This window comes from Acinetobacter sp. ANC_7655 (assembly GCF_056784015.1).
Map to the genome: position 1 here is coordinate 1 of NZ_JBWYJB010000005.1, position 115,343 is coordinate 115,343.

Sequence of the window (115,343 nt, forward strand, 5' to 3'; positions counted from 1 at the left end):
CGAGGCAAAGAGTGGGCTTTTGTTTTGCCATTCTTCAAAGAGGATTTCCACCACTTCGACCACGGATTTATTCATAAATACGCGGCTGTTGCGGCGTTTGTGCCACAGGTTTGTTGCATCATTAAGCGTGAGTTTGTAGAGGGTCAGTGCCCCATCGCTTTGTCCTTGTGAGGCTTCGGTGATGATGCCAGTGGTTCTAAACAGGATTCCTTGATCAGTGACTTGATCGACGGCCACTTGTGTGCCGATGAATTGTTTGAGTGGAATTAAGGCATTGGTCGAGAGACAGATGAGTTCTGCTTGCACGCCTTCGTTAAGGGCATGGCTGCCATCGATGCGTTGTAGGAAGACTTGGCTATTCAGCTGTGAATGACTGAATTGGATGTGGAGGGCTCTGTTTTGGGCAGTTAGACCGAGCTGTTCAATCGTACGCTGAATATTATTGATGAAATTCTTCATGTCAAAATGAGTTAATCATTATTATTTAGATATTCTTAACCCAAATTGTACACGAAAAAATCAATTTTAAACGATATGAATTGTTTCAACCGTTAATTCACGACGGGCTAACCTTTTTTTACCAAATAATGAAATTCTTTGTTCCCATTGTCATCTAAACGTTCTTCTTGCAACAGCAATTCATGACCAAGATGCATACAGAATTTAGGAATATCCCAAGAAGTTGAATTATCTGTTGCAAATACTTCCACCACATCACCAGACTTAGATTTACGAATGGCTTGATGTAACATCATCACCGGTTCTGGACAACGTAAACCACGTGTATTCAACTGGATTTGAGGTTGAACTTGAGAATCAGACATTCAATATCGCCCTTAAAAGATTGGGCGATTATTTTATCATAATTCAATCTTTTCACTCCCAAATTCAGAAAAAGACTCCAAATACAGTGGTCTATGATCAAATAGATCATTAGGAATCAAAATTTTACCAATAGACAAGCGTATTTTCTTCGGTATGATTAAAACTTATTTTTTCAATTGAAGAGTCTTTAGGAAAGATCATGCAAGAGGAATCAGGTACATCGTGGGGTATGCGTGGCTTACGCAAATGGTTAGGCACAGCCCCAGAAACCCGAGATGAACTGTTAAAAATTGTACAAGATTCACGTCGACTACTCGAACCAGATACAGTAGCGATGCTCGAGGGAATCTTTGACCTTCCAGCGACTAAAATTCGTGAAGTCATGACGCCACGAACTTCAATGGTCAGCTTACAAGAAGATGATGAGTTATTGGATATTCTTGATGTTCTCATCGAGTCAGCACACTCACGTTTCCCTGTATTTTCAACAGATCAACCTGATAACGTCATTGGTATCCTTTTGGCAAAGGACCTCTTACCTTTCTTAAAAGATCGTGATTCGAAAGTAAATGTACATTCGCTGATGCGCCAACCGATCTTTGTGCCTGAAAGCGCGCGTTCTGATCAAGTGCTCCGAATGCTAAAAAACACTCAAACACATATTGCGATTGTGATTGATGAGTACGGTTCTACTTCGGGTTTAGTGACACTTGAGGATATTCTTGAAGAAATTGTGGGTGAAATTGAAGATGAACATGACAATGTCGATGAAGAAGCCAATTTCATTGTTCCAGATCAAACCAGCAACAGCAGTAACACGTGGTTAGTTCAAGCACTTACACCAATTGAACATTTTAACAATGTTTTAAATGCTGAATTTTCTGATGATGAAGTGGAAACTGTGGGTGGACTATTACTGCAAGAAATTGGTTTAGTCAGCGATCTTCAAGGCCAAGTGATTGAATTGGGAGATTGGGAATTTACCATTGTGGAAGCAGATGTCCGTACTATTCATCTGATTCGAGCTGTGCGTAAATGAGAGCCTATTTTCAAAAATTATTGAGTCCTTCAGAAAAACAAAAATCATTACCTTTCATTTATCCACTCCTTATTGCTTTAACAGCAGGTGCGACTTTTAGTCTCGCACTTGCACCTTTTTATTGGTGGTGGCTGGCAATATTATCGCCAGCATTGCTATATGCCACACTCAGTAAGCGAAATCCTAAACAAGCATTCCTCATCGGTTGGACTTACGGTTTTGGTTTATGGTTTGTTGGTGCATTCTGGTTATACACTTCTATCCATGTGTATGGTGATACATCTGCGTTTTTAAGTGTCATCATGATTGCGATTATGGCCTTGGTGATGGGGCTATTTACAGCAATACAAACTTGGATATATCGTCGATTCTTTCCAGAAACACCACTTACTTTTGCCCCTTTATGGGTATTCTTTGAATGGGCAAAAACTTGGGTATTTACTGGTTTCCCTTGGTTATTTGCAGGTTATGCTTTTACCGAGCGTTTCTTAGATAGCTATGCACCTTTATTTGGTGTATTTGCAGTTTCTTTCGTGGTCATTCTCATTGCATCTGCACTTGTTGAACTCCTACGAAAACGCTACTTTTGGGCTATTCCAGTTTCAATTGTATTGCTAGGTGCATGGGGCGCATCCTATTTAACTTTTGTAGAAGAAAAAAAATCAGCACCGCTGAGCGTTTCTTTAATCCAAGGTAATATTCCTCAAGATTTAAAGTGGTTAACTGAGTATCAAGTAAAGACACTTGAAATCTATGCACAATTAACGCGATCAGAATGGGGACGTGACTTGGTGGTTTGGCCTGAATCATCTATCCCAATGTTTCAATCAGATATTGAACCATTTTTAGATGCAATGGATCAGCAAGCCAAAAGTACCAACACAGCTTGGGTAACAGGCATTCCATATTGGGATTTAAATGAATCTAAGGCATTGGGTTATCCGCGTTATTACAACTCCATGATGGCATCTGGTGATGAAGCTACAGGCTTATATAAAAAACAGCGTCTCGTTCCTTTTGGTGAATATATTCCGCTGTCTGGCCTGTTAAGTTGGGTGTTACCTGCGCTTCAAAATGATCCTTCAATGAGCGGTTTTTCACGTGGTCCGCAGGATCAAGCTCCTTTTTCAATTCACAACCACAAATTAGCTGCTGCGATTTGTTATGAGGTTGCCTATCCGAACCTAACCCGACGCAATGCACTAAATAGTGATTTCCTCGTCACCGTTTCAAATGATGCGTGGTTTACGGGTACGGCTGGTCCGTGGCAACATTTACAAATGGTACAAATGCGAGCAAAAGAAAATGGACGCTGGTTTATTCGTGCAACCAATACAGGTGTAACTGCTTTTATCAACCACAAAGGGGAAATCGTCAGCCAAGCCCCAATTGATCAAAAAGCGGTTCTTCGTGGTGATCTACCTGCAATGGAAGGGCAAACTTGGTATACGAGATTCAGTGATTGGCCAATATTGGGATTGTCATTGATTTTATTGGTGATGGGTTGGTTCTTTAGACCACGTGTTGTCGATGTCAGTTTTAAATCTCGTCGATAACACTTGGTTCAAATCAAATATACGTTCTATATCAAAAAAACCGAGCAAATATGCTCGGTTTTTTTAAATTTGTGTTGTGAGGTAAGACAGCATTGCCATCAAACTCAACATCGGAATAGATCGATAAATTTTAATGAGCAGCGCTTCAAATGTTGAAGATACATCAGACAGCGTCAAAACAGATGCTTTAAGTGCACTATAAAAACTTAAAATCGTAATCGCACTAAATACACTAATCGCCATAAATCCGATCATGATTTGACTGCTTGCATCTGCATTTGACCAAAGATCAATAAATAGATGACTAATAGGCAATAAGCTCAAAATAAGCAGTGCAGACTTGAGCACAGTCCAATGAAATAAATTGATTTCATCTGACAATATTAATGCTTTCATCATTCCCCCTTATTATCAAGCTAAGCTGTTGGCTCCATTATGCAGGGAAAAATTAAAATAAAAAGCCTAATTTTCTTCATATTTTCTGTTTCTTGTAACCATTAAATATGGGAATAATTCTTATTATAAATCTCAAAAAACCTTTATTTTTAAACATTATAATTATCAATGATTTGGTTTAATATTTCTAAATAATAAAGATTATCACTTCACTCAATATTTATTAATTCGATTAAGTGAAGTGATTAATACCATGAATGGTTTTTAATAATGATTTTCATTTATGGTGTGTAAAAGATATCAGCATCATTTCCTTCACCACCCTGCTTTCCATCTGCGCCGAATGAATAAAGATCATATGCACGACCTTCCGAACCGGGAATCACATATTGTAAATCATTATCCCAACTATCTTTAGGATAACCACCCTTCACATAACCACCAGGTAACCAATTTTTTGCTGAAGCTGGTTGATTGACCAAAGCATCCAAGCCACCATCTTGCATGGATGGATATTGGTTGTTGTCTAACTTGTATTGATCTAATGCACCTGCAACACCTTTCAGCGTAATGATTGTGGTATCAACCTTCGCTTTCTCACCACGACCCATGACATTAGGCACAATCAGTGCTGCAAGCACACCTAAAATCACAATCACCACCATCACTTCAATCAGGGTAAAACCAGATTGTCTACGCATTTTCATATTGTTTCGCATGTTTTCACTCGCTATTTCATTCATTATTAGAATTTATTGAATCTGTTTAAATCATATTGTTCATGTTGACGATTGGCAACATGACAGCAATCACGATCACCAATACAATCGCAGCCATTAACACCAACATTAGTGGTTCCAACAACGCCAATAATGTCGAGATTAATGTGGTAACTTCTCGATCTTGCATCGTCGAAGCTCTTTCTAACATTCGATCCAACTCGCCTGAGGCTTCACCACTTTTGATCATTTGCACCATCATCGGTGGAAAATAACCACAGCGCTCAAGTTGCGTCGCCAGATTTCCACCCTCTGTGACTTTTTCAGCCGCGACATTGACTGCATCTCGAATAACCCAATTGCTACTCACTGCTGCACCAATTTTCAACGCGTCGACCAAAGGAACACCTGATTGCGTTAAGATAGATAAGGTACTTGAAAAGCGGGCCGCATTAATACCTCGTGATAGTTTTCCAAATAATGGCAACTTCAACGTGAGGCGATCAAAAGCATAATGCCCTGCGGCAGTCCTTAAAAAGCGTACCAATAGAAAGAATCCCAACGCCGACGCGACCAATACAAATGGCCAAGCTTGACGTATAAAATCACTGGCTTTCATTAAAGCAACCGTAATCCAAGGTAGCGCATCTTTACTTTGGTCAAAGGTTTTAACGATGTCTGGCACTACATAGGTCATGAGTCCCATCACGATACCGAAAGACATCAACATCAAAATAATAGGATAAATCATTGCACCTTGAATCTTCTTTTGCATCGCAAAGCGATTTTCAGTGTAATCAGCCAATTGATCGAGAATAAGATCTAAGTGTCCTGATCGCTCACCAGCAGCAATCGTTGCAATATAAAGTTCAGGGAATCTGCCAGATTGTTGCATCCCTTGAGCCAAGGAATGACCTTCTAAAACCTTTGATCTTACAGATAACATCAAATTTTGCACGTGAGCTTTTTCGCTTTGTTTGGCAACTGCTCTTAATGCTTCCTCAAGTGGGATCCCCGCTGCAACTAATACGGATAATTGGCGAGTCATCAAAGCTAAGTCATAAGCTGTAAATTTTTTTTGAAAAAAACCACCAGTTCGATGCTTGTCTTTTTGTTCTACAGCATCAACTTGTACTGGAATCCATTGTTTATCCCGAAGCTGTTGTCGAATCTGTCGGGCTGAATCACCTTCTAGCACACCCTTTTGCTGCTTTCCTGAAGCATCGATGGCAGTATATTGATATGCGGGCATGATAATGCTCTAATTTTCCTAATTATGATGTCTTAAGAGTTGCCTTAGACCGTTCTCTTCATTCATATTGATCACTTGCAACAACTTGAACACTCTATCATAAGCATTGGTTATCCACGATAAGTTTTCACCATATTGATTGACGACTATATATGACAAATATTTCAGAATTAAGCCAAATTGTTTATCGAGTGCGCATCGCGGTGCCAGTTTATCTATATGATTGTTTTGATTATGAAGTTTCTGCAGAACAATACCAAACTATACACATAGGTTGCCGTGTTCTTGTTTCGTTTGGTCGTCAAAACTTAGTCGGAATCGTACTCGAAAAGATCGCACCGGAAACGCCATTAGATCCGAAAATCAAACTGAAACCCATCACTGAAATCTTGGATCTGCAACCCATACTCAATGATACGATCATTCAGCTCGCGCAGTGGTCTGCTCAATATTATCAATTCCCCATTGGGGAAGTCATGCATACCACTTTGCCGACATTTTTAAGGCAGGGTAAACCCTATAATTTATTAGCTCACTCTTGGAAAGTTTTAAATTTAGACGCTGAAAAGAAAGTGGCTCGATCTTTAAAACAACAAGAGGCTTATAAAATTTTAAAGCTACACCCTCAAGGGACTGCCGAGACGATACTGAATTTGAGTGGTGTGGAAACAGCAACATTAAAAGCGCTTGAAAAGAAAGAAATCGTCGAATGTAAATTGATTCAGCAGGACTTTAGTCCTGAACCTGTACAGCTGGCTCAAATGCCATTGACTGCAAATGATGATCAAAAAAAAGCAATTCAATCCATTTTAAAAGCACAAAATCGCTATCAAGCATTTTTACTCGATGGTTTAACTGGTAGCGGCAAAACTGAAGTTTATTTGCAAGTCATGCAAGAGGTTTTACAAAAAGGTCAGCAAGTATTGGTACTGGTACCAGAAATTGGCTTAACCCCTCAAACTATCAGCCGGTTTCAATCTCGCTTTCACTGCAATATTGTCTTGTTGCATTCCGGACTGAATGACACAAAGCGCCTCCAAGCTTGGCAATATGCTCAAACAGGGAAGGCCTCCATTATTCTTGGTACACGCTCTGCGATTTACACCCCCATGCCAAATTTAGGGCTCATTATCTTAGATGAGGAGCATGACCTGTCATTCAAACAACAAGAAGGTTTTCGCTACCATGCACGTGATGTTGCTCTCTATCGCGCTTATTTAGAGCAATGCCCCATTGTCCTTGGCTCAGCAACACCAAGTATTGACTCATATCATTTGGTGGAGCAAAAAAAATTAACGATTCTGAAACTCGATGAACGTGCCGCAGGTGCAAGCTTACCTAAAATTCATTTAATTGATCTAAAGATTGCTCAAAAACAGCATGGTATAAGCGAACAACTCATTAAAGAAATTCAAAAAAGACTCAATCAAGAAGAACAGGTACTGATCTTTTTAAACAGACGTGGTTATGCACCTGTCCTGATCTGCGAAAGCTGTGGATGGCAAGCCAATTGTCCCCATTGTGATGCACATTTTACGCTTCATAAAAAACCATATGAGCACCTGCATTGCCATCACTGTGGGACAATTAATCGACTGCCTGAGCAATGCCCCTCTTGTCAGCAACACACCTTGAAGCCTATTGGAATGGGCACGGCAAAAGTTGAAGAGAATTTACAACTTTTATTTCCAGACTTTCCTGTGGTCAGAGTAGATCGTGATTCCACGAGCCGTGTCGGGAGTTGGCAAAAAATTTACGAGCAAATTCATCAAAGTAAACCGATGATTTTACTTGGTACGCAAATGTTAGCCAAAGGTCATCACTTTCCGTATGTAACCTTAGTTGCAATCTTAGATATTGATAGTGGCCTACTCAGTGTTGATTTCAGAGCAACGGAACGAACAGCCCAATTGATTGTTCAAGTTGCAGGTCGTGCAGGACGAGGTGAAAAAAAAGGTGAGGTTTATCTACAAACTTTACGACCTGATCACCCTCTACTCAACACGCTCATTAATAAAGACTATCGTGCTTTTGCTCGTGAAACACTTCATGATCGTCAATCTGCTTTACTCCCTCCAATGCGCTATGCAGCATTAATACGTTGTGAATCGCGTAGTCAGGAAGAAAATCTCAATTTTTTAACCAATATGACACAATCGCTCCAACAACATACTGGTGAGCTGATTGAGATTTGGGGTCCAATTCCTGCGCCAATGGAGCGAAAGGCTGGGCGTTATCAGGCACATGTGGTTTTATTGTCATCAGATCGTGCAAAAATGCATTTCTATATACGAGAATGGTGGCCATTTGTGCTTCAACAAAAACCTTCAACGATGAAGCTCAGTATTGATATAGATCCTCAAGAGCTAAGCTAATCATGAATAGAGTTAAATTATCAAAGTCGAAGACCTGAATTAAATTTACACAGCTAAAGCAGACACGATTACAATTTCATCAGTCCAACATTCCACTTTAGGGAAGGCCAATGCCATTGTTGTTACAAATCACAATTTTTCTAGCTGCCGCATTAATTTTTGTTCCGCTCGGAAAAAAAATTGGTATTGCGACAGTCTTAAGTTATTTGTTTACAGGAATATTACTTGGTCCAAGTGCATTGAATTTGACCAATGATGCCGAAACATTAATGAAATTAGCTGAGTACGGCGTGATTTTTTTGATGTTCTTAATCGGCCTAGAATTACGCCCTCAGCGCTTGTGGAATATGCGTCACTCTATATTTGTGATTGGAAGTGCTCAAGTCTTGATCACAGGTATAATTCTTGTCGCAACCATTTGGCTGTTCTTCCAACAGCATCTTGCTGCTAGTGTCGTAATTGGTCTTGCCCTTGCTTTATCATCTACAGCATTTGTCATGCAATTACTTGCAGAAAAGCAGCAGCTGAATACCGCGCATGGTCAGCAATCTTTCTCTATTTTACTGTTTCAAGATATTGCCGCTATTCCTTTACTCGCCCTGATTCCCCTACTCGCGGGAAATCAGTCTACACATCATGGTATTGCTTATTTTGCCGCTGTTGTTGCAACGTTTACTGGCTTATTTTTATTTAGTCGCTATGTGATGCGACCATTTTTTAGATTCATTGTACAGAGTGGTGCCACTGAACTCATTACGGCTGCTGGACTCTTCATTGTTTTGGCTGTCGTTCTGTTTATGGATATGCTCGGATTAAGCACCACGCTCGGTGCTTTTCTGACAGGTGTATTACTCGCGGATTCTGAGTTTCGCCATGAACTGGAATCGAGCATTCAACCCTTCAAAGGTTTACTACTCGGTTTATTCTTTATGAGCGTAGGCATGATGACACCGATTGATCTCCTCGTAGATCAGCCGCTATTCATTTTTGGTGGGGCATTCGTGCTGATCATCATAAAAATATTAAGCATGGTTGCAATCGCACGATATTTTAAATTTCAATGCAAAACCAGTGTATTGATTGCCATTTGTCTTGCTCAAGGAGGAGAATTTGCTTATGTGATCTTAGCTGTTGCGAATACCGAAGGTTTAATTACTCAAGCAGTGTTATCCCCTACGATTCTGATCATTGCAATTTCGATGGCACTCACCCCTGTCATTTTCTGGCTTGCACAACGATGGCTCATTCCATATCTTGATCGAAAGACTGATAGCGCTGAAGATGTCCCATTACCAGACACTCATTCAACATTAATCATTGCAGGTTTTGGACGCGTCGGACAAATAGTGGCGCGCGTTGCTTATCTCAATCATGTCAGCTTTACAGCCATTGATAATAATTTAGAAAAAATTGATTTTGTGAGAAAGTACGGTGGTAAAATTTATTATGGAGACGCCTCCTCCCCTGATTTATTGAGATCTGCAGGCATCGAGCATGCTAAGGCATTTGTACTTGCTGTAGACGATGTGGAAATGTCGATGAATATTGCTCGCCATTTACGTTTGAATTATCCAACGCTCAAACTCATCGTCCGTGCCCGTGATCGACATCATATGCATTTACTTAAAGACTTAGGCATTGAGCATATTTGGCGTGAAACTTTTCTATCTTCACTCGGTATGGCATTTCGCACCTTAACCGCGTTAGGTTTAAGTCAAGAACATGCTCAACATAGTATTGAAATATTTAGAGACTATGATGGGCGTCTATTAGCTGAGCAACAACGCATCTATACGGATGATCAAAAAGTCTTTGAAAGCTATCGAAATTTCTTAGCGGAACTCGAACAAATTTTTGAAAATGATGCGCAACAACATCAACCACTTTTAGAAAGTTTAGATGAAACCATTGATTCTGAAGTAAGTTCTGTAGAACGACGCGCTAAGCACTCGCAAAACCAAATTAATGTTTGTCGAGATGAAGAATTTTAACTTGTGATTTACAATATCGTCACCATCTAGACAGGGATTTGGAGAATTTTATGTCTGATTTACGTCAACGTTTTTTTATTGATAACAGCCCTGTTCGTGGTGAAGTCGTACATCTTGAAGATACGCTTAAAACAATTTTAGCGCAACGCGCCTATGCACCTGCGATTCAAATTTTATTGGGCGAAATGCTCAGTGCAACTGCATTGTTGGCCAGCACACTTAAAATTAAGGGACGTATTAGCCTCCAAATTCAAGCTTCTGGCACCTTAAAATGGGCTATGGCTGAATGTAATCACCTCGGTGAAGTACGCGGATTAGCTGAATATGAAGCTGATCCACGTTTTGAAGAAGCATCAGACAGCAGCATCGTTCTGAAAACTTTGGTCAGTCCAGTTTTATTTATTAATATTGAACCTGAATTTGGCGAACGCTATCAGGGTATCGTGCCTTTAGATCAGCCGAATTTAGCTAAATGCCTCATGCAGTATTATGATTTATCTGCCCAAATCCCAACCAAGATCGTTTTAGCTAGTACTGCTCAACGCGCTGGTGGTCTTTTGATTCAATTGTTACCGCGTAACAATGATGAAGAGCAGCAAAAGGTTGATGAAGATATCTGGCCTCGTCTAACCATGCTCACTGAAACTTTAAAAACAGATGAACTTACTGAGCTGGATGCGCAAGAAATTTTGTATCGCTTATATAATGAAGAAGAAGTCAGACTACCTGAATCTGAACAACTTCAATTTGGCTGTACATGTTCTAAAGAGCGTTGCTCTACAGCATTAATTCAGGTGGGTGCTGAATCTGTGCGTGAAATTTTAGAACAACAGAACCCTATTACAATGGACTGTCAATTCTGTAACACTCAATACAGATTTACTGCTGAAGAAGCACTCGGTCTATTCGGCGAGCACCTCAGTTAATCCTTAACAGTTCTCTTCGAAAATCAGCAAGTTTTACTTGCTGATTTTTTTGGTTGTAAGAAATTGAAACAATTATTCACCATCTGAACATATTGTAGTCTTCGAAAGTCTGCTCATAATGATTAAAAGTTAATCAACGGTTATTTTTGCTTAATGGCAAATAATTATTATGAGGAACTCGGACTAGATCGCGATGCGAGTCCTGAGGAAATAAAAAAATCATATCGAAAACTGGCTCGGAAATACCATCCCGATATCAGTCAAGCACCTGATGCCGAAAAAAAAATGCAGGCGATTAATACTGCGTATGACACATTAAGTGATCCTTTAAAAAAACAAGAGTACGATCAACAACTCGATCAGTTGAATAGTCAGTCTCCTTTCTCGGATACTAAAAACCATACAAATCATGAATTTTCTGGCTTTGAAGATTTGTTTGGGCGTTTTGGTACAGGTTTTGGTGGAGGTTATGCACAGCGCTCACACCAATATAAATCCCAGCCAATTCGTGGTGAAGATCAACATGCCAGTATAGAAGTGCCCTTACAAGTCGCTTTTGAAGGTGTCACTCAATCCATCCAATTGCGTATACCCACTTTTAATGCATATGGACAACCTGAAGTTCAGCGAAAAACCCTTGAAATTAGAATCCCGAAAGGGATGAAAAACGGTCAACAAATTCGGCTCAAAGGTCAAGGACAAGCTGGTTTATCGGGCGGTGAAAATGGAGATCTTTATATACAGATCCATTATCAAACCACTGACAGCATATATGTCGATCAGGCAGACATTTACTATCACATTAACATTAGTCCTTGGGAAGCTGCTTTAGGCCAAGACATCGAGCTAAAAACCCCCTCTGGAAAGATTAAAGTCAGCATTCCTCAACATACAATTTATGGCAAACAACTCCGTATTAAAGAAAAAGGGATTCCCTCTTCACCCCCGGGACACCTTTATCTAATCCTGAATATTGTTTATCCAAGAGCAGAATCCCCGCAGCAAAAACAGGCATATGAGCAATTTGCTCAAGCATTTACACATTTCAACCCTCGTGATGAAGGAGGTGAATCATGACAACGATTCAGTACCGAGAAGTGTACAAAAATGGATATTTAGAGGCTGAAATCATTGATGACCAATGTATTTTTGATTTAAAGCATTTTGCCCAAGCATGCGGACAAAGTCCTGAATGGGTTTTGCAATTACTTGAATATGAGATTCTACCTGCTCGTTCTGAGCAAAAAATCCATCAATTTTTTGGTGAAGAACTTACTCGAGCACGGAGAGCTTATCGCTTGCAACGGGATTTTGAAGCAAGTCTCCCTGCCGTCGCCATGATGATGGATCTGATAGATGAAGTACAACAATTGCGCAAGCAAGTGAAATACTTCAAATAAAGCAAGCCCACATAAATGCATGTACTGTTACATGCATTTATTTTTTATTGATTAGAATGAAAGGATTAAACCATCAATGAAAGTTAAAGAATGCAATAAAAAGCTGAAAAACCTTTTCCCTGAGTTCCGTGAACTTATTCAGCCTTTAAGAGAAGAAAACCCTCACTTCGCTAAAATTTTCGAGGAACATGAAACGCTAGATCATGAAATTACGCATTTGGAACTAAATCCAGTTAATGTAATTAATGATGATATTGAGTTTCTAAAGCGAAAAAAACTTAAATTAAAAGATGAAATGTATCGTTTGCTCAAACAAGCGCAGACGAACCTTACCCAGTAATTTCAATTTAATATTATAAAATAACGGTGAATCTGGCACTTATCATTCTGACTTAAAGCATAAGTGCCTTATATGACGTTGACTATTTTAATCGAGTCCAACGTCCCATTTCTCGGAGCGTACCTTTCAATGTTTTTTGAATCGGTTCATACTCCAAAAATGCAAACAAACCGAGTTGTTGCTGCTGGTTTTGTTGAGCCAACAATTCCATCACACTTTTTTCACCGCGCCCGACCATTTGTCTACGATAAAAATACCAAATTAACAAAAGTGTTGTCACACACATGGCTGTGAGCATATACCAAAAGCCATGCGGTGAGTTTAATCCTGGAATAAATTCAAAATTCATTCCGTAAATACCTGTAAGAAGAGTCAGTGGTGCAAATACAGCGGTGATAATTGCTAAAATTCTCATATTTTCATTGGTTTGATTGGCCACTGCTGAAAAGTGCAAATCGATGGCGGCTTGTACTGCATGGTTTAACCGAACACTGTGCTTTTGTATTCTTTCAATATGGCTAATTAAATCATCCATTCGGACGAGCATTAAATTTTGCTTCTCTGCCTTACGTTTAGCTTTAATATGATGATAATTTTCGACAATTTCATCTCTTAATTCTTGTAGGCATTCAACCTGTTCTTCACACAAATTTTCAACTTGTTGAAAAGCCGTGATCTCTTGCAGCAGCTGATTCCATCGATTAAATTTTTGATTTCCTTGTAATAGTTCTTTTTGCCAAAATTCCACACGTTTGGTTAGTGGTACACGTAAACCTAAATAGCCATCCACCATCATATTCAGTAATCTAAGCGCAATATCTACAGGGCTCTGTGCTAATTTTCGTGGAATATTCTGTTGCTCTATAGGTCGTGTTTGAATCGCCTGCACTCTTTCAAGATATGTTTCAAATACACGATTACCTCGTTCATGCACTGTGATTAAAACATTTGATGTCATGACAAAACTTACCGGCGTTGTAACAATGTCCGCAGTTTGTTGCTCAGCTGAATGACCATTCTGAATTTGTATGTGGTCATCTGGGGTGATTAATTTTTTAAAGATCAACAAATCATAATCATCTAATGCATCAAATACGCAAGGATGCTCAAGGTTTTGAATATCTTTAAGATGAAATTCGTTCAACAGAATTCCAGTGTTCTCAAAAATATATCGTTGCCACGTCTCTGTATTTTGAATCAATTCGTGGCGTTCAAAACTCAACCATATAAATTCTGCATCAACATCAGTCGATAATGCTTCACTCAGATAAATATACCCGTCATCTTGATGATAATAATAATTAAACTTTTGCATTTTAGTTATTTTTAAATGAGAACATTTTGATCATGCCATAAAAAAAGCCTTGTGTAACACTCGTTTAAACGAAGCACCACACAAGGCTTAGAATTAGCTTAAATGATTAAGCTTGTTCAATGTCTTTCATTGTAAGTTTGATACGACCACGGTTATCAACATCCGCAACTTGTACCTTAACTTCTTGACCTTCAGTAAGAACGTCTGTCACATTCGCAATACGCTCGTTCGAGATTTGTGAAATGTGAAGCAAGCCATCAGTACCAGGAAGGATATTGACGAACGCACCGAATTCAACGATACGAATGACTTTACCTGTGTAAATTGTACCTGGTTCAATTTCTGCTGTAAGCGCTTGGATTTTCGCTACTGCAGCCATTGCCGCTGCTTTAGTTTCACCAAATACACGTACTGTACCGTTATCTTCGATATCGATCGCTGCTTTGGTTTCTTCAGTGATTTGACGAATAGTTGCGCCGCCTTTACCAATCACGTCACGGATCTTATCAGGATTGATGCTGATCACTTGGAATGTTGGTGCGTGCATTGAGATTTCAGGACGAGCACGTGAAATCACTTGATTCATCTCATTCAAGATATGCATACGACCTGCATACGCTTGATTCAATGCAACTTCCATGATCTCTTCAGTAATACCTTCGATCTTGATGTCCATTTGAAGTGCAGTAATACCGTTTGCAGAACCTGCTACTTTAAAGTCCATGTCGCCAAGGTGATCCTCGTCGCCTAGAATGTCTGAAAGAACTGCGAAACGTTCACCTTCTTTCACTAGACCCATTGCAATACCTGCAACTGGCGCTTTAAGTGGAACACCTGCATCCATAAGTGATAAAGAAGCACCACACACAGACGCCATTGAAGACGAACCATTCGATTCAGTGATGTCAGATACGATACGAATCACGTACGGGAAGCGATCAGCTGGTGGAAGAACTGCTTGAACACCACGACGTGCCAAACGACCATGACCAATTTCACGACGTTTAGGACCAGATTCACGACCAGTTTCACCTACAGAGTATGCAGGGAAGTTGTAGTGAAGCATGAAGTTATCAGTTTTTGTACCCGCTAAGGTATCTACCATCAAGGCATCACGTGTATTACCTAAAGTCGTCGTTACTAACGCTTGAGTTTCACCACGTGTGAACAATGCAGAACCATGAGCGCGATCTAATACGCCCACTTGTACGTCGATTGCACGAACAGTTTTAGTATCACGACCATCAATACGTGGTTTACCAGACAAGATATTGTCACGAACTGTACGATATTTAAGGTCTTCAAATAATTCGTTAACTTCGTCAGCAATACCTGTTTCATCATTTTCAGGAACGAATTGCGCAATTGCTTCAGCATGAAGTGCATCAAGTGCTGCATAACGGTCTTGCTTAACCGCAATCGTGTATGCTTCAGAGATTTTCGCTTCAAAAGCTGCTTTCAATTGACTACGAAGGTCTTCGTTTTTCGCTGGAGCAACCCAGTCAGATTCCTTCGCGCCAGCAGCTGCAGCAAATTCTTTGATCGCTTGAATTGCAATTTGCATTTCGTCGTGACCGAACAATACAGCACCAAGCATTTGGTCTTCTGAAAGTTCTTTCGCTTCAGATTCAACCATAAGAACAGCAGCTTCTGTACCTGCAACCACAAGGTCAAGGTCAGATTGAGCAAGTTGTTCATGACTTGGGTTAAGAACGTATTCACCGTTAATTAAACCAACGCGTGCAGCACCAATTGGACCACGGAATGGTGTACCTGCAATTGCGAGTGCAGCAGAGGTACCTAACATTGCAGCAATATCAGCTTCCATAGTTTTGTCAGATGATACAACTGTTGCAGTCACTTGGATTTCGTTGTAATAACCTTCTGGGAACAACGGACGAATTGGGCGGTCGATCAAACGTGAAATTAAAGTTTCAGCTTCAGATGCACGGCCTTCACGCTTACCATAACCACCTGGGATACGACCTGCAGCATATTGTTTTTCTTGGTAGTTAACAGTCAGTGGGAAAAAGTCTTGACCTGCTTTCGCAGTCGGTTGAGCAACAACAGCAACCAATACAGTCACACCACCCATGGTAATCACTACTGTATTTGCTTGACGCGCCACACGGCCTGTTTCAAGCACAACTTGGTGCTGACCGAATTGGAATTCTTTACGAATAATATTAAACATCGACATGTTCTATTTTTTCCTGATTTTATTCTAGTGGAGACCCCTAAGGTTTGGCATTCACAACACAGGTTTTAAATGACAAAGCTTAGAAGCCGACCTCACTAGAAACACTATTTTTAAACACAAAGAAGGAGCGAAACTATTCGCCCCTTCCCCATGATCTAGTCGAAACTAGATCGCCTTTAGTTTTCAGCAATACAGCATTCAACATGCAATAATCCGAAAATAAAGTTTAAATCGAATTAACGACGTAAACCTAAAGCAGCAATCAAATCGCTGTAACGAGTAGCATCTTTACCTTTAAGGTAGTCAAGAAGCTTACGACGTTGGTTAACCATACGGATAAGACCGCGACGGCTATGGTGGTCGTGTTTGTGCTCTTTGAAGTGACCTTGTAAGTCATTGATTTGAGCAGATAAAAGAGCTACTTGAACTTCTGGTGAACCAGTGTCGTTTTCAGCGCGAGCAAATTTAGCAATGATCTCTGCGCGATCTGCGTTTGTTAAAGCCATTCGATTTCTCCGAGATGCTTATTTAAAAGTATTTGATACAAATCAATGACGCTCTTCAAAGCGGAATTGACTGCCGTGCATCACTACAGCAGCGTGCTATTTTAAAGGAACCCCCCTCAAAAAGCAAAATTATCCGCTCAATAACTTCTGGCAGAAACAATCATCAATTCATGTCGTTAAAGATACTGACTTTTGTTTTTTGGCAGGGCAAACTTGCCTGTTATAAAAACAATGAAACATGGAATGAACGTGAAATTACTCTCTACAAATACGTGCATAGCACCAAAAGACTTAACTACGATCACTCGTCATAAAGACGAAGTTGCGCCAGAACTTGGGGGAATGACGCAACAGCAAATTGATAAAATTTGGCACAGTGTTGAAGCACTTTATCGTACTGGCAATCATCCAATGATCAGTATGTGTTTACGTCGCAAGGGTCAGATATTAATTAATCGCAGTATTGGTTACACAGAACTTGGTCCAAACTATCAAACAGACCCTTCTAAAGTTGCGACACCAGAAACACCGGTCTGTATGTTTTCTGCCTCTAAAATCGTTAATGCCATGTTAGTGCATTTGTTAGATCAACAAGGGAAAATTAACTTACTTGATCCAGTGAGTCGCTATATTCCAGAGTTTGGTGTTAACGGTAAACGACGCGCCACCATATTTCATTTGTTATCACACCGTGGCGGTATTCCTAAAATTGAAACTGAGGTCACTCCAGAGCTTTTATTTGATCGTCAAGGGATCCTGGAGCATCTTTATGCAGCAAAACCGATTGCACCCGTAGGCTCGCAACTCTCTTATCATGCTGTAACTGCTGGATATATTTTAGGAGAATTGGTTGAACGTGTAACAGGACAAGATATTCGTGATTACTTGCACGAACATATTGAAAAACCAATGAATTTACCTTTCTTCAACTATGGTTTAAAACCAGAACTACGTCATTTAGTTGCAAAAAATTATCCAACTGGGATTCACCCTGTTTTGGGGACTGACCTATATCTCAATCGTGTATTAGGCGGAGGACTGCAACTGGCAGTGGATGTCACCAATGATCCCCGTTTTATGGATACCGTCTGCCCTGCAGGAAATATTTATACCAGTGCTGAACAAGCCAATCGTTTTTTTGAAATGTTACTTAATGGTGGTCGTTATCAAGATCAGCAAATTATCAATTCAGAAACGGTCTTCAGAGCAACACTCCCTACATCCAATACAACAATAGACCGTAACCTTTTAGCACCTATGCGTTATGCACTTGGTCCGATGTTAGGCAGTAATCCAATCGGTGTATTTGGCCCAAATACTGGACAAGCTTTTGGTCATCTAGGTTTCTCGAATATTTTATGTTGGGCAGATCCTCAACGGGATATCAGTGTATCGTTCTTAAATACAGGGAAATCTGTGTTAGGCACACATTTAGCCGCTTTAGCAAAAGTGCTATATCAAATATCCAACCAATGCCCAAGTATTCCTAAGGAAAAAAGACGCGCGTTATTTGGAACTGATCAATCTGAAACTGAACGTGTTTAATATCAATGTAAAAAAGGCATCATTTAGATGCCTTTTTTTAAAGTTTTCATCTATTAGCTATTAATTAACCAGTGCAGATTGTCACAAAAAAGAAAGTACGACAGTTACGTTTTGGTGCTGGCGTTGGTGTTGGCGTAGGAGTTGGCGTCACTACAGGTGGGTCAATAACAGGGGGTTGTGGTGCTGGAGTAGATGGAGCACCATTTAACGCAGCAATTAAATTCAAACGAGGTGTTCGAATTGAGTTACGATGATCCGTAACCAAAGTTCCCGTAGACGTCATACGTGCAACAATTTGATCCAGAGATTCATTCGGGAAAGCATTATTCGCACGTAACACAGCAACAGCACCAGCAATGTGAGGTGCAGCCATTGAAGTACCATCCATTGTATATCCACCAGCGGTGATACGTGAACCAGGCGCCAATAAAGTTAAATTACGACTAGAGTTACTGAAACACGTTACTTTGTCGCTATAAGTTGCACTGTCAGAGCAATTGCTAAATGCAATCGAACCTACGTTAGCATCATAAACTGCCCCTACACTGACTGCACCCGCAGTACATGCTGGATAGGATATACCACTCAGATGGCCATCATTGCCAGATGCAACTACTGGTAATACCCCATAGCCTCTCAACTTCGAAAAAGAATCTGTAAGTACGGAACTAGTACAAGTTGAGGAATAACTACGTCCATTACCAATGCTTAAGTTTACTGATTTAATGTTTTTGCTTTGGGCATGGTTCGCTACCCAGTTCAAGGCACCAATTATGTCATAATCGGATGCGCCACCACCAGTTCTAGCTGTACTGCCGGTGAACACATCAAGCATCACAATTTTTGCATCTGGTGCAACTTTAGAAGCAATTGCTGCAACGTTAGTTCCATGTCCATTAACATCTAATTCTAATGTATCGTCTTCTTGAGCAATTTCAATAGAATCCGAAACTTTGCAAGTGGATGATGGTACACCTGGCGCTGTACAATTACCAAAGTCTGAATGGTGGTAATTAATACCTGTATCTAAGATAGCAATTGTTGTCCCCGCACCAGTATAGCCTTGCGCAGCTGCAGGCACTTGACCAATTAATGGTAGACTTTGAGATGCTGTCGTATAAGAAATATTATTTGGATAAATTGCTTTTACATTCGGGTCATTCAATAAGCTTACGAGCGTGTCACGCTTTTGAACGCGATGAAAACTATATGGTAAGGCATTATAATCGCGTAGTAATTGAATACCACCTAAACGCTTAAAGTTCGATTGAATCGATTGCTTCTTTTGAGCAAGATGTTCACGAAGTTGAGCGCGATTATTTTCTAAATGATTAATGTCAATATGATATTCAACGATTAGATCATTTGAACTGTTGTTCAATAATGCCGACAGATTAATACCACCTTTCGACACTTTTTGTTTTGCCTGATTGTTCAATTTAGCGTTAGCTGCTACAGGACTCATTTGAGCCATTGCAGTACCGACCATCAAAACACTCAAACATGCGCTTAATGATAAAGTTTTAAACATAATTGTTCTCCGTTGTTATGTTTTTAGTGCGCAGGGTAAAAATTACACTTGATTGGCTGGATCAGTTTCTGGATCAATAGGCTTAATCGAAAAATCGCTCTTCGGATCTACTAAATCTGGAGAATCAGTAACAGGCATCTTCTCAGACTCATTTAAATCTTCGACTTTATCTTCGTTAGGCGATATTGGCGTTTGCTGTCCACGCTCAGAAGCAGATAAAAAATCAATCTGAGCGACTGAGGAACTAGTTTGATCTGCAGGCTTAAAACATTTATACAACCCAAACAGAACAAGACTCACCAAAATGATTAAAATTATGAATTTTTTCATGGTTTTTTTATAAAGTGATAATTTTTACTCACTTTAATAGAATCATTAAGTCAAAACAAGTATAAAGATGCCTAAAAATTAAAATTGAGATAAACGGTTAAAAAAGGCCCTATGACAAGTCATAGGGCCTTTTTTGCGCTGTAGATTCTTATATTTTAGTTATGATTCTGTTATTTATATTTTTATTGTAAGTGCTGCACACACATTTATTATTAATACGGTCCTTGTTCTTAAGGTTTCATTTCCTTATATGACTATTTTGCCAGATTCATTATGCAACACAAGTCGCAGTTTTCTGATCTTTATGTAAGAAATTACGTACATTATGTAATCAATTTAATCTTATATGTATATAAAAAAGCCCTGTAGTCTCTCCCAAAACTACAAGGCTTAGCGGCTGTAAGTTTCCTCTTTTATCACTTACATCATTGTAAGTTCGCAGTCTCTCGACTATAAATTATTGTAATTATGCGATATTGCTCAACTTTCCGTGTTGAACCTTTTATGCAAGCAATCATCGCAAAAAATTGTACGAAGCTCTATGCGCCAATTTCTCGAATCCTTGTAAGATATTTCCTACAAAGGTTTTCTATTTTCAACCAATCGTTAAATATTAGATATAAATAAAGTGTTTAATTTATTCAATAAACCTGTTTTTCTTATTGTTTTAATGTTTATTGCCTCAAATAAAGCATCAGTATCCACCAATAAACTGACTGCTTTTTTTGCCCTCGTAATCGCGGTATACAATAATTCTTGGCTCAATAGACGTGATGCAAACTCATCTAATACAACTGCAGTGTGTTTAAATTCAGAACCTTGCGACTTATGAATGCTCAGCGCATAACAGGTTTGCATTGACTTTGGTAAACGTGATGCTGGAAACCATTGGTCAAGACTTGGAAAATATACTTCAAATTGATCAGCAAACTGGCGATGTCTGAGACATATCCCAATATCACCATTAGAAAGCCCGAGTTGATAATCGTTATATGTCATCATGACAGGGCGACCAATATACCAAAGGTCGTGTCGTGATATCCGCATGTGCTGAAATAGCTCCCTTTCAATTTCATCATTCAAACGATTCAATCCCAAATGTCCATGTCTCACTGCAGCTAAGATCCTATAATCATCAAATTTTTGGATAATTTCAGCCACATCCTGCTGCTGATATCCATTTCTGACATAAAGGTTGAGTGCTTTAAAGTAATCCGTAAACCCCGAGCTTAATTTAAGGTAATAGGCTTTTAAATCTTGATCTGAATATTCTTTATTCAAATACTCTAGTTGAACAAGATCCTCTTGAAGCTCAGCTAAATTAATCTGTTGGATTTCAGACGCTCTACAAATCTCCTTCTCAAATTTAGCCAATACATCAACTTTCGAGCTTTGTGGTGAGCATTCATGTGATTGGATGAACCTTGCCAAATCACCGATTTTTGCACCTGCTTTGAATCTTCTACTGGTCACTAAATTGACGTGATGGTCTTTAAGCGCTTTTACTTGTTGTAAATCTGCCAATACCATCCCCACATCAACCGAGGCCAACTGCTGTGCATCCCCTAACAAGATCAAACGACATTGGTCTGGAATTGCTTCAAAAAGCATCGTCGCGAGATTGAGATCGAGCATTGAGGCTTCATCAATCACCACCACATCATAGGGTAATGGCTTTTTCAGACTGTATTTAGGTTGAGCGCTATGCCCTAAACCCAGAAGACGGTGAATCGTTAACGTATTTTGCTGCTTTAAGTGGGCAATATCCAAACCCATATTGAGCATTGCATCGTCATTTAATGAGTTTTGCAATGCTTCTTTCATTCGCTGTGCAGCTTTCCCTGTCGGTGCAGCCATTGCGATTCTTAACTGATGATTCGACTCATTTAATACGGCAATAATACGCGCTAGAGTATACGTTTTCCCTGTACCCGGACCACCTGTAATCATACTCAGCGCTTGCCTTGATACTATTTCTAAGGCTTGCTTTTGAAATGGATCGATTAATAATTTTTCATATTTTGTGCAATCTACAGGCACTATCGTTTGCTGCTTTAAACGATAAACTTGTTGAGCTAAACGCTGCTCTAATTGCCAATAGCGATATAAATACAAATAGTTCTGATCATAAACAAAAGGCGCGACCTGTTGTTCTGCAAGCTCTGCGCTCACGAGCAACTTACTCAGATCTTGGATAACCTCCCCTTTCAAATCAATACAACTATCGCCGACAGTAGATGCCATCAGAACTTGTTCAATGGTGTTAATGGATTGTTCATTTAAATCATCTGATGAAAGATACTGATTTAGGATATATTCAGCCCAAGTTGTTACCCATTGAGGAACATCAACTTTTTCATTCTGGTTAATTTCCACACAGTTATCCTCATAGTTATCTACACATTTATCATCAATATTATCCACAAGATAAATTAATGATTAATAATAAATTCATTTAAATATTCATGCTATTTTGCTGTTTTTATCCTCAGCAAAATAGCCCAATATTGCATCTAATCTTAGAATAAATTCTGAACTAGGACGCCAATAATTAAATCCATATTGGTCAGTGCCATTCATCCCACGTAAATATAAATAACTGGCACCACCAAGATCTCGATCGATGTTGTAGTCATCAATATGAATACTTAAATAGCGATGTAATGCCACCAAATATAGGGCTGCTTGTAGCCAATAACTTGCATGCGTCATGCTCAGCTGAATAGCTTGAGCTGAATAGTCTTCCACATGATTTCCGAGATAATTACTCTTATAGTCGGCAATGTGATAGCGCTTCCCATCATAATAAACCAAGTCAATTGAACCATTGAGGTAACGTGCTGAATTTGCAGCATTGAATTCGGGCATATTAAGCCCAAACTCTAAAAATAATTGCTGAATACGCTGAATACCAAATATTCGGTCTGCTAAAGCCAAATAGAATGGAAATTCAGCCAAATGTGCTTCAGGTACTAATTGTTTGAGTCGAAATTCAGGTTGAATAGGTGTCTCTAAAACCTCTGCTAACCATTCAGCCATCATTTCTAACAGATGTTGCTCGGCATCATGATGTTGAGGAAAATCTGATTGAAATTTAGCGAATAATTGCTCCCATAAACTCGAATAGGCATTTTTAAAACGGCGGCGAATTTCTAATGTCCAATCTCGGCGATCTTGAAAATCGATATGTTCAAAAATTTCATGTAGGAAATTTCCAGCTAATGTTCCCATCGGAAAATGAGCACGAATCCAACTCAAAGGTTGTTGATGATCCAAATCCTCAAATTGATATGGAGTCACGAGCGTCACAGCATTGACCTCATCACTCGCATGATGTTCAATCATATCTTGAGCCGCCATACGATCTTTAATTTGTTGATGACTCAAATGTTGTGCGAGATAACTAAAACTGGTTTTGGCTCTAGGATAAAAATGAACTTGAGGATATTTCTGCGCAATCATTTGAACAGTATGATGTTCTTTTTTTGCGATTACTTTCTCAGGGCATTGCTCTAAACATGGCTCATCTAAACTGAAAGCATGCTGAAATTGGTTCGCACCATGACCACGCCAAAACGCCAAACCATAAATAGATTGCCCTTTTTGATCACTCATCATTGAATAAACGCGGTGTTGTGCTCGAGTTAAGGCCACATACCATAATCGTCGATGCTCTGCCAAAGCACGTTGGTCATGTTGCTCAACCTCTAATGGTTCCAATAATTCTTCACGCTTTAACGCCACGACACGTTGTGCGACGGACTTTCCAGTTCCATGATCCTGCACTTCACGAATTGAAAAGTTAAGTTCGCTTCGATCTGACAGTTTACGATCTGCGCCAAGCAAGAATACAATCTTAAACTCCAATCCTTTAGATTGGTGAATAGTTAAAAGGTGAACGCCCGCTTGATTACTCAACTGTCTTTCAATTTCCCACTCTCTTTCCATCGGATTTGAAAGCTGCCGCATATACCAATGATAAAGGGTATGCATACCTCTTAACTCATCACTGTTTTGGCTCAACAACTCTGAAATGTGCCGTAGATTGACCACTTCGCGTTCATTGTCATAGCTGAATTGCTCAACCAAGTTTGTCCAAACTTTGAATTCTGTGAGGAAACTTTGCCATGCTGTTAAAAAGCCTTGGCCCATCCACATTTCACGAATTTCTTCAAATTTCGTGATAAATAAACTTAAGCCATCTGCTTGAATTTGAAGTTGCAAAAAACGATGTAAATTAAAACCCATCAATCGTGTAAGTAAAGCTCTCTTTAATTTAGCTTCATCAAATGGATTCATGATGGCTGTCAAAATTGCACCAACATCTCGAGCAATTCCACTTTTGAAGACACTTTTTCGTGAAGGTCGATTTACAGGAATGCCTAACATCAATAAGTGATGATGAACTTTATCTAAATCAGGATTGTTACGAGACAAAACAGCGATATCATCTGCCTGAAGCTCAATACGTTGCCCCTGCTTTTCGAAATATAGCTGACTTTGGGCAGCCTGATTGAGCAAATCCAGTATCTTCCAAGCAACCTGCTCTAACTCGTGTTCCTTATCATTTACTTGAACCCAACGAAGCGGAGCATAATTTTCTAAACCGGATTGGATCAATCCTGGATGCGGTCGAGTACCTGCTGTAACAGGCGTATATTCAACTTGTTCACCAAAATCCATTTGTTGTTGAAACAATGCATCGACGACTTCGACCAATGGTTTCACTGAGCGATGATTATGCACAAGTTGGTAAAAACGCCCTGCTTTAGTTTCAACATCTTGATATGCTTTTAGGAACGTGAGCATGTCTCCACCGCGGAAACCGTAGATCGCTTGCTTACGGTCTCCCACCATAATCATACAACCCTGCTTCACACGACTTGGATGTCTCCAAATCTGCGCCAACATATCATCTTGATCTTGGTTGGTATCCTGAAACTCATCCACTAAAATAAGTGGGTAACGCGCGTGAACGTACTTTGCAAACTCCTGACCTTGCGCTCCCTGCAGTGCTTCGGCCAAAGTTCGAATTTGCTGTGAAAATGTGGTTTCGGATTTTTGCTGTAGCAATTCTGGCAGACGTTGTTTTACTTGCTGCGCTAAATAATATTGTAAATAACTCTCCAAATGCTCGAGTTGTTGGTTGAGCTTATCAAAGTGTTTAAAAAACTCAGCAAGTTCAACAATAATAGGATGTTGCTCAAATGCCGCCAAAACATCGACGGGACATTTATTGAGAACTTTTTTTCTCAATTCATTCAACTGACTAAGATGAGTGCTGAGATGCGACGCAAAAATGACTTCAATGCCTTGGGATTTAACTTGATCAAGGAATTCAGGCAACAACTGCGTGAGTGTAATTTTTAATTTATCTTGATCGCGCCACTTCTTTGCGACTACAGCATAATACTGCCCTTCAGGATCATAAAAGTCTATTAATGAATCTAGCGTTTCAAGCTCGATCTGTATGAAGCGCTCTGCATGAGTTCTGAAAGCGTCTACATCTATGGTCGGCGCTGGCACTGCTTTGAAATAAGCAGAGGAAAAATTCAAACTCGTTTCAATTAAATCGATATAAGCATCTTGTGACTTAATTTTTTTCTTAAGCAGCAAATAATCTACAGTTGATTGAGGCTGCTGTTGAATCCATGCCCGTAATTCATCATGAATTAACTGAACCGTATATTGTTTTGCATCATTGGTGATTTGCATTCGTTCAATTTTACCGCTCTCAAATGCAAATTCACGAAGAAGCTTTTGGCTAAAGCTATCTAAGGTCCCAACAAAGAGTTCTTCAAGCTGATCTATCACCAATTTTAAACGTGCACATGCATGTGCAATCAAGCCAGAAAATTGATTTAAAATCACTTGATATAAAATATCTGATTCTAATTTTGCACGCGCCTGAACTTGATCTTGAGTTAGCTCACGACATGACTCTAAAAGTCCAAGTACCTCGATTAAACGTGCACGAATTCGACTTTTCAATTCAGCCGCTGCTTTGCGTGTAAATGTCGTCGCAATAATCTGCTTTGGTAAATATTCTTCTAATAAAATTCTGACCATGAGGCTGGAGAGCGTATACGTTTTTCCAGTCCCCGCAGAAGCCTCAATCCAATGCAATCCAGTGAAATGCATATCCACAATTGGCTGATATGAGACTATAGGCTTTTGACTCATATTTCAGCCTCCGATTGATACATATATATCGGCTGATATAAGACATAAGCAAACTGATCACACGCTTGTTTTAATAGGTGCTCAGCATCTAAATCTTGTAAAATATACTGCCAATCTCGGTGCAAATGACTTTCTTCGCTGCCATTTAAACTATAACTCAGAAAGGCATCGCTTTTATTCCACTCATTTAATAGCTTATCGAAGTTGTTTAACTGCTGATGACCCTCTTCATCAGTGACCCATTCTAATGCTTTTCCATCTACCGCAAGTTTCATCAGCAATGCTGCAGGTAAAACGAGAGGCTCTATCTGAGCTTGTTTATATGCATGAATCCATTGGGAAAGCATATCCTTAGCTTGTTTCGTCGTCAGGCCAGTACACATGATGGTTTTATCGCTAAAGATTTGGATGCGCTGCATTTCAGTTGCAAGGTGATCTGGTAAGTCTCGATAACTTAACCAAAGTAAGTATTCTAACCACACATGTGCTCGTCGTTGTGCGCGTGCACTGGATGTTGAAACACTCACCCAACTCGTCTCATCCCCTTGAGGAACGGTCACTTGAAGATGTATATCATCTATTGCTATGACGCGCTGAGTGATTTTGGTCGGCTCATCAATATAGTACTTTTGCCTTTTTAATAACTGCTGATGTTCTAACAGACTCATTTTCAAACTGACTTCTTGTAATTTACCGACAGGAAGCTGGTCACTGAGTAATTCAGTCTGAAGCTTCGAAACATTAGGCTGCTGTTGTAAAAAGTCACGAATAGAGTATCGTGCTAATCCATCTAATAACAGCGGCTCATTCACCTCAGGTAAATCCTGATCCTTTAAATTAGATACGCCTACGGTTTTTAAATAAAGACGCGCAGGAAAACAAATATCTTTGATCCATTGTTCAGCGTCCAAGACCATGATGTCCTGATTCAATTCAAGCGAGGTATTAATCCAAGCCGCTCTATGACCACGTTGATCCTGACGATTGAGGTTAGAAGCCACGGCATACCATTCATCGTCATAGCGCTGATGCTGTTGCTGAAAACCATCAGGATCAAAGGGTTGCAAAGGATGCACCGTATAGAGTGTGCTCAAATTTTGATGAACTTGAATGCCATCTATATCAATGAGAGGATTCGAGGAAGATTGATCTGATGTTTTTATGATCCACGCGAGATGTTGGAGCAATTCCTGAACACTACTTGATGGATCTCGCACTTCACCATCGGCTACATCAAAACCATTATAGAATAGCCAGAGATTATCTTTGGCCAATAACAAAGCGTCTAAAAAAGCACCTTGATCATCATCTAAACGTGATCGATCACCAATCATTGGCTTGAGTAAATCCATTAAATCAAAAGGTAAATGGCTCTCCCGATTTGGAAACTTCCCGCCATCTAAATTCATCATGACAATTAACTTATACGGTATTGGCCGAATCAAACCAATTTGACTAAATGTAATTTGTCCAGTTGGCAATGCATAATCAAGTTGCGATTCAAGGGTGCTTTGGATTTCAGTCAGAATATAGCTCAAAGGCAAACGTATGTTTTTAAGAATGGCTTGATCATGTTCTTCATAGAAATTTGCTAGCGTTAGCATTCTTATTTGCTTTTGAATAATCTCTTTAATCATCTCTAACGAGCTTACACCAGCGCTTTCAAACTCATTAACTTCTAAAATTAAACGATTGAGCCAAAATTCAACATGCTCTGACGTCTCTTGATCATTTTCGATTTCAATCGTCGTGAGCCAATCTCGACGCTCTACAAAGTGCTTATATATTTCAATGAGCGTGGCAATTAAGTGAAAATCACCCGAGTCCACTACATGAGAACTTAAGGTCTCCTGAAACATCGCATGAACTGGAACAGCCACACCCAGCGCCAAACGATCTAAGGCATACTTAAAACTGAACCGATAGTCTTGATCATACTCCGCCAATGTTTTTTGCAAATGTTGCTCATCCAAACCTCGTCGAAATCCCGCTTGTCTCAACAACGATAAGATGCGCTCAGCCCCGTTAATGTCTAAGCAATATCTCACCTGGGTCGCTGCTAAGTTCAACCAATCAGCAAAATCATCAATGGTAAATCGACTTTGTATCAGTTCAATTCGCCCTAACACTGAACGCCATGCCAATACTGTATCTAACTGCGTGATACCAGCTAGCTTTACTGGCAGATAAACACCTGTTGCAGTATTTTTTTGCGGAAACACACTCCGTATCAAAGGCTCAATTTGCTTCAGATCAGGCGCAAGAACTAAAATATCACTCGGACGGCGTGGTGCTTCTGCTGTTGACTGAGCAAGCCATCGGGTCAATTGATCTTTTAAGACTTCAAGCTGTCGTACAGCGGAATGACAAACATGAATGTGGATTGAATCGTCTGCTGGATCTAATACATAACTTTGAGCTTGAGGTTCAACCAAATGTAAAATATCTGATTGCAATTGGCTCAGTAAATGCTGCGGTGCTTCATCCACAAAAGCATCTATCCATTGCCCCTCATCACCCGAGGAAAGGTTAGACAACAGAGAAAAGTGATCACGTGCCTGCTTTCCCATTCGTGTTAATAAGGGATGTCTGGACTCACGTGCCAGCCCATTAAAGCTCAGACTAAAATTCTCAAAAAACTGCTCAACTTCATTATCAGCTGGTTTTCTTTGATGCTTTTGCTGAAACTTTTCGATATATCGCTCTTTGAGCTTTAAGTCATATTGTTTTTTCCAATTCGGATCGACACTATCCGCCCAATATTCTTGTGAGGGATTGTAATGCAAAATCAACACATCAATGTACTGACCCAAACGGCGCAAAAACTGTAATTGACTTGGTGGTAAATCCAAGAGTGTAAAAACGATCAGTTGCTGTGGTAGTTTTTTGAGGGCTATTTTCTGTTGCTGTTCATCACGAAGTACACCCCAAAAATCATGATCAATACTTTGCATTTCAACAAAGTCTTCATGAAAAATATTGAGCCATAACCAACGTTGCCAAGCCTCTAATTGTTGTGCCTGCGAAAATTTAAAACTGGAATCTTGATCATTTAAATATTGTAATTGTTGTTCAATATTGAGTGCTTCATTACGCCCCCATACCTGAATCCAATTTTCAGGACAACGACAATCATATTCACATGCTCGGCGACAATCTGCTCGATAAATCATGTAATTGCTGAACAATTTTGACACTTGATCAGACACCCAATACAACATGCTCATTTTTTTTCGATATTGTTCATTTGACTGTTCAATACGTGCTGCGCTGTCATAGATACGTGTGATTAATGGGAATAAAGGATGTTCAACCTCAAGCTGATTATGCGCACGCTGTATAAAAGGTTTGAGTGCTTGGAAAATACGCCACTTCATAATCAGACGTGGAATATTCGCTTTACGTACTTTATCTTTGTCACTCAAAATTTGCTGGTAGGCATACCATTGAAAGCCACGAATACGTTGATGGAAAAATGTATTTGCACTGATGCCTTGGTGCTCAGATAACCGTTGGGTTAACCACTCTTGCATTGCCGCAGAAGGCACCACAAAATGTTGTTGCTGTAGGACTGCAAATGGGTTGTTCGTGGGACGCTTTTGAGTCGTGATGATGCCTTGTACCAGAACTTCAATGCGCTGACTTTGAATTACATGAATTCCCATAAGGTCCCTTTCACCATTCAACGAACACGTTATGAAGTTGTGTGAACAAAATCATAAACATAAATTACTATACATCTTAATCTGACTATGTCACTTTTACTTTATGACTTTAATAAAACTTTCATCTCGCGCTATGTTCATCATGTGATGGATCGAGAACCATAGACTTTGATTAGGTGATAAATAAATGAAAATTGATAAAATTCCAGAAACAATCGACCCAAATTTAAATTTAGAACAAATTCGAGATGAATGTCTTGAACTCGTCAAAAAACGCTCTTATGTTTCAGCAGGTGTTGCTGTCATTCCTGTGCCCTTTTTAGATGTTGTGATTGACGTAGGTATGTTGTCAATTTTAATTCCAGAAATTAATGCTCGCTTTGGCTTAGCTCCTGAACAAATCAGCGTTTTTGATCCTCAAACCAAAAAAATCCATTGGAACGAACTACGCAAACGCGGTTTCGAGTTTTCTGGTCTAGTCGTGGCTCGTACTGCCGCTAAAGCTTCGCTGAACAATATGGCAGCCAAAGTGTTGACCAAGCAAGTGACTAAGTTTATTCCATTGGGCGGTTCAATTATTGCAGCTAGCTTGGGTTATATTGTCATGAAAAAAGTGGCTGAGGCTCATGTTGAAGAAAGCTATAAACTTGCCAAAAGCATTCAACAAAAACAACAAGCAAATGTTGTGAAATACGCTTAACCCATAAAACCTTATACGTATAAATAAAGCCCTGTAAGGGCTTTATTTATACCTCTCACCAGCTCTAAACATCTACTTTTAATTGTTTCAAAATTGCCTTCAAAATTTCAAGGCGTGCAGTATATTTATCATTGGTAGCAATGATATACCACGGCGCATCTTCGGTATGTGTTCGGTGGAGCATGTCTGCTGCAGCCAATAAATAATCATCCCAACGTTTGCGATTACGCCAATCTTCAGCCGTAATTTTAAAACGCTTATGCGGTGTTTCCTCTCGTGCTTTGAAACGATTGGCTTGCTCTTCTTGACTGATGGCCAACCAAAACTTAATAACGACTGTTTGCGTATCTACTAGATCTTTTTCAAAGCGATTAATCTCATCATATGCACGTTTCCACTCCACATCCGTTGCAAAACCTTCAACTCTTTCCACCAATACACGACCATACCAAGAGCGATCGAAAATCGAGATTTTTTCATCTTCAAGCAGTTTATTCCAAAAACGCCAGAGATAAGGCCGCGCCAATTCATACTTTTCGGGCGCAGAAATGTTATAAATTCCATATTCTCTTGGATCGAGCTTTTTCACAATACGCTTGATCGCACCACCTTTACCTGCGGCATCCATCCCCTCAAAAACGATCACCGTTTTTTGTCCTTCTGCGCGTAATGCTTCAGCGACCTTCTTGGTCAGTTTCTTGAGTTCAGCCTTATACTGATCTTTTTCAAGTACTGCTTCATTGGGGGACGTTAAAATTTCTGGGATATCCGCTTGATGCCATTTTTGGCGCATTTTTTGAGGATGATTTGGCAAATCTTTCAGTCGCGCTAATACAACTTCTGCGAATTTCTGATCACGACATACTTCATCTTCACAATCGATAATGACCCAGTCTTGGGTAAATTTTTGACGCAATCGTTGTACATTTTCATATTGTTTTTTATTGCGCCAATCCAGCCCATGCAATTTATGCCAACGCTGCTCCGAAGGTTCAATTTTATCTAAACGCTTCTGTAATGATTTCCACGATAAATCAAACCAAACTTTCACGACATCAACATGATTATTTTTTAAATCCTGCTCAAAGCTTTGCATTTGCTGCAAATAATTTTCGAACATGGTTTCATCAAATGGTTTTGAAACATGTAAGGATGTGGCTAAAAGATCACTATACCAATTTCCAAACATGACGATCATTTGTCCTTCAGCAGGAATATAACGTGCATAAGGTTGCCAATATGGGATATTCGGCTGAATAAGGTGAGGAGGGTCAGCTTTGACTTTCAAATATCGTGGATCAACCCATTCTCTTAATTGCTTAACCGATTCTCCTTTACCTGCTAACTCAATGCCACTTACCAACACCACTAAGCTTTTGGCATTTTTCTTACCACGTGTATCTTTGAGAGCATATTGCGCTTCAATTAAGTCTAAATTGATCTGATCTGCATCAAATATTTTGTTCTTATCTTCGGGTTGATCAGTATTTTTATCAAATTGTTGTTTTGGTTCAGACATAGCCCACTCAAAATTATTGTATTTTCGACAGTATACGCAAGGAACAGTATCAACTTAAATCTTCAGGTACAATTTATTGCAATTGTCTTCATCCATGACTGACCTGAAAGGTTTTATTTTAGATTTCAACAGTCATAGTCGAGCGCAATCCAACCTATTATGCTTTTTTCAGTCCTTTTAATTGAGCTAGAACATGTCCAAACTTGCTGCATTAGATCAACTTTTAGAACAATACAAACAACTCAATTATCATCAGGATCCGGCACTTAAACAAAGGTTAAATGATGCTCAAAATTGGCTAAAACAGCGCATACTTCACACACATGCTGAGTTATTCGCTGAAGACAAAAATAAGCTGATGGCTCAATATTTTATTAACCGTCTTTATGGTAGCCCTGAATTTGATGACCTAGCATTGCAAATCGAACGTTTACTAAAATACGCACACAAAGCTGAAAAAATCATTCCAGAAAATGCCATTAAAACTGGGTTAAAATCTGTAGGACTGGCGGTCTTGGCGATGCAACTGGATGAACAAGTTGCACAGTATTTACTCCAACATTATCCAAAAGACCAACCCATTACTGATGAAATGATGCGTGAAACTCTAGTGGCTTTAGATCAAGAGCAAGCGCGCCATGAACAACTCAATCTGTTGGATGAGCTCGGTCTGAGTCTGGACAAATACATGCGTTCATTCATCATGCACACAGCGTTTAAAATGTGTAAAGGTGCAGCAAGCAAATATAATTTTGAACTGATGTATGACTTTATTGGTGAAGGCTTTGTCGCTATGAAACCAATGAAATCGGCTGCGACCTTCATTCGGAGTTTTACAGAAAAAGAGCGAATCATCGTGAATAATGTCCACACAGGGAAAGAAAATCCCTTCCAAATCGCTTAATTAAAATTCATCAGCCAAGATTCTGATCAGCCGAAAAAGCGTAAAAGCGTCTGGTCAGAATATCGAAAATAAAAGAACATCTTCTCATTTCATGGATGAAACTTCGCTTTAATTCTGTATATTATTCATATCAATTGCATAATCTAGACTGAAAAAAACTGAAGAATCTGTCATTATGCAGTTTAATTCAGATTTAATATTATTTGTGTTCAGGAGTGACTCGAATGTCTAATGAAAATCAACAGCCTCATGCTCAGGTTGAGCCGGCAAATAATAAAGACAACGTGAGTCCTTTTTTAACAGATCCATTACCAACTGGCGCACCTCAAGGTCAGCAACAATCACTACAAGAGCAACTGACAGATACGCCAGTACATTCTTCAGTACCGAAATATAATTTGCCACGTGGTGCGAATACTGGAAACGTTGGACCAACGACACACTTCGGTTATAAAACCGTAAATTCTGAAGATAAAGCGCAAAAAGTCGCTGAAGTTTTCCATTCAGTTGCCGCAAAATACGACATTATGAATGACTTAATGTCATTTGGTATTCATCGTTTGTGGAAACGTTTTGCCATTAATATGTCTGGCGTTCGCCGTGGGCAACGCGTTTTAGATATCGCTGGTGGTACTGGTGATTTAGCGAAAGTATTTAGCCGTGAAGTTGGTCCTACTGGGCATGTTGTATTATCTGATATTAATGAATCCATGCTGAATGTAGGTCGCGACCGTCTGATCGACGCGGGTTGTACCAACGTTGATTTTGTACTGGCGAATGCTGAAACCCTCGAGCCTTTCGAAGACAACAGTTTTGATTTACTCACCATCAGTTTTGGTCTACGTAATGTAACAGACAAAGATGCAGCACTTGCAGCAATGTATCGTGTACTTAAACCAGGTGGTCGCTTACTTGTATTAGAGTTTTCAAAACCAGTCTTTGAGCCTTTCTCAAAACTCTATGATTTGTACTCATTCACTGCTTTACCAATCATGGGTAAAATTGTGGCAAATGATGCTGAAAGCTATAAATATCTTGCTGAATCAATTCGTATGCACCCAGACCAACGCACATTGAAAAGCATGATGGAAAATGCGGGCTTCCAAAACTGCGATTATCACAATTTAACAGGTGGTATTGTTGCAGTTCACCGTGGTTTTAAACTCTAACCGCAGGTAGCACTTCGTCATGTGGTCAATCTTAGCACTGGGTGCAGTTGAAAAAACCATACATCATTGGATTAATTTGGATGCGATTACTCGTATCCAATTTAACCAATTACAAGGGAAAATGCTTCGTGTTGTGATCGATGCGCCACAGCTTTCCGTTGATGTGTTTTTTGATGAAAATAAAGTTCGTTTAGAACCAACAGTAACAGGTCATAGCACTCAACCCTCTATTTTCGAACAGCGGCCTTGGGAGCAAGCTCACACGATTACTGAAGCAGACTCCACATTGCATGTTAATAATGTGGTCGACTTGTGCAAACTATTTCTAGCAGATGACATTGGCAATATCCCCGTTCAAGGTGACTATCGCCTTCTGCAAGACATTCAAAAAATTATACAAAATGCTGAGCCAGACCTCGCTTCGCAATTGAGTGATTGGATCGGACCTAATCTTGCAAGTCAAATCGGCAAAGTTCAATTAGCACCACAACATTTAATTAAGTCACTTCAATCTCATCTTTTTTTTGCGGAAGACTTTTTAAAAGAAGATACTGGACTATTCGCACCACGTTGGCAAATGGACGATCTTCTCCACGGAACTCGCCAGCTTAATCAAGATATTGATCGACTAGAAGCAAAAATTCAGCTTTTAAAATCAAAATTTAACCCTTCGTAGATTTCAGGTAATTGCATATATGATTCCGCACATTAGACGTTTAATCGAACTTTGGCGTATAGCTGCGCACTATAGACTCGACACGTTGGTACCTGCGGAAGATATTCCTGCAAAGGTTCGCCCCCTGCTGAATCTTATACGTTTGCATCCTGCTGCACTTTCTAGTCGAGAACGTAAAAATCCTTTAAAGCTTAAAGAAGCTTTAGAAGAAATGGGGCCACTCGCAATTAAATTAGGGCAGCTCCTCTCTACGCGTCGCGATCTAATTCCACCAGAAATATTACAACAATTGGTGTTATTACAAGATCGTGTTAAACCTTTCGATCTTGGTGTGGCTAAGCAAAGAATTCAAGAATCACTTAAAGCAGATGTTTCCACATTATTTGAGCGCTTCGATGATAAGCCGCTAGCTGCTGCTTCAATTGCCCAAGTACATACCGCTGCTCTTCACGATGGGCGTGAAGTTGTCGTGAAAGTAACTCGCCCGAATATACGTGCTCAAATTATTCAAGATTTTGAAATTTTAGAATGGCTTGGTCACTATTTAGAAAAAAGGCTAGAAGCTGCCCGTGCTTTACATCTATCAGAAATTATTCAAGATTATCGTCAAATCATTTTAAATGAACTCGATTTGACTCTTGAAGCCGAAAATACACGACGTATGCGCCATTATTTTACTGGCTCAAGCATGATGTATGTGCCTGAAGTATATATGGATAGTCCGGATGTAATGGTGGCAGAGCGTATCACTGGTGTGCCTATCTCAGATACTGCGACCTTTGATCGTTTAGGAATGAATCGTGCAGACTTAGCAGAAAAAGGCTTAACAATCTTTTTTACTCAAGTGTTTCGCGATAATTTTTTCCATGCAGATATGCATCCGGGTAATGTTTTCGTAGAAACGATTAATCCGCAAAACCCAAGATTTATTGCGCTCGATTGCGCCATCATGGGCGAGCTTTCCAAGCATGATCAAATGACGATAGCACGTATGTTGCTGGCAGTCATGAACAGTGATTTCATGCAATTGATTCAGATTGTGCATCAAGCAGGTTGGATTCCACCAGGCACGGATCAAGATGCTTTAGCACGTGAAATGCGTCGTACAGTAGGACCTATGGTTTCGAGACCGATGCATGAGTTAGATTTCGCAGGCATATTGATCCAAGTGATGGACATTGCTCGACGTTTTCATTTAGAAATCCCACCGCAACTGATGTTATTGCTTAAAACCTTAGTGCATGTTGAAGGCTTAGGTACAGACCTTTATCCTGAATTAGATATTTGGAAGTTAGCAAAGCCAATTCTAACGGATTGGGTTAAAGCCCAAATGAATCCTCAAAAAAATATTAAAGAATTAGGACAAAAAATCCCAGACTTGTTATTGGGCGCTCAGGATTTACCGACTTTACTGATTGACAGTCTTAACGGTTTAAAAAATCAGTCTGCATGGCATGCTAAACAATTGAATGAACTTCAAACGCTGCGCTTGCAAATGGAGCATCAGCAAAAGCGTAGTTGGATTTTCGGAAGTGTAATCGCAATTCTGCTCTCAATCGCTGTGATCGCACCATGGTTTATTTCCATGATTTTAATTGTGTTGGCATCTTTTATTGCCATTTGGCGTATGGTGAAATAAGTTCACTATCTCATGTCAAAACTTGCTACCTCAATAGGTTTTTAGTCGCTGAATTGCTTATGACACATATCCTCAAGAACACTCAACCTTGCTTGAATATTCATGTAGGTTATAAAGCAAAACAGGTCCTTGAAGAACAAGGTTTACAAGCCAGTGCGGTTGATTTTGTTCCTGGAGCAGCAGGTGGTCCTAAAGGTATTGGAATTCAAGGATTGGACCAAGCTGTTTTTGGTGAGTTCTTTGCTCAAGCACCGAAAAAGCGAACTTTAATAGGCTCATCCATTGGGAGTTGGCGTTTTGCAAGTATTGCAGCGCATGGTGCACAAGCAGGCACATCCAAATTAGCAGACTTATATACCCATCTTGAATTTCGACCTAAGATGAATATTCTTGAAGTTGGAGATGTCTGTCGCGGCATGCTTAAAGCCCTCCTTCAAGGTAAAACCAATCAAATTATTGATCATCCCGACTACCATCTGGCTATTTTGGCAGTAAAGTCATCGAAAAAATTTCAAAGTGATCACCCTCTTATGCTGGCCCGTGCAGTCGCTGGCATTATCGGTCTCAATACTTTTTCGAGAGCTAAAATTGGGCACTTCATGCAACGTACAATTGCCCAACCACACAACGCTTCACGACTTTCACTCATCAAAAATGAATTCGAACACCTTGATTATGCGTTGACTGAAAAAAATTTAGAAGATTGGTTAATGGCATCTGCATCCATTCCATTTTTGATGCCAGCGGTCAGAAATATCGAAGGTGCAGATGTCGCTGCTTATCGTGATGGCGGGCTAATCGATTATCATATTGATCTACCTTTACCGAGTCATGGGATTGTCCTATACCCTCATTTTACAGATCAAATAACACCAGGTTGGTTCGATAAGTTCCTCAAAAAACGTAGATCTAATGCTGAATATCAAGCACGAACCGTATTGATTTCACCCTCTGAGTCTTATTTAAGATCACTTCCTTTAGGACGTCTTCCTGATCGCAAAGATTTCACACTGAAAGGGCTTGATCAAAAAAAACGAATCAAGGTTTGGAAACAGTCTGTAGCTGAAAGTCAACGATTAGGGGATACATTCCTAGAAATGATCCATAAGCAAAACTTTGAAGAATACATGCAAGATCTTAAATAAATTAATTTCTACTCTCCCCTACAAAGATTTATTCGCTTAAACTAATGACCTACAATTTTGTAGTGTCTCATTTAATTCTGGTGAAATCCTTATGAACAATACGCAATGGCTCGATGAAGTAAAATTTAACGAACAAGGTTTAATCCCTGCCATTGCTCAGCATCATCAAACAGGTCGAGTGTTGATGGTGGCTTGGATGAATCGTGAGTCTTTGGCACTTACAGCAGAAAAAAATCAAGCTGTTTACTACTCTCGTTCACGTAGCAAATTGTGGCATAAAGGCGAAGAATCAGGTCACTTCCAAACTGTGCATGAAATTCGTTTAGATTGTGATGCTGATGTGATCGTTCTTCAAATTGAGCAACATGGTGGCATTGCTTGCCATACGGGACGTGAATCATGTTTTTATCGCCGCTTAACATCAAACGGTTGGGAAATTGTAGACGCTCAATTGAAAGATCCGAACCAAATTTATGGCGAAAAGTCTGAGAATGCGCATAGTAAAGTGATGAATGCATCAACAGCTCAAGCTGAGCAAGTCGATGTATTACATTATCTTGGTCAAATGATGGCAGAACGTAAATCTGCAGATCCTGACTCTTCTTATGTGGCAAAGCTTTATCATAAAGGTCTTAATAAAATATTAGAAAAAATTGGTGAAGAAAGTTTTGAAACGGTAATTGCTGCTAAAGATTTCAAACAAGAAGCGACGCTGGATCACCAAAATGATTTAATTTATGAAGTTGCTGATGTTTGGTTCCATACCATAGTCATGCTGGGTTACTTCGATCTTGATATTCAACTCGTTTTAAATGAGCTTGCACGACGTCAGGGTCTATCAGGACTTGTTGAAAAAGCGAATCGCACGCATTAATTTACTCTTATAAAGCCATGTTCAAACATGGCTTTTTTATTTAATTCGGCTTTTTAAGTCGCCGAAGACTCCCCATCCAAAAAGAAGAAGATTGAACTCTCCCCTTTGTAAATTCTTGCTATACTCACTGATCATTTTAAAACCATTGAAGATTTATTAACCTGTGTCTGTCATTGTCAAACCTACCTTAGAACAAGAAATTGCGATTCAACAAGCGCAATCTGGTCAATCCTTCAAAGTGATTGCCTATGCAGGTACAGGTAAAACAACAACGCTTAAATTAGTCAGTGATGCGATGCAACAGCGTCGCGGTATGTATCTTGCCTTTAACAAAGCGATTGCCAGCGAGGCTCAACAAAAATTTCATCAGCGCGTGGATTGTCGTACATTCCACTCTTTAGCATTTCGAAGCGTTCCACGTGGAGTGACAGATAAACTTAGACTCCCGCGCTTGAGCCCGAGCTTTATTGCCAAAGAATACCGTTTGCAACCCATCACATTACGCCGACTCATGGGGGGGCGTTACGAAAAATATGCGCTCATGCCTAGTCGTTTAGCTGGCTTAGTTGCAAATGCTGTCAGTTATTTCTGTTCAACAAGCTCGCAATATCCTGCACCCCGCCATATTCAAGCACCAAGTTGGCTACATGCTGACGATATTGCGGTATTACAGCAACACCTTTATCCTGCAGTCGAACGTCGTTGGTTAGAATCAATCGACCCTAATCATCAGGCTGGCATTGGGCATGATATCTATCTCAAATTATGGGCTTTATCAGATCCTTTTATACCCGCAGACTATGTATTATTTGATGAAGCACAGGATGCTGACCCCCTAATGCTGGGGATTTTACTCAAACAAAAAAGTACGCAAGTCATCTATGTCGGCGATGCACATCAACAAATTTATGCATGGCGTGGGGCAGTCAATGCGATGCAACAAATGCCTTTACCCGAATCGCGCCTAACCACTTCATTCCGTTTTGGTAATGATATTGCTGAAGTTGCTAATCACTTATTAGGAGCACTCAATGAGACTGTTCCATTGATTGGCAACCCCGAACTCCAATCAAAAGTCGTCAACAAGCCTCATACCAAAATGCGAGATGCGATTTTGTGCCGTACTAACGCACGCGCGATGGAACTTTTACTCTCAGGGTTAGTTCAAGGAGACAAAGTGAGCCTACAAGCCGATCATGCGAAATTAAATCGCTTTGTTGATGCTGCAAGCTTACTTAAACAAGGTAAAAGAGTAACGGACGTTCCAGAGTTAGCTTGGTTCAACTCTTGGCATGATGTGCATGAATATTGTGAAACAAATGATGGTAGTGACATCAAGCCTTTGGTTAAATTGGTCGATGAACATGGTACAGACCCACTTAAACGAGCACTTGCCAAAATCACACCCATTGAACAAGCGGACTATGTAATCTCAACCGCTCATAAAGCCAAAGGTTTAGAGTGGAATCGTGTGCATTTAGAAGATGATTACCAATTTAAAATTAATGGACTAGAACATAAAATTAGCGATGAAGAATTACGTTTACTTTATGTTGCATGCACACGAGCAAAAAGCAGCTTAAATATTCATCATATTTATGATTTAATACAACAACTCAAACTTAAATCCACGATTAAAACGAAAGCAACAGCATAATCCCCTACGATAAGTTGCAGGCAAAATATGAAAGTTCAATCTATTCAGTTACGTCACTGTTATCATTTTTCAGATATAAAAATTAAATTTAATCCAACTCAACGACCAATATCTATTATTTTAGGTGATCAGGCCTCTGGTAAAACTGCGATTATTAAAAATATTTATCAAGCTTTAACGTGGTTTGCTGCACGTGCCAAAGATTTAAGAACCGCTGGTGTAGTCATGCTTGATTCTGATATTAAGCACAAACACATTCAAGCCAAAATAGATATTTGTGTTCAATATCCCACTGATATTGGATCTATTGAACAGGCTGTGACTGTGCAACACAATGAAGATGGTTTGTGCGAATGGCAACTCTATAAAACATTAACCAGTAAAGGTGTAGGTCATAGTAAAGCGCTAACGACTCAATTAGAATCACTCGTTCATCTTTATCAACAAGCGATCAAACAAGATCCTGCTCAAGGCATGCCTATGGTGGCCTACTATCCTTCTGATCGTTTTATCAACGAAGTGAATTTGCTAAGCAAAAATAATCCTGCTGTATTACAAACACATGCAGCCTACGAACTTGCAGCACTCCCTTATACAACCTTTGCTCGGTTCTTCGAATGGTTTCGTGAAATTAGTGACATCGAAAATGCACGATTAGCACAAGTTTTTCAAAAAATTCAAACCAATCAAAAATTATCCTCTCATCATGACCAAGAGGATTTAGTTGCAAAATTATTGAATCTTGAAGCAGAGATGCAACTACCATCACTCAAAGCACTCAAGAAAGCCATCCAGACATTATTCCCATCGATCAGTGACATTTATATTGAATACACGCCCAAGATCCAATTGATGCTGGTACAAAATGGTCAAGAAATTCCTTTTTCGCAATTATCTAATTCGTATCGTCAATGGTTGTGTTTAGTAGGTGATATTGTCAGACGACTTTGTCTCCTGAATCCTCATAGTATTGACCCATGCCTTGATGGTGAAGGCATTCTATTAATTGACAATATTGATGCTCAAGTAGATGAAGATTTTGTGCAAAACGTACTCAGCCGTTTGCATGAAGCATTCCCACAAATTCAAATTATCGCATCTGCATGCTCTGAATTGATTTTAAACAATGAAGTAGATGTACAACATTTTAAGTTAGAAAATAGAAAAATTGTTGAAGTAGAACAAAACCAAATCAGGGAACAATATGATGAACTATTTGCTCAACTCATGGCTAATGATTTACAAGATGATCAAATCACTGAAGTGAGTCGATCTACTGATACGCTTGATGGCTTGCGTTTGTTTGAATACTTCAAAAATTTATCATTGTCAGAAAAACAGCGCTTTATTGAGTATCTCCAAGCTGGAGATTTATCGAGTATTTCATCACCCTAATTGATTGGAATTAGATGAATTAATCGGGTATGACTCACTCAATTTAAACAGAAATTTAAGCTTTTTTTCGCTATAATTCTGAATTGTGTAGCTAAAAAGTTTGATGTAATTTTATACATGTAATAAAATCTACTCATTCATTTTTTAATCAAAAAATGTCTATTTCTTTGCATTAGCTTTCCAAGTTGCGCAACACAACTTGTTTTTGTTTTTAAAATTCGTTCGGCTTTCAAAGTTTAAGTAGTTGGATGACTCTTTGCCATCCTCAAGCTTTTGAAAGATAAAACTCATCATAGGTTCCGACCTACAACTCTATGGATACGAGTGTGCTACCGATTATTATATTGTTACCATTAATACTTGGCACTTTTCTTGTCCTCTGGCTGCAAAAAATCTCTCGCGGGGCGACAGCATTAGGGGCAATTGGAGTCAGCTTAACAAGTTTTATCTTGTTGCTGACTCAAGCCAAAGACGTCTTTCAAGGTCAAGTCCTCTCTGAACATTGGTCATGGTTACCACAGTTTGGTATCGACTTAAGCTTTAGACTTGATGCATTAGGCTTGATCTTCTCCCTTCTTATTACAGGGATTGGGACGCTCATTTATATTTATGCTTATTATTATTTAAATCATAAAAACTCTCTAAGTAAGCTATATTTCTTACTGATGCTGTTCATGGCCGCCATGCTCGGCATTTCACTTTCTAATAATTTACTTATTCTTCTTGTCTTTTGGGAAATGACCAGTATTTCGTCATTTCTTTTAGTAGGTTATTGGAGTAATTACGAAGCAGCACAGCGTGGCTCAAGAATGGCCTTAACCATCACGGGTATGGGTGGTTTAGCCATGCTCGGTGGTTTTATTCTCTTAGGTCAAATCACTGGCACATATCAAATTGATCAAATCCTCAATATGACGGCGCAGATTCAATCGAGTCATTTATTTGTGCCAGCCTTGCTCCTTATTCTTTTAGGTGCATTCACCAAAAGTGCTCAATTCCCTTTCCATTTTTGGTTGCCAAATGCAATGGCTGCTCCAACACCCGTGTCAGCTTATTTGCATTCAGCGACAATGGTGAAAGCCGGAATTTTCTTACTGGCGCGCTTAATGCCGATCTTTGTTGGTTCTGCTTTGTATCATAACCTCGTCACATTCATTGGTTTATTTACCTTATGTATGGCCGCGTTCTTTGCCATTTTTAAGGAAGATCTGAAAGGTTTGCTTGCCTACTCCACCATTAGTCATTTAGGCTTGATCGTTTGCTTACTTGGGATTGGTTCACCACTCGCTGTGGCTGCAGCTATTTTTCATATCATTAACCATGCGACCTTTAAAGCAGCATTATTCATGATCGCTGGTATTATCGACCATGAAACAGGTACACGTGATTTACGAAAACTCAGTGGGGTATGGCAGTTACTTCCATTTACAGCGACTTTAACCATGATCACAGCAGCCTCAATGGCTGGTGTACCACTGACCAATGGATTCTTATCCAAAGAAATGTTCTTTACTGAACTATTAGCGAATCTCTCGGGTGGTGTAGGTATCTTCGCAGCAATTATTGCAACACTCGCAGGTCTGTTTGCTGTCGCGTATTCTATTCGTTTAGTTCATGGCGTATTTTTTGATGGTGATTTAGGCAAAGCGATTCCAAATAAAGATGCGCATGAACCACCAATTGGTATGCGTGCACCTGCAATTTTATTAGCTACATTATGTATTGCAGTGGGTCTATTACCAGCGCTCTTAGTAGGCGATATCGTCAATGCTGGTGCACGAGCAAGCACCAACCTTCCAGCTTTTAAAGGCGTACATCTAGCAATCTGGCATGGCTTTAATGTGCCTTTATTGATGAGTGCGATTGCATTGATTGGCGGTATTATTTTTTATTTTAGTCTTGCGAAGAACAGTAGAATTCGTGACATTGACCTTGATCCAATACTTGGCAAACTTCAAGGTAAAGTCCTGTTTGATCTCTTTCTCAAACATTTGCTCTTAAATTCGCGAAAATTAAAAAGAGCAACAGAAACAGGTTCTCTACAAAACTATTTATTGTGGATATTAATTTTTGCTGTTGCTTTAGTCTCCATGCCTCTCATTGGTCAAGGTATTTATGCAGGTACACGCGAACTGACGCATGCACCATTGGTTGCAATCGTGCTTTGGTTATTACTGTTTTCAGCGTGCTGGATGATGCTTTGGTTTCACCATGAACGCATTAAAGCCGTTCTTATCAGTGGAGCAATCGGTCTTGTCGTGACGATGGTCTTTGTTACGATGTCAGCACCAGACCTGGCACTCACACAAATCACAGTCGATGTTGTCACAACTGTTTTACTTCTGATGAGTCTGTCCCTCTTACCACAACTTACGCCTTATGAATCTTCACGCACTCGTCGTTGGAGAGATGCGGTGATTGCAATCATCGGAGGCCTAGGAATCGGTTGGATCACTTGGATGATTCTAACGCGTGATCACAATTCAATCTCATGGTTCTTTGTTCAACAATCTCTACCGCTTGGTGGTGGTTCAAATATTGTGAACGTAATTTTAGTCGATTTCCGTGGATTTGATACCTTTGGTGAAATCACAGTACTGGGTATTGCTGCGATTGGGACACTGTGTTTAATGGATGGAATGCGTGCTCATGGTACGACCATTACACAAGGCTTAACCTATCGCTTTAATCCATCACCGTTGATGTTCCGAATGACCGCATCTTGGGTCCTTCCGATTGCCTTAGTCGTCAGCTTATATATTTTCTTACGCGGACATAATCTTCCAGGGGGTGGCTTTATCGCAGGTCTCATTACATCAATGGCGCTTGTGATTCAGTACATTGCACTAGGTCAAGATCACACTGAACAACTCTTACGAGCAAAGTCTGGGCGTCTTTATGAAATTTGGATTGGTACTGGCTTAACTATTGCTGGTCTGACTGGGGTCGCTGCGTGGTTCTGGGGTCGACCATTCCTGACCAGTGCTCATATTTATGTAGAGCCGATCATTCTCGGAAAAATGCATTTGCCATCTGCTGCAGCATTTGATGTTGGTGTCTATGTCACAGTCGTTGGTGCAACAATGCTCATGATTTCCGTTTTAGGCGACTCACGCAACTCAAGCATCACCGGCCCTGTACCGAAGGAGTAAAGAATGATTAGTTTAGAATTTTTACTCGCCTCCGCTATTGGATTATTGGTTGCCACTGGTATTTATCTGATTTTACGTGCCCGCACTTTCCCTGTGGTACTAGGCTTGGCCATGATAGGGTATGCAGTCAATTTATTTCTCTTTGCAATGGGGCGGATTCAATTAAATTCACCTGCGATTTTAACCAATGCCACTCAAGTTACAGATCCATTACCTCAAGCACTTGTATTAACGGCAATTGTAATCGGTTTTGCCACAACTGCTTTTATCGTGCAACTAGCATTGAGAAGTCGTTATGAATCGGGTACTGATCATGTTGACTCTAAAGAAGAAATAATCAATACAGACCCAAGAGAGGATGAGCCTTAATGATGAATTTTTATGATTTATGGCTCACCCACTCGCCAATTTTAAGTATTTTAATTCCGACATTTACTGCATTTATTTTAGTGCTATTGGGTAATCCAGGTTCAGGATCTTTAGCGCATGACTGGCGTCAACCTTGGCGTCGTGGAATCAGTTTAACATCGGTTTTTCTTGGTTTAGCGACTGCAATCATTTACTTAATTCAGGCGAACTCTGGTCAGATCTATGTGTATAGTTTAAGCGAGTGGTCAGCTCCTTTTGGCATTGTACTTGTAGTAGATCGTTTGGCAGCCTTTATGCTCGTGCTTACCTATGCTCTTGCGACACCAATTATTTGGTTTGCAAGTAAAGAATGGGATGAACGTGGACGCTATTTCCATGCAATGAGCCATTTTTTACTCATGGGATTATGTGGTGCATTTCTAACAGGCGACTTATTTAACTTGTTTGTTTTCTTTGAAGTGCTATTGATGGCTTCATATGTATTGCTTCTACATGGTCAAGGCAAAGCACGTTTCCAACTTGGTATTCACTATGTAACGATCAACCTATTAGCGTCTGCATTCTTTTTGATTGGCTTAGGGATGATTTATGGTAATACTGGTAGCCTGAATATGGCTGATGTGGGTCGAATTGTACGTACACTTGAAGGTGATCAGTACAATATGGCAGTTGCAGGCGGATTAATGCTGTTTGTAGTCTTTGGTATCAAGGCTGCAATCCTCCCTGTCGGACTATGGCTACCTAAAACTTATGCCGTCGCCACGACCCCTGTAGCCGCATTATTCACCATCATGACCAAAGTGGGTATCTATGCCATTTTACGTGTGAATGGAACCGTATTCACCGATGAGCTTTCGCGAGAAATTCTCAGCACTTGGCTGCTTCCAATTGGTTTAATTACGACTATTTATGGTGTAATTGGTGCGATTGGTGCAGAGCGAATGCGTCGTTTTGTTGGTTTCATGATCCTATCGTCTATAGGAACGATTGCAATCGCCCTTTCTCTGATGACTGCAGATGCTTGGGCTGCAGCGCTATATTACCTCGTGCATAGTACGATTATTGCCGCTGCATTCTACTTGCTATGCGGTTGGATTACTTCGCAGCGTGGTGCATTCAAAGATCATCTAAAAATCGCACCAATCATGAAACAGCAGACGCTAGTTTCGATTTGCTTCTTCATTATTGCACTCATGATGGCAGGGCTTCCACCCTTCAGTGGATTCTTTGGAAAAGTATTTATCCTTCAAGCGGCCTCTGTATCTAGCTATCAATTGCTCATTATTATTGTCATTCTGATTGTGAGCTTGCTTAGTATCATTGCTTTCACGCGCTTAGGATTTGTCATTTTCTGGCGTTCTACAACTCCTGAAAACAATCCTAAAGAAGAAGCATATTTGGAATATCAAAAATTACCAAATCAGGCACCATCTCGTAATCACACCACGATTTATATTTTCCTGATTGGCCTTATTGCTTATGTGGCTTTCGCAAATCCAATTACTCAGTATATTCAATATACCGCAGTCCAACTGAATGATTCTGAGCAATATATTGCAGCTGTCCTGAAAAAAGATGAACAAGGCAAAGTGATTAGTGTGCAACCATTTGATCCAAATTATCTGCCAGAAACAAAATATGGCGGGGAATCTGCAGACCAAAATGCGCATTATATTCCACATATCGTAAGCGAGAAGGCACTCGAAGGAGAACATATCTCTGAGTACAAGCAACGTCAAATTAAAGAGCAAGAATTGAATCAGCTTCAGCCTGAAGAAGTTCAATCTAAACTTCAACCGATGGAGCAATAAATGAAACAACAAAGTTCTCTACTCGATCGAGTTTTCCCGCATCCTTTTATTTCTGTGATTGTGGGAATAAGTTGGCTAATGCTGGCACAAAGCGCTCAGTTTTTTGATATTTTAGTTGCCATTGTGATTGGTTTAGTCATCCCAAAATTGGTACAACCTTTTATCATTCGCACACCCAATATTCATTGGGATTTAGCGTGCAAATTAATTTTGGTCGTACTTTGGGACATTATCATCAGTAATATCCGTGTCGCTAAGCAAGTGCTTGGACCAACTGACCGTCTTCATCCCAAGTGGTATCGTGTTCCATTAGATACTGATCATGATCAGGTCAACAGCTTATTGGCAATGATCATTACGACTACACCTGGCACAGTAAGTGCTGGAATCGACCAAGAACGCGGTGACATTTTGGTTCATTCAATTAACTCAGATGATCCCGAAGCCGATATTTTGGAAATCAAACAACGCTATGAAGCACCACTTATGGCGATTTTCCATGTGAAACAAGGAGATTCAGCATGACGATCTTACTTTATGCATTGGGAATTAGTTTGATTGGAATTACGATTTCAATGCTGCTCTGCTTAATACGTTTAGTCATTGGTCCTTCTATGGTAGATCGACTACTCGCACTAGATACTTTATTTCTGAATGCAACCTGCTTGGTCGTGGTACTTGGAATTTTTTGGGCAAGTACTTCATTGTTCGAAGGTGCATTGTTGGTGGCAATGCTTGGATTCGTATCCACAGCAGCATTGGCTCGTTATTTTACGACAGGCCATGTGGTGGACTAGGAGAACAATATGAATACTCAGCTCATCATGGAAATCTTAGTTTCATTCTTCCTTCTTACCGGTGCCTTCTTTACCCTTGTAGGTGGAATTGGAATCGTAAAGTTACCCGATCTGTTCATGCGTCTGCATGCCCCTACAAAGTCGAGCACACTAGGCTTAGGTAGTTTTTTAATAGCAGCTATGATTTATTCAGCTTTTCATAGTCGCTTTGGGTTTGCTGAACTACTGATTACATTACTTGCCTTTATTACGGCGCCTGTATCGGCAAATTTAATTGCACAAGCTGCATTACATTTACGTTTACGCTCTACATCAGGCGATGTCCCCGAAGCACTAGACCGCCCTCTCCCTTGGCAGCGCCAAAGAAGAATGCGTCAGTTTAATCAAGACTCATCTAAGTAATAAAAAAACCTAGCTTTCGCTAGGTTTTTTTGTTAGCTATATAGTACAGGTTGGGGATGCTCTTGGAAGCCTTCCACTTGATATTCTTCAGCTAATTTTGCCTTCCAATGATTCACGATATCCGTATAGTCAATTTCAGAAGGATGAAAATCTTCTTTGTAATATGATAAATATTCTGGAATTAGCTCGATCATCATTTTAGAAATCAGGTAAATACCATATAAGTTTCCACTGACCTTCGGTAAGCTTTTTCGACGATCTTGCCAAAATAATCGAGTTGCTGAATAAAATGTAAGACTCGCAAAACCTGTGGTTACGCTACGCATAATATTGCGGCGCACTTTGTTATCTTTATATACCGCTTGGTAGACATCAAATGCAACTGCTCGATGCTCGATTTCTTCAATAGCATGCCACACCCAAAGCTTAGTTGCATCTTCATCTAAGGTCGACAGGACTTCAGGATGACGAAGAATATAACCACCCAATAACGCTGTAAAATGCTCAAAAGCACAGGTAATTGCTAACTGCAATTTTGGATGGGTAGTACGAATAAATTCATCGCGTCGCGCTAACCATGCTTGAAAGTTGTCAAGTTGATAATCATCACGGCGCCAAGCGTCATTAAATTCCGCATGTGCTTTTGAATGCATCGCTTCTTGACCAATAAATGCTGCAATCTGCGCTTGTAATTTTTCATCTTTCACTTTATCTCGTACATTACGAACACTATGAACAAAGAATTGTTCACCAATTGGAAAGGTAGAAGAAAGTGCCGTCAACAAGTGTGACATGACAGGAGAATTCGCGAAAAAATGGCGTCGTATGGCTTTAGGATTATAATTTAAACGTCGTACGGTAATCCCAATCGCTTTTGGACGATTTAAATAAGATTTATCTTTGGCGATTTGTGTAGTTGTCATTTTAGAGCCTATATGGATATAACATTTCTTATTCATACTGTCAGAATAAATCAGATTTAATATTGCAAAAATAACCACACAGACAAATAAATTATATTTTTTGCCAATAAAGTCGCAAATTAAATTACAACTCCATTCTCTTTTTTAATTTAATTACATGATTCGTAAGATAGTTCTTGAATTGGATACTTTTGAATATTCAACAAGAGATTGTCAAACAAGTCATGCATATAAATGAAAAATCCTACCGAAGTAGGATTTTTTGTAAGGCATGTTTTCGTTTAAACATCAAGATAATCTAAAATACCTTCAGCAGCCTGACGTCCTTCCCAAATCGCAGTTACGACCAAGTCAGAACCACGCACCATATCTCCACCGGCAAAGATTTTCGGATTAGAAGTTTGGAACTTGTATTGTTGATGCTCAGGAGCAACGACACGACCTGAACCATCTAAATTAATACTTACATCATTAAACCATTCTGCAGGGCTTGTACGGAAACCAAAGGCCAACAGCACTGCATCAGCAGGTAAGATTTCCTCTGAACCTGGGATCGGTTCAGGACTGCGACGACCACGACTATCAGGCTCACTGAGTTGAGTCGTCACAAATTTAACACCTGTGACCTTTCCATTCTCACCCACGATTTCGATCGGCTGACGATTGAACTGAAATTCAACACCTTCTTCTCGCGCATTTTTAACTTCACGGCGTGAACCTGGCATGTTTTCTTCATCGCGGCGGTATGCACAAGTGACAGATGTTGCACCTTGGCGGATTGAAGTACGGTTACAGTCCATAGCAGTATCACCGCCACCGAGTACAATAACTTTCTTACCTTCCACACTGATAAATTCTGAAGGATCTTTCTCCCAACCTTGGCAACGATTCACATTGGCAATTAAGAAATCAAGCGCATCATAAACACCTTCCAAATCTTCACCTGCGAAACCACCTTTCATGTATGTGTATGTTCCCATACCCATGAAGACAGCGTCATAATCAGCAAGCAATTGATCAATAGTGATGTCTGTGCCAATTTCTGTATTTAAACGGAATTCAATCCCCATGCCTGTAAAGATTTCACGACGACGTTTCATCACGTCCTTTTCCATCTTAAATTCAGGAATACCAAAGGTCAGCAAACCACCAATTTCTGGGCGCTTATCAAATACGACAGGTTTAACACCATTGCGCACCAAAATGTCCGCACAACCTAGACCTGCAGGGCCTGCACCAATAATCGCGACTTTTTTATCTGTCCATTTGACATGAGACATGTCAGGACGCCAGCCCAATGCAAATGCCGTATCATTAATATACTTTTCAGCATTTCCAATGGTCACCGCACCAAACCCATCATTTAGTGTACATGCACCTTCACACAAACGGTCTTGAGGACAAACTCGACCACACACCTCCGGTAGAGTATTGGTTTGGTGGCAAAGCTCTGCTGCTTGAAAAATACGACCTTCAGCAATCAGTTTTAACCAGTTTGGAATATAGTTATGTACTGGACATTTCCATTCACAGTAAGGGTTACCACAACCTAAACAGCGATGTGTTTGGTTTTTCGCAACTTCAGCTGTAAAGGGTTTATAAATTTCCACAAACTCAGCTTTGCGGACGTTGAGATCTTTTTTCTCTGGATCTTGGCGTGCGACATCCAGGAATTGAAAGTCATTATTAAGGCGTTCTGCCATGTCTCTCTCCGTGGGTAGATGCAGTCTATTGTTAGTTCAGCTGCATCTGCCTATATATCTGCAGTAGTGGAATTATTGAGGATCAGCTTGAGTTGTTTTTAATAAAGTCTGCAAGTTTGCAGCTTTTGGTTTCACCAACCAGAATTTACGGCTGTAGAAATCAAACTCGTTACGGATCTTGTACGCCCAAGCACTACCAGTTTCCTTAATATGCTCATCTAAAATGCGGCTTAAGAACTCTTTATGTTCTTCCATTGATTCGGTCGAAATACGATTAAGCTCGATCAACTCGTGGTTATAATGATCAACAAAGTTATTATCTAAATCAAGTACATAAGCAAAACCACCTGTCATACCTGCACCGAAGTTATGACCAACTTTACCCAGTACCGTCACAATACCACCTGTCATGTATTCACAACAGTGATCTCCAGCACCCTCAATCACCGCGAACGCACCTGAGTTACGAACAGCAAAACGTTCACCAGCTGTACCTGCAGCAAATAATTTACCGCCTGTTGCACCATATAAACATGTGTTACCAATGATCGCTGTTTCTTGTGTTTGGAATGGAGAACCCTTCGGTGGGAAAATTGAGATACGACCACCCGCCATACCTTTACCCACATAGTCATTCGCATCACCCTCAAGCTTGATATGCAGACCACCCGCATTCCATACACCAAGTGATTGTCCAGCAGTACCTGTCAAATTCACTTTAACAGGGTGTGCTTCCATACTTAAGTTACCATAGCGACGAGCGATCTCACCTGAAACACGTGCCCCAATAGAACGGTCACAGTTACCAATGCTAAAACTGTATTCACCACCTGTACCAGCTTCAATCGCAGGCAATATTTCTGCGATCATAGACTCAGCCAAAACACCTTTATCAAATGGTGCATTTCCTTCGACTTCGCAATATTGAGCTTTGCCTTCAGCAGCTGGATGTGATTCAAGTAAAGCACTTAAATCTAGGTGAGCATGCTTATCTGTTTCACCAGGTAGCATTTCTAGTAAATCGGTACGACCAATCAAGTCTTTCAAACTTGATACACCTAATGCAGCCAACCACTCACGTGTTTCTTCAGCAATAAAGGTGAAGAAGTTAATGAGCATTTGTGGTTCACCGATATAGTGCTCTTGACGCAAATGATCTTGCTGAGTCGCTACACCAGTCGCACAGTTATTTAAGTGGCAGATACGGAGGTATTTACAACCCAACGCAATCATTGGTGTAGAACCAAAACCGAAGCTTTCCGCACCTAAAATAGCTGCTTTCACGACATCTAGACCCGTTTTTAAACCACCATCCGTTTGAACGCGAACTTTACCACGCAAATCATTTACACGAAGGGCTTGATGCGCTTCAGAAAGACCAAGCTCCCATGGCGAACCCGCATGATGAATCGAAGACAATGGCGATGCTGCTGTACCACCGTCATAACCAGAGATGGTAATAAAGTCAGCATAGGCTTTTGCAACACCCGCAGCAATCGTACCCACACCTGGCTCGGATACCAGTTTTACAGAGACCATCGCTTGAGGGTTAACTTGTTTTAAATCAAAAATTAACTGCGATAAATCTTCGATTGAATAAATATCGTGGTGCGGTGGTGGAGAAATTAATGTCACACCCGGTACAGAGTAGCGTAAACGTGCAATTAAGCCATTCACTTTACCACCTGGCAACTGACCACCTTCACCCGGTTTTGCACCTTGTGCCACTTTAATTTGCAGTACTTCTGCAGAAGTTAAGTAAGCAGGCGTTACACCAAAACGACCTGATGCGATTTGTTTGATTTTTGAGTTCCGGATTGTGCCGTAACGCGCTGGATCTTCACCACCCTCACCTGAGTTCGAACGACCACCAATTGTATTCATTGCAATGGCAATCGCTTCATGTGCTTCTGGTGATAATGCCCCTAAAGACATCCCTGCAGAGTCAAAACGCGGAAGAATCGCTTCTACAGATTCAACTTGATCCAGTGGAATTGAATTTTCTGTTTTGAGTTTAAATAAATCACGAATGGTTGCCACTGGACGATTATTTACAAGCTCAGCATATTCTTTGAAATCTTCATATTTCCCAGAACGTACAGATTTATGTAGAGCATTAATTACATCAGGATTAAAAGCGTGATATTCCTTATCAAATACAAATTTCAGCAAACCACCTTGCTCAATTGGCTTACGTGATTTCCAAGCGGTTTCTGCTAATTTTTTCAAATCATTTTCAAGATCAACAAAAGTAGCACCTTTAATACGGCTTGGAACACCTGTGAAGCATTTATTAACAACTTCTTCAGATAAACCGACAGCTTCAAATAACTGCCCACCACGATATGAAGCAACAGTCGAAATACCCATTTTTGAAAGGACTTTCAGCAATCCTTTTTCAATCCCTTTACGGAAATTCGCTTGTGCATGAATCGGATCACCTAACAACTCACCTTTCGCAATTAAATCATTAATGACGTCATATGCAAGATATGGGTAAATTGCTGTTGCGCCAAAGCCAAGCATTACGGCAAACTGGTGTGGATCACGCGCTAAAGCTGTTTCAACAATAATGTTTGCATCTGTACGTAAACCTGCATGGATGAGGTAATGGTGGATAGCACCCGTTACCATCGCTGCATTGGCTGGTAAGAACCCTTCACGGATTTTCTTATCGGAAATCACCAATAGGGTTTTGCCATCACGAATTGCTTGCGCTGCTTCTTCACAAATACGTGTAATCGCGGCTTCTAGACCTTCAGTCTCTGCATAGTTTAGATCAATATCTGTAATCTCATAGCCCTTACGACCTAAAGTGCGAATTTGATGCATTTTAGAGTTTGACAGTACAGGACTTGAAATAATTAATCGATCCGCATGCTCTGGACCTTGTTCAAATACATTTTGTTCACGACCCAAACATGTTTCTAAAGACATTACGATCGATTCACGTAATGGATCGATTGGTGGGTTAGTTACTTGAGCAAACTGTTGACGGAAGTAATCTGTTACATGGCGTACTTGACGAGACAATACTGCCATCGGCGTATCATCGCCCATCGAACCTACTGCTTCTTGACCACTTTCAGCGATTGGACGTAATAACTGATCTCGCTCTTCAAATGTCACCATAAACATTTTTTGCGCTGCTTTTAAAGCATCGCCTTTTAAGCCTTGATCACATAGATATTCTTCTAACTCAGGGCTGCCTTGGATACGAACTGAATTTTCACGCAACCATTGACGATAAGGACGCATTTTTTTCAGATGATTACTGACGTCTTTAGTATCCAGCAATTTACCAGTGAAAGTGTCAATGACTAAGATCTGACCTGGTCCAACACGACCTTTAGAGACCACATCTTCTGGTTCATAACCCCAGACACCAATTTCTGATGCAAGTGTGATGTAACCATTTTTAGTAATTACCCAACGTGCAGGACGTAAGCCATTACGGTCAAGCATACAAATCGCATGACGACCATCTTGAATCACAAGACCTGCTGGCCCGTCCCATGCTTCCATATGTTTAGAGTTGAACTCATAGAATGCACGTAAATCAGCATCTAAAGTTTCAACGTTTTGCCATGCTGGTGGAACGAGCATGCGTAGTGCACGGAATAAATCCATACCTCCACCAACCAAGATCTCGAGCATGTTGTCTAAACTTGAAGAGTCAGAGCCAGTACGGTTTACGATTGGGTTGAGCTCAGTTAAACCAGGTAAGAGCGGGTTTTCAAACTTTGGTGTACGTGCCATCGCCCAGTTACGGTTTGCTGTAATGGTATTAATTTCACCATTGTGCGCTAAGTAACGGAAAGGTTGTGCCAATGGCCAACGTGGCAATGTATTGGTTGAGAAACGCTGATGGAACACTACAATGTGTGATTCCAAACGTGGATCAGCCAAATCTGTATAAAAATCTGCAATCGCTTCAGGCATCATTAAGCCTTTATAAGAGATCACAGTTGAACAAAGTGTTGTAACGTAGAATGAACTATCTTGACTTAATTTTTGTTCAGCACGACGTCGAGCCAAGAATAACTTACGGTTAAACTCAACTTCTTCAACACCCATTGGACAGTTAACAATTACTTGTTCAAATGCTGGCAAAGACTGCATCGCAATTGAGCCTAATGCTTCATTATTGGTTGGCACTAAGCGCCATGCAATTACACGCAAACCTTCTGATTCAATTTCTTTAGTCAGCACTTGTTTTGCATGTGCAGCAATTGCAGGATCTAGGCTAAGAAAAACTGTACCTACTGCAAAAATTTCACTGAGTGTAATATCACTTAAACGTTTTGCTTCTTCACGGAAGAATTGCTTAGGCATAGCCAACAGTAGACCACATCCATCACCCGTCTTACCATCTGCAGCAATACCACCGCGGTGCGTCATACAACTTAAACTATGAATCGCGGTCTTGACCAAGTCATGACTCGCATCACCTTGCATATGGGCGATTAATCCGAAACCACAGTTATCTTTAAACTCATCCGGTTGGTATAGACCTTTAGCGGGAGCTACAGTATTAGGCGATGGCATGTGCATAGCGTACCCTTCATCAACATGGCCCTCATTGGGCAAAACTTATCTATTCTTCAAATACGATTTCTTTATAAAACAAAGACATGATTCTGTATGTCTTTCGTTATTGAACGTCTTTTCTGATTTAATTTCACAAATGTACGAGACGATTTGCACCCATTTAAAGCAGATCAATTTGACTAAATCGCACACTAAATTAAGGTCTTCGCTCCAAAATAGGGACAATTTACTTAATCAGTGCACCAATAAAAGCAAAATCTATGCCAATATTTATTTATTCCGTGCAAGCGTTTTATTTCAATTATTTTGTCATTATTAACCGAAAAGGCACCAAATTAGAACCACTTTATCGCACCAATGATGTGCAAATTTATTATGCTTTCGTTTAATTTTGCGCCATTTTATAACATTTTAATTAAATGGATCACTAATTTGAGCCTCTTGATTCCGCTTATCCGTATTATTCTTTGAATTATCGCTCGAAATAGGGTCAACATTCGATTGCGAACGTCTCACATCAACCACATTTCCTGACTGATCTTTTCTTGTAATAGTCACATTGGTTGTTGCCTTAGCAGGATCAACCACAGGGGTTGGCTTAGGACGAACCAGCAATGACTCATCAATCAATGGTACCGCTGCAGGTCGTAATTTAATTTCGTATAATTTTGCAGTTGTTAGTTCTTCAGAACCCATGTCATTGACTTGACCCACAAACTGATTAAAGCCAGCAACTTTAGGCGCTACAGAAGGTGGTAACTTTAAATCCAATCCATTTAAAGTTGTCTTGGCAGCACCTTCCCCCATAAACAGCCCATAACCCAAAATGTACTGTTCAACTTGATCCTCACCACTCAAACGAAAATAAATGTATGGTTTACGATCAGTTTGCTTATTAAGAAAACTTTTAATTACATCTTCATTGGTAACGCGAAATAGTTCGATAAAATAATTATTTTTATTGTCTTGAATAAACTTTGTGCCTCTAAATTCAGGCAAATGGTTTCCTGAAGCCACTTTACGCGCAGTTAATTCCAAAGGTCGCACTTGATCAGTCAGCCCGCCCAAATAATTTGTTGCTGCCACCTTTTCAGGTTGAATCTGGACTTGAGTTTCTTCAATTTGCTTAGACTGAGTAACCAACTCTTTGCTATCAGTCAAAATCCAGAATACAAAAGATGCGACTAAAAACAGTATGCCACCGATCAACCAAATATATTGTTGCGCTGTGCGTGGGGATGAGTGGCGTACCGTCATGAGAAAACCTAAGATTATGCTTGATTACGTAAAATCGCTTGTTTCATTAATTCCACATCAAACTCTTTGGTAATTACTGCTTGCCCTAGCGACTTCAAGAGCACTAAACGTAATTGACCATTCAGGACTTTTTTGTCATGAGACATATATGCCAAAAATTCATCAAGTGGAATTTGAGGACATTTTATCGGTAATTTCGCACGTTGAATGATAATTTTTGTACGTTCAAGGTCAGCTTCTGTGATCCACCCCATTAAATAAGATAAATCTGCCGCCATCACCATTCCCGTCGCCACAGCCTCACCATGTAACCACTCACCATATCCCAGATAAGATTCAATCGCATGTCCAAAGGTATGACCTAAATTCAGTAATGCACGCTCACCCTGTTCTTTCTCGTCATTGGCCACAATTCGCGCTTTATGTGCACAAGAGCGGTACACTGCTTCAGCAAGTAATTCTGGATGTTGTGCAACCAGACCATCCATGTTTTCCTCAAGCCATGCAAGAAAATCAACATCTCCTAATAGGGCATACTTAATGACTTCAGCCAAACCTGCTGATAACTCACGCTCAGGCAATGTTTTAAGTTGCGCCATATCCGCAAGTACGACCTGTGGCTGCTGGAATGCGCCAATCATGTTTTTGCCTAATGAGTGGTTGATTCCAGTTTTACCGCCAACGCTCGAATCGACTTGCGATAGCAGCGTAGTCGGGACTTGAATAAAATACACTCCGCGTTGGAAACAAGCTGATGCAAATCCAGCCATGTCACCAATCACCCCTCCACCCAAGGCAAGCACTGTACAATCTCGGTTAAATCCTGCCTCAAGCAAGGCATCAAAAATTAAATTCAAATGTTCAATATTTTTATAACATTCACCATCAGGTAGAACACATGTCTCAACTTTTTTACCTAAACCTTCCACAGCTGATACATAGTGATTTAAATACAACGGTTTAACCGTTTCATTGGTGACAATCATGACCTGTTGCCCATGAATATAGGGTTCAAGTAATTGTTGCGGATCTAAATCACTACCAATGAAAATAGGATAACGGCGTTCACCGAGTTCAACGAATAAGGTTTGCATGATGTTATAAGCCAATAAAACAAATTTAATTCAATTCTTTTGCGACAATCACATTAAGAATACGTTGTGCCAAATCACGCGCAGCACCTTGATTCGTTTCAATAATATGATGTGCAACTTCACGATACAGCGGATCACGAATATTCAATAATTCACGTAATTTCTGTTCAGGATTTTCGACTTGTAATAAAGGTCGATTTTTATCACGGTAGGTTCTTTGAAGTTGTATTTCTACGGGAGTATAAAGATAAATCACAATACCTCGATCTTTTAGATAAGATCGATTAATCGACTGAGTAACTGCACCGCCACCCGTCGCAACAACTAAATTTTGTTTTGATGTTAAATCATCAATTACCAGTGATTCACGATGTCTGAATCCCTGTTCACCCTCTTTCTCAAAAATCCATGGGATGGTCGCCCCAGTTTTTCTTTCTATCTCATGATCACTATCAAGAAACTCTCGATGAAGTAAATCTGCAAGATGTCGACCAACGGTTGTTTTACCAGCTCCCATGGGCCCTACCAAATAAATATTCGGTAGGGTTTCAAACTCTTTGCTTGGCAAGGAGTCACCTATTGAATTGCTTTCATTGAAACTATATTAATTGTTTCTAGTTTGCCTGTCATTAACAATTCTTGGTGTCACAAAGATTAATAACTCACGCTTATTCTCTGTTTTACTGTCTTTACGGAATAGACGACCAACAGCAGGAATATCACCAAAGAAAGGCACCTTGGTTTGGTTAAAAATCGTTTCTTGCTCGAAAATACCACCTAGCACCACAGTTTCACCGTTGTTCACAAGCACATTGGTATCAATTTGATTTTTGTTCAAAATGATTTCCCCATTCTGTGCATAACCTGCTGGTGAATCACTGGTAATGTTCAATTTCATTTGAATTTTACCATCAGGCGTAATACTTGGTGTTACCTCTAAGCTTAACAACGCTTCTTTAAAGGAAGTCGTCGCCGTTGCAGCACCACCTGCAGTTTCAGTGGTTTGGTAAGGGATTTCCTGACCTGAAGCAACTTTCGCTTGTTGCTTATCAGCAGTGAGAACTTTTGGGGTAGAAATAACTTCACCGTAGCCATCAGCTTGTAGTGCCGACAACTCAAGGTCCAGCATAAAATCAGACATATTGATTAAACCAAATGCAATTTTACCTGCAGCCCCAGCCACACCTAAATCCACATTTAAGTTATCAGGACGTTGAATATTATAACGACCATCCTCACTTGGTGATTTTAAATCCCACAGCGTTTGATCACTACCACCAACCAAAAGATCATTATTGGTTGCAACACCTTTCGATACTACACCCCATTTCACACCCATTTCTTTTGTGAAATCTGTTGTCGCGCGTACAATACGAGCTTCGATCATGACTTGTTTTACAGAAACATCCAGTAAATCAATCATCTTGCGAATTTGATCAATTTTTTGAACTGTATCGTTAATAATCAATGTATTGGTACGTGGATCAATTGAAACTGTACCACGTGGACTTAATAATGACCCGACACTGTCCCCCAATGGGTCAGTTGTTGAGTTTGTATTATTACCATTAGATGAACGACTGTTACGACCTTCAGTAATCAACTTTTCAATATCTTCAACTTTGGCATAGCTCAATTGAATATATTCGGTTTGTAATGGTGCTAATTTCACACTTTGTGCAATGGCTTTCGCCTCTTCTTCTTCGGCTTTAATCAATTCTGGAACAGGTGCAATCCAAATCACGTTTCCGTTGCGACGCTTATCCAAGTTCTTGGTTTTCATTACAATATCAAGCGCTTGATCCCAAGGCACATCTTTTAAGCGTAATGTAATATTCCCTTGAACTGAATCCGAAGTCACCATATTAATGCCGGTAAAATCAGCCAACAATTGTAATACGCGGCGCACTTCAATGTCTTGGAAGTCGAGAGAAATCTTATTACCTGTATATTTCGGTGTACGATTTTGGCTGCTTAAGCCTTTTTTCTCTTCTGGGCGTTTTAGACTGATCGTTAACTTACCATCTGTTTGATAAGCCATATATTCAAAGCTACCACTCGACTGAATGGAAATTACACCATTCGACTTATCATTATAAGCGTCTACTGTAGAGACTGGCGTGGCAAAATCATTAACGTTTAAACGGCGCACCAAATGCGATGGAATTTTGTTACCGAGGAAACGCACCACAACTTTGCTACCTTGCTGTTGTACATCTACTGGTGTATCTGCTGTTTTTAAATTCAGTACAACTTGTCCCTCACCTGCACTACCGCGCTCAAAACCAATATCTTGCAGTCCTTGTTGTACTGCTTGATAAGCGACAGGTGCTGGCGGTGTATACGCAACAGGCTGCTGATAAACAGGAGCTACTGGAGGTGGTACAGGTGCTGTAACTTGCTGACGAACCACTGGTGCAGGTGGAGCGGCAGGTCTTAAAACCGTAGGCGTTGGTGCAGTTGGTTTCAATACCTGCTGTGCTGCAACAGGAATCACAGGTGTTGGCGTTACTGGTGTCTCTGCCACAGCTGTAGCCGCAACAGGTGTAACGTTATTCGTCAGATTAGGACGTATGACTGGCTTTAAAACACCTGGTTTAGTCGCTGGTTCTACTGCTTTGGCTTGTGTAACCACTGGCACCGCTGGTGTTGCCACTTTCACAGAGTTCGGGTTATTTATTTTTAAAATAAAGGTATTGCCTTCAACACGTGTCGTGTAGCTACCTTTCTGCGTTAAATTGACAGTTAACCGTGAACGCTGATCATTAGAAATAACTTCAACTGAGTTTGCTTCAGTGGTCGACACAGGTATTTTAGTATTCGCCAGTGTTTGACCTGCCTGCATAAAATCCAAAACCAGTCGAGATGGATTTTCCAATTGATATGACTGTGGCTGTGGAGGTAATCCGTTAAACATGACACGGATTTCTGTTCCTTGACCTGGCACCTGCAAAGGCACAATATTGGTCATCGTAGTTTTAGCCGCCGCTGCCTGCATAACAGCTATAGAAACAGTGGTCATAGCGAATTGACGAAGAAAACGGTTCATATACTGTCGATCCCCACCCCAAAAATTTTGCATACTCTTTTTCATTGTTATTCCTTAACTCGTCTTAACCAACAGGCCCAAGCAACACTAAGCTTCTTGGTCTTTCGATATAACCATCTCGACCATCTGAAACAATTTCAATCAGATCGATTTGAGTCGGCGTTATCTTCACGATGCGCCCTTGGTTCATCCCCATGTAATTACCACGTTGCACACGCTCAATCTCACCATCAGGGGTTTGAATCAAAGCGAGAATCTGGCCATTGTTACGTTTTAAACTTCCTTTGAAGTTTAACGTTTCCAATGCATAGCTTTCTAAAGGCTGTGGTTGACGATTAAAATTAGGATAAACACGTTTACCCGACATGATTCTTAGCTCTGTTGCCAATGAGTTTGGCAAGAATGGACTTCGAAGTTGATGTGCCGAGTAAAGAAAATTTGGAACTGGATTAAATACAGGTGCCGGTTCTATGGGTAAAGGCGGCTGGCTACGAATATTCGCCATTTCTTGATTGACCGCATCAATACGCGAATCACATCCCACCAAAGTCGTTGCAATAATTAATCCGCACAAAAGCTTAAATGATTTCATTATTGTCCTCCTGGTGGTATATCAGCTGGTGGAACAACCGCTGAACCTACCGTATCTTCAGTCGATGCAACATAACGATATGTTTTGGCTTTTAATGAATAATTGATCAGTGGAATATCAGATTTTTTATCTGTACTTGGCGTCGCTGTAATCACAAAATCATGTAAGGTCACGATACGCGGTAAAGACGCGATTCCACTCACAAAACGCCCAAATGAATGATAATCACCTGTCGTTTCTATCGAAATTGGCTGCTCAATGAAGAATTCTTGAGCCACTTCATTTTCGAGACGGATATTTTTAAATTTGAGTCCTGAATTCACACCTGTTAAGTTGATGTCCTCAACTAAACTTGGAATTTCTGTTTCTTTTGGCAATTGTTGTAATTGCTCATTGAAATTCATTTCCATTTGTTGCAACTGTGCTTGGTATTGCTGCAAATTACGGAGCTTAGAATCCTTTTCTTTAAACTCTGTCAGTAAATTTGCCTCTTGTGCTTTAGCAAGATCAATAGATTCAAGTTTTGGTTTAATCACCAAAAAGTAACCAATAGAACAAACAAATAGGAAAATAAAAATCCAACAGGTAATTTTTACAGACAGTGGCCAACTACCGTAGTTATTGGAGTCCAAAGTATTAAATTGCTGAAAGAACTTTTCAACAGTCATGGACTTCTTTTTAGGTACAGTGACATCTGAATCAAAATCATTTAAATCATTACGACTCATGGTGCACCTCCCACATTATTCGCGTCCATCTCTGATGTCGGTTGAGCAATTGCACCCAAGTCGACAGTCACGATAAATGTACCGTAAGACTCTTCAACTCGAGGGATTACCGAACTTGGTGCTTTTTCCTTCACTTCTGGCGCAGCCAAGAATGAATTCATAAATGCATTTCGGTACCACTGGGAAGCTTCTAAACCACGTAATAACTCTGCTACCGCATTCGGACTTTCAGCTTTACCTTCGATGGTAAATTTATTACCAGTACGGGTAAATTTCGTCAGATACACTGTTTCAGGAACAACACGTACCAATTCATCTACTAAACGCACAGTAACAGGTCGTTGACCTTCAAGACCTTGAATCAGTTTCATCCGCTCAATCACTGCATTTCGACGTTCTTGCAATCCTTCCAAGGATTTTAATTGAACGTCTAAACTTTGATTGGTGCTTACAATAAGTTGGTTTGCTTGTTCTTGGTCTTGCAATTTATGATTCAAGAAGAACCACTCTGCTAAAACCGATAAAATCGCAAGTAATACCACTGCGATACAGATATAAACAAATTGCTTTTTTCGCTGTTCTCTTAGCTCTTCGCGCCAAGGGAGTAAATTAATTTTAGCCATTAATCAAAACTCCTCAATGCCAAGCCACACGCCACCAATAATGATGGTGCATCATTTTCTATTTTTTTCAGGTCGATTTGAGGAGAAAAGCCCATTTGTAAAAATGGATTAGCAATAGTGACACGATATCCCAATTTTTGTTGCATCATTTTTGCAAGACCTGGGATATTGGCATTACCACCCGCCAATAAAATATGATCAATCTCGTTAAATTGAGAAGAAGAGAAAAAGAACTGTAATGAACGCGCTGCTTGTTGAATCACTGCATCAAGGAATGGCATTAAAACTTCTGTTTCAAAGTCATCTGGTAAGGTGTTGTCTTTTTTAGCACGCCCAGCTTCATCATAAGATAAGCCATAACGATTTTGCACATCTTGAGTCAATTGCTTACCGCCAAACACTTGTTCGCGCGTGTAAATAATTTTGCCATTTTGCATGACTGATAAAGTCGTCATGGTATGACCAATATCAAGAACGCCAACAAGATTTGCACCAATCGGCAATGTATCTGCAAAGACTTCAAAACTACGTTCCAGTGCATAGCTTTCAACATCGGCAACTTTTGGGGTAAGGCCGACCAAATCCAATACTTCAATACGAGAGTCCACGTTTTCAGTACGTGTCGCAACGAGTAGAACGTTCACTCTGTTTGGATTGTTTAATCGCTCAGGAAGCACTTCAAAGTCTAAACTGACTTCGTCAAGTGGGAATGGGATATATTGCTCAGCATCCATACGAATCTGAACTTCACGCTCATCATCGCTCATGTCGGCATCCATCTCGATGACCTTGTGAATCACCATAGATGTAGGTACCGCAAAAGCAGCATTCGTCGATTGCGGATTTGCAATATTAATCGCGCGCTCTAAAGCATCAGCCACGTTATCCTGATTGAGGATGTTTTTTTCAACAACACTCCCATCAACCAATGGACTTAACCCGTAACTTTCAACCCAATAGCGACCGTTTTTAACTGATAGCTCTAATAGCTTAACAGAGGTCGAACTAACATCTACCCCCACTAACCCCTTATTTGGCTTACGATATAGTCTAAGCACAATGCAATTCCTATTATTTTTTTGTCCCCAACAACAGCACAATACAAACTAACTACACTTGGTCTAATTTTTTTGCGGATATAATAACTCAACTAACATTCTGTTAAATGAGAAGCTATACTGACCTTCTATTAGTTTGCCTTTAGCACCTATTAAAACTTACTTGTTATGAAAAAGCTATCTTGTTGTGGACAGATTCACCCTTTTTTTTTGCTGATTATCATTATCTTAGTCACAATTCCAATGGGCTTTTATGGAATGTATCTCTATATTGCACCATCTTTGCCAGAGATGACTGCTTTTAAGAAGGCTCCATTATTAAAACCGCTGCAAGTTTATACAGCAGATAACCAATTAATCGCAGAATATGGTGGCAAACTTTCTGTTCCAGTTGAATATGAGCAAATCCCACAAGATTTTATTCATGCTTTTTTAGCTGCAGAAGACTCTTCTTTTTTTGAGCATAGCGGTATTAGTTTTAAAAGTTTAGGACGCGCAGTCAGTGAATCGATCACGGGTTCTGACATTCAAACTGGTGGTTCTACAATTACCATGCAGGTGGCTAAAAACTATTATTTAACACCAGAACGAACTCTCAAGCGCAAACTCACCGAAATTTTCTTAGCACGTAAAATTGAACAAAAATTATCTAAAGAAGAGATTCTTACACTCTACGTCAATAAAATTTTCCTCGGTAAAAATGCTTATGGCATAGCTGCAGCAGCAAAAATTTATTACAACAAGAATTTAAACGATCTTTCAATTGCCCAAATGGCAATGATTGCAGGATTACCTAAAGCACCCTCTAAGTATAATCCTGTGGCCAATCCTGAACGTGCGTTAGAACGTCGCAATTGGATTTTAGGTCGTATGCTTCAATTGGGTTATATCAGTCAAATTGAATATGAAGATGCTGTATCAGAGCCTATCGCTTTGGACATGCCTGATCGCGGTATTAACAATAAATTCCCTTATGTCGGTGAAATGGTTCGTTCTGAACTCGTCAAAAAATTTGGCGATCTCGCGATCGATTCAGGATATAAAGTTTACACCACTATTGATTACAATCGTCAAGCCTTTGCCGAAGAAGCAGTTCGTGTTGGTTTAGAAAGTTATGACCGTCGTCATGGATGGCGTGGCCCAGAAGCCCATGACAAACCCTTAAAAGACTTTGTACCATTTGCAAACACCTACCCTGCTGAAGTCACTAAAGTTTTAAGCAATTCTTTTGAAGCAACTTTACAAGATGGTTCATCAGTCACTGTTCCTTGGTCTGGCATGTCTTGGGCGAGACGCTATCGCAATGCCAATAGTGTGGGTGGTGCACCTAGCAATGCTTCACAAATTGTAAAAGTCAAAGATATTGTTCGTCTACGTCCAAATCAAAATCGCAGTATGTGGTCCTTGGTACAGGTGCCTCGTGTACAAGGTCAGTTAATTGCACTTAACCCAAATGATGGCTCAATTGTCGCGATCGTTGGTGGATATAATTTTTATCAATCGAAATTTAACCGTGCACTGCAAGGTTGGCGTCAACCTGGCTCTATTATCAAACCATTTGTCTACTCGCTTGCACTTGAACGAGGTATGACGCCGCATACCATGGTTAGTGATAATCCCATTACCATTGGTAAATGGTCACCACGCAATTCTGATGGGCGCTATTTGGGGATGATTCCATTACGTCGCGCTTTATATTTGTCACGTAATACTGTCTCTGTTCGCCTTTTACAAACAGTCGGTCTAGAACGTACTCGCCAATTGTTTATGGATTTTGGTTTGCAGGATGATCAGATTCCACGTAACTACACGATTGCATTAGGAACACCTCAAGTACTCCCTGTTCAAATGGCAACAGGCTATGCCGCAATTGCCAATGGCGGTTTCCGCGTGCAACCTCACTTCATTAGCCGTATTGAGGATGCTTACGGCAAAGTGATTTATCAAGCCAATCCTGAATACGCATGTATTTCATGTATTAAATCTCAGAAGCAAGATACAACCTCTGCTGAAGCAACAACACCAGACGACGAAATTATTGAAGTTACCAATCAGTCTTTAGAGGATAAGCAACCCACTTTAACCGATGAAGAGCGTAGCCAATATCGTCAAGCACATCGAATTTTAAAATCCAGTTCAGCATTTGATATGGCGAATATTTTACGAGACGTAATTCAGCATGGTACTGGTCGCGCAGCATTAAAAATTGGTCGTGGTGATTTAGGAGGTAAAACAGGAACAACCAATGATGCAAAAGATGCTTGGTTCGCTGGCTTTAACGGCAATCTAGTCGCAGTTTCATGGGTAGGTTTCGACCAACCGACTACGCTAGGTCGTCGTGAATATGGGGGTATCGCTGCTCTTCCAATTTGGAGTGACTTTATGGAGAAGTCGCTTGCCAATACACCATATGCTTGGGTAAGTTTAGATAAAAATGCAAAAGCTCCTTTAACTCGAGAACAACGTGGTCGTGTACATACATTAAACCATGAGCAAAAAGATAAAACTCCACCTTTAGCTCGTCCAATTTATCGCCCTGCTCCAGTGGTAGCACCAACGAATGATCGCGATTTTGATGATCTACCAGATAACGATCAACCGTTAACACCGACGTCGTCGACACCACCGGATATGAATTCAACACCACAAGTTAAACGAGATTCAATCGAAAATTTGATTAATCAAGTTCAATAACCAAAATAAAGCCCTCTAAAAGAGGGCTTCTTTTAACTTTTCTTTTTTAAAATATAGATCTGAAACTCTGCACTCAGTTCAAATTTTTCAACTTGCTCTAATTGCTCACGCCGTTCAGGTTTGGCCTTATAAGCATATGGCGTCATTGCGATAAGACACTTTAGGTCATTTTGGTTCAACACCAATGGTTCCTGAATTAAGCTTTCATCAATTAACTCAAAGTGCTCGCTCAACTGTGCTACAAATTTATGTGGCTCATGTGCCTTAACTTCTTCAAATAGTGCTTCTCGCATTTTATATAAATGTTGTGGACCTGGGGTAACAACCATTAAATACCCCGATGATTTTAATACACGTAATATTTCCGCCTCGGGAATAGGACTAAATAAACTGGTACATAAATCGATGGTCTCGCTTAAAACAGGCAACACAGCCCCCGTACCCACAACCCAAGTGACATTTTGATTTAATTTTGCTGCTACCTGAACTGCAGTTTTAGCAATATCCACCCCCACAACTTGTATCGCTTCAGCTTCCATTGCATTGGTGTAATATCCTTCACCGCAACCAATATCTAAAAGATTTTCTATACGTAATTCTCGGATTTTAGCAACGACAGCTTGCTGTAATGGCGCATAAAATCCCGCTGATAAAAACGACCGTCTAGCTTGAACAGACTCAGGGGTATCCCCTGGATTTTTACTATGTTTATGCTGTACGACATGCAAATTCACATAACCTTGCTTTGCAATATCGTAACTATGATTACTCTTGCAGCGCCATGTTTTCCCCTCAAGCGCCAATGCCTCGCGACAAACAGGACACATCAACAGATTCATCATTTTCTCCAAAAAATTTTAGCGATGAAAAAAAGTCGGCATAAGCCGACTTGATCTCATTTGATTCTTGCTTAGCGCAATTTTAAGGTCATTAGACCTAAAACTACTAGCATAATTGTGATAATCCAGAAACGGATGACCACCTGTGTTTCACGCCATCCTTTCTTTTCATAGTGATGATGTAACGGCGCCATAAGGAAAACACGTTTATTTCGCATACGAAGCGAACCGATTTGTAAGAATACAGAGACTGCTTCGACTACAAATACACCCGCCATAATTGCAAATACAATTTCCTGACGTACCATCACCGCAATAGTTCCCAGCATCGCTCCAAGCGACAAGGCACCAACATCACCCATAAATACTTGTGCAGGATGCGCGTTATACCAAAGGAATGCTAAACCTGCACCTATCATTGCAGCACAAATAACAACGAGTTCAGATGAATATTTCACATAGGGAATATGTAAATAATTTGCAAAACGAACATCACCCGCCAAATAAGCAAACACCCCTAGGCCCGCCGCAACCAATACAATTGGCATAATTGCAAGACCATCTAAACCGTCAGTCAGGTTAACAGCATTCGACGCACCGTTAATCACTAAATAAGTAAATATAATAAAGCCGATCCCTAAAGGGATTACCGATAAAGGAATTGAAAGATCTTTAAAGAAAGGGATCAGCAAATCCAACATATTCGCAGTGTGTACAGGATTAGTTTGCTGAGTCGCAATTACGTAGAGTGATATCCCTGCACCTAGAGAAGCGACAGATGTCCAAAAAAACTTCTTACGTGCTGACAAACCTGCATTGTCTTTATAACGGATTTTAATCCAGTCATCCGCCCAACCTACGGCACCAAATATCACCATCACGCCAAGCACAATCCAAACATAAGGGTTTGAAAGGTCTGCCCAAAGTAAAGTTGAAATCCCAATAGAAAGCAAAATAAGGAGACCACCCATGGTTGGTGTTCCCATTTTTTTGGCATGGTTTTCCGGAGCGAAAGAACTTACCGCTTGGCCATATTTTAAAGCTTGTAACTTACGGATCATAACAGGACCAAGAACTAGGCCTATCGTGAGTGCTGTCAAGACACTGAGCAGCGCACGTAATGTTAAATAACGAACCACTTGGAACGAGCTGTGATAGCCGGAAAGTTGTTCAAATAACCATAACAGCATTTAGAGTTTCTCCATCAAATCTGCCATCAACGTTTCCATATGGGTATAACGAGAACCTTTGAATAAGAAACTCATTTTTTGCGGTTGATGTGTTTCGATTAGACTAATTAAAAATGGTAGAGCTTGCTCTTGATTGAGGAAAGCTTGTAACTTTTTCCCGTACTGAGTACTACGTGCGCCTTCCTGTGTTGCTGGTGCAAACTCACCAACAGCAACAACAAAGTTGAGTCCGCGAATCGAAACCAAATCTCGCCCGAGTAAATAATGTTGTTGAGCAGCAGTCGGACCTAACTCACCAATATCCCCAATCACCATGACACGAATACCTTCTTGCTGTGCAAGCACTTCACCCGCTGCACGCATCGACGTCGGATTGGCATTGTATGTATCATCGATAAATAAAAAATCATTTTTTTGAATAAAATTCAAACGCCCCTTTGCACCCACAGCTTGTTCTAAACCCGTGACAATATCATCCAAGCTGATATTTAATGACAATGCAAATGCAGCAGCTGCCAAAGCATTTTGAACATTATGCTCACCAGCAAAAGGTAAATCCACTGGTTGGACACCTACAGGCGTATGCAATTTAAATTGTGCACTTTGTGGATTCAGCTGAATATCTGAAGCATAGACATCGCCACCTTCTCCAAAACTTAAGGTTTTTGTTGTTTTTACACTTTGACGGATCTGATCTACATAATCATCAGCTGCTGGCACGATCGAAGTTTCTGAAACATGACCATAGATTTCAGATTTTGCTTTACAAATTCCGTCACGCCCACCGAACTCACCAAGATGAGCCGTACCAATATTAATAATACCCGCAACATGAGGTTGAACGAGCTTCGAGGTATAGTCAATTTCTCCTTGATGACTTGCTCCGAGCTCCATCACTGCATATTCATGATCTGGTCGAAGCTCTAATAGCATCATAGGCACACCCAGATCATTATTGAGATTACCTCGCGTGATCAATGTCGGTGCTTTGCGAGCAAGAATACTACCAAGCATTTCTTTAGTCGTGGTTTTGCCGCTACTACCAGTCAGTGCGATAACTTTTAATTGCACATGTTGAGCGCGACGAAATGCACCAAGCATACCTAATGCTAATCTCGTATCTGTTACCACCAACTGACAAATATCAATGTCTAAAGGCCGCTCAACAATCGCAATCTGACAGCCTCTTTCAGCCACTTGTTGAACAAACTCATGCGCATCAAAACGCTCACCTTTCAGGGCTAAAAAAGCATCCCCCGACTCCGCATGACGTGAGTCTGTCAAAATACGCTTTACTTCTCCAGTCGGTTTTTTATCATTCAACCAATACCCTTGAGTAGCAGCAACAAGATCAGACAAAGTCCATGGGACAAGTGTCGCAGTACTTGTAGTAGATGTGTGCATAATGATTCCTTAGTCTGCTGGATAAGATGCTGGCTTAGTCGCATGCTGACCCTTAATGGCTGCTTGGACTTCTACCACATCATCAAACCAATGACGAACACCATCAATCTCTTGATAATTTTCGTGGCCTTTGCCTGCAATCACAACAATGTCACCTGCTTTTGCTGTTTTCACTACAAACTTAATCGCTTCACGACGATCATGAATTTCATGAACCTCTCTGTCCAAAAATTCAATTCCAGCCTTCATGTCAGCAAAAATTTGTTCTGGGTTTTCAGTACGTGGATTATCTGAGGTGAGCAATACAACATCTGCATGATCTAAAGCAGCCTGTGTCATTAAAGGTCGTTTACCGCGATCACGATCACCACCACACCCAAACACGGCCCATAATTGTTGTGAAACATGTCGTTTTAATGTTTGAAGAACCTGAATTAATGCATCAGGAGTGTGGGCATAATCTACGACAAACAAACGATCTCGATCACGCAACACTTGCATACGCCCTGGTGCGCCTTTTAACTGAGGAACTAAAGCGACTAACTGAGATAAATCTAAACCCACCTGTTCAACAGAGATTAAGCTCGCAACAACATTTTCAATATTAAAGTGACCTAATAACGGACTATTCACTAAATAGCTTTGGGTCTTGGTCACCAATTTAAAATGAACACCGTCTAAACTATATTGAATCTCTTCAACACGGTAATCCGCGGGTCGAGTGGTGGAATAAGTCAAAATTTTAGGTTTTGCTGGATTTTGCTCCGCCGCTTTGAGCATGATATTTGCGTAAGCATCATCGATATTGATAATTGCAACTTTAAGACTCTCAAACTGAAATAAGCGTGATTTTGCCTCAGCATAGGCCTCTAAAGTCTTGTGATAATCCAAATGATCGCGACTTAAATTACTGTAAGCAGCAACTTCAATTGGCGTTCCATTGAGACGCCCCTGTTCAAGACCATGGGAGCTTGCTTCAATAGCAGCAAACTTAGCCCCCTGCTGAGCATAAGCATGCAATTGATTTTGCATATGCAATGCATCCAACGTAGTATGTGTAGATGCTTCAAGGTGAGGTAAAATCCCATTCCCCGTCGTCCCCATCACTGCGCATGGATGTTTGCTTAACACCAATAGCTCTGCAACAAGCCTTGAAATGGTCGTTTTACCATTGGTTCCCGTGACAGCCAAGACTCGAAGTGGATTCACTGGCTCTGTCTGTTGCAAATAATCTTTCTGCCATTGTCCCATGAGCATACGCACATTCGGAACGATCAAACTTTGCGTTAAACCTAAATCTTGTTCTGAAATAATAGCCAAAGCACCAAGATCTAGTGCCTTCTGTGCATATTCTGCAGTTTTTTCAGGTTGAGAAAGACTGGTCAAAGCAATAAACACTTGTCCCGCTTCAACTTTACGACTATCTAATTGGAAGCCATTAAATGCTTGTTGCATCCATTCTGCTGGATGATCTACAGCGTAGATTTGTTGAAATGTAATCGACATTCATCACCTATGGAATGGATTTTGGAGTATCTAAGGGTTTATCCAATGGTACGTTTAACAGTCTCAGCGACTCCTGCATTACTTTTGCGAAAACAGGTGCTGAGACAGTACCACCGTAATACGTGCCTTTTGGATTTTCGACCACGACGACCATCGCCAAACGTGGATCACTTACAGGTGCAACACCTGCAAATAAAGCTCGATATTCATTGGTCGAATAACCTTTACGGTCAGCACGTAATTTGTGTGCTGTACCCGTTTTACCTGCAACGCGATAACCTGGTATTTGAGCACGAGTCGCTGTACCGCCTGGTAATGTTGCTGTCTCCATCATTAACAAGACTTGATCCGCAATTTTAGGATCAATCATTTGTTCACCTTGAGGAGCTTCATCCAACTTGTACAAACTTAAAGGAACTTTCTTCCCTTTGTTTGCCAACATGGCATAAGCGTCTGCCAATTGTAGTACCGTGGCATTAAGACCATATCCATAGGACATGGTTGCAACTTCTGAAATATTCCATTTACTTGGCGGTAAGATCAGACCTGGACTTTCACCAGGGAATTTGACAGCCGAACGCTGTCCAAAACCAAGACGCTTATAGAACGTTGGTAAAGTCGGATAAGGCAAAGATAAGGCAATTTTCGCTACACCTACGTTGGAGGATTTTTGAATAATGCCACCTAAAGTAAGCGCTCCATAATTATGTGTATCACGAATCGTATGATTACCGACACGCATCGACCCTGGCGTGGTATTAACGACTGAGTTTGCAGTGTACTTACCACTTTCAAGCGCCATCGCCACCGTTAATGGTTTCATCGTCGAACCTGGTTCAAACGAATCAACTGCACCGCGATTTCGCATTGCATCTTTATTGGATAAACTTTTTTTATCATTCGGGTTATACGACGGCCAACTGGTCATCGCTAGAATTTCACCGGTTTTGACATCGACCGCAATTGCTGTAGCAGAACGTGCATTATTTGCCACACCCACCGCGGTAAGCTCTCGATACATAATGTATTGCAGTCGAGAGTCAATACTCAGTGTAATATTTTCCCCAGCTTCAACTTCTTTAATAACTTCTGGAACTTGAACACGGTTACCATGCTTATCACGTACAATTTTCTGTTCGCCATTGACCCCTGCAAGCCGCTTATTCAGCTGCATCTCCAAACCTTCAATCCCTGTTCCCTCGGTATTGGTTAAACCAATGATTTGAGAGTTGGGTTGTGGTTGTGGGTAATAACGTTTATATGATTTTTCAGAATATACGCCAGCAAAATTGCGTTGTGCTAACAGAGCCGCTTGAGCAGGTGGTACTTCTTTTTTCAATACTAAATAACGTGAACGAGCTCGATCTTGAACACGCTTTTTGAGGTCAGCTCGATCCAGCCCAACTGCATCTGCTAGCTCATCTAAATTCAGGTTTTCCTGTGGTAACTGATTTTTTAATTTTCGACTGGTTGGATTCTTTTTTAACTCTTCAGTAATTTCATCAAAAGTTGCTTTAGTTTCAAAATAATGTTGAGGATCAATCACCACCTTCATAATTGGTGTACTAATTGCCAAGGGAACGCCATTACGGTCGCTAATAACCCCTCGCATCGCACTTAATTTTTCAGTACGTAAAATTTTTGCGTTGGCTTTATTTTGCAAAAAGTCTTTATTCACAATTTGAACATAAAAGGCACGTGCAACCAATACCACAAAAAATGTCAGGACTAAGCCCCACATTAAATAGAAACGCCACATATCTACAGCAACGGTTCTTTTCTGTGTAATGGGCTGCTGTTTTTTACGTGTTTGTTTTGTTTTGCTTTTATCAACCATTCATCGTGCCTATTGATTTTTCGCGGTTTCAGCAGGAAGTGAAATCACCACAGTCTGTGATGTTGGTGGTGAATACATACGTAATTGTGTCACTGCACGTGTCCCAATCTGTGCAGTCGCTCCAAATGTCTGTTGCTCAATAAGTAGACGACCCCATTCAGCATTAATGTCTTCAAGCTCACGCATATGCGTATTAAATTCACGAAAATCTTGACGATAAGAATAGACCTGATAGACCACCATAAATGCGCTCACCATGACCATAGCGGTTAAAATGCTATAGATCAGTATTTTTTTTCGCACCAAGGGCGTTGCTACAGGTTCCTGTTGTTCTACATCTTTTTCCTTTTTCATTATTCGCCTTTAAAATTTATTCGCTCTGCAACTCGCAACCAAGCACTTCTAGAACGCGGATTTTGTTTCACTTCTTCTTCACTCGCACGTACGCGATCAATTTTTTTCAAACGACGAGTTTCTTTAGGTTTCTGAGGTAAGCCCCAACCATCATCCTCAGCTAAAGTCGACTCTTTTTGAATAAATTGTTTAATAATTCGATCTTCTAAGGAATGGAAACTGATGACCGCTAATCGACCTCCATTATGAAGCATATCCAGTGCTTCAGGTAAAAAAGCATGCACATCTTCTAATTCTTTATTGATTTCAATTCGAATTGCTTGGAATGTACGTGTCGCAGCATGCTTATTCTTTTCCCATTTCGGATGGGCAACTTTTACAATTTCAGCCAATTGACTTGTACTCTCAATATAACCTGCTGCTTTAATCGCTTTCGCAATGCGGCGGCTATATCTTTCTTCACCATATTGAAAAATAATATTCGCTAAATGCTCTTCATCAACTTCAACCAACCATTGCGCTGCAGTTAGGCCTTGAGAGTTGTCCATTCGCATATCCAATGGACCGTCTTTCATAAAGCTGAAACCACGTTCGGCCTGATCAAGTTGTGGCGATGACACACCCAAATCTGCCATAACACCATCCACAGTTTCAACACCACGTTGATTTAAGGCTGTTTTAATATCTGCAAAACTTGCATGAATAATGGTAAATCTTGGATCTTCTTGTTCTAACTGAGCAGCCACAGCCAAAGCCTGCGGATCTTTATCAAAGGCATAGACACGAGAATGTTCATCTAATTTGGACAAGAGAAGTCGAGTATGACCTCCTCGACCAAAGGTGCCATCTACATAAATCCCTGTATTACGCCCACCCAATAGGGCATCTACAGTTTCATGAAGTAATACAGAAATATGCGACATAATAACGTTTCAGAACATCTAAAAATTTAACTGCACATTATTACCTTGTTTTAATAAAGCTCCAAACGACTTTTTGTAGGTAAATTTTACTTTCTATAGGCAAAACCGTTTCATTCACTGGAATGTTCAAATAAAAAAGCCTCACTTGGAGGCTTTTTTATTAATTTTCAATTACTTCAGTATATTAACGACGACTGTTATAAATCTGATCAAAAATCGCACCATTCACAAAATGTGCTTGTTGTGCTTTTGCCCAACCACCGAAAACCTCATCAATGGTGAATGTTTTTAACTTAGGAAATTGTTTTGAGTATTTTGCTAACACTTCAGCATTACGCGGACGATAGAAATGCTTAGCAGCCATCTCCTGACCTAATGGTGAATATAAATAGTTGATATAGCCAGTTGCCAACCATTTATTGCCATTTTTATCTACAGTACGATCAACGATGGCAACAGAAGGCTCTGTCAAAATAGAAATAGATGGATAAACAATATCAAACTGATCTTTGCCCAAGGCTTTTTGAGTGACCAGTGCTTCATTTTCCCAAGTGAGCAACACATCGCCAATTTTACGCTCAGCAAATGTCGTCATAGAAGCGCGCGCCGCAGAGTCCATCACTTTGACGTTATGGTACATCTTGCCAACAAAGTCTTTTGCTTTCGCTTCATTACCACCTGGTTGTTTGAGTGCATAACCCCAAGCTGATAAATATACCCAGCGTGGTAGTCCACCTGTTTTAGGGTTTGGTGTGATGATTTCTACACCCGGCTTAACAAGATCTTGCCAATCCTGAATTTTTTTAGGGTTACCTTTACGCACCATAAAAACAATGGTTGATGTATAAGGTGCAGAGTTATAAGGGAACTCTTTTTGCCATCCTTTATTGATTTGACCCGATTTCACGATCTCTTCAATATCATTTGCCAAAGCCAAAGTGACAACGTCGCCTTTCAAGCCATCAACCACAGAGCGTGCTTGTTTACCTGAGCCACCATGAGATTGTTTAAAGTTGACTTTCACTCCAGTTCTTGACTGCCAATATTGACCAAATGACTGATTAAACTCATCATAAAATTCACGAGTCGCATCATAAGATACATTCAGGAAATCACGTTGTGCTGCTTGAGAAGATACGCTGAACGATAAACCTGTTGCGAGTAAGCCCGCTGTAAGCAAGGCTTTAAATTGAGTTTTCATAGTCAAAAAATCTAGATATACATAATTAATCTAAATATATGAAATAAAATCATATTCATCAATTTAATTTGGACATGTGATTTACGTTATATTGCTACCATTTTTCTTTCAAGATTATGAATTAATTCATAAATCATCTTAAATACAGTCTATATTCAAATATATAGTATTTTATGGATTTCTTATAATTAAAAATGGATAGCATATCGCTATCCATTCACATAAGTTCTAAAAATAGATTATTTTTCTGCTGAAATTTGGTCGTAAATAGCGCCATTTACAAAGTGCGTTTGCTGCGCTTTCGCCCAACCACCAAATACTTTATCGATGGTAAATAATTGTACCTTTGGAAATTTAGTACTGTATTTAGCTGCGATTTTTTCATTACGTGGTCGAAAATTATGTTTAGCAGCTAATTCCTGCCCCAAAGGTGAATACAGATAGTTAAGATATCCTTTTGCTAGATTACGATTCCCATTTCTATCTACGGTTTTATCTACGATGGCAACAGAAGGCTCAGCTAGAATTGAAATGGATGGATAAATAATTTCAAATTTATCTTGCCCCAAACCTTGCGTCGCTAAGAGCGCTTCATTTTCCCAAGACAGTAAAACATCACCAATTCCACGTTCAGCAAAAGTCGTGAGTGATCCACGGGCTCCTGAATCTAACACTTTGACATTTTTGTATAATCGTTTGACTAACTCACGAGCTTTGGCATCATTTCCGGCAGGCTGTTTAAGTGCATAGCCCCATGCAGATAAATAAATCCATCGTGGCGCACCACCTGTTTTTGGGTTCGGGGTAATGATCTCAACACCTGGTTTGACTAAATCATTCCAGTCTTTGATATTTTTTGGATTGCCCTTTTTTACTAAAAAAACAATGGTAGATGTATAGGGTGCTGAATTATTGGGAAATTCTTTTTGCCAATTTTTATTGATATAACCTGCTTTTACAATTTCTTCAATATCATTTGCAAGTGCCAAGGTCACAACATCTGCTTGTAATCCTGTTGCTACAGCACGTGCTTGTTTCCCAGATCCACCATGAGATTGCTTAAATTGCACGTCTTGACCAGTACGTTTTTTCCAAAACTCACCGAAACTTTGGTTATATTCTTGATAAAATTCGCGAGTGGGATCATAAGAAACATTTAAAAATGATGTATTCGCCTGTGCAGTCATACTGAACAACAATGCCCCAATACTCATTGTGCCCAATAATTTATTGAAAAAGTGCTTATTCATTAAAATCTCTTTTTTATTACATTTATGAATTGCACTATATTTTTTATTTACTTCAGTCACAATGTATTCAATAGACGAATTAAATCATTGTAAATATCTAAATTTTATATACATTTTCTTCATATGAATTGCATTTTTATCACTTATACTCTCTTTAAAATTTACCGCATAACATCATATCTTCACCAAATCTCCATATTTTATTGATAAAAAGAGGCAAAATTTATTTCAGCTACAGGTTGAGTAACTTAAGGATTGTTGAATAACAAATTGTAAGAAAGTGTGATGCATTTGTACTTTTGTGAATTTTATGTTTAAAATGTAAACCTAATTACTCTTACAATAAATTCAAAATAGGGGAAAATTGAAATGAATTTGTGCTATTTACAAGCGTTAAGCTTAACTTTATGTGTTTTTGGTATGAGCCAGACACATGCAGCAGCGTTACAAAACCCTGCCAAATCACTACAAAACTCTAGTGTTGCTGAAAAGTCTTTAACACCTATCGAACGCGCATTGACTCAACAAAAACGTGAACGTGCTGAGAACAAACCTTCTTCAGAGATGGATCAGATTAAAGTGATCACCTCTATTAAGAATGCTCCAACGCAAAACTTCCTAGCATCGCAACACCAACAGTTTTCGCGTTTTTTACAAAGTTTATTTCCTCAGCACACATCTTAAGCACCATTTTTCTCAATCTCCCCAATTGAGCCAAATTTAGCCCAGTCCGATTTAATGAATTAATCATTAAGCCACTGGGCTTTTTGCTATAATAAAACCAATTTTTATTTGATAACTTTTTCTGGCTATGACAGTTCGTACTCGTATTGCACCATCTCCTACAGGTTTCCCCCATGTAGGTACTGCTTATATCGCATTATTTAACCTATGCTTTGCTCAACAGCATGGCGGTGAATTTATCTTACGTATTGAAGATACAGACCAACTCCGTTCAACACCTGAATCAGAAAAAATGATTCTCGATTCATTGCGCTGGTTAGGTTTAAATTGGTCAGAAGGTCCAGATGTGGGTGGCCCTCATGCGCCATATCGTCAATCTGAACGTATGGATATTTATAAAAAATATGCGTTAGAACTGGTTGCAAAAGGTCATGCATTCTATTGTTTTGCCACTGCTGAAGAATTAGATCAAATGCGTGCAGAACAACAAGCACGTGGTGAATCTCCTCGTTATGATGGTCGTGGTCTAAAACATACACCAGAAGAAGTTGAAAGACGTTTAGCGGCTGGCGAACCGCATGTTATTCGCATGAAAGTACCTGAAGAAGGAATTTGTAAATTTAATGACTTACTGCGTGGTGAAGTAGAAATCCCATGGGCACAAGTCGACATGCAAATTCTGCTGAAAACCGATGGCCTACCAACTTACCACTTAGCAAACGTTGTTGATGACCATTTAATGGAAATCACTCACGTGATTCGTGGTGAAGAATGGATTCCATCTGCTCCTAAACACCAATTGCTTTATCAATATTTTGGTTGGGAAATGCCAGTGCTTTGCCACATGCCACTTTTACGTAACCCTGATAAGTCAAAACTATCTAAACGTAAAAACCCAACTTCAATCAATTACTACAAAGATATCGGTGTATTACCAGAAGCATTATTAAACTATTTGGGTCGTATGGGTTGGTCAATGCCAGATGAACGCGAAAAGTTCAATTTGGCTGAGATGATCGAGAATTTTGACATCCAACGTGTATCGCTTGGGGGTCCAATTTTCGATGTAGAAAAACTCAATTGGTTAAACGGTCAATGGATCAAAGCACTTAGCCCTGCTGAGCTTTTAGACACTTTATTGGCGTGGAAGGCAGATCGTGCCAAGTTAGAAGAAATTGCGGCTGCAATCCAACCACGTATTAACCTATTGTCTGAAGCTGTGAATTGGTCAGCACATTATTTTAATCACTTCCCTACACTGTCTAAAGCACAATTCGAAAGTAAAAAGTTATCTGAAGAGCAAGTTCGTCAAAGCCTACAATTTGCAATTTGGCGCTTAGAAAGCTTATTTACTTGGAATAATGACACTGTTAGCCAAACGCTAATGGATTTAGCTGCACAAATGGAAATTAAATTACGTGACTTTATGCCTGCGTTCTTTATTGCCATTGCGGGTTCTACTGCTTCAACGCCAGTGATGCAAACCATGGTGACCATTGGTCCTGACTTGACTTTTGCTCGCTTGCGTCATGCACTCGAAATCGTTGGCGGTCCAAGTAAAAAAGAGCTTAAAGTGTGGGAAAAATTGAATGAAAGCTTAAAATTGCCGAAAAATGACGCAGTTGATGAAGCTTAATTAATTTTTTTATTGACGCATGAGTGTTATATCCCTAATATAGCGCTCACACAGATTGAGCATTTAGCTTGATACCTAGATTGCTTTTATAGCATTGACTGTGTTGCCTCATAAGTCCCTATCGTCTAGAGGCCTAGGACATCGCCCTTTCACGGCGGTAACCGGGGTTCGAATCCCCGTAGGGACGCCAAATTCTAAAAAACCACTGACCTCGATCAGTGGTTTTTTTTCATCTATACATTTTTGATTTTAGTTTCGATGTTATAGAATTAAGCAAAAGAAATACGGAGCGCTCATGCAGTACCAATGCCCTAAATGTCAAAGTCGTAAAATTCTTCCTTTAGCAAGTGCCAATGCACCTGCTGTACGACCAAATGTTCCTAAAAGCTTAATTATCCTCGTACCCACTCTATTTTTACTCCTATTATTGGTCATTATTAGCGTTGTACTGATGATTTTTAGCAATGGTGCTGGTGAGACACTTCAAATTGCAACTGTGATCGTATTTTTAATTGCAGTGATAGCGGGTGTGATGTTCTGGAAAGATTTACCAGATTTCAAAATTTCGATGCAAGCCTTCATGCAATCTCAAAAGAAATGGAAATGCCGTGAATGTAATCACGAATGGGAAAATTAATTGTTTATTTTCATCTCTCCTTAAAGCTCATTTGAGCTTTAAGGACTTATAATTAAATAAATTTAAATTTTATATATGAGTAGTAGACAAAACCTTCAAAAGAGCATAATTTAATGAAATAGATCTCATTTTTGCATGGATAAGCAAGGAGAACCATAATGATAATAAAACTATTTCAATCACTATTCTTTGATCTAAAACGTACTCGAACAGCTAATTTATCCAATCTCGAGCCATCCACATCCTTAAACCCTCGAAATCAAATGTGGTTATACCTACGTGATGCATTACGTGGGAATGCTGAAGCACAATATCAATTAGGTCTGAGTTACTTAAATGGTGAACTAGGTTTGGATCGAAATTATCAAATTGCTGAAAAATGGCTGAACCAATCAGCGAATGCTGGAAATGAAAATGCAAAAAGAACTCTACTTCAAGCTTATAGTCTTTTAGCATTTTCATAAAATTAATTCATAAAAAAACCAGCCTGAAGGCTGGTTTTTTTATTAGATGGAATTAACCACCAATTTTGCGATATTTTTGGCGCTTAGCCACTAGATCATCGCCATCGCGTTTACGACGGTATTCTTCGAACTCAGCATAGTTTCCTGTGAAGAATTCTGGTGTTTCACCTTCGAATGACAAGATGTGTGTTGCAATACGGTCTAGGAACCAACGGTCATGCGAGATGACCATTACAGTACCTGGGAATACTAAAATTGCATCCTCAAGCGCACGTAAAGTTTCGATATCCAAGTCGTTCGATGGTTCATCGAGAAGGATAACGTTTGCGCCCATTTGTAGAATTTTCGCAAGTTGTAAACGGTTACGCTCACCACCTGACAATTGACCTACACGCTTCTGCTGATCTTGGCCTTTAAAGTTAAAACGACCAATATATGCACGTGATGCGATTTCATATTCACCAATACGTAAGATATCTAAACCGCCAGAAACTTCTTCCCAAACCGTTTTATTGTTATCTAAGGTGTCACGAATCTGACCCACGTAAGCCACTTTAACTGACTCACCTAGCGTTACCGTACCTGTATCAGGTTGTAATTCACCTGTCATCATACGGAATAGTGTGGTTTTACCCGCACCGTTCTCACCCACGATACCCACGATCGCACAAGGTGGAACAACAAAAGATAAATCTTTGTAAAGCGTACGATCACCAAACGATTTGCTGATACCTTCAACTTCCACAACCTTGTTCCCTAGACGTGGACCAGGTGGAATGTAGATTTCAGACGTTTCGTTACGTTGTTGGAATTCACGAGAGTTAAGCTCTTCAAAGCGTTCCATACGTGCTTTATTTTTCTTTTGCTGACCTTTTGCATTAGAACGAACCCATTCAAGTTCTTTTTTCAATGCTTTAGCAAAAGATTCTTCTTGCTTCTGTTCTTGCTCTAAGCGGGCATTTTTCTGCTCTAACCAAGAAGAATAATTACCTTGATAAGGGATACCCATACCACGGTCAAGCTCAAGAATCCACTCAGCAACGTTATCCAAGAAATAACGGTCATGCGTAATCGCAACGATTGTACCAGGGAAATCTTTTAAGAAACGTTCCAACCATGAAACAGATGATGCATCCAAATGGTTCGTCGGTTCGTCAAGAAGCAACATGTCTGGTTTAGACAAGAGCAAACGGCAAAGTGCCACACGACGGCGCTCACCACCTGACAATTTAGTGACATCAGCATCCCAAGCTGGCAAGTTTAACGCTGCCGCTGCTTGTTCAAGCTGGTTATTTAAGTTATGCGCATCCCAAGTTTGAATAATTGCTTCAAGCTTTTCTTGCTCTTTTGCAAGTGCATCAAAGTCGGCATCTTCAGCTGCATATTCAGCGAAAACTTCATCAAGACGAGCTAATGCATCAAGTGCTTCACGAACGCCATCTTCAACGTTGCCACGAACGTCTTTTGTTTCATCTAATGGCGGCTCTTGCTCAAGGTAGCCGATCTTGATACCTGGTTGTGCACGAGCTTCACCAGAGAAATCTTTATCTACGCCAGCCATAATACGAAGCAAGGTAGATTTACCTGCACCGTTTAAACCAAGAACACCAATTTTAGCGCCCGGGAAAAATGATAAAGAGATGTCTTTAAGGATTTCGCGCTTAGGCGGAACCATCTTAGACACACGGTTCATCGTGTAAATATATTGGGCCACGTAGGACTCCTCTATAAAAAAAACAAAATCCGCTGTAAATACAAATCGCGGACAAATAATTAGGGAGCATTATACGATGAATACGATAAAAACATAAGCCATACGCCCGAACTTGCAAGGAATGTTACAAGTTTATTTTTTCATCAAATTCACCATTCAAAGTGCACAAGAATATGGCTTTTAAATGAGCAACATATGAGAGTTTTAGATAACTTTTTCAATATTTTATAAATTTTATAATATGATTAGGGTGCTATATTCTCATTGAACAATTTTTAAACCACAAGAAGATCTCAAAATGACATATAAGGACGAAACCCTCGCCATCCATGCTGGATACTCACCTGAACCAACGACTAAAGCAGTTGCGGTACCCATTTATCAAACGACTTCTTACTCATTTGATAGTACGCAACATGGCGCAGACCTATTCGATTTAAAGGTCTCTGGGAATATTTATACACGGATTATGAACCCAACGACTACTGTGCTTGAACAACGTATTGCAGCACTCGAAGGTGGGATCGGCGCATTAGCACTTGCATCAGGTATGGCAGCCATTACCTATGCTATTCAAACTATTGCTGAAGCTGGGGACAATATCGCTTCTGTATCTACACTTTATGGTGGTACATATAATTTATTTGCACATACGCTACCAAAACAAGGGATCGAAGTGCGCTTCTTCGATTATCAAAATCCAGAAAGTTTGCGGGCACTTGTTGATGAAAAAACTAAATTAGTCTTCGTTGAGTCTATTGGTAACCCGCTCGGCAATATTATTGATTTAGAGGCGATTTCCAAGCTTGCACATGAACTTGGTATTCCTGTGATTGTGGACAATACGGTTGCTACACCAGTGCTTCAAAAATCTTTTGAATTTGGTGCAGATATTGTTGTTCACTCTCTAACCAAGTACATCGGCGGACATGGTAATTCGATCGGCGGTATCATTGTTGACAGCGGTAAATTCCCTTGGGGTAAATATCCAGATCGTTTTAAAGCATTAAATACTCCCGATCCAAGCTATCACGGCGTGAACTATGTCGAAGCGCTTGGTGAAGCAGCTTATATTGCACGTGCTCGTGTCGTGCCATTACGCAACACAGGTGCAGCGATTAGCCCACAAAATGTTTTCTTAATCCTACAAGGTTTAGAAACATTAAGTCTACGTATGGAACGTCATACTGAAAATGCTTTAAAAGTTGCTCAATATTTACAAGCTCATCCAAAAGTAAAATGGGTAAATTACGCAGGATTACCTGATCACCCGCAACATGCTTTAGCTCAGAAATACGTTAAGGGCAAACCTTCAGCAATTCTTTCATTTGGTGTACAGGATGGTTTAGCGGGCGGAACTCGCTTTATTGATGCCCTACAATTATTCACACGATTGGTGAATATCGGTGATGCAAAAAGCTTAGCATGCCACCCAGCAACCACAACGCATCGCCAACTGAATGAAGAAGAGTTAAAAGCTGCTGGCGTTTCTACGGATATGGTTCGCTTATCCATTGGAATTGAACATGCAGACGATTTAATTGCCGACCTAGAACAAGCGCTCGCTCAAGTTTAATCTTGATAATGCATTAGAAATAAAGCCTCATGATTGGGGCTTTATCCTCATTTACCATATCGTCTTTTTTAGTTTTTTTCTCCTATTACCATAACAAAAAATAGAGCATTTACTCTAATTTTACAATAATTTCATAAACTTATGCCATGGTTTATTTTCATTTTTCCACTATGCTGATTTGTATGACACGCTGAAAAATACGTGTTGCACAATTCATTGCATTTACAGGGAGAATGAAGTGAATAAAAAATTAGAACAGCGTTTTAAAAAACGTGTCCATGGAAAAAATATTCTGATTACAGGCGCGTCCAGTGGTATCGGTTTAACTGTTGCACATCAATTGGCTGCGGCAGGTGCGCATGTATTATTGGTGGCACGAACTGAGGAAACTTTACAACAAGTAAAATATGAGATTGAGCAAAAAGGGGGAAAAGCTGACATTTTTCCTTGTGATTTGAATGATATGAGTTCAATCGATGCTGTAACGCAACAAATCTTCAATAGCGTCACACATATTGATATTCTAATTAATAACGCAGGTCGTTCGATTCGCCGTGCAGTCCATGAGTCCATCGACCGTTTTCATGATTTTGAACGTACGATGCAACTCAACTATTTTGGTGCTGTTCGCCTCATTTTAAATGTCCTTCCACATATGATAGACCGTGAACGTGGACATATTATTAATATTAGTTCAATTGGTGTATTAGCCAATGCTACACGCTTCTCTGCATATGTCGCTTCAAAAGCTGCATTGGATGCATTTAGCCGTTGCCTATCAGCTGAAGTACATGCGCATAATATCGCTATCACCTCGGTCTACATGCCTTTGGTCAGAACGCCGATGATCGCTCCAACTAAAATATATAAATACGTGCCAGCACTTTCACCGAATCAAGCTGCAGATTTAATCGCTGGTGCTATTGTGAACCGTCCAAAAAAGGTAGCGACTGGTCTTGGAAAACTTGCATCAATTACTTATGCAATTGCACCTGATATTAATAATAAATTGATGTCGATTGGATTTAATTTATTTCCAAGCTCTACTGCTTCTGTCGGTCGCCAAGAGAAATTAAACATTGTACAGCGTGCATATGCCCGACTATTTCCTGGCGAACATTGGTGATCGAACAAGTTAATTTAAGTACTTTGTGAAATGATCTTGTTACATTTTCACTGTGTGATTTTAATTATTCTTTAAGAATTAAACGCCATGATCAGAACATAAAATAGGAGTTTGTCATGGCTCAAATTTATTTTTTTAGATTATTTTTTCTAGCAGTTGCTGTTTTGGTTTTCACTCAAATCATGAGCATGATTATTCAGCAACATTACTCATTCGATATCTTATTACAGCTAGGTTTATTTTTAATTTTGCTTGAGCTGGGATTCAACCTCAAACCAGCCGATGCTCAAAATAAAACTGAATTGGTTCAACAGCAGATGAATGATGCCAAAGCACCAAAGTCTTATGCATATCATTTGTCAAAAATAGGTTTAGGCACTATCGCATTCAGCTTGATCTTGCCGAATCTTATTTAATGCTAATCATGATTGAGTTCAAATATAGGCGTAAAAAAAATTTTGAGATCATTCGTTAGGCGGCAGAGTTATGTTATAAACCTTGCATCTTATTGATTTTATGCTTTGTACTTATGCGTGGTTTAGCTTTAGCGCTGCAATGTGCAGCCATCGCATTTGCGATATTCCTCATTTATCAAGTTAGTCTCGGTTTTTATACTCAAGAATTTAAAGTTTTAGACGTTGTTGCTGATGTGGGCACTATTCTCATCTGTATCGATCTTGCCGTATTCTTGTGGCATAGCCGCCAAACTAAAGCTGCCAACCTACAAGACTATGCACAAAAGATCGAACAATCAGTTCCAAAATTCGTAAAAATTTCACGAAAATTAGGTCATCTTGGGATTTTATTGATCTTAACCAGCTGGATTGTCCCCATGATTAATAGGTAAATTAAAAACCTCCCATTTGGGAGGTTTTTAATATCACTTACTGATGAAATGAGATCATTTAAGATAAAAAGTTGACTTGACCAGATTTCACATCATAGATTGCGCCAACAATCCCAATCTCTTTACGCTCAATCATGTCTCTTAGCGTGTCACTATTTTTAATAATATAATTAATATTATTTCGCACATTTAGCACAGTTACAGCATCAATAAAATTGGTTGTAAGTTGATAATTACTCATATCATTTTTGACTGTTTCCGCCGCCTGCATAATCGGCTTCAAAAAATGCTGAACGTTCGGTGTATCTTTTAGTTGACTCAAATCCACTTTTTGCTCAAATAAATGACAAGCAGATCCTACCGCACCACAGTCCGTATGCCCCAATACCACGATCAGTTTTGAACCTTTGGTTTTACATGCAAACTCTAAAGAGCCCACGACTTTTTGACCAGCAATATTTCCAGCAATACGCAAACTGAATAAATCACCGATTCCTACATCAAAAATGCGCTCTGTCGGTGCTCTAGAATCCATACAACCCAACACTGCAGCAATAGGATGTTGACCTGCATTTGACGTCACTTGAATTTGGCGAGCAATATTATGGTGTAAACGCTGATGATTAATAAAACGCAAGTTCCCGTCTTTTAGCATCTGTAAAACTTGATCAGGACTGAGCTGTTTTTGGAGTTCTTGCGTACTCACATCAAGATCGAGCTCGTCCTCTTTTATTTCAGGATAATGTGCTTTAAAACCTTGTAAATTAACTTTTATCCCCTGCTTTACCGCCACTTCACTTTGAAAGTCCTTAATAATTTGATAGATATCTGGATCAATATAATAGGTATTGGATGCATCGATTAGCACATTTTCATGCGGTTTAACTTTTTCTAAAGCGGTGACGAGTGCGGCACGATTTAAAAAACTTAAATTCGGTGCTAATTCAATACGGGTAAGTGAACCATGCAAGTGTTTTTCATGGATCACACGTACACCACGGTGTAAATGACTCTGTAAGATAATCAATAAACTGATCACTAGACCAATCATGATGCCTTTCAGTAAATCAGTTGCAATGATTGCAACTACCGTGACAATAAAAGGTAAAAATTGTTTCCAACCTTGCGCATAAATCCGTTTAAATAGGCTTGGTGTTGCCAATTTAAATCCAGTCAAGATTAAGATTGCTGCCAATGAAGATAGCGGTATCGCATTGATTAATGGGGTGAGCGCCACCACTGCAACAATCAGTAAAAAACCATGAAAGATTGCAGAAAATTTGGTTTTAGCTCCACTGGTTGCATTCACTGAACTACGAACAATGACTGAGGTAATCGGCATACCACCGATCAATCCTGACATAGAGTTTCCAACACCCTGTGCAAATAATTCACGATTCGGTGGTGATGAGCGCTTTTGTGGATCCATCTTATCGGCAGCTTCTAAATTCAATAGTGTTTCAAGAGAAGCTACCACCGCTAATGTAATTGCACCCGTATAAATTAAACTATTATTCCAATACGAAAAATCTGGAAACTGGAAAATCGTTTCTGAACCAGAAAAGATATTCGGAAGATTAATCAATTGTTGAGGGTTTACTGCATATAGAGAGCCGATTTTCAACATGATAAAGTTAAGAAGTCCAGCAAATATCACCGCAATCAAGGCTGAAGGCAGCGGCAGTTTTTTTAATTTACTACTATCCCACAGTAGGATTAACGCAATACAACTTAGACCAATTAATCCTGAGCCAATATCAATATGACTCAGTACAGATTGAATTGACCATTGATCAATCAAAGCAAATCCTTTGACGTCCAAACCAATCAATTTAGGTAATTGACTGATAATCAGTAACAGACCAATCGCGGCAAGCAATCCCAAAATCACATTGGTGGGTACGAAATTTGAGAAAACACCTAACCTAAAAATACCAAATAATATTTGTAAAATTCCAGCTAAAAACAATGTGAACAAAAAGGCTTGATAATTACCTTGTAGTAATTCAATTTGGGTCAATACAATCGCCACTAAGCCTGCAGCGGGACCAGATACACTGATATGTGAGCCACTAAAAAAACCAACAACGATTCCACCAATCACGCCAGCAATAATGCCTGAAATGAGTGGTGCACCTGATGCATGAGCTATGCCCAAACAAAGCGGAAGTGCAACAAGGAAAACAACCAGACCTGAGAGCAAATCACGACTATAAAATTGAGGTTTCAGCTCTTTATTTTGAGATATACTCATGTTTAATTTCTCTTAATTATATGACTTATAAAGTTAAAAATAATTTTGAAGTGATGAATTGATTATTAAGTTTTTCTTGTTGTTTTATACCATCTTAAAGTTTACATTTAAAATAAATCACCTTGATGTTCTTCATTTATTTAAAAACATAAGCATAAAAAAACCTCCCATATGGGAGGTTTTTTACCTGATTAAAGATTACTTCGAACCTTTAACCCCTGCTTGTAATAATAATGCACCTAAACCACCAATCTTCTGTTCTTGTGGTTTCTGCTGCTGAGGTTTTTTCGCATGTTGTGGGCGATCACCGTGTGGACGTGCTTGCTGAGGACGCTTCGCGTGTGGTTTACGCTCACCACGTTGCTCTTGCTGGCCTTGAGTTTCACGACGTGGCTGGCGCGGCGCCTTCGCAGGTACTTCAGATCCTGCAGGACGCATCGATAAATTCACACGATTACGTTCCACATCAACTTGTAACACACGCACTTGAACAATTTGCCCTGGTTTCACAAACTTATGTGGATCAGAAATAAATTCATTCGCTAGTTCTGAAATATGAACTAAACCATCTTGATGAACACCAACATCAACAAATGCACCAAAGTTCGTTACATTGGTCACTACACCTTCAAGCTCTAAGCCTTCAGTCAGTTGTGAAACCTCAGTAATGTCATCACGGAACTTCGCTGTACGGAACTCCGGACGTGGATCACGACCTGGTTTTTCAAGCTCCGCCAAAACATCTTGGATCGTTGGTAAACCAAATTTGTCATCAACAAACTCTTCAGGTTTAACCTGACGAATGATTTCAGTATTGCCAATAATATCTTTTACAGTGGTCGCTTTCGCTTTAACAATCTTGTTGACTAAACCATAAGACTCAGGATGAACTGCTGATGCATCCAATGGTTCTGAACCATCTTGAATACGTAAGAAACCTGCAGCTTGCTCAAAAGTACGCTCACCTAAGCGTGGTACTTTTTTCAAATCTTGACGATTATCAAAACGACCATTCTCTTTACGGTAGTCTACAATTTGCTGTGCTATAGATTTGTTTAATCCTGCGATGTAACCCAAAATCGCTGAAGATGCTGTATTCACATCTACACCAACTGAGTTCACACAGTCTTCCACTACAGCTTCAAGCGTTTTTGCCAAGCCTGTTTGATTCACATCGTGTTGATATTGACCTACACCAATTGATTTAGGATCAATCTTCACAAGTTCAGCCAATGGATCTTGTAAACGACGCGCAATAGATACTGCACCACGAATCGATACGTCTAAATCTGGTAATTCTTGTGAAGCCAATTCAGATGCTGAATATACTGAAGCACCTGCTTCAGATACAGACACGCGCGTTAATTTAAGATCAGCATGAGCAGCCATCATTTCCGCAACAACAGCTTCTGTTTCACGACTCGCGGTACCGTTACCAATAGCAATTAGCTCAACATTGAATTCACGGCATAAACGTGCCAATTCATTGATTGAGCCTTCTTTATCTTCTTTAGGTGCGAATGGATAAATCGTGCTGTGTGCCAGTACATCCCCAGATGCATTCACGACAGCCAATTTCACACCCGTACGGATACCAGGATCCACACCTAAAGTAGTACGTGAACCTGCTGGTGCAGATAAAAGTAAATGACGTAAATTTTCTGCAAATACTTGCATTGCTTCTGCTTCAGCAGCCAAACGCTTTTCTGTCAGAAGTGAATGCTCAATTGTAGGGCGGACTTTGCCGAGCCAGAATAATTTTGCAGTCTGCTTCAGAAAATCTTGACGGACTTGAGGTTGAACTTGATCAAGATTGTATTCAGTTTCAATGCGCGCCAAAGGAGCATCATTTTCACCATCAACTTTTAGACCGAGTACATTCTCTTGACGTCCACGTAACATTGCCAATAAGCGATGTGATGGAACTTTGTTTAAATTTTCAGAAAAATCGAAGTAGTCACGGAATTTTTTACCAACTTCTTTTTTCTCTTCACTAGCAACTAAGCTTTTTAACACTGCTGTTTTTGCAAACATCGCTTTAAGCTCTGTCGTGAGTGCAATATTTTGTGCCCAGTCATCAATGAGAATATGCTGAACAGCGTCTAATTGACTCTCTAAATCAGGATAATCTTCATGATTAAATCCTGCTAAAGCTTCTGCAGGTTCAACATTTTCATTATAGATTTTTTCAGCGATTGGGCCTAAACCAGCCTCTTTTGCTTTAAATGATTTACTTGTACGTTTTGGACGATACGGTGCGTAAATTTCTTCTAATGCATTTTTTGTTTCAACGGCATTGACGCGAGCTAACAAATCATCCGTGAGTTTATTTTGTTCTTTCAGTGATTCAATGACCTTTTCACGGCGTTCAAATAAATCACGAAGGTAAGTTAATCGGGTATCCAGTTGACGTAACTGCGTATCGTCTAAGCCTTGAGTTACTTCTTTACGGTAACGTGCAATAAATGGAACACTAGAACCTTCATCAATCAGCTTAATGGCAGCTTCTACTTGGTTTGGACGTACGGCAAGTTCACTTGCCAACTGCTGAACTAAGTCAGTCATCGTGTTAAATTCCACAAGGATAAGGACTAAAAGTTAGTGATTATAAAGACCGAGACTATAAAATCCACAATTGTTTTGAATATTTGCAATGAAATTTTAAATAAAAGTCTCAATTTTTCTAGTTTTATCTCCCAGAGAAAAAGCTTCTAGTGAGATCTCTGATCAATTATTTGAGTGTAATGCGTCATTGTGTCATCACTTTGACAATGAACTAAAACATTTAACTCTTTATAATCACTTTATTTTTCTGATTTTGATGTAAATTTCTTGCTTTCAATAGCACTTCAAATTAGCTTCATATTGAATAGCGATTTTATTTTAAATTATTTGCCTAAAAACAGGTCAATACATGTTGTGATTTGGTTTCAGAACACACTTAAAATTGTAATTTTGAGCAATTTGATACATAGTCTTAACAAGAACTTAGGCATTATACTGAGACAAATGAATATTTATAAATACAACTTTTAAGGGAGTGCATCATGAGTTTAGTTGTACCTGCTGAAAATACTGATGTAGTACACAATGACACTGACAGAGTTGAACGCATTCTGGTCGTCGACGATGATGTGCGTCTTCGTACCCTTTTACAACGGTTTTTAGAAGATAAAGGTTTTGTGGTTAAAACCGCACATGATGCCACGCAAATGGATCGGTTATTACAACGTGAACTTTTCTCGCTCATCGTTTTAGATTTTATGCTTCCTGTAGAAGATGGTTTAAGCATTTGTCGTCGTTTAAGGCAGTCTAACATCGACACGCCTATTATTATGCTCACTGCACGTGGTAGCGACTCTGATCGTATTGCAGGGCTTGAAGCAGGTGCTGATGACTATCTACCAAAACCATTCAACCCAAATGAATTGTTAGCTCGTATCCGAGCTGTACTACGTCGACAAGTGCGTGAGGTTCCTGGGGCACCAAGCCAAAATGTTGAAGTGGTTTCATTTGGTCCTTGGTCACTCGATCTATCGACTCGAACATTGACTCGTGAGGGTCAAGTGGTGACCTTGACTACTGGTGAATTCGCAGTACTCAAAGCATTGGTGCAACATCCTCGTGAACCGTTGACACGTGATAAATTAATGAATTTGGCGCGTGGTCGTGAATGGGGAGCAATGGAACGTTCTATTGATGTTCAAGTCTCTCGTTTACGTCGTTTAATCGAGGAAAATCCGGCGCGCGCACGCTACATTCAAACGGTGTGGGGTGTAGGATACGTATTCGTACCAGATGGTGCAGAATAATTTTTTAAACAATGGACTCCGCCATCAATGATGTCGGGGTCTTTATTTTATGTATTAAACAATTACATGCACTTATTCTTTTTAAGCCCAAACTCTCAGGTTAGACCGTGAAACTTGATCCTATTGACCCACAAAAATTTAATGAATTTGTTGCGTATTCAGAGCGAAAACGAACGAAATGGGAACGCTTTCTTGACAAAATCAAGCCGCGCTCCGCTGCAATGCGAACAACAGTTTTGGTTGTTTTTGTGGTGTTCTTTAGTCTGTTTATGTCACTTTGGTTTTTTTGGAAAACCCTCTATTTACCAGAGATTCAACAGCATGCACGCTACCTTGCGGTTGAACTCGAAATTATCAACAACCCCGACCTTCGAATTTTTCATGGTGACACTGAACTTGATGTTGACACATGGTTAAAACAGCGTGTTGGAATTGAATACGTTACAGACCCTGCTGCGTTCCCCAACCAGCGCGATAAAGTCATTGCTGAATTCTTTACGAACCAAGTTGAAAAACGTTTGGCCAAAGAGCTCGACGTGCCTGAGGTCACCGTCTATTTCCAATTTAAACCTAGCCCACGTATTTGGATTCAAACCCCAGAAATGAACGGGAATTGGGTTCAAGAACCGTTAAAAACTTATGCAAATTATAGCCCCGAATTGATTTTGGCATGGTTTCTTGGCGTACCGCTGATTTCAGCCATGATTATCTTAACTTTAGTGAGACAGCTCAATCGCCCACTACGCCGACTTCAAAATGCAGCAAATAGCTATAGTAAAACTGGAAAAGCCCCCTATCTTGAGACGAACCACGGACCTTTGGAAATCCGCCAAGTCAACCAAGCCTTTAATCATATGATTTATACATTGGAGCTCACTGAACGTGATCGTCAAATTATGTTGGCTGGTATTTCACATGATTTAAGAACCCCGCTCACTCGAATTCGACTGAGTGCTGAAATGATGTCAGATGATGACTTCTTGAAAGAAGGCTTAATCTTTGATGTGGATGATATGGATGCCATTCTTAATCAGTTTATTTCTTACATGCGTGATGGTTCAGATGAAGACCTAAAAGAAACCAATATCAATACCCTTTTGCAAGAATTGGTTATTCAGTTTAAACCCCTGGATATTCGCTTTGAACCAGAAGAACTCCCACTGATTACTGCTCGTTCGCTTTCCCTCAAGCGCTTAATTGGTAACTTAATTAATAATTCTAAGCGTTATGGTGCTGAACCCATTGAGCTAAGTGCGAAAGTCGAGGGAGATCATCTAAAAATTTGTGTTGCTGATCACGGTGATGGAATCCCAGAAGATCAAATTGCAGACCTTATGCAACCTTTTGTACGTGGCAATGAAGCACGTACCATCCAAGGGAGTGGTCTTGGTTTAGCCATTGTAAAACGAATTGTCGATATTCATGAAGGTGAATTAAAAATTCATAATCGTCCTGAAGGAGGTCTTGAAGCTATCATTCTACTGCCCCTTTCAACACCTCAAGTTGCTGATATTTCAACCAATAGCACCTTAGATAAAATCAGGCAAACCATCACCGAACGATTTTGATGAATGGTGAATAGTTGAACGGTTGAATTGGTTTAATTATTCACCACAATGAAAATTAAAAATAAAAAACAATATCTTACAAACCATAATATATCTTTATATCCGCATTTTTTGAAAAAATTAGACCTTAGCCTAACAGGTATGCAAAATGGCTCGCTTGATCGGTACAATCGGTGCCAGATCCAGAATATCAAGAGAAGAGTAAACCATGTCTTTAGATCGCATTCGTTTAGAGTCACTTCATGAAAAAGTCATTTCAGCTGAACAAGCTTCAACGTTTATTGAAGATGGCATGACCGTAGGTATGAGTGGTTTCACGCGTGCTGGTGAAGCTAAAGCAGTTCCATTGGCATTGGTAAAACGCGCTCATACAAACCCTTTAAAGATCACTTTAATCACTGGTGCGTCTTTGGGTAATGACTTAGATAAACAGTTAACTGAAGCTGGCGTATTGGCTCGTCGTCTACCTTTCCAAGTCGATAATACTTTGCGTAAGGCGATCAATAAAGGCGAAGTAATGTTTATTGATCAGCATTTGTCAGAAACTGTTGAACAAATGCGTAATAAACAATTGAAAAAGCCTGATATTGCTGTAATCGAAGCTGTAGCAATTACTGAAGATGGTGGCATCATTCCAACGACTTCAGTAGGTAACTCAGCAAGCTTTGCAATCTTTGCAGAAAAAGTAATTGTTGAAATTAACACAAATTTAAGCCCAGCATTCGAAGGCTTGCACGATATTTATATCCCATCTTATCGTCCGACACGTCAGCCGATTCCACTCACTCAAGTCGATGAGCGTATTGGTACACATGCAATTAATATCGATCCTGCTAAAATTGTTGGCATCGTATTTAACAGCGAATTCCATGATTCTCCATCAACAGTCACTGCACCAGATGATGAGACTCAAGCAATTGCAAACCACTTAATCGAATTCTTTGAAAAAGAAGTGGCTGAAGAACGTCTTCCTAAAAATTTAGGTCCATTACAAGCAGGTATTGGTTCAATTGCGAATGCAGTATTAACGGGTCTTAAAGAATCGAATTTTGAAGATCTCATCATGTACTCAGAAGTACTTCAAGACTGTACTTTTGAATTAATTGATGCTGGTAAAATGAAATTCGCTTCTGGCTCATCAATTACACTTTCTGCACGTTATGGTGAAAAAGTATTCAATAATCTTGAGCAATACAAAGACAAACTTGTATTACGCCCTCAAGAAATTTCAAACCACCCAGAATTGGTACGCCGTTTAGGGATTATCGGGATCAATACTGCGCTTGAATTTGACATCTACGGCAATGTGAACTCTACGCACGTATGTGGTTCAAAAATGATGAATGGTATTGGTGGTTCAGGTGACTTCGCACGTAATGCGCATATCGCAATCTTCGTGACTAAATCAATCGCTAAAGGCGGTGACATTTCATCTGTAGTGCCGATGGCATCTCACGTAGATCACACAGGTCATGACGTAGACGTTCTTGTTACTGAACAAGGTCTTGCTGATTTACGTGGTCTTGCACCGCGTGAACGTGCACGTGCAATCATCGATAACTGTGTTCACCCATTGTATAAAGATGCATTAAACGACTATTTCGATCGTGCATGTGCTAAAGGTGGACAAACTCCTCACCTACTTACAGAAGCGCTCTCTTGGCATTCTAATTTCGAAGAAACAGGTCATATGTTATCTGCACCTGCTGAAGCAAAATCTGCATAAGTATGACTTAAAAAAGCCCTGAATATCAGGGCTTTTTTTATTTCGAAAGATTCTAAAATACTTTTAGATCATCATAATAGTTGACATAAACTAATGAAATAGGCAGGATTGGGCAGGACACTAAAGTGTGATAAAGTTTACATTTTACAAATATTAAATTACACAAAATCACACTTTTGCAGCTGAACTTTACACATAATTTGAATATTATTATTTCATAGCAAGATTATGAGTGAACAAATAATAATAACAGCGTACTGTTTCATCAGTTTTCCTTCCTAGATTTCCCCCAAAATCTAGGAATTTTTTTGTCTATATGTTTTACAGAACTCAAGTTTAGTGTCCGCATAAAAAAACCTCGATATTCGAGGTTTTTGTGTATTATATGAATTCTATTTTAATGATTACCTTGAACTTTTTCTTCAATCTCTTCCACACTGGTGTGTCGTACGTCATAGCCTTTAGCCATATAAATCACTTGTTCAGAAATATTTCGCGCATGGTCACCAATACGCTCCAAAGAACGCAGCACCCACATGACATTCAGAACACGAGAAATATGACGAGGATCCTCAATCATGTAGGTCATTAATGTACGTGTAGCAGATTGATATTCACGATCGATATCTGCGTCAGCCAACAATACTTTAAGTGCTTGCTCTGCATCAACACGTGCAAATGCATCCAATGCATCATGAATCATTACTCGCACTTGATTACCGATATGACGTGTTTCCATATAACCACGAGGTGATTCACCTTCTTCACATAGATTTTGGGCTATACGTGCAATTTTAGCTGCTTCATCACCAATACGTTCTAAATCGGTATTGGCCTTGCTCATTGCAATCACCATACGCAGATCACTTGCAGCAGGATGGCGACGCACTAAAATCAAAGTCAAACCTTCATCAATTTCACGCTCATAGCGATTTACCGTATTATCCTGAAATTGGACATCTACAGCTAAATTCACATTTGTATCTAAAAGAGCATGAATGGCATTAGCAACTTGTTGCTCAACCAAACCACCCATCGCCATAAATTTGGTATGGACATCTTGCAAATCTTCGTTAAATTGAGAAGAAATATGGTGGCTAAGTACAGGATTATTAGAGCTCAAAGTCTTATTACTCCACACAGCGTGAATGGATTGAAATTTTTGCCATATTAAAGCATATCAATTGTGAATATTTGATGACAAAACAATCAATTTATTCTATTTTTCAACTAACCATGCATTCATTTGACGAAGCTCATTTTCATTCAATTGACCCACAGAAGCCTTCAACCTCAACACATTCAACACATAATCATATTGAGCATTCACAAAATCTAATCGCGTTGCAAAAGCATTTCTTTGCGCAAGCAACACATCAACCATACTTTTAAGCCCTTCATCATACTGAGCTTGGGATGCTTTCGCGACTAATGCTGAAGAATCCATGGCAGCTTTGCGCGCTTGCAATGTAGCACTATCCATATCAATTTGTAGGTAAGATTTTTTAGCATCTGTGGTTGCTTTACGTATCGCAGCTTCTAATTGGCGTTCCGACTTTTCAACATTTTTTGTCGCTTTATCAATATTAATTTTAGTTCGCCCACCGGTATAGGCATTCCAGTTCATTTCTACACCCACCTGATCGAACTGTCCATCACTCGATATAGCTGTTTGTGGTGACTGTTCACTATATCCATAAGTGGCTACGGCTTCGACTTGAGGATAAAGCGCCGCTTGCTCTACACGTCGCTGATCATTGGCATATTGACGTTGCAAACGCGCTTGTAGAATTTCAAGATTCTGTTCTTGAGCTAATTTAGTCCATTCACTCATGATATTCGGTACAGGCTTTTGATACTCGAAATCATCACTTAAAACAGCGAGCTTTTCTTGGTAAGGTCCAATCAACTGAGCAAGTTGCTCTTGTGCCAAGATTAATTGAACACCTGTGGCAATTCGATTTGCTCGCGCATTTTGATATTGTGCATTCGCTTCGCTCACATCGCTTTCAGCAACTAAACCTTCTTTGAGTTTGGCATTCATCATATTGAGCTGCTCGAATAATGCTTTTTCTTCTTGAGCGTTAGTGAGCGTTAAAGCCTGTTGACGTAGTACATTAAAATAAGCTTCAGAGACATTTAATATATGTTGTTGCTGTTGCTGTTTTAAAGTGACTTCACTCAGTTGAACTGAGGTTTTTACCTGTTTATATCCCTGCCAAGCATCCATTCTGAAAATGGGTTGTCGTGCAGTAATCGCAATTTGACGAGTGGTCGATGTCGATGCCAACAGGTCAGAACTATTAAAAAAAGGATTCGATTCTGTACTTGAACGATTTACATCTTGGTTTTTACGCGTCACATTTCCTGAAACGGTTACTGTCGGCAGCAAATTACCTTTTGCTAAACCTATATTTAACTGATCAGCCTCATACTGCAACACGTTGGCTTGCCAATTTGGATCGGTTTGCTTTGCTCGCTCATAGGCTTCAACGAGGTTCAATGCAAAGCTCATCGGGCTAAGTGCAATTAAACTGACTGCAAGTAGAGTTTTTTTCATGATAATGACTTCACAGCACCTTAAGCATTTGAATAACAAGTAATTAGAATAGGATGTTGCAAATATAATCTTTAATCGAGCTTTTTACGTATCAATTTTATTATTTTTTCATTTAATCCGGAGAATTATTTTGAATTATGCACATTGATGTATGTTTTTCATACATTATTTTAACGCTTGATTGCGAAGCAACTACAATAAATTTCACTGTACGGTTTTAAAATAAGTGAAAATCTATTTGCGCCTCATTTCACACTTTAACTGTATTTTGATATCTCAATGAAGTCATTTTTGCACACGTTTAAGCCTATTCGTCAATTATTGACTCTTATGGTCGTAAGTCTTGGCTTAACTGCGTGTCAAAAACCGATTTCCGAAGAAATACCTACTGAATCTCCAAACCCAACCCAAAACCAGAACACCACACCTGATCTCAACCTTATTTGTCAAAAACTCAAAAAAGAAATGCTCGGGATAACTGCTCAACGGACTACATTCGCCATTGAGCAAATCAATCAAGATATTCGACTTTGTCTTCCCTTAATGCCCTTTCAGGAACAGAAAGAATTGATCGGTTTGGCAGACATCATGTATAGAAATTTCTTAAGTATAGATCGATCAGCTGATCAGCAAAAAGCTTTTGATTTATATGCTCATGACCAGTCGCAATTTCCGACGATTCAACAATCACAAATTGAAAAATTACATCCACGAGATCAATATTTACTTCGGCATAAAGGTCAAGCGTATATTGATCTCGTCGATATTAACCACCAAGCAACCTATCAAAGAAACCCATATTATTTAGCACGAGTATTTGCCCCCTATTTCCCTGAGGCAGAACAAGCATTTATGCAAGAACTTGCTGAACAAAATCAGCAAGCACAATTTGAAGATCCTCATTTTCATCTTGAAGCAAAAGAGATTTCTAGACGTGCCCAGTATTGGGAAAATTATCTAAAAAAATATCCTCAAAGCAGTTTCCGTTTAGATGCAGAGTACCTTTATCATTTTTATTCAAATCTATTATTTAAAGGTCTCAACCATGATCCTGTTTCTCATGATTTTGAAGGACGTGTTGAAATTGCACCCGATGCTTTAGCTGAAATCGAACAACTCGCAAATATGAAAAATAGTCGTTTAGCAGATCAAGCGAGACTTTTCTTAAAATTTATCGAACTGGATTCACAACAAAAAAGTAAATTAACTTCAAATCAGACTGATCAAAATCCGCAAGTTCTTATACAGCTAAGTCACTATTTAAACTTAAAAACTGTTGATCTTGAAAATCGTCGTAATTGCTTTAAAGACGCAATTTGTTATGCATCATAGTCTGATGACTTTAATCGGACTTTATATGTTAATATTTTGGCATCGCTTGACGGAGCGCGAGTAATAACTCGCTGAGATCACCTAAAACATTGTTTTGATGGTGAGTACCGTTGAACCTGATCAGGTTAATACCTGCGTAGGAATCAAGCCATCTAAAAACTTTGTTCTAGGTTATTCATTCAGGATAATTCCGCCACCGTTTTTGGTCGTGCTTGATTCGTTGATGTCATTCATAAGGATCATTGCAATGAACCAATTAACGAATCTTTTAAATACAGATCTCTCTGCTCAACATGAGCAAGATGCTCAAGATCTCACCCGCATTTTACCAGCGTCAAAAAAAGTCTATGTTCAAGGTTCTCGTCCAGATATTCGCGTACCCATGCGTGAAATTGCACTCTCCGATACACCAACGGGCTTAGGCGGTGAGTATAATCCTGCCATTTTGGTGTATGACACTTCAGGTGTTTATACCGACCCTGAGATTCAAATTGATTTAAATCGAGGCCTACCAAACCTCAGAGATACATGGATTGAAGAGCGCGCAGATACAGAACAACTCGCGACATTAAGCTCAAAATTTGGGCGAGAACGTCTTCAAGATATTCGTACAGCTGGCATTCGTTTCGCACATATCCAGAAACCTCGTCGAGCTAAACCAGGACATAACGTTACGCAAATGCATTATGCTAAGCAGGGTATTATCACGCCTGAAATGGAATACATTGCGATTCGAGAAAACCAAAAGCAACGCGAAGGTGTGGATACTCGCCAACATGTTGGTCAAAACTTTGGTGCAAAAAATTTATTAGAAATTACACCTGAATTTGTACGCCAAGAAGTCGCTGCAGGTCGTGCCATTATTCCTGCCAATATCAATCATCCTGAACTCGAACCGATGATTATCGGACGAAATTTCCTAGTGAAAATCAATGCCAATATTGGCAACTCAGCACTGGGTTCATCCATTGATGAAGAAGTAGCAAAAATGACATGGGCAACACGTTGGGGTGCTGACACCATCATGGATTTGTCTACAGGTAAAAATATTCATGAAACACGCGAGTGGATTATTCGAAATTCTCCTGTTCCTATTGGAACTGTTCCGATTTATCAAGCATTAGAAAAAGTGGATGGAATCGCAGAAGATCTTACATGGGAAATTTTTAAAGACACTTTAATCGAACAAGCTGAGCAAGGGGTTGATTACTTCACGATTCATGCTGGTGTTTTATTACGCTATGTTCCTCTCACAGCCAATCGCTTAACGGGCATCGTTTCACGCGGCGGTTCAATCATGGCACAGTGGTGTCTTGCACATCATAAAGAAAATTTCTTATACACCCATTTTGATGAAATCTGCGAGATCATGAAAGCCTATGATGTGTCATTCAGCTTAGGTGACGGTTTACGCCCTGGGTGCATTCAAGATGCCAATGACGAAGCCCAATTTTCCGAACTACGTACATTAGGAGAATTAACCCATCGAGCTTGGGAACACGATGTGCAAGTCATGATCGAAGGTCCTGGTCATGTTCCTATGCATATGATTAAAGAAAATATGGATTTACAACTTGAGGTTTGCAAAGAAGCACCTTTTTATACATTAGGACCATTAACAACAGATATTGCACCTGGTTATGATCATATTACTTCAGCAATTGGTGCAGCCATGATCGGTTGGTATGGAACAGCGATGCTTTGTTACGTAACACCTAAAGAGCATTTAGGTCTACCCAATAAAAAGGACGTCAAAGATGGCATTATTACCTATAAAATTGCAGCACATGCTGCAGACCTCGCCAAAGGACATCCAGGTACTCAAGTCCGAGATAATGCACTTTCAAAAGCACGTTTTGAGTTTCGTTGGGAAGATCAATTTAATTTAAGTTTAGATCCTGATACAGCACGTAGTATGCATGATGAAACGATGCCTAAAGAGGCACATAAATCAGCGCATTTCTGTTCGATGTGTGGACCTAAATTTTGCTCAATGAAGATTACCCAAAATGTGCGTGAATACGCTCAAAATCAGCAGTCTGATAATCTAGATCTCAAGTTAAATCAAGAGATTGAATCAGGTCTCAACGCGATGAAAAATGAGTATCATAAGCAAGGACAAAAGTTGTATCAGAAGCTGTAAAAATTAAAAAACCTGTTTTTCTTTAATGCAATCTCAGTTAGGATGAAATAAATTTTTGTCCTAACGTATACGAATGAAAATTCTTGAAAAAGCCACCTACAATAATAAAGATTTTAAGGTCCATTCTCGCGAATCCCTTTATCAAGGATTCATTCGTATAGAGAAAGTGAGCATCACACATCGTTTATTTGGTGAGAATACTTATACCCCAACAATTCATCGTGAATTAGTGCATCGTAAAGAAGCTGCTGGTGTACTCATCTACAATGATGCGCTCAAGCGCTTTGCACTGATTGAACAATTCCGAATTGGTGCAATCGATGATCCTATCTCCCCATGGCAACTAGAAATCATTGCAGGCGTATTAGATGGCGATGAATCACCTGAAACATGTATTCAGCGTGAGAGTTTAGAAGAATCTGGTTGTGAAATTCGTAATCTGGAACATTTATTTACCTTCTACCCTTCTGCTGGTGCGTGCGATGAAGTTTTTCATTTGTATGTTGCAGAAGCAGATCTTCCTGAGCAAGGTGGTATTCATGGTATGCCAGATGAAGGTGAGAATATCCAACTGCATATCTTAGCTTATTCAGATCTTGAACAATTATTGGCATCCAAACGATTGTGTAATGCACCTGTCATCATGGCTCTGCAATGGCTCAAACAGCACATTGCCACTACCTCTATAGCGCTGAGGTAATTTATGACGCCTTTAATCAAACAGAATAAAAATGATCAGCTCATTATCCAAATTACCGATACTCATCTCATGGATCATCCTGACACGCCGTTTGTTCAGATAAATCCTGAACAAAGTTTTCATGCAGTGATCAATGATATTTTAAATCGCTATCAAGACATTGATGCGATTATTCATACAGGTGACTTGGCACAGGTACCACATGAGGCAACTTATCAGCGATATTTGAGTTTCATGAAAAATTTGAATATTCCGTTTTATCAAATTCCAGGGAATCATGATGATGCCGAATATTTTCCTTTTGCAGCGCCTGATCCTATACCGGCCGTGTTAACTTTCGAAACGTGGAAAATCGTCCTATTAAATAGTGCTGTGCCCCACAAAGTAGATGGTTGGATTAAAGCAGAACAATTGAATCATTTATCAATGATTCTTCAGGAAACACAGCAGCACCCTGTCATTTTGGCGTGTCATCATCACCCACTTGAAATGAAGTCCAAGTGGATTGATCGACACATCTTAAAAAATTCAGATCAATTGACACAGATCATGGCAGAGTATCAACACATTCAAGCAGTGATCTTTGGACATGTGCACCAAGATTCGTTGAATGTTTGGAAAAATATTCAATTTTTATCAACGCCCTCCACCTCCGTTCAGTTTAAACCAAAGACTGAAGATTTTGCCTTTGATGACCTTGCACCAGGCTATCGCAGCCTACTACTGAAAACTGACGGTAGCTTTGAAACACGTGTTCATCGCCTACAAAATTTCGCGCAAAATATTAATAAAGAAATTTCAGGTTATTAGCTTTTCTTTTAAAGTGTTTTGGATTAAGTTATCTGTCCGAATGGAATCTGAACAGTCCAAAACAGATATTCATAGCTTTCATCTTTGATAAAAAATCTATATGATGACGCCCCCGATAGCAACAATCTATCGGAAGCGATAAAAACACTTGCATATCACCATATTTTTTGCGTACGCAAACACGCATATGATGAGGAATGCCCTTTATGGCGAATGACAACCAAAATCAAGTCTTGGAAGAAAACAACGTAGTTGCTGAAAAAGTAAAACGCGTGCGTAAGACCAAGCCAAAGACTTCCGAAGGCGGTACTACAGCGAGTCTATTTGGCATCGAGCCTTATCAGCCGAAAAAAAATGAAGAATACATGTCTGAAGGTCAACTTGAGCATTTCCGTCAAATTTTATTGGCATGGAAAGACGAGTTAATGTCAGAAGTGGATCGAACATTAAATACAATGCAAGATGAAAATACTGCATTGCCTGATGTAAATGACCGTGCAACGCAAGAAGAAGAGTTTGCGATTGAGCTTCGTACTCGTGACCGTGAACGCAAGTTAATTCGCAAAATTGAACAATCTATCGAAGCAATCAAAAATGATGACTATGGTTTCTGTGAAACCTGTGGGATCGAAATTGGCTTACGTCGTTTAGAGGCTCGTCCAACAGCGACGCTTTGCATTGATTGCAAAACTTTAGCTGAAATTAAAGAGAAACAAAATAACGGTTAATCATGTTATTTAATAATCCTTCCCTAACCCCTCCTTTGATAAAGGAGGGGGACAACAGGATGGCTTATGTGGGTCGGTTTGCGCCATCGCCAACCGGCCCTCTTCATTTTGGATCACTCATTACAGCTGTTGCAAGCTATTGTGAAGCAAGATCTCATGCAGGCAAATGGGTTGTACGAATTGAAGATACAGACATCCCTCGCATATATCCTGGTAGTGAAGAACATATCTTGTCATGTATTGAAGCTTTCGGTTTCGAGTTTGATGACGAAATTATCTTTCAAAAAGACCGTTTAAACATCTATGAATCTGTCTTAAATGATCTTCAGCAACGTGACCTCACCTATGCCTGCCAATGTACACGCAAAATCTTAGGCTCTAATCATATCTATAGCGGTACTTGCCGCGATTTAAAACTACCACACGATCAACAAGCCATTCGGGTTAAAACATCAGACGAGTTGATTTGTTTTGAGGATCTTTTACAAGGTCAGCATTGCTCTAATTTGACCAATGAATTAGGAGATTTTGTTCTTAAACGTCGCGACGGTATTATTAATTATCAGCTCGCCGTGGTTGTGGATGATTATCTACAAGGAATGACTCATGTTGTGCGTGGTGCTGATTTGCTGGATAACACTGAACGACAAATTTGGTTAGGGCGATTATTGGGCTACCCTGAACTTCAGTATATGCATTTGCCCCTAGCAATGAATAAAGATGGTACAAAGCTTTCTAAGCAAAATTTAGCTGTAGCACTTGATCTCACCCAAGCCCCCCAACTCTTGAACAAAGCTATTCACGCATTAGGACAAGATCCAGTTGATCTAGATCAACCAAATCGCATGCTTCTACAGGCAATTCAACAATGGGATCGTAAGAAAATTCCAGTTGGCACCACCATACAAGGTGTTTTTGAATAGTGTCCATACAGAATCATGCTTGTTATTCAGCTGAAAATGTTTTTGAATTCCATTTAGATAGATTAATCAGGAGTTCATTATGTTTTTTATTTTTGGGGTAGGACCTAAAACCATCAAAACGGAAAAGGGGCAATTTCTATGCCCAGTCTGTCGTACATATAGCAATTATGAAATTAAACAACAACGCAATTATTTTTCTTTATTTTTTATTCCATTGATTCCACTATCAAAACCCAAATCTGGTCAAGTCACCTGTTTAAACTGTGGCACACATATGCCAACGATGGTGTTGCAGCAAAATAGTACTCCACCATCATCAGATTTGAATGCTTAAGATACAATCGTGTATTTTAAAAGCTAGATACTTCCTTAGCCTGATTCTTTTCTTGGGTTGTTGCTTCAATTTTCAGCATTAAACTGACCATGACAGCACACATAATCAGAGATGAACCACCATAACTAATAAATGGTAAAGTTAAACCTTTTGTTGGGAGCAGCCCCATATTCATGCCAGCATTTACCATAATTTGCAGAACAAAAATAATGCTAATCCCGTAAGCCAAATAACCCGCTCTCAAGAATTGATGTTGAATGGCACGATGCCCAATTCGAATACACGCACCCACCATAAGAAATGACAGTGCGAGAACAACCGTAATGCCCATGAAACCGAACTCTTCTGCCAAAATAGCCAACATAAAGTCCGTATGCGCCTCAGGGAGATAAGACATTTTTTGAATACTATGGCCTAAGCCTACCCCTAACCATTCACCACGTCCAAAGGCCATAAGCGCATTTGAAAGCTGATAACCAGAACCTAAAGGATCTGCCCATGGATTGGTAAAAGACATTAAACGCTCGAAACGATAAGGCTCGAACACAACCAGCACTACAAATGCCATGATAATGGCACCCAATGCAATACCAAACTGGATTAGTGGCGCACCTGCAAGAAAGAACACCCCTAACATCGTTAAGGCAACCACTACCGTTGCACCTAAGTCAGGTTCAGCAATAATCAAACCAACTGTACATAGCATTACTGTTGCTAATCGTGCCAGCCCTTTCACATTATTCCGCACTTCTTCTGCCCGACGGACAACATAATCTGCAGTAAAAATAGCCATCATCACTTTCGCAGCTTCAGTAGGCTGAAAGGTAAATCCTGCGATTCGAATCCAACGCGTCGAACCGTTCACTTCCGAACCGACTAATAACACCGCGACAAGCAATGCCATAGTCATCATCCATAACGGAAATGTGTTATTAAACCAGGTATTTAACGAAACACGATAAACCAAAATTGCTGCGACAAACGCAACCACGATGGATATGGCATGGCGGATGACATAGTGGAATGGATTTTCATGCAATCTTTCTGCGTAAGGCATAGAAGCTGAACCAACCATCACCGTTCCAATACAGAGCAGTGCAATCACACAAAAAATTAGAACATTCCTTGATGTAATTTCACTTGGAATACGTGGTAACCAACGTTGGTAAATTTTATTCACTTTATCAATCGTTGTCTGAGCTGACTCAGCCATATCTTCGTCCTTATTGTTCTTCGTGCAGCGCATTCACACAAGCAACAAATTGATGTCCGCGTTGTGGATAGCCAGTAAACATATCAAAACTTGCACATGCCGGCGAAAGCAATACCACATCATGTTGCTGTGTATTTGCTTGACATAATTTTACTGCTTCTTCTAATGATGTAGCGTGAAGAATTGTGGTTGTGCCTTGAATTGCTTGTTCAATCACTGGCGCATCTTCACCAATGAGTACCGCGAGTTTTGCAAATTCCGTTAATGATTTTCTTAAAGCAGTAAAATCTTGCCCTTTACCTTGACCACCTAAAATGATGGCAACTTTAGCTTTCTGTCCTGCGATCGCCGCACCTAAGCCGTCTAATGCTGCTAAGGTTGCCCCAATATTTGTACCTTTTGAGTCGTTATAATAACGAACACCTTGCACTTCTTTGACAAATTCGCAGCGATGTTCCAACCCCTTGAAGGTTTTCAAAGTTTCCAGCATGACCTCTAATGGTAGACCTATCGCTTCACCTAAAGCTAAACACGCAAGTGCATTTGCGACATTGTGTGTCCCTTGAATATACATCTCAGAACTTTTCAATAAACGTTCACGCCCCCTTGCTAACCACATCGTGCCATCAGTATCTCTGAGTACACCATACTGATTCATATCTGGTGCATTGAGCCCAAAACTCTGTATTGGCGTTGCATCAGGCACTAAAGGACGTGTCAAAGAGTCATCCCGATTGAAGACCACTTTCTTGACACCTTGAAAAATACGATGTTTGGCAGTGTGATATCCCATCATATCGCCATGACGATCGAGATGGTCTTCGCTCATATTTAAGACGACAGCAACTTCAGCATTTAAGTTCGATGTAGTTTCTAATTGGAAACTGGATAGTTCTAAGATATATAGCTCTGGATCATCTTTGGTTAAATCTAAGGCTGGACGTCCTAAATTCCCCCCTACAGCGACTTTTTTGCCTGCATATTTCGCCATTAAGCCGATCAAGGTGGTCACTGTACTTTTTGCATTAGAACCTGTTATTGCAACAATAGGCTTTTCAGTCGCACGTCGTAAAATTTGAATTTCACTGACAACAGGAATGCCTTGTGCAAGTGCTGTTTGAATCACTGGCAGTTTAAGATCAAGCCCTGGACTGATAATAATTTCCTCAGCAGACAACAACATTTCTTCGTCAAATTTCCCAAAGCTAGTTTGGACTTCAGGTGGAATTTGATCATGTCCAGGTGGAGAGGTCCTCGAATCTGTTACTGCAACGTGATAGCCTTTTTCATGTAGAAAATTTACCGCAGCAACACCCGAAATTCCGAGTCCTGCGACAACTTTTAATCCACCACGCTGTATTAACATTTCTGCCCCATATTTTAGTCTAATTAGAAACTGCCGAAATGTTAGCACTTTGCTGCTTTGAATGCTTTTTTTGATTTCATAATCTTGACATTATTTTGTGTCCATGCGTAAAAAAACCGCCAATTTAGGCGGTTTTTTTATTGAAGTAAACTACTTCCATTTCACAGCTTGAGGGTTTAACTTGGGTGTTTCCTTGTTTGAAACAGGACAAGCGCAATTTCCGCCACATCCAGCAGTCATTTTGGGTTTAAGCCACTTTGATAGTGCCTTCCACCCTTTTCTTTCCGTAGCATCTGACAGTTTCATAAAGACTGAATTTGACGTCTGTGGAAAAACCTTTTTGAATACGACCAATGCACTCCAAAGGACCAATGCCGTAATAATTAGAATTTCAATCATCTCAGTCTCCTCAACTCTTCAGATTTAAACTAACACGCTGGTCGCGACTTGATAGGTCAAGAACGACATAAAGTACGCTAAACCAAATAAATAGACGGTCATAAAGCCAACCGTCTTCCAAGAACCTGTTTCGCGTCTCACTGTCGCTAATGTCGCCAAACAATGTGGTGCATAAATGAACCAGACCAAAAGTGATAATCCTGTTGCTAAAGACCAGCCCAAATCCCCACCACTACTAATCAGTGATGCCAAGCCTTCCGACATCGCATCCTCATCAACAGCAGACAAAGCATACACCGTGCCTAAAGCAGCAACGACAACTTCACGCGCAGCCATGGCTGGAATTAAGGCAATACAAATCTGCCAATTAAAGCCTAATGGCGCAAAGATTGGTTGCATCAAATGACCTAACATCCCCGCAAATGAATAATCAATCGCAGGTAATGTTGCACCCTCTGGTGGTTGTGGGAATGTGCACAAGAACCATAATAAAATAGAAAGCGCAAAGATGATTCCACCGACTCGCTTCAAAAAGATTTTTGCTCGATCAAGCAAGCCAATCCACACGTTTTTCAAATCTGGAAAACGATAGCTTGGAAGTTCCATCAATAACATATGTTGAGATTTATCTTTTTGGAAAAACTTCAACACAAACGATACGATCAGTGCACTCACAATCCCTGCCATATATAGACCGAACAGCACTAAACCTTGAAGGTTAAATAGTCCCCAAACCGTTTGAGAAGGCACAAAAGCTGCAATCAACAACGCATAGACGGGTAAACGAGCTGAACAAGTCATCAATGGCGCAACAAAGATCGTGGTCAAACGGTCTCTTGGATCACTAATAGTCCGTGATGCCATGATTCCAGGAATTGCACACGCAAAACTCGACAGTAATGGAATAAATGCACGTCCCGAAAGACCTGCTTTATACATCAACTTATCAAGTAAGAATGCCGCTCGGGGTAAATAACCTGATTCTTCAAGCACCAAGATAAAGAAGAATAAGATGAGAATCTGAGGCAAAAAGACAACTACACCACCTGCACCCGCGATAATTCCATCAACCACTAAACTATTGAGTAATGGATGTGCAATATTCTCACCAACGACTTCACCCAACCAGCCAAAGAACGTCTCAATACCATCCATGAAGGGTGCCGCCCAAGCAAAAACTGCTTGGAAAATGATGAACATCATCACCGCTAAGCTGAATAGACCAAGTACTGGGTGCAGAAAGATTTTATCGAGAAAAACTGAACGTTTATCATCAAATTCAACAAATTGAACGGCATCTTTGACAATCGCTTCAACTTTGTCGTGATCAGATCCTTTCAAACCTGTCAGCTCAGTTTGAGGAACAGCATATTTGCCATGATCTAGCGCATTCATCAGGTTTTCAATACCTGAGCGACGCACAGCAACCGTTTCTACAACTGGAATGCCTAAGCGCTCAGAAAGCTTTTGGGTATTTATTTGCATTCCACGACGACGAGCTTCATCCATCATGTTAAGTACGAGTAGCATTGGACGACCCAATTGGATCAACTCCAAAACTAAACCAAGGTGCAACTTCAGATTGGTTGCATCAACAACGCATAAAAATGCATCTTGATGACCTTCTTCCGCAATTTTCCCATAAACAACATCACGGGTGATTTCTTCATCTGGACTAGTTGCGTCTAAACTATACGTTCCTGGCAAGTCTAAAACACGAACCGCTTTACCTGAGTTTAGCGTGAAGTGACCAATTTTTCGCTCAACGGTTACACCTGCATAGTTACCTACTTTTTGGCGTGTTCCAGTCAAATGATTGAATAATGAAGTTTTACCACAGTTAGGATTACCAACAAGGGCAACACGCAACGCATCGCTCATGCCGACACTCCTTCTATTTCAATTTTTTGTGCTTCATTTTTTCTTAAGGCAAAGCGAGTAAAACCCACTTGAATGAGAATTGGATCGCCGCCAAACAGTCCTTTCGTAATGACTTGTACTTTAGTTCCGGAAACAAATCCTAGCGTTTCTAAACGACTTGCCACCATATCTGTAGAAGTACCATCTACAGTGCGATGCACTTGCGTAATGATGGCAGATTGTTTGACTTTCAAATCAGATAAACGCACCGTACCTAACCCTAAAAAATTTTGAACAGTATACATACAAATGAGAATTATTACCGCACTCTCATCAAGAATGATTCGCATCTTCTTATAACACATCGACATGCATAGAAAATTACACTACATTAGATAATCTCAATTAAATCAATCGAATTTCCCAATCGAATATCCCTATGATTAATAAGAAACCTCGAGTTCCTGCACCCATTCAAATTCCAGAACAACTTTCGTTCTTACACGGATTTCGAGATTATTTAATCGCTCAGTCTGTTAGCCCACACACCCGAAATGCCTATCTCACAGATTTAGTCCAATGCAGTACTCTTTTAACCAGCCCCATGACCTTATGGTCACATGATGATATTTCTGATGTACTGATTGAGCTCACCAAACAAGGGAAAAGTCCTCGATCAATTGCTCGCACTTTATCGGCACTTCGGTCTTTCTATAAATTTTTAAGAGAGCAAAATTTAAGAACAGATAATCCTATAGCCGCACATAAAACACCCAAGTTAGGACGAGCGTTACCTAAAGATTTATCTGAGCAAGATGTTGAATCACTCATTCAAGCACCAGATACAAACACAGCGTTAGGCTTGCGTGATCGCACGATGTTTGAAGTCCTTTATGCTTGTGGTTTACGCGTGAGCGAACTGATTAATTTAAGAATAGATCACATCAATCTCAATCAGGGTTTTTTGCGAATCTTGGGCAAGGGAAATAAAGAACGTTTAGTTCCTTTGGGGCAAATTGCTGTGGAATGGATTGAAAAATATTTAGCAGAAGCTCGTCCACAACTCTATAAAAGTGCTACAGATTACTTATTTCTGACCCAACATGGCGGGATTATGAGCCGTCAAAACTTTTGGTATGCCATCAAACGTTATGCCCTCCAAGCAGGTATAGCTACAGAGCTATCCCCCCATACATTAAGACATGCTTTTGCAACTCACCTGCTCAATCATGGTGCAGATCTCCGAGTGGTACAAATGCTCTTAGGGCATAGTGATTTATCGACAACCCAAATTTATACGCATGTTGCACAAATTCGCATGCAACAACTTCATGCTCAGCATCATCCCCGTGGCTAAGTCATCGATCTGAATTTTGTAGCACTGAGCTATAATTTAGGATTTGAGAATATTTTTTGTTATGCTTAGCGCAGTAAAAATAATGCTGAAAACTTTAAAAGGGTTGTTTATGTTATTTACCCGTTCGAAAATTTTATTCGTTTCTACCCTTGCAACGACGCTTTTTATGTATGCATGCTCCAAGTCTGAAGACACACAAAAATCAGATGGTACTTTAACGGCAACTGCTCCAGCAACCGGCCAAGCATCAAATTTAACTGAGCGAAATGCGCAACAACGCTTGATTCAAAAGTTAGAGAAAAATTTTAAAACCGCAAATATCAATGCCAAAATTATAGACATTAAACCAACCGAAGTACCAAATCTTTACTGGGTCAATTTAGAGGGTATGACTGCGGTATACACTACTGCAGATGGTCAATATATTTTCCAAGGTGATTTACTACGTTTAGGTAATAAAAAAGTTGAAGATATTGGACAATCCTTCCAGTCGGCATTGAGTAAAGGATTACTAAGCCAGTTAAAAGCTGAAGATCTCATTATTTATCCAGCTAAATCTAAAACCAAACATATCGTTTACGTTTTTACAGATATCAGCTGCCCTTACTGCCATAAATTGCATGAACATATGGATGAAATCAATTCTAAAGGAATTGAAGTTCGTTATATCGCGTGGCCACGTGGAGAACAGTATTTCCCAGCAATGGAAAGTGTCTGGTGTAGTAAAGATCGTAAAACTGCATTTGATCAAGCTATTTCAGGTCAACAATTAAACAATACCAACTGTGAAAATCCTGTTAAAGATCAATACCAAATGGGCTTAAAAATGGGTGTAAATGGAACGCCTGCAATTTACAGCTCAGAAGGTGTTTATCTTGGTGGATACATGACAGCAGATGAAATACTACGTAGCTTAAATAACTAATATTTATGAGATAAATTACTGCTTTTTATACATCAATATTTAACTCGATTGACCCTAGAGTCTGCCTCTTTTTTTAGCTATGATCTAGGTTCAATAAAATTTTACATATTTTTTGGAGTGTGACGTGAAACCAGTTCGTCTGGCAATACTCGGTCTAGGAACCGTAGGTGGTGGTGCCCTTAAACTATTACAAGAAAACGCTGCTGAAATTAGACGTCGCACCGGTCGTGAAATTCAAATTACTTATGTGGGTACTCGTCGCCCTCGCCCAGATTTAAATCTTCCAGACTCAGTTAAACAAAGTGCCGACCTTCTTGATATCGTTCGTCAACCTGATGTTGATGTTGTTGTTGAAGTCATGGGTGGTATTCACCCTGCTTATGAAGTCATCAAAGAAGCAATTGTTCATGGCAAACAAGTTGTCACTGCCAATAAGGCGCTTTTAGCTGAACATGGTAACGAATTATTTAAACTTGCTGAAGACAATGCTGTACAGATCGCCTATGAAGCAGCTGTTGCTGGCGGTATTCCAATTATCAAAGTAATTCGTGAAGGCTTAGCTGCCAATAAAATCGAGTGGCTTGCAGGTATCATTAATGGTACAGGCAACTTTATCCTAAGTGAAATGCGTGAAAAAGGACGTGCTTTTGCGGACGTTTTGAAAGAAGCGCAAGAACTTGGCTATGCTGAAGCAGATCCAACCTTTGATGTAGAAGGGATTGATGCTGCTCACAAGTTAACCATTCTTGCATCTTGTGCATTTGGTATTCCACTTCAATTTGATAAAGTTTTTACTGAAGGAATTGGCAAAGTTACTGCTCAAGATGTGAAGTACGCCGAAGATCTTGGCTTCCGTATTAAGCATTTAGGTATTGCACGTCGTGCAGAAAAAGGCATTGAACTACGTGTTCACCCAACGCTCATTCCAGATGACCAGTTGATCGCAAATGTAAACGGCGTTAAAAATGCTGTTCTCGTACAAGCGAACGCAGTCGGCCCAACTTTATATTATGGTGCTGGTGCTGGTGCTGGTCCAACTGCTTCTGCCGTAGTCGCTGACGTTGTCGATATCGTTCGTGACATTTCTTATACTGAAGACGGTGCTGGAACTATTCCACAATTAGCATTTGAAGCACTCACAGACTTACCAATTCTAAGTCGTGAAGAAATGACAACGGGTTACTACATCCGTATTAATGCTGAAGATCAAACAGGCGTACTTGCTGAAGTTACTACGATCTTGAGTCGTGCAGGAATCAGTATTGATGCCATTATGCAGCAACCTCGCTTAAAAGACCTTATTCCTATCGTGATTCTGACAGATCCTATTGTTGAATCAAAAATGGATGAAGCGCTTTCACAAATTCAAGCATTACCCGTCATCCATGGCGAAATTGTACGAATTCGTTTAGAATCGCTTGATAATTAATCATCTCGGGTAGAGGGTACTGCTGCCCTCTCCAGCTCTACACACAATTGGAACATCATCATGTCTAATGCCAATCGTTACACTGGTTTAGTTGACCGTTATCGCGACCGTTTACCAGTGTCTGCAACTACTCGTGCAATCTCCCTAGGCGAAGGTAATACACCACTGATTAAGCTTGCGAATATTCCACGTTTAATTGGCAAAAATGTTGAAATTTATGTGAAGTACGAAGGCTTAAACCCGACTGGTTCATTTAAAGACCGTGGTATGACCATGGCAGTCACTAAAGCGGTTGAAGAAGGCTCTAAAGCGATTATCTGTGCATCTACAGGTAATACCTCTGCTGCCGCTGCCGCTTATGCTGCTCGCGCTGGTATTAAAGCATTCGTTTTAATTCCAGAAGGCAAAATTGCAATGGGTAAAATGGCTCAAGCAATGATGTATGGTGCGATCACAATGCAAATTCGTGGTAACTTCGATGACGGTATGCGCCTTGTTAAAGAAGTTGCTGACCAAGCCCCTGTAACTATCGTAAACTCAATCAACCCTTACCGTTTGCAAGGCCAAAAAACGATTGCATACGAAATCGTTGATGAATTAGGTCGTGCACCTGACTATCACTGCTTACCAGTAGGCAACGCAGGTAACATCACTGCACACTGGATGGGTTATACAGAAGCTGTTGCAAACCAACCTGCGGATCAATTTGAGCAAGTAATTTACGATGCTGAAACTGATCAATTCACTGGTCCTAAACCTGAAGGTTTACCGACGATGGTTGGCTATCAAGCTTCTGGCGCAGCACCATTCTTACGTGGTGCACCTGTTCAAAACCCTGAAACTGTTGCAACAGCAATCCGTATTGGTAACCCACAAAGCTGGAACCATGCGAAAGCGGTAGTACGTGACTCTCAAGGTTGGTTTGATGAATTAACAGATGCTGAAATCTTAGAAGCTCAACGTTTGCTTTCTATGTATGAAGGTGTATTTGTTGAGCCAGCTTCTGCAGCTTCGATTGGTGGTGCAATCCGCGATATTAAAGCGGGCAAAATTGCTGAAGGTTCAGTCATTGTTTGTACTGTAACAGGTAATGGTCTTAAAGATCCTGATACTGCTATCAAACAGTGTTCTGATGCAGTCATGCTTTCAATTGATGCAACGATGGATCAAGTACGCGATTCAATTTTGTCTAATATGTAAGATTGCATCATAAAAAACCCTGCATCTGCAGGGTTTTTTATTTATGGTCTAGATCGCACGTGGTAACTGACTGGTCCAACGCATTAAGCGAACAGCATCATCATTACGAGCTTGAGTATTGCTTGCTCCTAAAAGCACAACTACAGCTGGGCGATTATTCAAAGTCGTATGCATCACCACACAACGCCCAGCCTCATTAATAAATCCCGTCTTTGAAATGTTAATATTCCAGCCACCGTTACGAACGAGAGAGTTCGTATTGTTCGATTTCAACACACGATAACCGAGGTTAAAATCATAGGTTGGCGTCGTAGAAAATTGACGAATAAGACCGTACTGTGATGCGGTACTCACCAAGATGCCCAAGTCCCGCGCAGAAGCAACATTGCGAGGATCTAGACCTGTAGACTCAGTAAATTTAGATGAATGCATCCCTAAGGCACGTGCTTTATTATTCATAGCAGAGACGAAAGCCGCACGGCCTCCTGGATATGTACGAGCCAAAGCCGCAGCTGCAGGGTTTTCAGATTTCATTAAAGCGAATAATAAGGCTTCAGCACGATTCATTGTGTCACCTACACGCAATGTCGAGCTTGAGTTTTTACCACCCGCACCTGCAAAATCAATGCTTTGCAGCGTAATATTTTCAGACATATTTAATTGTGCATCTGCGATCACAACAGCTGTCATTAATTTTGTAACAGACGCAATCGGTAGAGCAGTATTCGTGTTCTTACTAAATAAGACCTCACCCGTATTTGCATCCATGACCAATGCTGCACGCGCGTTCACAGAAGGTTGATTACTATAGCGACTGTTATCAAGAATCTGAGAGGTTGGTGATGTTGAGGTCGCAGGGCCTGTAGATTTACGAATTGTTGTTGTAATCGTGGTTGTTGCTTGAGGTGTATACTCTTCTGAAGAGGAAGTAGAAGCTTTGA

Annotated in this window: 92 protein-coding genes, 1 tRNA gene and 1 riboswitch (1 of these 94 running past the window's edge); of the genes, 48 read left to right on the plus strand and 45 right to left on the minus strand. The window is 40.0% G+C overall.

Going from position 1 to position 115,343, the window contains the following annotated elements; translation table 11 throughout:
* Both AC1M9N_RS07205 and tusA read right to left on the minus strand, forming a co-directional pair.
* Nucleotides 1–459, minus strand: a 459-nt coding sequence (locus AC1M9N_RS07205) for a phage late control D family protein (protein WP_481954506.1), incomplete at its 3' end; no start/stop codon positions are given.
* Between the two features lie 107 nt (nucleotides 460–566).
* Nucleotides 567–824 carry a sulfurtransferase TusA gene (tusA, locus tag AC1M9N_RS07210; RefSeq protein ID WP_035264077.1) on the minus strand — a complete coding sequence of 86 codons (258 nt, stop codon included), beginning with the start codon at nucleotides 822–824 and terminating at the stop codon, nucleotides 567–569.
* 200 nt (nucleotides 825–1,024) lie between these two features.
* Here tusA and AC1M9N_RS07215 point away from each other — a divergent pair, with 200 nt between their 5' ends.
* Nucleotides 1,025–1,864 carry an HlyC/CorC family transporter gene (locus AC1M9N_RS07215; RefSeq protein ID WP_092767211.1) on the plus strand — a complete coding sequence of 280 codons (840 nt, stop codon included), beginning with the start codon at nucleotides 1,025–1,027 and terminating at the stop codon, nucleotides 1,862–1,864.
* Nucleotides 1,861–3,420 (plus strand): apolipoprotein N-acyltransferase, encoded by a 1,560-nt coding sequence (lnt, locus tag AC1M9N_RS07220; protein ID WP_481596144.1) that lies wholly within the window; start codon nucleotides 1,861–1,863, stop codon nucleotides 3,418–3,420. The genes AC1M9N_RS07215 and lnt overlap by 4 nt, the downstream gene beginning before the upstream one ends.
* A gap of 63 nt (nucleotides 3,421–3,483) precedes the next feature.
* Here the strand turns inward: lnt and AC1M9N_RS07225 are convergent, their stop codons facing one another.
* The 3 genes from AC1M9N_RS07225 to gspF all read right to left on the minus strand — a co-directional run bounded on the left by AC1M9N_RS07225 (nucleotide 3,484) and on the right by gspF (nucleotide 5,787).
* Nucleotides 3,484–3,816 carry a hypothetical protein gene (locus AC1M9N_RS07225; protein ID WP_481591450.1) on the minus strand — a complete coding sequence of 111 codons (333 nt, stop codon included), beginning with the start codon at nucleotides 3,814–3,816 and terminating at the stop codon, nucleotides 3,484–3,486.
* A gap of 281 nt (nucleotides 3,817–4,097) precedes the next feature.
* Nucleotides 4,098–4,535, minus strand: a complete 438-nt coding sequence (gspG, locus tag AC1M9N_RS07230; RefSeq protein WP_481954507.1) for a type II secretion system major pseudopilin GspG — start codon at nucleotides 4,533–4,535, stop codon at nucleotides 4,098–4,100.
* Nucleotides 4,536–4,581: 46 nt separating this feature from the next.
* A complete protein-coding gene (gene gspF / locus AC1M9N_RS07235; protein WP_035264068.1) occupies nucleotides 4,582–5,787 on the minus strand; it encodes a type II secretion system inner membrane protein GspF in 1,206 nt (401 codons plus the stop codon).
* 152 nt (nucleotides 5,788–5,939) lie between these two features.
* On the opposite strand from gspF, the gene AC1M9N_RS07240 reads away from it, so the two are divergent.
* From AC1M9N_RS07240 to AC1M9N_RS07265, 6 genes are all read left to right on the plus strand, one after another.
* The gene (locus AC1M9N_RS07240) at nucleotides 5,940–8,162 is read left to right on the plus strand and encodes a primosomal protein N' (RefSeq protein WP_481954508.1); all 2,223 of its coding nucleotides are present in this window, start codon (nucleotides 5,940–5,942) and stop codon (nucleotides 8,160–8,162) included.
* 110 nt (nucleotides 8,163–8,272) lie between these two features.
* Nucleotides 8,273–10,153: a monovalent cation:proton antiporter-2 (CPA2) family protein gene (locus AC1M9N_RS07245; protein ID WP_481954509.1), complete on the plus strand. Its 1,881-nt coding sequence runs from the start codon at nucleotides 8,273–8,275 to the stop codon at nucleotides 10,151–10,153.
* Nucleotides 10,154–10,203: 50 nt separating this feature from the next.
* Nucleotides 10,204–11,079 (plus strand): Hsp33 family molecular chaperone HslO, encoded by an 876-nt coding sequence (gene hslO, locus AC1M9N_RS07250; RefSeq protein WP_481954510.1) that lies wholly within the window; start codon nucleotides 10,204–10,206, stop codon nucleotides 11,077–11,079.
* Between the two features lie 153 nt (nucleotides 11,080–11,232).
* The gene (locus AC1M9N_RS07255) at nucleotides 11,233–12,156 is read left to right on the plus strand and encodes a DnaJ C-terminal domain-containing protein (protein ID WP_035264059.1); all 924 of its coding nucleotides are present in this window, start codon (nucleotides 11,233–11,235) and stop codon (nucleotides 12,154–12,156) included.
* Complete coding sequence (locus AC1M9N_RS07260) at nucleotides 12,153–12,479, plus strand: chaperone modulator CbpM (protein WP_035264056.1); 327 nt, start codon at nucleotides 12,153–12,155, stop codon at nucleotides 12,477–12,479. The genes AC1M9N_RS07255 and AC1M9N_RS07260 overlap by 4 nt, the downstream gene beginning before the upstream one ends.
* Before the next feature lie 76 nt (nucleotides 12,480–12,555).
* A complete protein-coding gene (locus AC1M9N_RS07265; RefSeq protein ID WP_035264053.1) occupies nucleotides 12,556–12,819 on the plus strand; it encodes an HP1242/YdcH family protein in 264 nt (87 codons plus the stop codon).
* A gap of 82 nt (nucleotides 12,820–12,901) precedes the next feature.
* Here AC1M9N_RS07265 and AC1M9N_RS07270 read toward each other — a convergent pair whose 3' ends face one another.
* From AC1M9N_RS07270 to rpsO, 3 genes are all read right to left on the minus strand, one after another.
* On the minus strand, nucleotides 12,902–14,134 hold the full coding sequence (locus AC1M9N_RS07270; RefSeq protein ID WP_481593265.1) for a magnesium transporter CorA family protein: 1,233 nt from the start codon (nucleotides 14,132–14,134) through the stop codon (nucleotides 12,902–12,904).
* A 106-nt stretch (nucleotides 14,135–14,240) separates the two neighbouring features.
* Entirely contained in the window at nucleotides 14,241–16,328 is a 2,088-nt protein-coding gene (pnp, locus tag AC1M9N_RS07275; protein ID WP_481589200.1) for a polyribonucleotide nucleotidyltransferase, read from the minus strand.
* Nucleotides 16,329–16,570: 242 nt separating this feature from the next.
* Complete coding sequence (rpsO, locus tag AC1M9N_RS07280; RefSeq protein WP_035264047.1) at nucleotides 16,571–16,840, minus strand: 30S ribosomal protein S15; 270 nt, start codon at nucleotides 16,838–16,840, stop codon at nucleotides 16,571–16,573.
* A 249-nt stretch (nucleotides 16,841–17,089) separates the two neighbouring features.
* On the opposite strand from rpsO, the gene AC1M9N_RS07285 reads away from it, so the two are divergent.
* The gene (locus AC1M9N_RS07285; protein WP_092767411.1) at nucleotides 17,090–18,385 is read left to right on the plus strand and encodes a serine hydrolase domain-containing protein; all 1,296 of its coding nucleotides are present in this window, start codon (nucleotides 17,090–17,092) and stop codon (nucleotides 18,383–18,385) included.
* Between the two features lie 64 nt (nucleotides 18,386–18,449).
* Here the strand turns inward: AC1M9N_RS07285 and AC1M9N_RS07290 are convergent, their stop codons facing one another.
* The 5 genes from AC1M9N_RS07290 to AC1M9N_RS07310 form a co-directional block, all read right to left on the minus strand.
* Nucleotides 18,450–19,916, minus strand: coding sequence for a S8 family peptidase (locus AC1M9N_RS07290; protein ID WP_092767230.1), 1,467 nt, complete (start codon nucleotides 19,914–19,916; stop codon nucleotides 18,450–18,452).
* A gap of 42 nt (nucleotides 19,917–19,958) precedes the next feature.
* Nucleotides 19,959–20,246: a hypothetical protein gene (locus AC1M9N_RS07295; protein ID WP_481954511.1), complete on the minus strand. Its 288-nt coding sequence runs from the start codon at nucleotides 20,244–20,246 to the stop codon at nucleotides 19,959–19,961.
* 606 nt (nucleotides 20,247–20,852) lie between these two features.
* The gene (gene recD, locus AC1M9N_RS07300; RefSeq protein WP_481954512.1) at nucleotides 20,853–22,622 is read right to left on the minus strand and encodes an exodeoxyribonuclease V subunit alpha; all 1,770 of its coding nucleotides are present in this window, start codon (nucleotides 22,620–22,622) and stop codon (nucleotides 20,853–20,855) included.
* Nucleotides 22,623–22,709: 87 nt separating this feature from the next.
* Nucleotides 22,710–26,429, minus strand: coding sequence for a UvrD-helicase domain-containing protein (locus AC1M9N_RS07305; protein ID WP_481954513.1), 3,720 nt, complete (start codon nucleotides 26,427–26,429; stop codon nucleotides 22,710–22,712).
* On the minus strand, nucleotides 26,426–30,094 hold the full coding sequence (locus AC1M9N_RS07310; protein WP_481954514.1) for an exodeoxyribonuclease V subunit gamma: 3,669 nt from the start codon (nucleotides 30,092–30,094) through the stop codon (nucleotides 26,426–26,428). The genes AC1M9N_RS07305 and AC1M9N_RS07310 overlap by 4 nt, the downstream gene beginning before the upstream one ends.
* A gap of 187 nt (nucleotides 30,095–30,281) precedes the next feature.
* Between AC1M9N_RS07310 and AC1M9N_RS07315 the strand changes: the two genes are divergently transcribed.
* Nucleotides 30,282–30,794, plus strand: a complete 513-nt coding sequence (locus tag AC1M9N_RS07315; RefSeq protein ID WP_035264037.1) for a hypothetical protein — start codon at nucleotides 30,282–30,284, stop codon at nucleotides 30,792–30,794.
* A 64-nt stretch (nucleotides 30,795–30,858) separates the two neighbouring features.
* Here the strand turns inward: AC1M9N_RS07315 and pap are convergent, their stop codons facing one another.
* On the minus strand, nucleotides 30,859–32,313 hold the full coding sequence (pap, locus tag AC1M9N_RS07320) for a polyphosphate:AMP phosphotransferase (RefSeq protein WP_481607857.1): 1,455 nt from the start codon (nucleotides 32,311–32,313) through the stop codon (nucleotides 30,859–30,861).
* Nucleotides 32,314–32,506: 193 nt separating this feature from the next.
* On the opposite strand from pap, the gene AC1M9N_RS07325 reads away from it, so the two are divergent.
* From AC1M9N_RS07325 to AC1M9N_RS07390, 14 genes are all read left to right on the plus strand, one after another.
* Entirely contained in the window at nucleotides 32,507–33,217 is a 711-nt protein-coding gene (locus AC1M9N_RS07325) for a DUF8198 family protein (protein WP_481954515.1), read from the plus strand.
* A 224-nt stretch (nucleotides 33,218–33,441) separates the two neighbouring features.
* Nucleotides 33,442–34,386 carry a bifunctional demethylmenaquinone methyltransferase/2-methoxy-6-polyprenyl-1,4-benzoquinol methylase UbiE gene (gene ubiE, locus AC1M9N_RS07330; RefSeq protein ID WP_481597478.1) on the plus strand — a complete coding sequence of 315 codons (945 nt, stop codon included), beginning with the start codon at nucleotides 33,442–33,444 and terminating at the stop codon, nucleotides 34,384–34,386.
* 19 nt (nucleotides 34,387–34,405) lie between these two features.
* Nucleotides 34,406–35,062: a ubiquinone biosynthesis accessory factor UbiJ gene (locus tag AC1M9N_RS07335; protein ID WP_481954516.1), complete on the plus strand. Its 657-nt coding sequence runs from the start codon at nucleotides 34,406–34,408 to the stop codon at nucleotides 35,060–35,062.
* 19 nt (nucleotides 35,063–35,081) lie between these two features.
* Nucleotides 35,082–36,701, plus strand: a complete 1,620-nt coding sequence (locus tag AC1M9N_RS07340; protein ID WP_481954517.1) for an ABC1 kinase family protein — start codon at nucleotides 35,082–35,084, stop codon at nucleotides 36,699–36,701.
* A gap of 59 nt (nucleotides 36,702–36,760) precedes the next feature.
* Nucleotides 36,761–37,846: a patatin-like phospholipase family protein gene (locus AC1M9N_RS07345; protein ID WP_481954518.1), complete on the plus strand. Its 1,086-nt coding sequence runs from the start codon at nucleotides 36,761–36,763 to the stop codon at nucleotides 37,844–37,846.
* 91 nt (nucleotides 37,847–37,937) lie between these two features.
* On the plus strand, nucleotides 37,938–38,720 hold the full coding sequence (hisIE, locus tag AC1M9N_RS07350) for a bifunctional phosphoribosyl-AMP cyclohydrolase/phosphoribosyl-ATP diphosphatase HisIE (RefSeq protein WP_092767251.1): 783 nt from the start codon (nucleotides 37,938–37,940) through the stop codon (nucleotides 38,718–38,720).
* A 163-nt stretch (nucleotides 38,721–38,883) separates the two neighbouring features.
* Nucleotides 38,884–40,377: a UvrD-helicase domain-containing protein gene (locus AC1M9N_RS07355; protein WP_481596127.1), complete on the plus strand. Its 1,494-nt coding sequence runs from the start codon at nucleotides 38,884–38,886 to the stop codon at nucleotides 40,375–40,377.
* 27 nt (nucleotides 40,378–40,404) lie between these two features.
* On the plus strand, nucleotides 40,405–41,772 hold the full coding sequence (locus AC1M9N_RS07360) for an AAA family ATPase (RefSeq protein ID WP_481954520.1): 1,368 nt from the start codon (nucleotides 40,405–40,407) through the stop codon (nucleotides 41,770–41,772).
* 314 nt (nucleotides 41,773–42,086) lie between these two features.
* Nucleotides 42,087–44,924 (plus strand): monovalent cation/H+ antiporter subunit A, encoded by a 2,838-nt coding sequence (locus AC1M9N_RS07365; protein WP_481954521.1) that lies wholly within the window; start codon nucleotides 42,087–42,089, stop codon nucleotides 44,922–44,924.
* Between the two features lie 3 nt (nucleotides 44,925–44,927).
* Entirely contained in the window at nucleotides 44,928–45,293 is a 366-nt protein-coding gene (locus tag AC1M9N_RS07370; RefSeq protein WP_092767259.1) for a Na+/H+ antiporter subunit C, read from the plus strand.
* Nucleotides 45,293–47,104: a monovalent cation/H+ antiporter subunit D gene (locus tag AC1M9N_RS07375; RefSeq protein ID WP_481954522.1), complete on the plus strand. Its 1,812-nt coding sequence runs from the start codon at nucleotides 45,293–45,295 to the stop codon at nucleotides 47,102–47,104. The genes AC1M9N_RS07370 and AC1M9N_RS07375 overlap by 1 nt, the downstream gene beginning before the upstream one ends.
* Nucleotides 47,105–47,629: a Na+/H+ antiporter subunit E gene (locus AC1M9N_RS07380; protein ID WP_481954523.1), complete on the plus strand. Its 525-nt coding sequence runs from the start codon at nucleotides 47,105–47,107 to the stop codon at nucleotides 47,627–47,629.
* Nucleotides 47,626–47,901, plus strand: coding sequence for a monovalent cation/H+ antiporter subunit F (locus AC1M9N_RS07385; RefSeq protein ID WP_481596122.1), 276 nt, complete (start codon nucleotides 47,626–47,628; stop codon nucleotides 47,899–47,901). Before AC1M9N_RS07380 ends, AC1M9N_RS07385 begins: the two co-directional genes overlap by 4 nt.
* 9 nt (nucleotides 47,902–47,910) lie before the next feature.
* Nucleotides 47,911–48,303 carry a Na+/H+ antiporter subunit G gene (locus AC1M9N_RS07390; RefSeq protein ID WP_481596121.1) on the plus strand — a complete coding sequence of 131 codons (393 nt, stop codon included), beginning with the start codon at nucleotides 47,911–47,913 and terminating at the stop codon, nucleotides 48,301–48,303.
* A gap of 32 nt (nucleotides 48,304–48,335) precedes the next feature.
* Here the strand turns inward: AC1M9N_RS07390 and AC1M9N_RS07395 are convergent, their stop codons facing one another.
* The 11 genes from AC1M9N_RS07395 to AC1M9N_RS07445 form a co-directional block, all read right to left on the minus strand.
* Nucleotides 48,336–49,226 (minus strand): metal-dependent hydrolase, encoded by an 891-nt coding sequence (locus AC1M9N_RS07395; RefSeq protein WP_481954525.1) that lies wholly within the window; start codon nucleotides 49,224–49,226, stop codon nucleotides 48,336–48,338.
* A gap of 281 nt (nucleotides 49,227–49,507) precedes the next feature.
* Nucleotides 49,508–50,929, minus strand: a complete 1,422-nt coding sequence (locus tag AC1M9N_RS07400) for an FAD-dependent oxidoreductase (protein ID WP_035263992.1) — start codon at nucleotides 50,927–50,929, stop codon at nucleotides 49,508–49,510.
* Nucleotides 50,930–51,001: 72 nt separating this feature from the next.
* Entirely contained in the window at nucleotides 51,002–55,477 is a 4,476-nt protein-coding gene (gene gltB, locus AC1M9N_RS07405; RefSeq protein WP_481954555.1) for a glutamate synthase large subunit, read from the minus strand.
* Nucleotides 55,478–55,891: 414 nt separating this feature from the next.
* The gene (locus tag AC1M9N_RS07410; protein WP_481596119.1) at nucleotides 55,892–56,737 is read right to left on the minus strand and encodes a hypothetical protein; all 846 of its coding nucleotides are present in this window, start codon (nucleotides 56,735–56,737) and stop codon (nucleotides 55,892–55,894) included.
* Nucleotides 56,738–56,751: 14 nt separating this feature from the next.
* Nucleotides 56,752–57,831 carry a 3-dehydroquinate synthase gene (aroB, locus tag AC1M9N_RS07415; protein WP_035263978.1) on the minus strand — a complete coding sequence of 360 codons (1,080 nt, stop codon included), beginning with the start codon at nucleotides 57,829–57,831 and terminating at the stop codon, nucleotides 56,752–56,754.
* A 25-nt stretch (nucleotides 57,832–57,856) separates the two neighbouring features.
* Nucleotides 57,857–58,399 (minus strand): shikimate kinase AroK, encoded by a 543-nt coding sequence (gene aroK, locus AC1M9N_RS07420; RefSeq protein WP_035263975.1) that lies wholly within the window; start codon nucleotides 58,397–58,399, stop codon nucleotides 57,857–57,859.
* Nucleotides 58,400–58,435: 36 nt separating this feature from the next.
* Nucleotides 58,436–60,925: a type IV pilus secretin PilQ gene (locus AC1M9N_RS07425; protein ID WP_481610858.1), complete on the minus strand. Its 2,490-nt coding sequence runs from the start codon at nucleotides 60,923–60,925 to the stop codon at nucleotides 58,436–58,438.
* A 19-nt stretch (nucleotides 60,926–60,944) separates the two neighbouring features.
* The gene (locus AC1M9N_RS07430; RefSeq protein ID WP_481589152.1) at nucleotides 60,945–61,472 is read right to left on the minus strand and encodes a pilus assembly protein PilP; all 528 of its coding nucleotides are present in this window, start codon (nucleotides 61,470–61,472) and stop codon (nucleotides 60,945–60,947) included.
* Nucleotides 61,472–62,200, minus strand: coding sequence for a type IV pilus inner membrane component PilO (locus AC1M9N_RS07435; protein ID WP_481954526.1), 729 nt, complete (start codon nucleotides 62,198–62,200; stop codon nucleotides 61,472–61,474). Before AC1M9N_RS07435 ends, AC1M9N_RS07430 begins: the two co-directional genes overlap by 1 nt.
* On the minus strand, nucleotides 62,197–62,823 hold the full coding sequence (locus AC1M9N_RS07440) for a PilN domain-containing protein (RefSeq protein WP_481954527.1): 627 nt from the start codon (nucleotides 62,821–62,823) through the stop codon (nucleotides 62,197–62,199). Before AC1M9N_RS07440 ends, AC1M9N_RS07435 begins: the two co-directional genes overlap by 4 nt.
* Complete coding sequence (locus AC1M9N_RS07445; RefSeq protein WP_035263966.1) at nucleotides 62,823–63,881, minus strand: pilus assembly protein PilM; 1,059 nt, start codon at nucleotides 63,879–63,881, stop codon at nucleotides 62,823–62,825. The genes AC1M9N_RS07440 and AC1M9N_RS07445 overlap by 1 nt, the downstream gene beginning before the upstream one ends.
* A gap of 168 nt (nucleotides 63,882–64,049) precedes the next feature.
* Between AC1M9N_RS07445 and ponA the strand changes: the two genes are divergently transcribed.
* Complete coding sequence (gene ponA, locus AC1M9N_RS07450; protein ID WP_481607865.1) at nucleotides 64,050–66,575, plus strand: penicillin-binding protein PBP1a; 2,526 nt, start codon at nucleotides 64,050–64,052, stop codon at nucleotides 66,573–66,575.
* A 32-nt stretch (nucleotides 66,576–66,607) separates the two neighbouring features.
* Here the strand turns inward: ponA and AC1M9N_RS07455 are convergent, their stop codons facing one another.
* From AC1M9N_RS07455 to AC1M9N_RS07495, 9 genes are all read right to left on the minus strand, one after another.
* Nucleotides 66,608–67,414 (minus strand): putative RNA methyltransferase, encoded by an 807-nt coding sequence (locus AC1M9N_RS07455; protein ID WP_481954528.1) that lies wholly within the window; start codon nucleotides 67,412–67,414, stop codon nucleotides 66,608–66,610.
* Nucleotides 67,415–67,485: 71 nt separating this feature from the next.
* Nucleotides 67,486–68,604: a phospho-N-acetylmuramoyl-pentapeptide-transferase gene (gene mraY, locus AC1M9N_RS07460; protein WP_481954529.1), complete on the minus strand. Its 1,119-nt coding sequence runs from the start codon at nucleotides 68,602–68,604 to the stop codon at nucleotides 67,486–67,488.
* Nucleotides 68,605–70,008, minus strand: a complete 1,404-nt coding sequence (locus AC1M9N_RS07465; protein WP_481954530.1) for a UDP-N-acetylmuramoyl-tripeptide--D-alanyl-D-alanine ligase — start codon at nucleotides 70,006–70,008, stop codon at nucleotides 68,605–68,607.
* A gap of 9 nt (nucleotides 70,009–70,017) precedes the next feature.
* Nucleotides 70,018–71,514, minus strand: a complete 1,497-nt coding sequence (locus AC1M9N_RS07470) for a UDP-N-acetylmuramoyl-L-alanyl-D-glutamate--2,6-diaminopimelate ligase (RefSeq protein WP_481954531.1) — start codon at nucleotides 71,512–71,514, stop codon at nucleotides 70,018–70,020.
* A gap of 7 nt (nucleotides 71,515–71,521) precedes the next feature.
* Complete coding sequence (gene ftsI, locus AC1M9N_RS07475) at nucleotides 71,522–73,351, minus strand: penicillin-binding protein PBP3 (RefSeq protein WP_035263956.1); 1,830 nt, start codon at nucleotides 73,349–73,351, stop codon at nucleotides 71,522–71,524.
* A gap of 9 nt (nucleotides 73,352–73,360) precedes the next feature.
* Nucleotides 73,361–73,705, minus strand: a complete 345-nt coding sequence (ftsL, locus tag AC1M9N_RS07480) for a cell division protein FtsL (protein ID WP_035263955.1) — start codon at nucleotides 73,703–73,705, stop codon at nucleotides 73,361–73,363.
* A complete protein-coding gene (gene rsmH, locus AC1M9N_RS07485) occupies nucleotides 73,705–74,628 on the minus strand; it encodes a 16S rRNA (cytosine(1402)-N(4))-methyltransferase RsmH (RefSeq protein ID WP_092767287.1) in 924 nt (307 codons plus the stop codon). The genes ftsL and rsmH overlap by 1 nt, the downstream gene beginning before the upstream one ends.
* A gap of 184 nt (nucleotides 74,629–74,812) precedes the next feature.
* Nucleotides 74,813–75,829 carry a sulfate ABC transporter substrate-binding protein gene (locus AC1M9N_RS07490; RefSeq protein WP_481589159.1) on the minus strand — a complete coding sequence of 339 codons (1,017 nt, stop codon included), beginning with the start codon at nucleotides 75,827–75,829 and terminating at the stop codon, nucleotides 74,813–74,815.
* Nucleotides 75,830–76,068: 239 nt separating this feature from the next.
* Nucleotides 76,069–77,043 carry a sulfate ABC transporter substrate-binding protein gene (locus AC1M9N_RS07495; protein WP_481591513.1) on the minus strand — a complete coding sequence of 325 codons (975 nt, stop codon included), beginning with the start codon at nucleotides 77,041–77,043 and terminating at the stop codon, nucleotides 76,069–76,071.
* A gap of 405 nt (nucleotides 77,044–77,448) precedes the next feature.
* On the opposite strand from AC1M9N_RS07495, the gene AC1M9N_RS07500 reads away from it, so the two are divergent.
* From AC1M9N_RS07500 to AC1M9N_RS07520, 5 genes are all read left to right on the plus strand, one after another.
* Nucleotides 77,449–77,763 carry a hypothetical protein gene (locus AC1M9N_RS07500; RefSeq protein WP_092767291.1) on the plus strand — a complete coding sequence of 105 codons (315 nt, stop codon included), beginning with the start codon at nucleotides 77,449–77,451 and terminating at the stop codon, nucleotides 77,761–77,763.
* A 127-nt stretch (nucleotides 77,764–77,890) separates the two neighbouring features.
* Nucleotides 77,891–79,399 (plus strand): glutamate--tRNA ligase, encoded by a 1,509-nt coding sequence (gene gltX / locus AC1M9N_RS07505; protein WP_481952104.1) that lies wholly within the window; start codon nucleotides 77,891–77,893, stop codon nucleotides 79,397–79,399.
* A gap of 114 nt (nucleotides 79,400–79,513) precedes the next feature.
* A tRNA-Glu gene (locus AC1M9N_RS07510) sits at nucleotides 79,514–79,589 on the plus strand.
* Nucleotides 79,590–79,694: 105 nt separating this feature from the next.
* Nucleotides 79,695–80,036: a zinc-ribbon domain-containing protein gene (locus tag AC1M9N_RS07515; protein ID WP_035263946.1), complete on the plus strand. Its 342-nt coding sequence runs from the start codon at nucleotides 79,695–79,697 to the stop codon at nucleotides 80,034–80,036.
* Nucleotides 80,037–80,194: 158 nt separating this feature from the next.
* Nucleotides 80,195–80,500, plus strand: a complete 306-nt coding sequence (locus AC1M9N_RS07520) for an SEL1-like repeat protein (protein WP_051586493.1) — start codon at nucleotides 80,195–80,197, stop codon at nucleotides 80,498–80,500.
* Nucleotides 80,501–80,552: 52 nt separating this feature from the next.
* Here the strand turns inward: AC1M9N_RS07520 and ettA are convergent, their stop codons facing one another.
* A complete protein-coding gene (ettA, locus tag AC1M9N_RS07525) occupies nucleotides 80,553–82,214 on the minus strand; it encodes an energy-dependent translational throttle protein EttA (protein ID WP_035263944.1) in 1,662 nt (553 codons plus the stop codon).
* A 298-nt stretch (nucleotides 82,215–82,512) separates the two neighbouring features.
* Between ettA and AC1M9N_RS07530 the strand changes: the two genes are divergently transcribed.
* From AC1M9N_RS07530 to AC1M9N_RS07545, 4 genes are all read left to right on the plus strand, one after another.
* Nucleotides 82,513–83,790 carry an O-acetylhomoserine aminocarboxypropyltransferase/cysteine synthase family protein gene (locus tag AC1M9N_RS07530; RefSeq protein ID WP_481954532.1) on the plus strand — a complete coding sequence of 426 codons (1,278 nt, stop codon included), beginning with the start codon at nucleotides 82,513–82,515 and terminating at the stop codon, nucleotides 83,788–83,790.
* 238 nt (nucleotides 83,791–84,028) lie between these two features.
* Entirely contained in the window at nucleotides 84,029–84,916 is an 888-nt protein-coding gene (locus AC1M9N_RS07535) for an SDR family NAD(P)-dependent oxidoreductase (protein ID WP_179998874.1), read from the plus strand.
* A gap of 116 nt (nucleotides 84,917–85,032) precedes the next feature.
* Complete coding sequence (locus AC1M9N_RS07540) at nucleotides 85,033–85,332, plus strand: hypothetical protein (RefSeq protein ID WP_179998875.1); 300 nt, start codon at nucleotides 85,033–85,035, stop codon at nucleotides 85,330–85,332.
* A 113-nt stretch (nucleotides 85,333–85,445) separates the two neighbouring features.
* Nucleotides 85,446–85,763 (plus strand): hypothetical protein, encoded by a 318-nt coding sequence (locus tag AC1M9N_RS07545; RefSeq protein ID WP_481954533.1) that lies wholly within the window; start codon nucleotides 85,446–85,448, stop codon nucleotides 85,761–85,763.
* 58 nt (nucleotides 85,764–85,821) lie between these two features.
* Here AC1M9N_RS07545 and AC1M9N_RS07550 read toward each other — a convergent pair whose 3' ends face one another.
* Both AC1M9N_RS07550 and AC1M9N_RS07555 read right to left on the minus strand, forming a co-directional pair.
* Nucleotides 85,822–88,017 (minus strand): bifunctional SulP family inorganic anion transporter/carbonic anhydrase, encoded by a 2,196-nt coding sequence (locus AC1M9N_RS07550; protein WP_481954534.1) that lies wholly within the window; start codon nucleotides 88,015–88,017, stop codon nucleotides 85,822–85,824.
* Between the two features lie 198 nt (nucleotides 88,018–88,215).
* Nucleotides 88,216–90,582: a Tex family protein gene (locus AC1M9N_RS07555; RefSeq protein WP_481954535.1), complete on the minus strand. Its 2,367-nt coding sequence runs from the start codon at nucleotides 90,580–90,582 to the stop codon at nucleotides 88,216–88,218.
* A gap of 482 nt (nucleotides 90,583–91,064) precedes the next feature.
* Here AC1M9N_RS07555 and ompR point away from each other — a divergent pair, with 482 nt between their 5' ends.
* From ompR to AC1M9N_RS07570, 3 genes are all read left to right on the plus strand, one after another.
* A complete protein-coding gene (gene ompR, locus AC1M9N_RS07560) occupies nucleotides 91,065–91,829 on the plus strand; it encodes an osmolarity response regulator transcription factor OmpR (RefSeq protein WP_035263934.1) in 765 nt (254 codons plus the stop codon).
* Between the two features lie 107 nt (nucleotides 91,830–91,936).
* Nucleotides 91,937–93,397, plus strand: coding sequence for an ATP-binding protein (locus AC1M9N_RS07565; RefSeq protein WP_092767308.1), 1,461 nt, complete (start codon nucleotides 91,937–91,939; stop codon nucleotides 93,395–93,397).
* 208 nt (nucleotides 93,398–93,605) lie between these two features.
* A complete protein-coding gene (locus AC1M9N_RS07570; RefSeq protein WP_092767310.1) occupies nucleotides 93,606–95,123 on the plus strand; it encodes an acetyl-CoA hydrolase/transferase family protein in 1,518 nt (505 codons plus the stop codon).
* 397 nt (nucleotides 95,124–95,520) lie between these two features.
* Here the strand turns inward: AC1M9N_RS07570 and phoU are convergent, their stop codons facing one another.
* Both phoU and abuO read right to left on the minus strand, forming a co-directional pair.
* Complete coding sequence (gene phoU / locus AC1M9N_RS07575; protein ID WP_035263928.1) at nucleotides 95,521–96,246, minus strand: phosphate signaling complex protein PhoU; 726 nt, start codon at nucleotides 96,244–96,246, stop codon at nucleotides 95,521–95,523.
* Nucleotides 96,247–96,342: 96 nt separating this feature from the next.
* On the minus strand, nucleotides 96,343–97,683 hold the full coding sequence (gene abuO, locus AC1M9N_RS07580) for a multidrug efflux outer membrane protein AbuO (protein WP_481590435.1): 1,341 nt from the start codon (nucleotides 97,681–97,683) through the stop codon (nucleotides 96,343–96,345).
* A gap of 279 nt (nucleotides 97,684–97,962) precedes the next feature.
* Between abuO and AC1M9N_RS07585 the strand changes: the two genes are divergently transcribed.
* The 7 genes from AC1M9N_RS07585 to AC1M9N_RS07615 all read left to right on the plus strand — a co-directional run bounded on the left by AC1M9N_RS07585 (nucleotide 97,963) and on the right by AC1M9N_RS07615 (nucleotide 104,653).
* Nucleotides 97,963–99,015, plus strand: coding sequence for a hypothetical protein (locus tag AC1M9N_RS07585; RefSeq protein WP_481591482.1), 1,053 nt, complete (start codon nucleotides 97,963–97,965; stop codon nucleotides 99,013–99,015).
* Nucleotides 99,016–99,055: 40 nt separating this feature from the next.
* Nucleotides 99,056–99,175, plus strand: a riboswitch (TPP riboswitch).
* 87 nt (nucleotides 99,176–99,262) lie between these two features.
* Entirely contained in the window at nucleotides 99,263–101,158 is a 1,896-nt protein-coding gene (gene thiC, locus AC1M9N_RS07590) for a phosphomethylpyrimidine synthase ThiC (RefSeq protein WP_481954536.1), read from the plus strand.
* A 73-nt stretch (nucleotides 101,159–101,231) separates the two neighbouring features.
* Nucleotides 101,232–101,858, plus strand: coding sequence for an NUDIX domain-containing protein (locus tag AC1M9N_RS07595; RefSeq protein WP_481589168.1), 627 nt, complete (start codon nucleotides 101,232–101,234; stop codon nucleotides 101,856–101,858).
* A 3-nt stretch (nucleotides 101,859–101,861) separates the two neighbouring features.
* Entirely contained in the window at nucleotides 101,862–102,668 is an 807-nt protein-coding gene (gene cpdA, locus AC1M9N_RS07600; protein WP_481590437.1) for a 3',5'-cyclic-AMP phosphodiesterase, read from the plus strand.
* 206 nt (nucleotides 102,669–102,874) lie between these two features.
* Complete coding sequence (gene dksA, locus AC1M9N_RS07605) at nucleotides 102,875–103,396, plus strand: RNA polymerase-binding protein DksA (RefSeq protein ID WP_035263919.1); 522 nt, start codon at nucleotides 102,875–102,877, stop codon at nucleotides 103,394–103,396.
* A 59-nt stretch (nucleotides 103,397–103,455) separates the two neighbouring features.
* Nucleotides 103,456–104,319, plus strand: coding sequence for a tRNA glutamyl-Q(34) synthetase GluQRS (gene gluQRS / locus AC1M9N_RS07610; RefSeq protein WP_481594777.1), 864 nt, complete (start codon nucleotides 103,456–103,458; stop codon nucleotides 104,317–104,319).
* Between the two features lie 79 nt (nucleotides 104,320–104,398).
* A complete protein-coding gene (locus AC1M9N_RS07615; RefSeq protein ID WP_035263916.1) occupies nucleotides 104,399–104,653 on the plus strand; it encodes a zinc-ribbon domain-containing protein in 255 nt (84 codons plus the stop codon).
* 16 nt (nucleotides 104,654–104,669) lie between these two features.
* Here AC1M9N_RS07615 and ftsW read toward each other — a convergent pair whose 3' ends face one another.
* The 5 genes from ftsW to AC1M9N_RS07640 all read right to left on the minus strand — a co-directional run bounded on the left by ftsW (nucleotide 104,670) and on the right by AC1M9N_RS07640 (nucleotide 109,760).
* A complete protein-coding gene (gene ftsW, locus AC1M9N_RS07620) occupies nucleotides 104,670–105,866 on the minus strand; it encodes a putative lipid II flippase FtsW (RefSeq protein ID WP_035263915.1) in 1,197 nt (398 codons plus the stop codon).
* 10 nt (nucleotides 105,867–105,876) lie between these two features.
* Complete coding sequence (gene murD, locus AC1M9N_RS07625) at nucleotides 105,877–107,232, minus strand: UDP-N-acetylmuramoyl-L-alanine--D-glutamate ligase (RefSeq protein ID WP_481954537.1); 1,356 nt, start codon at nucleotides 107,230–107,232, stop codon at nucleotides 105,877–105,879.
* A gap of 150 nt (nucleotides 107,233–107,382) precedes the next feature.
* Nucleotides 107,383–107,631, minus strand: coding sequence for a DUF6587 family protein (locus tag AC1M9N_RS07630; protein WP_481954538.1), 249 nt, complete (start codon nucleotides 107,629–107,631; stop codon nucleotides 107,383–107,385).
* Nucleotides 107,632–107,655: 24 nt separating this feature from the next.
* Nucleotides 107,656–109,512: a ferrous iron transport protein B gene (gene feoB / locus AC1M9N_RS07635; RefSeq protein WP_481954539.1), complete on the minus strand. Its 1,857-nt coding sequence runs from the start codon at nucleotides 109,510–109,512 to the stop codon at nucleotides 107,656–107,658.
* On the minus strand, nucleotides 109,509–109,760 hold the full coding sequence (locus AC1M9N_RS07640) for a FeoA family protein (RefSeq protein ID WP_092767423.1): 252 nt from the start codon (nucleotides 109,758–109,760) through the stop codon (nucleotides 109,509–109,511). Before AC1M9N_RS07640 ends, feoB begins: the two co-directional genes overlap by 4 nt.
* Nucleotides 109,761–109,930: 170 nt before the next feature.
* Between AC1M9N_RS07640 and xerD the strand changes: the two genes are divergently transcribed.
* The 4 genes from xerD (at nucleotide 109,931) to thrC (ending at nucleotide 114,402) form a co-directional block, all read left to right on the plus strand.
* Nucleotides 109,931–110,848 carry a site-specific tyrosine recombinase XerD gene (xerD, locus tag AC1M9N_RS07645; RefSeq protein ID WP_092767326.1) on the plus strand — a complete coding sequence of 306 codons (918 nt, stop codon included), beginning with the start codon at nucleotides 109,931–109,933 and terminating at the stop codon, nucleotides 110,846–110,848.
* A gap of 109 nt (nucleotides 110,849–110,957) precedes the next feature.
* Nucleotides 110,958–111,773, plus strand: coding sequence for a DsbC family protein (locus AC1M9N_RS07650; protein WP_481954540.1), 816 nt, complete (start codon nucleotides 110,958–110,960; stop codon nucleotides 111,771–111,773).
* A 124-nt stretch (nucleotides 111,774–111,897) separates the two neighbouring features.
* Complete coding sequence (locus AC1M9N_RS07655) at nucleotides 111,898–113,202, plus strand: homoserine dehydrogenase (protein ID WP_035263907.1); 1,305 nt, start codon at nucleotides 111,898–111,900, stop codon at nucleotides 113,200–113,202.
* A 60-nt stretch (nucleotides 113,203–113,262) separates the two neighbouring features.
* On the plus strand, nucleotides 113,263–114,402 hold the full coding sequence (thrC, locus tag AC1M9N_RS07660) for a threonine synthase (protein ID WP_092767330.1): 1,140 nt from the start codon (nucleotides 113,263–113,265) through the stop codon (nucleotides 114,400–114,402).
* Nucleotides 114,403–114,450: 48 nt separating this feature from the next.
* Here the strand turns inward: thrC and AC1M9N_RS07665 are convergent, their stop codons facing one another.
* A protein-coding gene (locus AC1M9N_RS07665; RefSeq protein WP_143047408.1) for a serine hydrolase crosses the window boundary here: on the minus strand, nucleotides 114,451–115,343 show its 3' portion. It continues 169 nt past the right edge of the window; the window shows 893 of its 1,062 coding nt (coding positions 170–1,062); the start codon falls outside the window, past its right edge — the gene reads right to left on this strand; the stop codon is at nucleotides 114,451–114,453.

Bases quoted from the DNA above. Each gene is read 5' to 3' on its own strand.
- tusA (WP_035264077.1), bottom strand. From the start codon at position 824: ATGTCTGATTCTCAAGTTCAACCTCAAATCCAGTTGAATACACGTGGT.
- AC1M9N_RS07215 (WP_092767211.1), top strand. From the start codon at position 1,025: ATGCAAGAGGAATCAGGTACATCGTGGGGTATGCGTGGCTTACGCAAA.
- lnt (WP_481596144.1), top strand. From the start codon at position 1,861: ATGAGAGCCTATTTTCAAAAATTATTGAGTCCTTCAGAAAAACAAAAA.
- AC1M9N_RS07225 (WP_481591450.1), bottom strand. From the start codon at position 3,816: ATGAAAGCATTAATATTGTCAGATGAAATCAATTTATTTCATTGGACT.
- gspG (WP_481954507.1), bottom strand. From the start codon at position 4,535: ATGCGAAACAATATGAAAATGCGTAGACAATCTGGTTTTACCCTGATT.
- gspF (WP_035264068.1), bottom strand. From the start codon at position 5,787: ATGCCCGCATATCAATATACTGCCATCGATGCTTCAGGAAAGCAGCAA.
- AC1M9N_RS07240 (WP_481954508.1), top strand. From the start codon at position 5,940: ATGACAAATATTTCAGAATTAAGCCAAATTGTTTATCGAGTGCGCATC.
- AC1M9N_RS07245 (WP_481954509.1), top strand. From the start codon at position 8,273: ATGCCATTGTTGTTACAAATCACAATTTTTCTAGCTGCCGCATTAATT.
- hslO (WP_481954510.1), top strand. From the start codon at position 10,204: ATGTCTGATTTACGTCAACGTTTTTTTATTGATAACAGCCCTGTTCGT.
- AC1M9N_RS07255 (WP_035264059.1), top strand. From the start codon at position 11,233: ATGGCAAATAATTATTATGAGGAACTCGGACTAGATCGCGATGCGAGT.
- AC1M9N_RS07260 (WP_035264056.1), top strand. From the start codon at position 12,153: ATGACAACGATTCAGTACCGAGAAGTGTACAAAAATGGATATTTAGAG.
- AC1M9N_RS07265 (WP_035264053.1), top strand. From the start codon at position 12,556: ATGAAAGTTAAAGAATGCAATAAAAAGCTGAAAAACCTTTTCCCTGAG.
- AC1M9N_RS07270 (WP_481593265.1), bottom strand. From the start codon at position 14,134: ATGCAAAAGTTTAATTATTATTATCATCAAGATGACGGGTATATTTAT.
- pnp (WP_481589200.1), bottom strand. From the start codon at position 16,328: ATGTTTAATATTATTCGTAAAGAATTCCAATTCGGTCAGCACCAAGTT.
- rpsO (WP_035264047.1), bottom strand. From the start codon at position 16,840: ATGGCTTTAACAAACGCAGATCGCGCAGAGATCATTGCTAAATTTGCT.
- AC1M9N_RS07290 (WP_092767230.1), bottom strand. From the start codon at position 19,916: ATGTTTAAAACTTTATCATTAAGCGCATGTTTGAGTGTTTTGATGGTC.
- AC1M9N_RS07295 (WP_481954511.1), bottom strand. From the start codon at position 20,246: ATGAAAAAATTCATAATTTTAATCATTTTGGTGAGTCTTGTTCTGTTT.
- AC1M9N_RS07305 (WP_481954513.1), bottom strand. From the start codon at position 26,429: ATGAGTCAAAAGCCTATAGTCTCATATCAGCCAATTGTGGATATGCAT.
- AC1M9N_RS07310 (WP_481954514.1), bottom strand. From the start codon at position 30,094: ATGGGAATTCATGTAATTCAAAGTCAGCGCATTGAAGTTCTGGTACAA.
- AC1M9N_RS07315 (WP_035264037.1), top strand. From the start codon at position 30,282: ATGAAAATTGATAAAATTCCAGAAACAATCGACCCAAATTTAAATTTA.
- pap (WP_481607857.1), bottom strand. From the start codon at position 32,313: ATGTCTGAACCAAAACAACAATTTGATAAAAATACTGATCAACCCGAA.
- AC1M9N_RS07325 (WP_481954515.1), top strand. From the start codon at position 32,507: ATGTCCAAACTTGCTGCATTAGATCAACTTTTAGAACAATACAAACAA.
- ubiE (WP_481597478.1), top strand. From the start codon at position 33,442: ATGTCTAATGAAAATCAACAGCCTCATGCTCAGGTTGAGCCGGCAAAT.
- AC1M9N_RS07335 (WP_481954516.1), top strand. From the start codon at position 34,406: ATGTGGTCAATCTTAGCACTGGGTGCAGTTGAAAAAACCATACATCAT.
- AC1M9N_RS07340 (WP_481954517.1), top strand. From the start codon at position 35,082: ATGATTCCGCACATTAGACGTTTAATCGAACTTTGGCGTATAGCTGCG.
- AC1M9N_RS07345 (WP_481954518.1), top strand. From the start codon at position 36,761: ATGACACATATCCTCAAGAACACTCAACCTTGCTTGAATATTCATGTA.
- hisIE (WP_092767251.1), top strand. From the start codon at position 37,938: ATGAACAATACGCAATGGCTCGATGAAGTAAAATTTAACGAACAAGGT.
- AC1M9N_RS07360 (WP_481954520.1), top strand. From the start codon at position 40,405: ATGAAAGTTCAATCTATTCAGTTACGTCACTGTTATCATTTTTCAGAT.
- AC1M9N_RS07365 (WP_481954521.1), top strand. From the start codon at position 42,087: ATGGATACGAGTGTGCTACCGATTATTATATTGTTACCATTAATACTT.
- AC1M9N_RS07370 (WP_092767259.1), top strand. From the start codon at position 44,928: ATGATTAGTTTAGAATTTTTACTCGCCTCCGCTATTGGATTATTGGTT.
- AC1M9N_RS07375 (WP_481954522.1), top strand. From the start codon at position 45,293: ATGATGAATTTTTATGATTTATGGCTCACCCACTCGCCAATTTTAAGT.
- AC1M9N_RS07380 (WP_481954523.1), top strand. From the start codon at position 47,105: ATGAAACAACAAAGTTCTCTACTCGATCGAGTTTTCCCGCATCCTTTT.
- AC1M9N_RS07385 (WP_481596122.1), top strand. From the start codon at position 47,626: ATGACGATCTTACTTTATGCATTGGGAATTAGTTTGATTGGAATTACG.
- AC1M9N_RS07390 (WP_481596121.1), top strand. From the start codon at position 47,911: ATGAATACTCAGCTCATCATGGAAATCTTAGTTTCATTCTTCCTTCTT.
- AC1M9N_RS07395 (WP_481954525.1), bottom strand. From the start codon at position 49,226: ATGACAACTACACAAATCGCCAAAGATAAATCTTATTTAAATCGTCCA.
- AC1M9N_RS07400 (WP_035263992.1), bottom strand. From the start codon at position 50,929: ATGGCAGAACGCCTTAATAATGACTTTCAATTCCTGGATGTCGCACGC.
- gltB (WP_481954555.1), bottom strand. From the start codon at position 55,477: ATGCCATCGCCTAATACTGTAGCTCCCGCTAAAGGTCTATACCAACCG.
- AC1M9N_RS07410 (WP_481596119.1), bottom strand. From the start codon at position 56,737: ATGACGGTACGCCACTCATCCCCACGCACAGCGCAACAATATATTTGG.
- aroB (WP_035263978.1), bottom strand. From the start codon at position 57,831: ATGCAAACCTTATTCGTTGAACTCGGTGAACGCCGTTATCCTATTTTC.
- AC1M9N_RS07425 (WP_481610858.1), bottom strand. From the start codon at position 60,925: ATGAAAAAGAGTATGCAAAATTTTTGGGGTGGGGATCGACAGTATATG.
- AC1M9N_RS07430 (WP_481589152.1), bottom strand. From the start codon at position 61,472: ATGAAATCATTTAAGCTTTTGTGCGGATTAATTATTGCAACGACTTTG.
- AC1M9N_RS07435 (WP_481954526.1), bottom strand. From the start codon at position 62,200: ATGAGTCGTAATGATTTAAATGATTTTGATTCAGATGTCACTGTACCT.
- AC1M9N_RS07440 (WP_481954527.1), bottom strand. From the start codon at position 62,823: ATGGCTAAAATTAATTTACTCCCTTGGCGCGAAGAGCTAAGAGAACAG.
- ponA (WP_481607865.1), top strand. From the start codon at position 64,050: ATGAAAAAGCTATCTTGTTGTGGACAGATTCACCCTTTTTTTTTGCTG.
- AC1M9N_RS07455 (WP_481954528.1), bottom strand. From the start codon at position 67,414: ATGAATCTGTTGATGTGTCCTGTTTGTCGCGAGGCATTGGCGCTTGAG.
- mraY (WP_481954529.1), bottom strand. From the start codon at position 68,604: ATGCTGTTATGGTTATTTGAACAACTTTCCGGCTATCACAGCTCGTTC.
- AC1M9N_RS07465 (WP_481954530.1), bottom strand. From the start codon at position 70,008: ATGCACACATCTACTACAAGTACTGCGACACTTGTCCCATGGACTTTG.
- AC1M9N_RS07470 (WP_481954531.1), bottom strand. From the start codon at position 71,514: ATGTCGATTACATTTCAACAAATCTACGCTGTAGATCATCCAGCAGAA.
- ftsI (WP_035263956.1), bottom strand. From the start codon at position 73,351: ATGGTTGATAAAAGCAAAACAAAACAAACACGTAAAAAACAGCAGCCC.
- ftsL (WP_035263955.1), bottom strand. From the start codon at position 73,705: ATGAAAAAGGAAAAAGATGTAGAACAACAGGAACCTGTAGCAACGCCC.
- rsmH (WP_092767287.1), bottom strand. From the start codon at position 74,628: ATGTCGCATATTTCTGTATTACTTCATGAAACTGTAGATGCCCTATTG.
- AC1M9N_RS07490 (WP_481589159.1), bottom strand. From the start codon at position 75,829: ATGAAAACTCAATTTAAAGCCTTGCTTACAGCGGGCTTACTCGCAACA.
- AC1M9N_RS07495 (WP_481591513.1), bottom strand. From the start codon at position 77,043: ATGAGTATTGGGGCATTGTTGTTCAGTATGACTGCACAGGCGAATACA.
- AC1M9N_RS07500 (WP_092767291.1), top strand. From the start codon at position 77,449: ATGAATTTGTGCTATTTACAAGCGTTAAGCTTAACTTTATGTGTTTTT.
- gltX (WP_481952104.1), top strand. From the start codon at position 77,891: ATGACAGTTCGTACTCGTATTGCACCATCTCCTACAGGTTTCCCCCAT.
- AC1M9N_RS07515 (WP_035263946.1), top strand. From the start codon at position 79,695: ATGCAGTACCAATGCCCTAAATGTCAAAGTCGTAAAATTCTTCCTTTA.
- AC1M9N_RS07520 (WP_051586493.1), top strand. From the start codon at position 80,195: ATGATAATAAAACTATTTCAATCACTATTCTTTGATCTAAAACGTACT.
- AC1M9N_RS07530 (WP_481954532.1), top strand. From the start codon at position 82,513: ATGACATATAAGGACGAAACCCTCGCCATCCATGCTGGATACTCACCT.
- AC1M9N_RS07540 (WP_179998875.1), top strand. From the start codon at position 85,033: ATGGCTCAAATTTATTTTTTTAGATTATTTTTTCTAGCAGTTGCTGTT.
- AC1M9N_RS07545 (WP_481954533.1), top strand. From the start codon at position 85,446: ATGCGTGGTTTAGCTTTAGCGCTGCAATGTGCAGCCATCGCATTTGCG.
- AC1M9N_RS07550 (WP_481954534.1), bottom strand. From the start codon at position 88,017: ATGAGTATATCTCAAAATAAAGAGCTGAAACCTCAATTTTATAGTCGT.
- AC1M9N_RS07555 (WP_481954535.1), bottom strand. From the start codon at position 90,582: ATGACTGACTTAGTTCAGCAGTTGGCAAGTGAACTTGCCGTACGTCCA.
- ompR (WP_035263934.1), top strand. From the start codon at position 91,065: ATGAGTTTAGTTGTACCTGCTGAAAATACTGATGTAGTACACAATGAC.
- AC1M9N_RS07570 (WP_092767310.1), top strand. From the start codon at position 93,606: ATGTCTTTAGATCGCATTCGTTTAGAGTCACTTCATGAAAAAGTCATT.
- abuO (WP_481590435.1), bottom strand. From the start codon at position 97,683: ATGAAAAAAACTCTACTTGCAGTCAGTTTAATTGCACTTAGCCCGATG.
- AC1M9N_RS07585 (WP_481591482.1), top strand. From the start codon at position 97,963: ATGAAGTCATTTTTGCACACGTTTAAGCCTATTCGTCAATTATTGACT.
- thiC (WP_481954536.1), top strand. From the start codon at position 99,263: ATGAACCAATTAACGAATCTTTTAAATACAGATCTCTCTGCTCAACAT.
- AC1M9N_RS07595 (WP_481589168.1), top strand. From the start codon at position 101,232: ATGAAAATTCTTGAAAAAGCCACCTACAATAATAAAGATTTTAAGGTC.
- cpdA (WP_481590437.1), top strand. From the start codon at position 101,862: ATGACGCCTTTAATCAAACAGAATAAAAATGATCAGCTCATTATCCAA.
- dksA (WP_035263919.1), top strand. From the start codon at position 102,875: ATGGCGAATGACAACCAAAATCAAGTCTTGGAAGAAAACAACGTAGTT.
- gluQRS (WP_481594777.1), top strand. From the start codon at position 103,456: ATGGCTTATGTGGGTCGGTTTGCGCCATCGCCAACCGGCCCTCTTCAT.
- AC1M9N_RS07615 (WP_035263916.1), top strand. From the start codon at position 104,399: ATGTTTTTTATTTTTGGGGTAGGACCTAAAACCATCAAAACGGAAAAG.
- ftsW (WP_035263915.1), bottom strand. From the start codon at position 105,866: ATGGCTGAGTCAGCTCAGACAACGATTGATAAAGTGAATAAAATTTAC.
- murD (WP_481954537.1), bottom strand. From the start codon at position 107,232: ATGTTAATACAGCGTGGTGGATTAAAAGTTGTCGCAGGACTCGGAATT.
- AC1M9N_RS07630 (WP_481954538.1), bottom strand. From the start codon at position 107,631: ATGATTGAAATTCTAATTATTACGGCATTGGTCCTTTGGAGTGCATTG.
- feoB (WP_481954539.1), bottom strand. From the start codon at position 109,512: ATGAGCGATGCGTTGCGTGTTGCCCTTGTTGGTAATCCTAACTGTGGT.
- xerD (WP_092767326.1), top strand. From the start codon at position 109,931: ATGATTAATAAGAAACCTCGAGTTCCTGCACCCATTCAAATTCCAGAA.
- AC1M9N_RS07650 (WP_481954540.1), top strand. From the start codon at position 110,958: ATGTTATTTACCCGTTCGAAAATTTTATTCGTTTCTACCCTTGCAACG.
- thrC (WP_092767330.1), top strand. From the start codon at position 113,263: ATGTCTAATGCCAATCGTTACACTGGTTTAGTTGACCGTTATCGCGAC.